96 protein-coding genes, 3 tRNA genes and 1 riboswitch (2 of these 100 cut by a window edge) are annotated in these 115,343 nt (G+C 59.4%); of the genes, 30 read left to right on the top strand and 69 right to left on the bottom strand.

All coding sequences use genetic code 11. From position 1 onward, the window contains the following. Together AWX27_RS07395 and AWX27_RS07390 are read right to left on the bottom strand one after the other, a co-directional pair. Positions 1 to 327, bottom strand: the 5' portion of a protein-coding gene (locus AWX27_RS07395) for an alpha/beta hydrolase (protein WP_060420557.1). It extends 471 nt beyond the left edge of the window; only the first 327 of its 798 coding nucleotides appear in the window; its start codon is at positions 325 to 327; its stop codon lies beyond the left edge, outside the window. Positions 328 to 474: 147 nt separating this feature from the next. Next, positions 475 to 1,386, bottom strand: coding sequence for a LysR family transcriptional regulator (locus tag AWX27_RS07390; RefSeq protein ID WP_047730355.1), 912 nt, complete (start codon positions 1,384 to 1,386; stop codon positions 475 to 477). A gap of 99 nt (positions 1,387 to 1,485) precedes the next feature. On the opposite strand from AWX27_RS07390, the gene AWX27_RS07385 reads away from it, so the two are divergent. After that, positions 1,486 to 2,103, top strand: a complete 618-nt coding sequence (locus tag AWX27_RS07385) for a glutathione S-transferase family protein (RefSeq protein WP_060420555.1) — start codon at positions 1,486 to 1,488, stop codon at positions 2,101 to 2,103. A 4-nt stretch (positions 2,104 to 2,107) separates the two neighbouring features. Continuing rightward, positions 2,108 to 3,022: a pyridoxamine 5'-phosphate oxidase family protein gene (locus tag AWX27_RS07380; protein WP_060420551.1), complete on the top strand. Its 915-nt coding sequence runs from the start codon at positions 2,108 to 2,110 to the stop codon at positions 3,020 to 3,022. A gap of 38 nt (positions 3,023 to 3,060) precedes the next feature. Here AWX27_RS07380 and AWX27_RS07375 read toward each other — a convergent pair whose 3' ends face one another. Beyond that, positions 3,061 to 3,276, bottom strand: coding sequence for a glycogen synthesis protein (locus tag AWX27_RS07375; RefSeq protein WP_049201387.1), 216 nt, complete (start codon positions 3,274 to 3,276; stop codon positions 3,061 to 3,063). A gap of 211 nt (positions 3,277 to 3,487) precedes the next feature. On the opposite strand from AWX27_RS07375, the gene gabD reads away from it, so the two are divergent. From gabD to AWX27_RS24430, 4 genes are all read left to right on the top strand, one after another. Then, positions 3,488 to 4,963 (top strand): NADP-dependent succinate-semialdehyde dehydrogenase, encoded by a 1,476-nt coding sequence (gene gabD, locus AWX27_RS07370; protein WP_060420548.1) that lies wholly within the window; start codon positions 3,488 to 3,490, stop codon positions 4,961 to 4,963. A gap of 101 nt (positions 4,964 to 5,064) precedes the next feature. Beyond that, positions 5,065 to 5,478, top strand: a complete 414-nt coding sequence (locus AWX27_RS07365; RefSeq protein WP_041035758.1) for a GyrI-like domain-containing protein — start codon at positions 5,065 to 5,067, stop codon at positions 5,476 to 5,478. A gap of 22 nt (positions 5,479 to 5,500) precedes the next feature. After that, positions 5,501 to 5,869, top strand: coding sequence for a glyoxalase superfamily protein (locus AWX27_RS07360; protein ID WP_195892957.1), 369 nt, complete (start codon positions 5,501 to 5,503; stop codon positions 5,867 to 5,869). 232 nt (positions 5,870 to 6,101) lie between these two features. Further along, entirely contained in the window at positions 6,102 to 6,545 is a 444-nt protein-coding gene (locus tag AWX27_RS24430) for a cupin domain-containing protein (RefSeq protein WP_072265419.1), read from the top strand. 165 nt (positions 6,546 to 6,710) lie between these two features. Here the strand turns inward: AWX27_RS24430 and AWX27_RS07355 are convergent, their stop codons facing one another. Together AWX27_RS07355 and AWX27_RS07350 are read right to left on the bottom strand one after the other, a co-directional pair. Further along, positions 6,711 to 7,571, bottom strand: a complete 861-nt coding sequence (locus AWX27_RS07355) for a LysR family transcriptional regulator (RefSeq protein ID WP_060420542.1) — start codon at positions 7,569 to 7,571, stop codon at positions 6,711 to 6,713. 109 nt (positions 7,572 to 7,680) lie between these two features. Further along, entirely contained in the window at positions 7,681 to 8,496 is an 816-nt protein-coding gene (locus AWX27_RS07350) for a helix-turn-helix domain-containing protein (RefSeq protein WP_060420539.1), read from the bottom strand. Positions 8,497 to 8,753: 257 nt separating this feature from the next. On the opposite strand from AWX27_RS07350, the gene AWX27_RS25285 reads away from it, so the two are divergent. The 5 genes from AWX27_RS25285 to AWX27_RS07330 all read left to right on the top strand — a co-directional run bounded on the left by AWX27_RS25285 (position 8,754) and on the right by AWX27_RS07330 (position 12,174). Further along, entirely contained in the window at positions 8,754 to 8,924 is a 171-nt protein-coding gene (locus AWX27_RS25285; protein ID WP_171523659.1) for a hypothetical protein, read from the top strand. A 121-nt stretch (positions 8,925 to 9,045) separates the two neighbouring features. Next, positions 9,046 to 9,600, top strand: a complete 555-nt coding sequence (locus tag AWX27_RS07345; RefSeq protein WP_060420536.1) for a DJ-1/PfpI/YhbO family deglycase/protease — start codon at positions 9,046 to 9,048, stop codon at positions 9,598 to 9,600. A gap of 8 nt (positions 9,601 to 9,608) precedes the next feature. Next, positions 9,609 to 10,643 (top strand): alpha/beta hydrolase, encoded by a 1,035-nt coding sequence (locus tag AWX27_RS07340; RefSeq protein ID WP_080432903.1) that lies wholly within the window; start codon positions 9,609 to 9,611, stop codon positions 10,641 to 10,643. Positions 10,644 to 10,700: 57 nt separating this feature from the next. Continuing rightward, positions 10,701 to 11,276, top strand: coding sequence for an O-methyltransferase (locus AWX27_RS07335; RefSeq protein ID WP_060420530.1), 576 nt, complete (start codon positions 10,701 to 10,703; stop codon positions 11,274 to 11,276). A gap of 160 nt (positions 11,277 to 11,436) precedes the next feature. Beyond that, positions 11,437 to 12,174, top strand: a complete 738-nt coding sequence (locus AWX27_RS07330) for a helix-turn-helix domain-containing protein (RefSeq protein ID WP_060420527.1) — start codon at positions 11,437 to 11,439, stop codon at positions 12,172 to 12,174. A 37-nt stretch (positions 12,175 to 12,211) separates the two neighbouring features. On the opposite strand, the gene AWX27_RS07325 is transcribed toward AWX27_RS07330, so the two are convergent. Next, positions 12,212 to 12,607 (bottom strand): (R)-mandelonitrile lyase, encoded by a 396-nt coding sequence (locus tag AWX27_RS07325; RefSeq protein WP_060420524.1) that lies wholly within the window; start codon positions 12,605 to 12,607, stop codon positions 12,212 to 12,214. Between the two features lie 173 nt (positions 12,608 to 12,780). Between AWX27_RS07325 and AWX27_RS07320 the strand changes: the two genes are divergently transcribed. Further along, positions 12,781 to 13,674 carry a LysR family transcriptional regulator gene (locus tag AWX27_RS07320; RefSeq protein ID WP_060420891.1) on the top strand — a complete coding sequence of 298 codons (894 nt, stop codon included), beginning with the start codon at positions 12,781 to 12,783 and terminating at the stop codon, positions 13,672 to 13,674. Here the strand turns inward: AWX27_RS07320 and AWX27_RS07315 are convergent. After that, positions 13,671 to 14,660, bottom strand: coding sequence for an aldo/keto reductase (locus AWX27_RS07315; protein WP_060420518.1), 990 nt, complete (start codon positions 14,658 to 14,660; stop codon positions 13,671 to 13,673). The genes AWX27_RS07320 and AWX27_RS07315 overlap by 4 nt on opposite strands. Positions 14,661 to 14,790: 130 nt before the next feature. Beyond that, positions 14,791 to 24,807 (bottom strand): non-ribosomal peptide synthetase, encoded by a 10,017-nt coding sequence (locus AWX27_RS07310; RefSeq protein ID WP_060420515.1) that lies wholly within the window; start codon positions 24,805 to 24,807, stop codon positions 14,791 to 14,793. 527 nt (positions 24,808 to 25,334) lie between these two features. On the opposite strand from AWX27_RS07310, the gene pqqU reads away from it, so the two are divergent. From pqqU to AWX27_RS07290, 4 genes are all read left to right on the top strand, one after another. After that, positions 25,335 to 27,479, top strand: coding sequence for a TonB-dependent receptor PqqU (pqqU, locus tag AWX27_RS07305; RefSeq protein ID WP_060420512.1), 2,145 nt, complete (start codon positions 25,335 to 25,337; stop codon positions 27,477 to 27,479). Positions 27,480 to 27,626: 147 nt separating this feature from the next. Further along, entirely contained in the window at positions 27,627 to 29,999 is a 2,373-nt protein-coding gene (locus AWX27_RS07300) for a glucose/quinate/shikimate family membrane-bound PQQ-dependent dehydrogenase (RefSeq protein WP_060420510.1), read from the top strand. Between the two features lie 229 nt (positions 30,000 to 30,228). After that, positions 30,229 to 30,414 (top strand): hypothetical protein, encoded by a 186-nt coding sequence (locus tag AWX27_RS07295; protein WP_060420507.1) that lies wholly within the window; start codon positions 30,229 to 30,231, stop codon positions 30,412 to 30,414. Further along, a complete protein-coding gene (locus tag AWX27_RS07290) occupies positions 30,411 to 30,590 on the top strand; it encodes a hypothetical protein (protein ID WP_038872213.1) in 180 nt (59 codons plus the stop codon). Before AWX27_RS07295 ends, AWX27_RS07290 begins: the two co-directional genes overlap by 4 nt. A 44-nt stretch (positions 30,591 to 30,634) precedes the next feature. Here the strand turns inward: AWX27_RS07290 and AWX27_RS07285 are convergent, their stop codons facing one another. The 10 genes from AWX27_RS07285 to AWX27_RS07240 all read right to left on the bottom strand — a co-directional run bounded on the left by AWX27_RS07285 (position 30,635) and on the right by AWX27_RS07240 (position 39,005). Then, positions 30,635 to 31,240, bottom strand: a complete 606-nt coding sequence (locus tag AWX27_RS07285) for a helix-turn-helix transcriptional regulator (RefSeq protein WP_060420504.1) — start codon at positions 31,238 to 31,240, stop codon at positions 30,635 to 30,637. A 121-nt stretch (positions 31,241 to 31,361) separates the two neighbouring features. Further along, on the bottom strand, positions 31,362 to 32,204 hold the full coding sequence (locus tag AWX27_RS07280) for an MrpH family fimbial adhesin (protein ID WP_060420501.1): 843 nt from the start codon (positions 32,202 to 32,204) through the stop codon (positions 31,362 to 31,364). 39 nt (positions 32,205 to 32,243) lie between these two features. Then, on the bottom strand, positions 32,244 to 32,798 hold the full coding sequence (locus AWX27_RS07275) for a fimbrial protein (RefSeq protein WP_369819288.1): 555 nt from the start codon (positions 32,796 to 32,798) through the stop codon (positions 32,244 to 32,246). A gap of 14 nt (positions 32,799 to 32,812) precedes the next feature. Beyond that, a complete protein-coding gene (locus tag AWX27_RS07270) occupies positions 32,813 to 33,304 on the bottom strand; it encodes a fimbrial protein (RefSeq protein WP_060420498.1) in 492 nt (163 codons plus the stop codon). Positions 33,305 to 33,319: 15 nt separating this feature from the next. Further along, positions 33,320 to 33,811, bottom strand: coding sequence for a fimbrial protein (locus tag AWX27_RS07265; protein WP_060420495.1), 492 nt, complete (start codon positions 33,809 to 33,811; stop codon positions 33,320 to 33,322). 9 nt (positions 33,812 to 33,820) lie between these two features. Next, the gene (locus AWX27_RS07260; protein WP_060420492.1) at positions 33,821 to 34,429 is read right to left on the bottom strand and encodes a fimbrial protein; all 609 of its coding nucleotides are present in this window, start codon (positions 34,427 to 34,429) and stop codon (positions 33,821 to 33,823) included. A gap of 30 nt (positions 34,430 to 34,459) precedes the next feature. Beyond that, complete coding sequence (locus AWX27_RS07255) at positions 34,460 to 35,218, bottom strand: fimbria/pilus periplasmic chaperone (RefSeq protein WP_060420489.1); 759 nt, start codon at positions 35,216 to 35,218, stop codon at positions 34,460 to 34,462. A 33-nt stretch (positions 35,219 to 35,251) separates the two neighbouring features. Beyond that, a complete protein-coding gene (locus tag AWX27_RS07250; RefSeq protein ID WP_060420486.1) occupies positions 35,252 to 37,792 on the bottom strand; it encodes an outer membrane usher protein in 2,541 nt (846 codons plus the stop codon). 56 nt (positions 37,793 to 37,848) lie between these two features. Then, positions 37,849 to 38,352: a fimbrial protein gene (locus AWX27_RS07245; RefSeq protein ID WP_080432905.1), complete on the bottom strand. Its 504-nt coding sequence runs from the start codon at positions 38,350 to 38,352 to the stop codon at positions 37,849 to 37,851. A 128-nt stretch (positions 38,353 to 38,480) separates the two neighbouring features. Further along, positions 38,481 to 39,005, bottom strand: coding sequence for a fimbrial protein (locus AWX27_RS07240; protein ID WP_060420481.1), 525 nt, complete (start codon positions 39,003 to 39,005; stop codon positions 38,481 to 38,483). A 774-nt stretch (positions 39,006 to 39,779) separates the two neighbouring features. Here AWX27_RS07240 and AWX27_RS07235 point away from each other — a divergent pair. Next, positions 39,780 to 40,043: a FaeA/PapI family transcriptional regulator gene (locus AWX27_RS07235; protein ID WP_060420478.1), complete on the top strand. Its 264-nt coding sequence runs from the start codon at positions 39,780 to 39,782 to the stop codon at positions 40,041 to 40,043. A 56-nt stretch (positions 40,044 to 40,099) separates the two neighbouring features. On the opposite strand, the gene AWX27_RS07230 is transcribed toward AWX27_RS07235, so the two are convergent. The 18 genes from AWX27_RS07230 to AWX27_RS07145 form a co-directional block, all read right to left on the bottom strand. After that, positions 40,100 to 41,533, bottom strand: coding sequence for an EmmdR/YeeO family multidrug/toxin efflux MATE transporter (locus tag AWX27_RS07230; protein WP_060420476.1), 1,434 nt, complete (start codon positions 41,531 to 41,533; stop codon positions 40,100 to 40,102). Positions 41,534 to 41,647: 114 nt separating this feature from the next. After that, the gene (gene gspS, locus AWX27_RS07225) at positions 41,648 to 42,046 is read right to left on the bottom strand and encodes a type II secretion system pilot lipoprotein GspS (RefSeq protein WP_060420474.1); all 399 of its coding nucleotides are present in this window, start codon (positions 42,044 to 42,046) and stop codon (positions 41,648 to 41,650) included. Positions 42,047 to 42,132: 86 nt separating this feature from the next. Further along, the gene (locus tag AWX27_RS07220; protein WP_016927170.1) at positions 42,133 to 42,333 is read right to left on the bottom strand and encodes a hypothetical protein; all 201 of its coding nucleotides are present in this window, start codon (positions 42,331 to 42,333) and stop codon (positions 42,133 to 42,135) included. A gap of 95 nt (positions 42,334 to 42,428) precedes the next feature. After that, a complete protein-coding gene (locus AWX27_RS07215) occupies positions 42,429 to 44,543 on the bottom strand; it encodes a peptidase domain-containing ABC transporter (protein WP_060420885.1) in 2,115 nt (704 codons plus the stop codon). Then, on the bottom strand, positions 44,533 to 45,828 hold the full coding sequence (locus AWX27_RS07210; RefSeq protein WP_060420472.1) for an HlyD family secretion protein: 1,296 nt from the start codon (positions 45,826 to 45,828) through the stop codon (positions 44,533 to 44,535). The genes AWX27_RS07215 and AWX27_RS07210 overlap by 11 nt, the downstream gene beginning before the upstream one ends. Positions 45,829 to 45,901: 73 nt before the next feature. Next, entirely contained in the window at positions 45,902 to 46,261 is a 360-nt protein-coding gene (locus AWX27_RS25450) for a hypothetical protein (protein WP_060420470.1), read from the bottom strand. Between the two features lie 136 nt (positions 46,262 to 46,397). Further along, entirely contained in the window at positions 46,398 to 47,339 is a 942-nt protein-coding gene (locus AWX27_RS07200) for a fimbrial protein (protein ID WP_060420468.1), read from the bottom strand. Positions 47,340 to 47,382: 43 nt separating this feature from the next. After that, positions 47,383 to 49,965, bottom strand: a complete 2,583-nt coding sequence (locus AWX27_RS07195) for a fimbria/pilus outer membrane usher protein (protein WP_060420466.1) — start codon at positions 49,963 to 49,965, stop codon at positions 47,383 to 47,385. Between the two features lie 55 nt (positions 49,966 to 50,020). Further along, a complete protein-coding gene (locus AWX27_RS07190) occupies positions 50,021 to 50,704 on the bottom strand; it encodes a fimbrial biogenesis chaperone (RefSeq protein WP_060420464.1) in 684 nt (227 codons plus the stop codon). Between the two features lie 56 nt (positions 50,705 to 50,760). Further along, a complete protein-coding gene (locus AWX27_RS07185; protein WP_038872246.1) occupies positions 50,761 to 51,300 on the bottom strand; it encodes a fimbrial protein in 540 nt (179 codons plus the stop codon). Positions 51,301 to 51,945: 645 nt separating this feature from the next. Next, the gene (locus tag AWX27_RS07180; RefSeq protein WP_060420462.1) at positions 51,946 to 53,424 is read right to left on the bottom strand and encodes a PhoPQ-activated protein PqaA family protein; all 1,479 of its coding nucleotides are present in this window, start codon (positions 53,422 to 53,424) and stop codon (positions 51,946 to 51,948) included. Positions 53,425 to 53,495: 71 nt separating this feature from the next. Continuing rightward, positions 53,496 to 53,894, bottom strand: a complete 399-nt coding sequence (locus AWX27_RS07175) for a hypothetical protein (protein ID WP_060420460.1) — start codon at positions 53,892 to 53,894, stop codon at positions 53,496 to 53,498. A 78-nt stretch (positions 53,895 to 53,972) separates the two neighbouring features. After that, positions 53,973 to 54,206, bottom strand: a complete 234-nt coding sequence (locus tag AWX27_RS07170) for a hypothetical protein (protein WP_038872255.1) — start codon at positions 54,204 to 54,206, stop codon at positions 53,973 to 53,975. A 105-nt stretch (positions 54,207 to 54,311) separates the two neighbouring features. Then, positions 54,312 to 55,139: a Cof-type HAD-IIB family hydrolase gene (locus AWX27_RS07165; RefSeq protein WP_060420458.1), complete on the bottom strand. Its 828-nt coding sequence runs from the start codon at positions 55,137 to 55,139 to the stop codon at positions 54,312 to 54,314. Position 55,140: 1 nt separating this feature from the next. After that, positions 55,141 to 60,927, bottom strand: a complete 5,787-nt coding sequence (locus tag AWX27_RS07160; RefSeq protein WP_060420456.1) for a non-ribosomal peptide synthetase — start codon at positions 60,925 to 60,927, stop codon at positions 55,141 to 55,143. A gap of 34 nt (positions 60,928 to 60,961) precedes the next feature. After that, entirely contained in the window at positions 60,962 to 61,831 is an 870-nt protein-coding gene (locus AWX27_RS07155; RefSeq protein ID WP_060420454.1) for a hypothetical protein, read from the bottom strand. 106 nt (positions 61,832 to 61,937) lie between these two features. Then, positions 61,938 to 62,513 (bottom strand): helix-turn-helix transcriptional regulator, encoded by a 576-nt coding sequence (locus AWX27_RS07150; RefSeq protein WP_060420452.1) that lies wholly within the window; start codon positions 62,511 to 62,513, stop codon positions 61,938 to 61,940. A gap of 704 nt (positions 62,514 to 63,217) precedes the next feature. After that, complete coding sequence (locus tag AWX27_RS07145; RefSeq protein WP_038872271.1) at positions 63,218 to 63,508, bottom strand: hypothetical protein; 291 nt, start codon at positions 63,506 to 63,508, stop codon at positions 63,218 to 63,220. A 238-nt stretch (positions 63,509 to 63,746) separates the two neighbouring features. Here AWX27_RS07145 and AWX27_RS07140 point away from each other — a divergent pair, with 238 nt between their 5' ends. Beyond that, positions 63,747 to 63,974, top strand: coding sequence for a hypothetical protein (locus AWX27_RS07140; protein ID WP_019453435.1), 228 nt, complete (start codon positions 63,747 to 63,749; stop codon positions 63,972 to 63,974). A gap of 264 nt (positions 63,975 to 64,238) precedes the next feature. On the opposite strand, the gene AWX27_RS07135 is transcribed toward AWX27_RS07140, so the two are convergent. The 18 genes from AWX27_RS07135 to AWX27_RS07050 form a co-directional block, all read right to left on the bottom strand. Continuing rightward, positions 64,239 to 64,592, bottom strand: a complete 354-nt coding sequence (locus AWX27_RS07135) for a DUF6277 family protein (protein WP_004935323.1) — start codon at positions 64,590 to 64,592, stop codon at positions 64,239 to 64,241. Between the two features lie 25 nt (positions 64,593 to 64,617). Then, positions 64,618 to 68,097 carry a type VI secretion system membrane subunit TssM gene (gene tssM / locus AWX27_RS07130; RefSeq protein WP_060420450.1) on the bottom strand — a complete coding sequence of 1,160 codons (3,480 nt, stop codon included), beginning with the start codon at positions 68,095 to 68,097 and terminating at the stop codon, positions 64,618 to 64,620. Positions 68,098 to 68,132: 35 nt separating this feature from the next. Further along, entirely contained in the window at positions 68,133 to 69,644 is a 1,512-nt protein-coding gene (gene icmH / locus AWX27_RS07125) for a type IVB secretion system protein IcmH/DotU (RefSeq protein ID WP_060420448.1), read from the bottom strand. Continuing rightward, positions 69,641 to 70,999 (bottom strand): type VI secretion system baseplate subunit TssK, encoded by a 1,359-nt coding sequence (gene tssK / locus AWX27_RS07120; RefSeq protein ID WP_038872282.1) that lies wholly within the window; start codon positions 70,997 to 70,999, stop codon positions 69,641 to 69,643. Before tssK ends, icmH begins: the two co-directional genes overlap by 4 nt. A gap of 1 nt (position 71,000) precedes the next feature. Further along, positions 71,001 to 71,507 carry a type VI secretion lipoprotein TssJ gene (locus AWX27_RS07115; RefSeq protein WP_060420446.1) on the bottom strand — a complete coding sequence of 169 codons (507 nt, stop codon included), beginning with the start codon at positions 71,505 to 71,507 and terminating at the stop codon, positions 71,001 to 71,003. A 9-nt stretch (positions 71,508 to 71,516) separates the two neighbouring features. Next, positions 71,517 to 71,882 (bottom strand): PAAR-like domain-containing protein, encoded by a 366-nt coding sequence (locus AWX27_RS07110; RefSeq protein ID WP_038872288.1) that lies wholly within the window; start codon positions 71,880 to 71,882, stop codon positions 71,517 to 71,519. Positions 71,883 to 71,888: 6 nt separating this feature from the next. Then, positions 71,889 to 72,503 (bottom strand): DUF3540 domain-containing protein, encoded by a 615-nt coding sequence (locus AWX27_RS07105; RefSeq protein ID WP_019456420.1) that lies wholly within the window; start codon positions 72,501 to 72,503, stop codon positions 71,889 to 71,891. Continuing rightward, positions 72,496 to 73,650 (bottom strand): pentapeptide repeat-containing protein, encoded by a 1,155-nt coding sequence (locus AWX27_RS07100; RefSeq protein WP_230200943.1) that lies wholly within the window; start codon positions 73,648 to 73,650, stop codon positions 72,496 to 72,498. The genes AWX27_RS07105 and AWX27_RS07100 overlap by 8 nt, the downstream gene beginning before the upstream one ends. After that, positions 73,640 to 75,865 carry a DUF2169 family type VI secretion system accessory protein gene (locus AWX27_RS07095; protein ID WP_060420444.1) on the bottom strand — a complete coding sequence of 742 codons (2,226 nt, stop codon included), beginning with the start codon at positions 75,863 to 75,865 and terminating at the stop codon, positions 73,640 to 73,642. Before AWX27_RS07095 ends, AWX27_RS07100 begins: the two co-directional genes overlap by 11 nt. Before the next feature lie 12 nt (positions 75,866 to 75,877). Further along, positions 75,878 to 78,139 carry a type VI secretion system tip protein VgrG gene (gene vgrG, locus AWX27_RS07090; RefSeq protein ID WP_060420442.1) on the bottom strand — a complete coding sequence of 754 codons (2,262 nt, stop codon included), beginning with the start codon at positions 78,137 to 78,139 and terminating at the stop codon, positions 75,878 to 75,880. A gap of 64 nt (positions 78,140 to 78,203) precedes the next feature. Continuing rightward, complete coding sequence (gene tssH / locus AWX27_RS07085) at positions 78,204 to 80,789, bottom strand: type VI secretion system ATPase TssH (RefSeq protein WP_060420440.1); 2,586 nt, start codon at positions 80,787 to 80,789, stop codon at positions 78,204 to 78,206. A 16-nt stretch (positions 80,790 to 80,805) separates the two neighbouring features. Continuing rightward, complete coding sequence (gene tssG / locus AWX27_RS07080) at positions 80,806 to 81,834, bottom strand: type VI secretion system baseplate subunit TssG (protein WP_060420438.1); 1,029 nt, start codon at positions 81,832 to 81,834, stop codon at positions 80,806 to 80,808. Continuing rightward, a complete protein-coding gene (tssF, locus tag AWX27_RS07075) occupies positions 81,827 to 83,668 on the bottom strand; it encodes a type VI secretion system baseplate subunit TssF (RefSeq protein WP_055317104.1) in 1,842 nt (613 codons plus the stop codon). The genes tssG and tssF overlap by 8 nt, the downstream gene beginning before the upstream one ends. 11 nt (positions 83,669 to 83,679) lie before the next feature. Continuing rightward, positions 83,680 to 84,126: a type VI secretion system baseplate subunit TssE gene (locus tag AWX27_RS07070; protein WP_038872306.1), complete on the bottom strand. Its 447-nt coding sequence runs from the start codon at positions 84,124 to 84,126 to the stop codon at positions 83,680 to 83,682. A gap of 81 nt (positions 84,127 to 84,207) precedes the next feature. Continuing rightward, the gene (locus AWX27_RS07065; protein ID WP_004935369.1) at positions 84,208 to 84,732 is read right to left on the bottom strand and encodes an Hcp family type VI secretion system effector; all 525 of its coding nucleotides are present in this window, start codon (positions 84,730 to 84,732) and stop codon (positions 84,208 to 84,210) included. A gap of 231 nt (positions 84,733 to 84,963) precedes the next feature. Further along, positions 84,964 to 86,490 (bottom strand): type VI secretion system contractile sheath large subunit, encoded by a 1,527-nt coding sequence (gene tssC / locus AWX27_RS07060; RefSeq protein ID WP_019456177.1) that lies wholly within the window; start codon positions 86,488 to 86,490, stop codon positions 84,964 to 84,966. Beyond that, on the bottom strand, positions 86,487 to 87,044 hold the full coding sequence (gene tssB / locus AWX27_RS07055) for a type VI secretion system contractile sheath small subunit (protein ID WP_038872309.1): 558 nt from the start codon (positions 87,042 to 87,044) through the stop codon (positions 86,487 to 86,489). The genes tssC and tssB overlap by 4 nt, the downstream gene beginning before the upstream one ends. Before the next feature lie 24 nt (positions 87,045 to 87,068). Next, a complete protein-coding gene (locus tag AWX27_RS07050; protein WP_060420436.1) occupies positions 87,069 to 88,034 on the bottom strand; it encodes a type VI secretion system protein TssA in 966 nt (321 codons plus the stop codon). 1,675 nt (positions 88,035 to 89,709) lie between these two features. On the opposite strand from AWX27_RS07050, the gene AWX27_RS07045 reads away from it, so the two are divergent. Beyond that, on the top strand, positions 89,710 to 90,144 hold the full coding sequence (locus AWX27_RS07045) for a DoxX family protein (RefSeq protein WP_060420434.1): 435 nt from the start codon (positions 89,710 to 89,712) through the stop codon (positions 90,142 to 90,144). Between the two features lie 57 nt (positions 90,145 to 90,201). Here the strand turns inward: AWX27_RS07045 and AWX27_RS07040 are convergent, their stop codons facing one another. The 5 genes from AWX27_RS07040 to AWX27_RS07020 form a co-directional block, all read right to left on the bottom strand. Continuing rightward, positions 90,202 to 90,834 (bottom strand): ECs1377 family protein, encoded by a 633-nt coding sequence (locus tag AWX27_RS07040; protein WP_038872328.1) that lies wholly within the window; start codon positions 90,832 to 90,834, stop codon positions 90,202 to 90,204. Positions 90,835 to 90,997: 163 nt separating this feature from the next. Continuing rightward, on the bottom strand, positions 90,998 to 92,599 hold the full coding sequence (locus tag AWX27_RS07035; RefSeq protein WP_225529042.1) for a cyclic peptide export ABC transporter: 1,602 nt from the start codon (positions 92,597 to 92,599) through the stop codon (positions 90,998 to 91,000). Between the two features lie 43 nt (positions 92,600 to 92,642). Then, complete coding sequence (fhuB, locus tag AWX27_RS07030) at positions 92,643 to 94,628, bottom strand: Fe(3+)-hydroxamate ABC transporter permease FhuB (protein ID WP_060420430.1); 1,986 nt, start codon at positions 94,626 to 94,628, stop codon at positions 92,643 to 92,645. Further along, on the bottom strand, positions 94,621 to 95,460 hold the full coding sequence (locus tag AWX27_RS07025; RefSeq protein ID WP_230200944.1) for an iron-siderophore ABC transporter substrate-binding protein: 840 nt from the start codon (positions 95,458 to 95,460) through the stop codon (positions 94,621 to 94,623). Before AWX27_RS07025 ends, fhuB begins: the two co-directional genes overlap by 8 nt. 21 nt (positions 95,461 to 95,481) lie before the next feature. After that, positions 95,482 to 97,572 (bottom strand): TonB-dependent siderophore receptor, encoded by a 2,091-nt coding sequence (locus AWX27_RS07020; RefSeq protein WP_230200955.1) that lies wholly within the window; start codon positions 97,570 to 97,572, stop codon positions 95,482 to 95,484. A 219-nt stretch (positions 97,573 to 97,791) separates the two neighbouring features. On the opposite strand from AWX27_RS07020, the gene AWX27_RS07015 reads away from it, so the two are divergent. After that, positions 97,792 to 98,541: an AraC family transcriptional regulator gene (locus AWX27_RS07015; protein ID WP_049240784.1), complete on the top strand. Its 750-nt coding sequence runs from the start codon at positions 97,792 to 97,794 to the stop codon at positions 98,539 to 98,541. A 159-nt stretch (positions 98,542 to 98,700) separates the two neighbouring features. Here the strand turns inward: AWX27_RS07015 and AWX27_RS07010 are convergent. Further along, a tRNA-Ser gene (locus AWX27_RS07010) sits at positions 98,701 to 98,790 on the bottom strand. A 92-nt stretch (positions 98,791 to 98,882) separates the two neighbouring features. Between AWX27_RS07010 and mtfA the strand changes: the two genes are divergently transcribed. Both mtfA and AWX27_RS07000 read left to right on the top strand, forming a co-directional pair. Then, the gene (gene mtfA / locus AWX27_RS07005; protein ID WP_038872331.1) at positions 98,883 to 99,683 is read left to right on the top strand and encodes a DgsA anti-repressor MtfA; all 801 of its coding nucleotides are present in this window, start codon (positions 98,883 to 98,885) and stop codon (positions 99,681 to 99,683) included. A 99-nt stretch (positions 99,684 to 99,782) separates the two neighbouring features. Continuing rightward, positions 99,783 to 99,858, top strand: a tRNA-Asn gene (locus AWX27_RS07000). Between the two features lie 54 nt (positions 99,859 to 99,912). On the opposite strand, the gene gap is transcribed toward AWX27_RS07000, so the two are convergent. The 4 genes from gap to AWX27_RS06980 form a co-directional block, all read right to left on the bottom strand. Next, entirely contained in the window at positions 99,913 to 100,923 is a 1,011-nt protein-coding gene (gene gap, locus AWX27_RS06995; RefSeq protein ID WP_060420426.1) for a type I glyceraldehyde-3-phosphate dehydrogenase, read from the bottom strand. 77 nt (positions 100,924 to 101,000) lie between these two features. Next, positions 101,001 to 101,975 carry a GlxA family transcriptional regulator gene (locus tag AWX27_RS06990; protein ID WP_060420876.1) on the bottom strand — a complete coding sequence of 325 codons (975 nt, stop codon included), beginning with the start codon at positions 101,973 to 101,975 and terminating at the stop codon, positions 101,001 to 101,003. Positions 101,976 to 102,101: 126 nt separating this feature from the next. Continuing rightward, on the bottom strand, positions 102,102 to 102,836 hold the full coding sequence (locus AWX27_RS06985; protein ID WP_060420424.1) for an SDR family NAD(P)-dependent oxidoreductase: 735 nt from the start codon (positions 102,834 to 102,836) through the stop codon (positions 102,102 to 102,104). Between the two features lie 13 nt (positions 102,837 to 102,849). Beyond that, complete coding sequence (locus AWX27_RS06980) at positions 102,850 to 103,872, bottom strand: LLM class flavin-dependent oxidoreductase (protein WP_060420422.1); 1,023 nt, start codon at positions 103,870 to 103,872, stop codon at positions 102,850 to 102,852. A 150-nt stretch (positions 103,873 to 104,022) separates the two neighbouring features. Further along, a riboswitch (TPP riboswitch) is annotated at positions 104,023 to 104,125 on the top strand. Positions 104,126 to 104,187: 62 nt separating this feature from the next. Between AWX27_RS06980 and AWX27_RS06975 the strand changes: the two genes are divergently transcribed. From AWX27_RS06975 to AWX27_RS06960, 4 genes are read left to right on the top strand one after another with little or no spacing between them, the layout of a single operon-like run. Next, on the top strand, positions 104,188 to 104,871 hold the full coding sequence (locus AWX27_RS06975) for a TenA family protein (RefSeq protein WP_060420420.1): 684 nt from the start codon (positions 104,188 to 104,190) through the stop codon (positions 104,869 to 104,871). Then, a complete protein-coding gene (locus tag AWX27_RS06970) occupies positions 104,868 to 105,608 on the top strand; it encodes an ABC transporter ATP-binding protein (RefSeq protein WP_060420418.1) in 741 nt (246 codons plus the stop codon). Before AWX27_RS06975 ends, AWX27_RS06970 begins: the two co-directional genes overlap by 4 nt. Further along, complete coding sequence (locus AWX27_RS06965) at positions 105,605 to 106,372, top strand: ABC transporter permease (protein ID WP_060420416.1); 768 nt, start codon at positions 105,605 to 105,607, stop codon at positions 106,370 to 106,372. The genes AWX27_RS06970 and AWX27_RS06965 overlap by 4 nt, the downstream gene beginning before the upstream one ends. A 35-nt stretch (positions 106,373 to 106,407) precedes the next feature. Continuing rightward, positions 106,408 to 107,343 carry an ABC transporter substrate-binding protein gene (locus AWX27_RS06960; protein ID WP_060420414.1) on the top strand — a complete coding sequence of 312 codons (936 nt, stop codon included), beginning with the start codon at positions 106,408 to 106,410 and terminating at the stop codon, positions 107,341 to 107,343. Here the strand turns inward: AWX27_RS06960 and AWX27_RS06955 are convergent, their stop codons facing one another. Next, positions 107,344 to 108,084, bottom strand: coding sequence for a transporter substrate-binding domain-containing protein (locus tag AWX27_RS06955; protein ID WP_049198701.1), 741 nt, complete (start codon positions 108,082 to 108,084; stop codon positions 107,344 to 107,346). It abuts the gene before it with no gap. A 286-nt stretch (positions 108,085 to 108,370) separates the two neighbouring features. Here AWX27_RS06955 and opgB point away from each other — a divergent pair, with 286 nt between their 5' ends. Both opgB and AWX27_RS06945 read left to right on the top strand, forming a co-directional pair. Further along, on the top strand, positions 108,371 to 110,674 hold the full coding sequence (gene opgB, locus AWX27_RS06950) for a phosphatidylglycerol--membrane-oligosaccharide glycerophosphotransferase (RefSeq protein WP_060420412.1): 2,304 nt from the start codon (positions 108,371 to 108,373) through the stop codon (positions 110,672 to 110,674). 138 nt (positions 110,675 to 110,812) lie between these two features. Next, complete coding sequence (locus AWX27_RS06945; protein ID WP_049198706.1) at positions 110,813 to 112,276, top strand: AMP nucleosidase; 1,464 nt, start codon at positions 110,813 to 110,815, stop codon at positions 112,274 to 112,276. A gap of 36 nt (positions 112,277 to 112,312) precedes the next feature. Here the strand turns inward: AWX27_RS06945 and nac are convergent, their stop codons facing one another. Then, on the bottom strand, positions 112,313 to 113,236 hold the full coding sequence (nac, locus tag AWX27_RS06940) for a nitrogen assimilation transcriptional regulator NAC (RefSeq protein ID WP_060420410.1): 924 nt from the start codon (positions 113,234 to 113,236) through the stop codon (positions 112,313 to 112,315). Positions 113,237 to 113,573: 337 nt separating this feature from the next. On the opposite strand from nac, the gene AWX27_RS06935 reads away from it, so the two are divergent. Further along, positions 113,574 to 113,649 (top strand) — tRNA-Asn (locus tag AWX27_RS06935). Between the two features lie 57 nt (positions 113,650 to 113,706). Here AWX27_RS06935 and AWX27_RS06930 read toward each other — a convergent pair. Together AWX27_RS06930 and AWX27_RS06925 are read right to left on the bottom strand one after the other, a co-directional pair. After that, positions 113,707 to 114,147, bottom strand: coding sequence for a DMT family transporter (locus tag AWX27_RS06930; protein WP_060420408.1), 441 nt, complete (start codon positions 114,145 to 114,147; stop codon positions 113,707 to 113,709). Positions 114,148 to 114,164: 17 nt separating this feature from the next. Then, positions 114,165 to 114,683 (bottom strand): GNAT family N-acetyltransferase, encoded by a 519-nt coding sequence (locus AWX27_RS06925; protein WP_060420406.1) that lies wholly within the window; start codon positions 114,681 to 114,683, stop codon positions 114,165 to 114,167. Positions 114,684 to 114,721: 38 nt separating this feature from the next. On the opposite strand from AWX27_RS06925, the gene AWX27_RS06920 reads away from it, so the two are divergent. After that, positions 114,722 to 115,291, top strand: coding sequence for a helix-turn-helix domain-containing protein (locus AWX27_RS06920; RefSeq protein ID WP_060420404.1), 570 nt, complete (start codon positions 114,722 to 114,724; stop codon positions 115,289 to 115,291). 13 nt (positions 115,292 to 115,304) lie between these two features. On the opposite strand, the gene AWX27_RS06915 is transcribed toward AWX27_RS06920, so the two are convergent. Beyond that, a protein-coding gene (locus AWX27_RS06915) for a DUF2623 family protein (RefSeq protein WP_038878018.1) crosses the window boundary here: on the bottom strand, positions 115,305 to 115,343 show its end. The gene runs 255 nt beyond the window's last position; the window shows 39 of its 294 coding nt (coding positions 256–294); its start codon lies beyond the right edge, outside the window; it ends in the stop codon at positions 115,305 to 115,307.

Raw genomic sequence — 115,343 nt, 5'->3', positions numbered from 1 at the left:
AGCGTCAAGATTAACCGCCGGCGCCAGCGCATATTCCACCAGCACCACGTCAAAACCCAACGCCAACGGCCCGGCAGCGATAAAGGCGAAATCCGCCTTATCGCAGAATTGCCAATAGCCGCCGTGAATAAAAATTAACGTCCCCTGGTGCTGCTTTGCAGAATAGAGCCAATCCATCGTCTCGCGTTCGCTTTCGCCATACGCAATATTCTTTTCATGTTTCGTCTGATGATAAATAGCCGCACTGCGGGTCTGAAATGAAGCCAAAATAGCGTCTTCATTATCCACCGCAGCGCCGTTGTCATAGCTCCCCGCAAGTTGTTTCATATATTAAACTTCGTTTATTATTTAAAATATGAATTAACTATTAGCACCGGCAACATTATTGTCAAGATGGGTCTATCAGCAATGCGCGCCCGGTAAAATAAAACAACACCGGCGGCGAAAAAGTTTAACCCATGAAACTTTTTGCGCTTATTTTCCCCGCCCGTCCGGCTGAATTTGCGGCAATGCGCTTAGCCGCTCAAACGCATAATCCCAAAAGGCACGCACCTTCAGCGGCATGCGCTGCGCCTGCTGCGCCACCAGCTGCACCGGCATCGGCAACGGTTCATGGTCCGCCAGCAGCCGCACCAGCGTACCGGCGGCCACATCGTCCGCCACCTGATACGAGAGCAGGCGGGCGATGCCTTTGCCGGCGCGCACCGCCAGCAGTTGCGCTTCCACATCGTTGAGCAACAGTCGGGGGGCCAAGCGCACCCGCTCGCCGTTTTCCTGCGGGCCGAAGCGCCATTCACGCAGCGACGGCCGCTGAGTGCCGACGATGGTGGCATGCTCCGCCAGCTGCGCCGGTGAGCGCGGCTCGCCGCAGCGCGCCAGGTAAGCCGGGCTGGCGACCGTCACCCGGCTGACCTGCCCCAGCCGCCGTGCCACGCGCGAAGAGTCCTGCAGATGGCCGATGCGCACCGCGATATCCAGCCCTTCGTCAATCAGATCGAGATTGCGATCGTTCAACACCATTTCGATCTGCATCTGCGGGTAGTCATCGAGAAACGCCATCACCACCGGCGCCACGTAGCGGCGGCCGAACTGCACCGGCGAAGTGACGCGCAGCAAGCCACTCAGCTGCGCTTCGGCGGTATCCTGCACCACCGCCTGATAATCCTGCAGCAGCTGTTGCGCGCGCTCCAGCAACCGCACGCCCGCCTCGGTGGGCGCCAGCCGCCGGGTGGTACGTTCCACCAGCCGGGTGCCGAACCGCTGTTCCAGCGCGGCGATCGCCCGGGTGATCGCCGGCGCCGAACGCCGTAGTTTGCGCCCGGCGGCCGCCAGGCTGCCCTGCTGCACCACCGCCACGAAGATGGCCAACTCGTCTAACCGATCCATAGACTCTTCCGATAAGTGAAATTATCAATTTCCACATTGCCGGATTCCGCTCATTCACCGCAAGAGTATGCTGAAAAAAAAGCACTGAGGAGAAACGCCATGTCCACCATCACCCTCTACGGCACCCCGCTTTCCGGCCACGTTCACCGCGTGGCGTTGCTGCTGCGCATGCTGGCGCTGCCTTATGAATGGGTAGAAGCCTCGGCGGAGGTGCGGCAGAGCGCGGCCTTTCGCCGGCTCAACCCGTTTGGCCAGATCCCGATCTTGCAGGACGGCGATCTGACGCTGGCCGACAGCAACGCCATTCTGGTTTATCTGGCGAAACGCTATGCGCCGGACAGCCACTGGCTGCCGGAACAGCCGGCGGCGGCGGCGCGGGTGCAGGCCTGGCTTTCCAAAGCCGCCGGCGAAGTCCGCTACGGCCCGGCCTCCTGCCGATTGATCGCCCAGTTCGCGGTGCCGGAGGATTATCAGGCGGCGCGGGCAATCAGCGATCGTTTTCTGCCGCAGATGGAACAGCACCTGAGCGAGCGCGGCTATCTGGCCAGTGAACAGGCGACCATCGCCGATCTGGCCTGCTACAGCTATGTGGCGGTCGCGGCCGAAGGCGGCATTTCGCTGGCGCCTTACCCCGCCATACGGCGCTGGGTGGCGAGCATCGCGGCGCTTCCCGGCTTCTTCGCCATGCCGGCCCTGCCGGCACCGGCGGCGAGCTGACGCCATGATCCCGCAACGGTTCCACCCCGATGAGCTGCGCGCGCAGACGCTGGCCGGTTTCGATCGCGTAGGCGGTGGCATCTACCCCGCGATGCCGGATCAGCACCGCGCGTTTTTCGCCGCACTGCCCTACCTGTTCGTCGCCACGCTGGACGACCAGGGCTGGCCCATCGCCACCCTGTTCAGCGGCCCGCCCGGATTTTTACGCACGCCGGACGACACGCACCTGCGCATCAGCGCGCCGCGCCGCAGCGACGATCCCGCCCAGGCGCTGTTGCTGCCCGGCAAACCGGTCGGCGCGCTCGGGCTCGACTTCAGCAACCGGCGGCGCAACCGCGCCAACGGCACCGTCGGCCGCACCGATAAAAACCGGGTGGAGATCGTCGTTCACCAAAGCTTCGGCAACTGCCCGCAGTACATTCAGCGCCGCGAACTCTACCCGGTGGAGAGCCGGCCACAGCCGGTTGAGCATTTAGCGACGCTCGATGCGGCGGCGCAGGCGCTGATCCGCACCGCAGACACCAGCTTCGTCGCCAGCGGTGCGCACCTGGAACTGACGCAGGGCGGCGTCGATATTTCCCATCGCGGCGGGCGCCCCGGCTTTATCCATCTGGAAGGCGACACGCTGTGGATGCCGGACTTTCGCGGCAACCGCTATATGAATACGTTGGGCAACCTGCTGGCCGAACCGCGGGCGGCGCTGCTGTTCATCGATTTCGATCGCGGCGACGTGCTGCACCTGCAAGGAAAAACGCAGATCCTCTGGCAGGCGCAAGGGGATCCCGGCGTTGAAGGGGCGGAACGCTATTGGCGGTTTGACGTTCACCGCGCCTGGCGTTTTGCGGCGGCGCTGCCGTGGCGGGGACGCGATCTGGAGTATTCACCGGCGACGCTGGCGACCGGAGTGTGGCACCGCTGAAATGAAAAGCCCCGCTGCGGCGGGGCTGAATCGGGAAATTACAGGCTGTGTTCGGCCGCCGCTGCGGCCTGATAAAGCTGACGAAAATAACTCAACCGCGCAAAGAACAGGCGGCTTTGCTGTTCCGACATATTGCCGGCCACCTGCCCGGCGTCAATCTGCCGCCCTTGCCATTCCATCAGGGCGATACTCGACGCCAAAAAATCCATTTCGCTGCCGTAGGCCGCGAGATGTCTGTCCACTGATTTCATCATTCGCACACTCCTTTTAATCACATCGAAAAGGGTCATATGCCTGCTCTTTCAGTATCGGCCCGGCGGCGGATATTTTTTGTACAGAAGGTGCGCATGAAGAAAACGCTCATCTTGTCGCCATGCTGGCAAACGGCGACGGCAAAGTTTGCTAGGGTAAAGGGTAGCCGTATGGGATAGACCATTCTGTTGAACTCAGCAAAGGAAGAGACCAATGAGCACCAGCATCAGCGCTACCCTCAAGGACCCCACGCTGTTCCGCGAGGCCAATTACATCGACGGGCAATGGTTGCCGGCCAAAGCAGGCCACGCGATCGCCATCCATAACCCCGCCAACGGCGAGCTGGTTGGCCATGTGCCGGCCTTCGGTGCCGAAGAAACCGCGCGCGCCATCGCCGCCGCCAAGAAGGCGCTGCCCGCCTGGCGTGCGCTGACCGCCAAAGAACGCGCCGGCAAACTGCGGCGGCTGTTTGAGCTGATGATGGAAAATCAGGAGGATCTGGCGCGCATCATGACGGCGGAACAGGGCAAACCGCTGGCCGAAAGCCGCGGTGAGATCGCCTATGCCGCCTCCTTTATCGAATGGTTCGCCGAGGAAGGCAAGCGGGTCTACGGCGACACCATTCCGCAGCCCCAGGCGGGCCGCCGCATCATCGTGCAGAAAGAGCCGATCGGCGTGTTCGCCGCCATCACTCCGTGGAACTTCCCGGCGGCGATGATTACCCGCAAAGCCGGCCCCGGCTGGGCGGCGGGCTGTACCGGGGTGATCCGTCCTGCCAGCCAGACCCCGTTCTCGGCGCTGGCGATCGCCGTGCTGGCGGAGCGCGCCGGGCTGCCCGCTGGGGTGTGCAACGTGATCACCGGCCCCAGTAAAGGCATCGGCGGCGAGCTCACCGCCAACCCGGACGTGCGTAAACTCTCCTTCACCGGCAGCACCGAAGTCGGCGCGCAGCTGCTGGCCCAGTGTGCGCCCACCATCAAGAAAACCAGTATGGAGCTGGGCGGCAACGCGCCGTTTATCGTGTTCGACGACGCCGATCTGGACGCCGCCGTGGCCGGCGCGGTCGCCTCGAAATACCGCAACGCCGGCCAGACCTGCGTCTGCACCAACCGTTTTCTGGTGCAGGACGGCGTGTACGACGCCTTCGCCGCCAAACTGAAAGCCGCCGTCGCCAAGCTGAAAGTCGGCAACGGCCTGGATGACGGCGTCACCATCGGCCCCTTGATTAACCCGGACGCGGTGGAGAAAGTGCGCGAGCATATCGCCGACGCCGTCGAGCACGGTGCCTCGGTGCTGCTGGGCGGCAAGCCTGACGCGCTGGGCGGCAATTTCTTCACCCCGACCATCCTGACCGACGTACCGCGCACGGCGAAAATCTTCCGCGAGGAAACGTTCGGCCCGGTGGCGCCCCTGATCCGCTTCAACCAGGAAGCGGAAGCCATCGAACTGGCCAACGACACGCCGTTCGGCCTGGCCGCTTACTTCTACAGCCGCGACATCGGCCGGGTGATGCGCGTGGCCGAAGCGCTGGAGTACGGCATCGTCGGCATCAACGAAGGGCTGATTTCCACCGAGGTGGCGCCGTTCGGCGGCATGAAGCACTCCGGTTTGGGCCGCGAAGGCTCAAAATACGGCATCGAGGACTATCTCGAGATCAAATACCTGTGCCTTGGCGGTTTGGGCGCTTGATGCGATCGGCCTCCGCGTCTGCGGGGGCCCTGTCTGGCGGATCCGGAAAGCCTTTGCTACCTTTAGGCCTCTCGTTCGAACGGTTAAAAGGAATTTCCAGTATGCAACCTCTCGTGATACAGCTGCCCGGCTTTTACGTCGCCGGCCAAACGGTCAGAACCACCAATCAGGACGAAACCCGGCCCGAGACGGCAAAAATCCCGGCGCTGTGGTCAGACTTTTTCGCCACCTCGCCCGCCACGCCGGTCTATGGGGTCTACTCCAACTACGCCTCCGACGCCGGCGGGCCGTTTGACGTCACCGCCGGCAGCGCGGCAGAGAGCGGTTTGCACATCCAACCCGGCCGCTATCTGGTGTTCCAGGCCCGTGGCGCCATGCCGGAGGCGGTTATCGCAGGCTGGCAAGCCATCTGGGCCTACTTCGAGCAACACCCGGAAATCGAACGCCGCTTCCTGACCGACTTCGAAGCCTATACCGGCCCCGAGGCGGTCGATATCCATATCGGCTGCCGCTAACGTAACAGTGAGATCGACGATGATCACCTTCTCCCCTGCCATTCCGATCCTGCGCATTTTTGCGGTCGACAAGGCCAAAGAGTTTTATCTGGACTTTCTCGGCTTCACGCTGGAGTGGGAGCACCGTTTCAGCGAAGATCTGCCGCTGTACATGCAGGTGACCCGCGCCGGATTGACGCTGCACCTGAGCGAACACTATGGCGACAGCACGCCCGGCGCCGCTATTTTCATCCCGGTGCACGATATCGACGCGCTGCACCGGGAGCTCACGGCCAAAAACTACCGCTTTGCCCGGCCGGGGCTGGAGGTTGTCGACTGGGGCAAAGAGCTAAACCTGACCGATCCGTTCGGCAACCGCCTGCGGTTTTGCGAGCAGAGTGGATCAGAATGAATGTGATAACGTTCATGAGTCCATTTTACCGATCTACCGGATGAGAATACTATTTTCAATCTCGTAAAATTGAAAAGCGCTCATCACATTCATTTAGTCAAAAATATTCACCGCTGTGCTTAAAAAAAGTTACTTTCGGCAGGAAATGGGCTTTGCTATAAATTCCCCATCCGATGTAAGCACCTCGTTATAACAACATCGTGATCTCCCTTAAACATTGCCGGAGTGCACTATGAAAAGTCACATTTTAATATCCACAATAGTCCTTCTAACGTCCGTTTCCGCATTTTCCAAAGATCAAAAGACGGCTTCTGCTAAAGTAGAGCAGCTGGTGGAAAGTACGTCAGCCTGGGATGGCACACCCTACAAAAGTTACCCATCCGGCCAACCTGATCTAAGAGTCATCAGAATGACGATTCCTGCCAACACGGCGCTTCCCTGGCATACACACCCCTATCCAAACGCAGGTTATGTTTTAAAAGGCCAGCTTACTATCGAAGACAGAGACTCTGGTAAAAAACAAACGTTTAAAACCGGTGAGGCCTTTCCTGAAACGGTCGGAGGCGTACATCGTGGTATCAGTGGGAATACCGAGACAGTGCTGATATTGACTTATTCTGCAGTTAAGGGTGTTCCGACGTTTACATCAGAGCCAGGCGAAGTGGATGAGTATTGATAACTGAAACTGAGCCGTATGCTTTTTCAATTTAGATATCCAATGCCACTTTGGATTAAATACCCTGTTAGTTAAAATATCTTGTATGGACAGCCCCAGCTTTAGAAGGGCTGTCCCGCCAAACACCCCCCTCACTCACCGATATAATGGCATTAAGAATAAGGTCTAGCAGAACGCACCTGATACAAAGTCAGAGACCAGTATTGATGCGTCATCACTCTTTCTCCATACAAAAAATAAATCATTCCTTTCAAGCTCAGGAATCTCCATGGCCTGTATTTTACTCTGAGTTGGAAAGCACTTTTCTAAAATACTTTCCGGTACCAAAGAGAACCCCAAACCGGCACTTACGCAGGCGGTGATAACATCATACGACTCCATCTCCAATATCATATTAGGTTTGATTTTTTTACTCGAAAGTAGGTATTCAATCAGGTGTCGATAGCTACAGCTTTTTCTAAATGTATAAAGATCCAGTGTTTCCAGAAAGCCAAGATCGATGGTTGCCGGCAAGGACGGGGGCACAATCAACATTAATCGCTCCCTAAACGCCAACGTGCTGGAAAGCAACGGATGCTCTATGGGACCATCGGTAATGATGAGATCGAGTGCCCCTTCGAGTAACTCTCGCTCCAGATTAAGAGAGTTATCAGACCTGATATGCAATTCTATATTGGGGTATTTCATTCGATGATTGACAATGTATGAAGGCATGTGAGAGGACAGCACCCCCTCCAGAGCGCCGACAAGAAAAACACCGTTCGCTGCAGTATTTCTATTGAATAAATGTTCAATATTGACAGCACGCAACAATAAGTCTTTAGCACTGCGGTAAAGTATGCGCCCCTGTGGCGTTATCAATAATCGGTTCTTTTCTCGATTGAATAGCTTCGCCCCCAACTGCTCTTCAAGCTGTTTCAACCGAATAGTGATATTGGACGGAACACAATTCAGCTTCTTGGCCGCAGCGGCAATGGTTCCATTTTCGACAATTGCACAGAATAAGCTTAACTGATGTAACTTCATTTTATCGCTTGATTCCTTTCTTCTTACTATAAAACAGACTAATAATCTGCATTTAAAATAAAACCCTCAGAAGACCAGCCGCCTCTAATCGATAAAAAACCAGACAACGCTATTGTTGCAAGGCAGCAAGGCGTTCGCGAGTCGCCATATCATTAGGAAAATAGACGACCAGGCGCAATAAAGGATTTTGGTTAAGCGTAAAGGTCTCGTAAGAAGTTTCAAGCCGTGTGCCATCCGGATAAACCAACGGCCGATACCCGTTGGTTTTTTCCAGGACGCGATGCTGATTCCAGAGCAGGCGAAACAGATCGCTTCGTTCATAAAGCTCCGCATGCAGTTCAAAAAGATACGTGTCCTGCGGGAAAAGAGCTATCGCAAAACGCAACATAGCCGCCGTATCTTCAGCCTTCTCACGCCAGGTGGCGTAGCGGTTCTTTGCCTCATCATCCAGAAAAACCACTCGCGCCAGATTCAATTCATGTACACTTTCATCTGTGCCGGTAATCAGCTTTCTGGCCAAAAAATTCGGACTTATGATGTCAAGCCGTACATCCAGAAAATAGGCAGGCGTCAACACAAAGGACTCAATATAAAACTGCAGCGTTGCTGCGTCAGAATATATTTCCGCAGAGGAAAGAGGCCGCTCTCGGTTAAACAACAAGTACAAATATTGCCGTTCCGACGCGTCTAACCTGAGTACATCAGCCAGAACGGACAGCGTCTGCAACGAAGGGTTGCTCACTCGCCCCTGCTCCAACTTGGTATAATATTCTACGCTCAACCCCGCCTGCTCGGCCAACTCCTCTCTACGTAATCCTTTGACCCGTCTATTCTTTCCATCATCCAAAATGCCAAAATCAGTGGGTTTCAAGCGACATCTTCGGCTGTAAAAAAAACTGCGAATCTGCTCGATCAACATATTCATACAACATCCTGTTTCGTTGGGTCCGACGTTATCAGGGGGCGTAAAATAACGTTATTCATTATTAATTAATAACACCTCATGACCTCTCCCGCCATTTTTATTTTCTGTCATATCGCCGAAGCAGAACGCCCGCCCTCGCTTGGAAACAATTATAACAAACTGGTACTGTCAGAGACTGTTTGGACAACGAGTAAAACGGTAAAGTTATGTCACCCACTGATTTAACAAGAACACATTTATACCCCTCGGAGATGATCATGTATCAATTTAATCATTACACGGCCAAAGAGCTGGCGCTAGCCTATTTAGCGGGAATCAATCATAAACTGACTCCGGATGAGTTTATATTGGAAGTGAAACGGCAAGAGCAATGTTTCAGCAAAATATTAAACAAACAACATCAATCAGATGTTGTTATAACCTGCTGATAAACATAACCATACCATTCATCTCTTCATACTTGTAACAAGGTGGCTCTGCCAGAGACTGGTTGGGCGCAATTTTGCGTTGCTATTATCCCCATGGCCCTCATGTTTGAAGGAAATCTGTATGTCTACGTTAAATAAACGAATCCTTTTCATTACCTATAACATCGGTGTGGAAAAAGATGAACTGCTTATCCCATTACTTCGCCTTGCCGCTAAAGGTGCAGAGGTTGTGCACGCGGCGGCGGAAAGCTTACGCGTGCAGACTTTTGTCAACGATACCGATAAAGACGAAATTGTTAATGCCGATCGACTGCTCAGCGATGAAATTAAAACCGCTGATTTCGATGCATTAGTCATCCCGGGCGGGACGGTCAACGCCGATAATATTCGTATCGACACGCACGCCATCAGGTTGGTCAACGAATTCATCACCGCCGGCAAACCCGTAGCGGCGGTTTGCCATGCCCCCTGGCTGCTGGTCGAAGCCGACCGCCTGGCGGGCAAAAAACTGACGTCCTACCATACGATGAAGAAAGACCTGACCAATGCCGGCGCCCGCTGGAGCGACGCTCCCGTGGTCCGTTCGGACGAAAATGGCTGGGTATTGATCACCTCAAGAAACCCAGGGGACCTGGAACCTTTCTCCCTGGCAATCGCAAAAGAATTAGGCTTATAAGGAACACAATGATGAATGAAGCATTCAAAGCGCAACATGCCGGTTCCGAACCCGGTTTTCTTACCAGAAACAACGTGGGTGAATTTAAAACCCAGGACTGGGATGAGAATGCTCGTCTGCAAGTCACTGATTATGTTGTTGAACGCATCACCTTTGATAGCCAAGGGGTGGAAATTGTCGGCAATCTCTTTTCACCGGCAAAATCAGCTTACCGCACCCCCGCAATCGCCGTGATGGGGCCGATCAGTTACGTGAAGGAACAGGCACCGTTGCAATACGCCAGCCGCTTGGTCAAACACGGTTTTACCGTACTGACCTTTGATCCTCGCGGTTTTGGCGAATCGTCAGGCGAACCGCGCGGCTATGACTGGGGCGCCAACAAAACCGAAGATTTGAACGCAGCGGTCGCTTATCTTTCGCAGTTGGACAGTGTGGATGAAGAAAGCATTTACGCGCTAGGGCTGTGCCAAGGCGTTAACTGGACCATTGATGCGGTCAATTCCAATCCGTTAATCCGCGCCACTGCCCTGATCGCAGGGCAGTATTTGGTGCCGGCAACCTGGATGCTTTATCTTCAGTCGCAAGAGGCGATCGACAATCGCGTTGGCATGGCGCTTAAAGCCCGTGAACGCTTTGAGCAAGCCGGTGAAATAGAATACATCCCGGTGGTCAGCACTGAAGATAAATCGGCTTATCTGACTGCGGAAGCCATATACAATTTCTACGCTCCCTGGGCGCAGCATGACGTCTTGGCCAACCACCGTGGCCGCTGGGAGAATAAAATGACTCGCATGAGCGAAGCGGGGATCTGGGCACGAGACAGCAGTAAAGCGATCGCCGATCTGCAAAAACCCGTGCTAATGATCCACAGTGAACGCGCCGCGAGCGGAGAACAAATCCCGCGACAGCTGTTTGACAGCATTGGCAGCAGCAATAAACAGCTGGTCTGGTTTGGCGGCAGAAACCAACTCCAGTTCTATCAGGATCCGCTCACCGTTGATGCAGCAGTACCGCACGTCGCCAATTTCTTTAACAAGTTTTAATTCCACATCAGGCGTTCGCCGTTATCGAGCGGACGCCCCCACGAGCAGGATTTCACCATGTCCCACCCACGCAAAACAAACCAGGAAACGCTGGCGCCGCTGGCCACCCTTTATCAGGAAACCAAAAGATTACAGCGTAAACGCGGCAACTGGTCATACGTATTCGAAGACGCTGTCGGACTCTACGACACCGTTAGCAATCTGTGCCCCACCAGGATACTGGAGTTAGGCACGGCCATCGGCTTTACCTCATGCGTTATGGCGCTCGCAGCTCCTCAGGCAGCGATCGACACTATAGATAGAGATGACGTGAACGTTGAACTTGCCCGACACAATACCGCCTGGCTTAGCCTTTCATCGCGGATAACTGTGCACCACGGCGATTTCAACACCGTCATCGATACGTTAGACACAGAATACGATTTTGCCTTCTTCGACGGTTTTGCACCGGAAATCACGTTGCTCAAGAAGATACATCATCGTCTCGCATCGCAGGGCGTTCTGGCCTGTTCCAATTTATCTCTCTGCAACGATGCCAAAGTCATGGCGTTTTTGACTTCTGCCGAAATCTGGCGCGAACTGCCGCCTATCGAGCAAGCCAACACGCGCATCTTCAGAAAACGCTCCGGATGAAGATCACACGCGGAAATTGCCTGTAGCAGAACTCGCCCGGACAAAATCATCCGCCTCGTCTAGCTAAACGCCGCGGCGTTCTATTCGCATCATTCCCTATTTCCCCCACTGACACTCTTGCCAGAGCGGCATCGTTGAATTCACTGACAAGGATAATTTCATGCAAAAAGTTATTATTCATAAAATGCTGGAGTGGCTCGAATCCAGCCTGCAGAGTGACCTGACGCTGAATGCTGTTTCTCAGCGCAGTGGTTATTCCAAATGGCACCTGCAGCGAGAGTTCAAGAAAGTCACCGGCAAAGATTTAGGGCATTACATTCGCGTTCGCCGACTGTCAAAAGCCGCACTGGCGCTGCGCTTAACCCGTAACTCTATCTATAATATCGCCAAGCGATACGGATTCGACAGTCAGCAAGCTTTCACTCGTGCTTTCACGCGGCAGTTCGGCCTCTCCCCCAGCCGTTACCGCCAGCACGAAAAATGGGACATGAGCACGCTGCATCCCCCATTGCAAATCGACAGCGGCATAGTGCCGCAAACTGAATTTATGTACCTTACCCACCGGCGCCTAAGCGACCTGGCCAGGCGTTATTCCTCGATTCCATGGCGCGTTCATCCTCCGGCACTCGACGCACCTCATATACGGATGATGTTGTCATGCTTCTGCAGCGAAAAATCCGCTGTAACACCGGGAAGATATGCCGTGTTCCGTTACGCCGGGCCCCACAATAAGCTACTCGATTTCGTCCTCTCGCTGTATGACTCAATTCTGCCCCTCAACAGGTTAAGTCGCAGGGAAGGTTCAGATCTCAAACTGGTTTATGCTGAACAGGCGACAACGAGCGATCCCGGCACTTTTCGCTGCGATTATCTGATCCCGATCATCAGGCTGGGGTAAATCATCGCCGCAACATCGATTGAGTCTCGCCATCGGGCTATTGCCGGTACTCCGCCTCGCTGACCGCCTCCAGCCAGGTCACCGGGCTGCCGTCCACCGCTTCGGCGATGGCGATATGGGTCATGGCGGTGTCCGGCGTCGCGCCGTGCCAGTGTTTGACGCCTGCCGGGATCCAGACGATATCGCCGGGGTGCATTTCCTGCGTGGTCTCGCCCCACATTTGGATCCACCCGCGCCCCTGGGTGACGACCAGCGTCTGGCCGAGCGGATGGGTATGCCAGGCCGTGCGGGCGCCGGGTTCAAAGGTGACGGTCGCGCCGCCCACCCTGGCCGGCGCGTCACCGGCGAACGGCGCGTCGATGCGTACCTGCCCGGTAAAATATTCTGCCGAACCGCGCTGTGATGGGATCGAACCGCTGCGTTGTATTTTCATCTGTCGTGTCCTCCGCGCCGGCTCTCACCGCCGGTGCTGATCGTCATGAGTCAGTGATGCCAAGATAGCGCCATGCTTTTCCGGCGACTAGCGGGTAAAATGCGCAAGGAGCTATGAGCTCAATTCATAAATCTACGCGCGACAGTGCGCTCACCTTCCTCTTCGGTGCCGGTATGTTGAAAGAAAACTTTAACGATCTGATCGCTTTCCTGATGGTGGCCAGGGAGCGCAGCTTCACCAAAGCGGCGGCGCAGCTTGGGGTTTCCCAATCGGCGCTCAGCCACGCCATTCGTGGGCTGGAAGAGCGCCTGGCGCTGCGCTTGCTCACGCGCACCACCCGCAGCGTCGCCCCCACCGAAGCCGGTGAGCGGCTGCTCAACAGCATTGGCCCGCGCTTGGCGGAGATTGAAAGCGAGCTGAACGCGCTGGGTGAAATGCGCGATCGGCCCGCCGGCAACATCCGCATCACCGCCGGCGAACACGCGGTGGATGCGGTGCTGTGGCCGGTGCTGCGCACTTTTCTCGTCGATTACCCGGATATCAACGTGGAAATCACCGTCGACAACAGCCTGACCGACATCGTCGCCGGGCGTTTCGACGCCGGCATCCGGCTGGGAGAACAGGTGGCGAAGGACATGGTCGCGGTGCGCATCGGGCCGGACATGCGCATGGTGCCCGTCGCCTCCCCTGACTATTTCTCCCGTTACGGCCTCCCTGCCACGCCGCAAGCGCTGCAAAACCATCGCTGCATCAATATGCGGCTCCCCACCCTCGGCGGGCTGTATGCCTGGGAATTTGCCCGCGATGGCCGGGAGATTAAAGTGCGGGTGGAGGGGCAACTGACCTTCAACAGCCTGCGCCAGCGGATCGACGCCGCGCAGCTCGGCCTCGGCATCGCCTTCGTGCCGGAAGATACCGTCGCCGAGCCGCTGGCCGACGGCCGGCTGCAGATGGCGCTGGACGACTGGTGCCCACCGTTTCCCGGCTATTACCTCTATTATCCGAGCCGCAGGCAGCACACCACCGCCTTTGCGCTGCTGATTGAGGCGCTGCGGCGCGGGGCTTAACGCCCGACGTTTTTCTGCAGATGCGCCGGGTAGCGATCGCCGATCACGTCGATCGCGCAGAGCGCGCGCTCAATCTCGCCCAGCTCGTCCGCCGCCAACGCGACCGCCGCCGACGCGAGGTTTTCTTCCAGCCGGTGACGCTTGGTGGTTCCCGGGATCGGCACGATCCACGGCTGCTGCGCCAGCAGCCAGGCCAGAGCGATCTGCGCCGGCGTCACGCCCTTGCGCTGCGCTATCTGCCCCAGCACATCCACCAGCGCCTGATTGGCCCGGCGCGCCTCGGCGCTGAAGCGCGGCACCACGTTGCGAAAATCGCCGCTGTCGAAAGTGGTGTTCTCGGTAATGGCGCCGGTGAGAAAGCCCTTGCCGAGCGGGCTGAACGGCACCAGACCGATGCCCAGCTCTGCCAGCGTCGGCAAGATTTCACGCTCAGGCTCGCGCCACCACAGCGAATATTCGCTTTGCAGCGCCGTGACCGGCTGCACCGCGTGAGCTCGCCGAATGGTTTGTGCACCGGCTTCCGACAGGCCGAAATACTTTACTTTCCCTTCGCGGATCAGTTGCTGCACCGTACCGGCCACCTCCTCGATAGGCACCTCGGGATCGACGCGGTGCTGATACAGCAAATCGATCGTCTCTATCCGCAGGCGCTTCAGCGAACCCTCCACCGCCCGGCGAATATGCTCCGGACGGCTGTTCAACACCTGTTGCCCCGCCGGCTGCGGCAGATCGAAACCGAATTTGGTGGCGATGACGACCCGATCGCGCACCGGCGCCAGCGCTTCGCCCAGCAGCTCCTCGTTCGTGAACGGACCATAAATCTCGGCGGTATCGAAGAGCGTCACCCCCTCGTCAACCGCGGCGCGGATCAGTTCGATCGCCTGCCGTTTGTCGGTGGCCGGGCCGTAGCCAAAACTCAGCCCCATACAGCCCAACCCCAACGCCGATACTTCCAGCCCTTCTCGCCCCAACTTGCGTGTTTGCATCTTCACTCTCCCGCTGATTGATACCGGCCCCGCCTGGCGCGGAGCCGCTCCGGTGTGATGACTGTAAAACGCAACCGCCGCCATGACTATGGGGCGAAATACGCTTGGGCCTATGAGCCAGGCTCATGAATCAGAGACTCTCGTTAAGCGCTTGCCCGATCTTCGCCTCACACAGCAGGATGTTGTGGTGATGACAAGCCAGCGGGATGACCTGCAGCCGCTCGCAGGCGGCGCCAAGCCCATTATCTTCCACCGCCAGCAGCGGTGCCGTGACCGCTTCCGGCAACTGCGGGTTACCCTCCATCGCCTTGAACAACGTCACCTTCGTGGTTTGCAGCCTGCGGCTCAGACTCCCCTCAGACAGCCGTCGCTCCGCCTGCCCTGCGGCCATGGCGCGTGTCGCCGCCTCGCCCTCGATGCCCAACGCCGGCAACAGCTGCTCCAAAGGCAACTCCGCCGTGGCCTGCCGGTAGAAGCTGTCCAGCAGATACAGTTGCACGTTACGGCAGCCGCGCGCCTCCAGCCGGGCGGCAATCTCCAGCGCGATGATGCCCCCCAGCGACCAACCGAGAATGCGCACCGGCCCGGCGCCTTGCAGCAGGCCGGCGGCGATCATGTCGTTCAGATACCGTTCGGCCAGATCGCCGAGCGAGTCGATGGCCGGTTGATGGTAAAGGTTATGGTTGTCGACGCCGTAACAGTTGAATCGCCCCTGCAACGGCTGAGCGAAAGCGTGAAACGCTTCCGCCCCCACCAGCGCCGGGTGGATCATCCATACGACGGGCGCGCCCTCTGCCCAACGGTTAAGCGGCAAGACCAGGCGGCGTTCGTTGGCGGCCAGCAGGTTTTTCAGGGTGCGGCTTTGCAACAGCTGCACCACCGGCACCGGCCCGGCCATCAGTTCCCCCATGCCGACACACAGGGAAATGGCCTTGATCGAGGTGCCGCCCAGCAGGAAGAAATCGTCCGTCATGCCGACCTGCCCGCACTGCAGCGCCGCCTGCCACAGCGCGCACAGCTGCTGTTCCAGCTCGTTCGCGGGAGCGACATAGGCCTGCGGTTCGCTCGCCGCCGGCGCAGGCAACGCCTTGCGATCCAGTTTGCCGCTGGAGTTATATGGCAGAGCGTCCAGCCGCATCAGCGCCGCAGGCAGCATGTACAACGGCAGTTTCCCGCTCATAAAGGCCAGCAGCGCCGATTCATCCAGCGGCGCCTCGCTGACGTAATACAGCGCCAGGCGCTGCCGATGCGCCTCCGACAGCACGACCGCGCAGCAGGATTTGATCGCGCCGAACGCCAGCGCACATTGCTCGACCTCTCCCAGCTCAACGCGGTAGCCGTTGATTTTCACCTGAAAATCCATACGGCCGAGGAACTCCAGGTTGCCGTCCGGCAAATAGCGGCCGGCGTCGCCGGTGCGATAAAGCCGCTCCCCCAGTTCCGGATGGTAGATGAACTTCTCTTCGGTCAGCGACGGATTGCGGTAATAGCCGCGCGCCACGCCGGCCCCACCGATATATTGCTCTCCCGGCAAGCAAGGCGGCAGTACGCGCTGATGGCGATCCAGCACGTAAAAGCGCTGATGCGCCATCGCCTGGCCGTAAGGCACGCTGGGCGCCAGGATCGGCGTTTCCGGGATGTCGTACAGGATCGACCAAATGGAGCTCTCGGTCGCGCCCCCGGCGCTGACGATCCGGCACCCTGGCCGCCATTGGCGAATACGCGCCGGCAGTTGGCGGGAGATCACCTCGCCCACCAGCACCACATTGCGCAGCTGCGGCCACTGCGCCTGCGACGCGGCGGACTCCAACTGCTCCACCAGCAGCGTCATCACTGAAGGCGCGGAGTTCCAGAAGGTTACGCCCTGGGTCATCAACAGCCGATGCCAGGCCTCAGGCTGGTAGCGTTCGGTTTCGGACGGCATCACTATGGCGCCCCCCACCGACAGCAGGCCGAAAATATCGAACACCGAAATGTCGAAACTCAACGCGCTGAGCGCCAACCCGCGATCGTCCGCGCCGAGTTCCAGCTGGTGCAACGTATCGATGATGCTGTTCACCGCGCCGCGATGTTCTATCGCCACCCCTTTCGGCGCGCCGGTAGAGCCGGAGGTGAAGATCACATAGGCCAGCGCGGAAGGTGCCGGCAAAACAGCCTCGCCCGGCGGAGCCGGCGGCAACCCCATGACGGCCCCCTGCGGATCGATCGTCAACAGCCTGGCCTCGCCGCTGGCCCCCCACTCCCGGCTGCTCAGAATCACCCGGGTCTGCGACTGCGCGACGATATCGAGGCGGCGGCGTTCCGGCCAGGCACCGTCCAGCGGCAAATAGGCCTTGCCGGCCATCAGGATCGCCAGCACCGCAATGATTTGCGCCCGCCCTTTGTCCACCATCACTGCGATGGTCTCGGCGCGCATGTCCGCGTGCTCACGCAGCTGCAACGACAGCGTCAGCGCCCGCCGATACAGCTCACCGTAGCTCAGCTCGCCCCATTCATCGACGATTGCCACCCGCTGCGGATCGCGCTCAGCCTGACGGATGAAGTCATGATGGATGGCGCGTTCGAAATCGTAGGCCGGCGGACAGGATTGATGGAAGGCGCGCTGCCGCGCCATTTCACTCTCCGAGATCAGCGCCAACTGGCTGACGCGCTGCTCCCCGTGATTGACGATCTGCGTGAGGATCGTCAGATAATACTCCCCCAGCAGCGCCAGCGTAGCCGGTGCAAACAAGGCGGTGGCATAGTTGAAGATCGCCCGCCCGCCCTGCGGCGCCGACTGGATGCTCAGCGTCAAATCGAATTTGGCCGCCTGGTAGTGCGCCAGCAGATCCTGCGGCGCCAGCCAGGCCGGCGCGGCCCCCACCTCCTCCAGCGCGAACAGCGCCTGGAACAGCGGATGGCGCGACAGATCGCGCGGCACCTGCAGCAGTTCGATCAGCTGATCCAACGGCAAATTCTGATACCGCTGCGCCTGCAGCACGCCGTCAAAGACGCGATGCACATAATCGTTCAGCGACGCCGCATCGTCTATTTGCGAGCGCAGCGGCAGCGTGTTGACGAAGAATCCGATCGCTGAGCGGGTCTCTGCCGCCGGTCGGTTGGCAACCGGCGTACCGACCAGAATGTCTTGCTGGCCGCTGAAGTAACCGAGCAGCAAATTAAAGGCCGCAAGATACAGCGCAAACGGCGTGACGCCCTGCTGCCGGGCGAACTGCGCCGCCTGCACCACCAGCGCCTCCGGCAGCGCGATGACGTGGTTGGCGCCACGATGATCGAAGCGAGCCGGCCGCACGAAATCGAGCGGCATTTCCAGCGCCTGCCACCCCGCCAGGGCTTGGCGCCAATAGGCTTTCGCCTCATCCGCCTGAACGGAATCCAGCCAGCGCCGCTGCCAGACGGCATAGTCGCCATAGTGCAACGGCAACGCCGCCAGCCCGGCCTCTCGCCCTTGCCGCTGCGCCTGATACAGCACGTCCAGCTCCTGCAGCAGCACCGGCTGCGACCAGCCGTCAAACGCCAGGTGATGCACCAGAATCAGGCTGTAATTCACCCACCCACCATCCGGCTGCGCCACCCGGTAAACGGCCGCCCTGATCGGCAATTCCGCCCCCAGCGCGAACGGCCGGTCGATATCCTGCCGCAGCCTGTCCGGCCAGTGCGCCGCCTCCAGCGTCACGCGCTCCAGCGAAAGCGTCAGTTCACAGGCTCGGGATACGGCGCTTTGGGATGGCATCTGGACAATCAGGCTGTGTAAAACCTGATGCCGGGCGACGACCGCCTGTAAACTGCGCTCGTAAGCCGCCAGACACACCTCGTCGCCGAGACGGAACAGCATCGGCACATGGTAAAGATTGCCGCCGCCGTTCAGATTCTCGATAAACCACAGCTGCAGCTGTGAAGAAGAGAGCGGATACTCCCGTTGCCGCAGCGGCGGGATCGACACCGGCGCGGCGCCCTGCTCCTGTTGCTGCAACGCGCGACACAGCGAACGGATCGTCGGGAACCGCCCCAGCTCGCTCAGCGTTACCTCACGCGCCAGCCGCCGGCCGATCTGATAACAGGCCTGAATAGCCAGAAGAGAGTTGCCCCCCAGCGAGAAGAAGTTGTCCTCCACGCCGATATCCTGCCGCTGCAGCAAATCGCGCCACACCGCCAGACAGGCGTTTTCCCATTCGCCCTGCGCCGCGACGAACTCACGCACCGCCCTTTCCGGCTGCGGCAAGGCCTGTCGGGCTATCTTGCCGTTTTCGGTCAGCGGCAGCTGCGCCAGCTGCATCAGCGCCTGCGGCACCATGTACGGAGGCAGTTGGCTGCTCAAGTGCTGAGCCAGCGCCTGGGGGGCGATCGTCTCATCGGCAACGTAGTACGCGGCCAGGCAGGGCTGCGGTTGCGTGACGAGCACGCAGCAACAGGCGGTCACGCCCGGATAGGCGAGCACCGCATGTTCTATCTCCCCCAGCTCGATGCGATAGCCGTTCAGCTTGATCTGCTGATCGAGGCGCCCCATAAACTCCACGTTGCCATCCTCCAGCCATCGGCCCGCGTCGCCGGTGCGGTACACCCGCTCCTGCAGCTCGTCATGCCAGAAAAAACTCTCGGCGGTGCGTTGCGGATCGCCGTAATACCCGCGCGCCAGGCCCTCACCCGCCAGATAGATTTCCCCTCGCACCCCCGGCGCGGCGGGCCGTCGCCCGGCGTCCAGGATATAGCAACGCTGGTGCGGCAACGGTTTGCCGTAAGGAATGCTGACCGACCGAATGTTCTGACCGCGCGGGACCTCGTACAGCATGGTGAAGATCGCCGCCTCCGTCGCGCCGCCGGCGCTGCAAAAACGGCCGTGCGGCGCCCAGGCCAGGCAGCGTTCCGGCAGCGAGGTGGCGATCCAGTCCCCCCCTACCATCACCGCCCGCAGCGCCGGTGCCGGCCCTGCCGTTAACTCCGCGCCGTTCACATAATCCAGCAACAGCTCCATCAGCGCCGGTGCGCTCAGCCATTGCGTCACCCGATGGTCCATCATCAATTGATACCAGGCCTGCGGATTGCTCCTGTCCCGCTCGGCCGGCATCACGACCGCACCGCCGGCGCTCAGCGGGCTGAAAATGTCGAAGATCGCCAGATCGAAGCTCAACGCGCTGAGGGCCAGGCTGCGATCCCGCTCGTTGAGGCCGAAATACCGCCGCACGCCCTCCAGCATGTTCACCGCGCTGCGATGTTCGATCGCCACGCCCTTCGGTGTGCCGGTCGATCCTGAGGTGAAAATGATATAGGCCAGGCTGTCAGGCCCGGCATCCAGCGCCGGCAGGCGCTGTTCCGGCAGCGGCAGCTGCGCCGCCAGCCCTGCGGCATTCAGTTCGATCAGGTTGATCTCGGCGCAGGCCCAGGGTGCATCGCTGAGCAGCGTATTGATGCCGGCCTGCGCCATCACTTTCAGCCGCCGCTGCGGTGGCCATGCCGCCTCCATCGGCAAGAACGCCTTGCCGCACATCAGCGCCGCCAGCAGGGCTACCGGCTGCCGGCGCCCTTTGCCGGCGATGACGGCGATGGCGTCGCCGGTCACCCGTCCTTGCACGCGCAGCTGAGTGGCCAGCGTCAACGCCGCCTCGTGCAGCTCGCCGTAAGTCATCTCCCCCTGCTCGTCGACTACCGCCACGGCCTGCGGATTGCGCCGCGCATGCTGCACGAAATCCTGTTGCAGGCTGCGTTCAAACGCATAGCCGAAGGGGGATCCGGCCGGCAGCGCCTGGCTTTGCGGTTGCAAGCGGATGTTTTCCAGCGGCCAGTCGTCGTGGTGAGCCATCTGCTGCAATACGGCGAGATAGTAACCGGCCAGCCGCTCCATCGACGCCTTGCTGAACAACGCCGAAGCGAAGTTGAAGCGCGCACGCATCTGCTCGCCCTGCGGCGTCAGCGTGAGCGTCAGGTCGAACTTGGCGGTGCGCTCATAAGCGCTCAGATCGACCACCGACAGCCAGTCCGGGCGCGCCTGCGCGCCGCCCTCGCTCTCCAGCGCGAACATGACCTGGAACAGCGGATGGCGAGAAAAATCGCGCGGCAGCGCCAGATCGTCCACCAGCGCTTCCAGCGACAGCGTCTGATGCTGCTGCGCCTGCAGCGTCGTGGCCGCCACCTGCCGCACAAACTCGGCGACGCGATGACGCGGATCGAGCCGCCGGCGTAAAGGCAGCGTATTGACGAAGAACCCAATCAGATTCTCCAATTCGGGGCGGTTGCGGTTCGCCAGCGGCGTACCGACCATGACATCGTTCTGGCCGCTGTAGCGGGACAACAGCAGCATGAACCCCGCCAGCATCACCGCATGCAGCGTCACCCCCTCTCTGCGTGCCAGCGCATCCAGCGCCTTCACCAGCGCCGCCGGCAACGGCACTTCGCTGTTGTCACCGCGCTCGTCGAAGACCGCCGGCCGCAAAAAGTCCAACGGCAGATCGAGTTGCTGGCAACCTGCCAGTGCTTGCCGCCAAAAGGCCAATTCGTCCGCCCGGCGCTGCACATTTTCCGGCGCTTGTTGCCAGCACGCATAGTCGAGGTATTGCAACGCCGGCTCTGTCGCCTCACGCCACGTCCCGCGATAGCGCGCGTCCAATTCCTGCAACAGCACCTCAAGCGACCAGCCGTCAAAGACGATGTGATGGAACACCAACAGGCAAACGGTCGTTTCCCGCTCCGCCGCATCGCGATAACGGTAGCGCGTGGCGCGCAGCGGCAGCTCGCGCGTCAAATCCATCGGCTGGCTGCAGGCTTGCGCCAGCGCAGCGTCAAATTCATCGGCGCTCAGCGTCAGCAAAGGTACCGGCAGCACGGTGTCGCTGACCCACTGACTGGCTTCGCCCCGGTCATTCTGGCGGATCAGGCTGCGCAAGATCTGGTGGCGCTCGACGATCGCCTGCAGACACGCCGCAAAGCGTTCGTCATCGACATCCGGCGGCAGCCGCAGCAGCACCGGCGACAGATAATGCGTGGCATTCACCGACAGTTGCTGAACAAACCACAGCCGCGACTGCTGAAGCGACAGCGGCGCCTCCCGCAGCCCGCCGGAGAGGATCGGCAGCTCATCCGGCGGCGCCTGCCGTTGGGCGGCGATGTGCTCGCTCAATGCGGCCACCGTCGGATGCTGATTCAACGTCAGTACCGAGATCTTTGCCCCCGGCAGTTTATTCACTTCGTGGCACAGCCTGATGGCCATAATGGAGTTGCCGCCGAGGCGGAAGAAGTTGTCGTCCACGCCAACATCGCCCCCCAGCAGCCGGTTGAACAGCGCCGACAGACGGGTCTCCAGCGGCGTGCCCGGCCGGCGAAACGCCGTTTGCGGCTCGACCGGCAGCGGTTCCGGCAATGCCCGGTAATCGACCTTGCGGCTCACCGTCAGCGGCAGCGCCGCCAGCGCCCGCATCGCCGAAGGCAACATGTAGTGCGGCAGCTGCGCCGCCAGGCGTTGCAAGATGTCGCCGGCCTCCGGCTCCGCGCCAGCTTGCGGCACATACCAGGCCGCCAGCTGGTCCGTAGTGCCGGGACGCAGACTCACCACCGCCTCGGACACCTCAGGCAGCGCACGCAGCTGCATTTCTATTTCGCCCAATTCGATGCGATAGCCGTTGATCTTGATTTGCTGATCGTGCCGCCCGAGATACTCCAGACCGCCGTCGGCCAAGCGCCGCACTCTGTCACCGGTGCGATACAGGCGCCGGTACGGTTCCCGCAGTTCAAATGGGTTGGCGACGAACGTGGACGCCGTCAGCGCCGGCAGGTTCAGGTATCCCCGCGCCAACCCCACGCCGGCCAGGCACAGCTCGCCTTCTACGCCCAACGGTAACAAATTATCTTTCTCGTCAATCACATAACAACGCATATTGGCGATAGCGTGGCCGATATTGCGCGCGCCGTTGCGGCGATAGATATTCAGGCTGGCGCTGACCGAGGCTTCGGTCGGGCCATACATGTTCGCGACCTGCATGCCGCTGGCCAGGTAATGGTCGAGCGCTTCCTGCGCGGTCGCCTCACCGCCGGTCGCGAGATAGCGCACCGAAGCCGGAAGTTCAGGCAAGGTGCCAAGCAGCGCCGGCGGCAGGAAGCAGGCCTCGATGCCCCAGGCCGCCATCTGTTCGCACAACTTCGCCGGATCCCGCCGCTGCGCTTCGCTCGCGATGAACAGCCGGTGACCATTGTCCAGAGCCACGAACACTTCGAAGACGTGCGCGTCAAACGCCAGCGACGCGAACTGCAGGCAGTTGAGCGCATCCGGCTCATTGCACAACAAACGCTGCGTGTGGCCCCGCACCATATTGGCCGCGCCCCGGTGCTCGCACAGCGTGCCTTTTGGCCGCCCGGAAGTGCCGGAGGTGTAAATCACGTAGGCCAACTGCCGGGCGTCCACACTCGGCAAGGCTGCGGCATCCGCGTCGGCGAGCGGTTCATCTGCCGACAGGCAAAGACCGCCTGGCGCCAATCGCTGTGCCGCAGCCTGCAACGCGTTTTCGGTCAAGACGATCGGGCTGTTGACCTCTTGCAGGATATAATCCAGCCGCTGTGCCGGCGCGGCGGGATCCAGCGGCACATAGGCACCGCCCGCCTTCATGATGGCCAGCATCGCCACCACCGCCTCCGCGCTGCGCTGCAGATACAGCGGGATCAGCGTCTCCGGCGGCATGGCCACGCCGCACAGCCGTTGATACTCCGCCCGCAGCCGCAGCGCCAGACGATCGCTGCGCTGCGCCAGCTGGCGGTAGCTGAGCGATCCTTTGGCATCGGTCACGGCGACGCGATCCGGGTGACGGCGCGCCTGTCTGGCCACGCCCTCGAGCAGCGTCGCTTCCGCATCGGCCGTTGCCGGCCCGCTCTCCCAGCCGTCGCGGCAGCGTAAAACCTGCTGCGCCGTCAGCTGCGGCCAAGCGGCAATCGGCGCGTCCGGTTCGGTTAACGCGCGCTGCAACAGCCAGAGATACTGCTCCGCCATCTCCGTCATTTGGGTCGCGTCGAACAGATCGGGGCGGTAGCGCAGACGAAACTCAAAGGCCTGCTCGGTAGGCTGATACTCCAGCAGCAGTTCCGAACCGGCCAAATCGACGTTGAAGCGATGATTGACGCCGATGCGACAACCGTCGAGCGCCAGCGGCGCATCTTTCAGGTAAGCCTGGGTAAAGTTGACGTTCAGCTGACGCACCGGGCTGAGGCTCAGCATGTCATAAACCGGCAACTGGCTGTGCCGCAGCTTGCCTGCCGCCTTGAGCGCTTTGCTGTAGGCCAGCGTCGCGCGGTACAGCTGATTGAACGTGGCCCCCGGGGCGAGGGTCAAGGGAAACACGGCGGTATTGACCTGTGCGCCGAAGAACAGCGCCTCGCCGCCCTCCGGCGCGACGGGATAACCGATATGCACCGTTTCCTGCGCGGATTGCCGGGCGATCAGCAACGCCCACAGCGTTTTGAATATCAGGAAAGGATTGGCATACCTGACGCCGGATTTCAGCGCCTGCCACTCGGCGAACGGTAACCTAAAGCGCACTTCACCGGCACCGGGCGCTTCGGGGGCTGCGCCGGGAAGATAAGGCAACGCCACGCGCGGAGCGCATTCAGCCAGCAGGTTGCCCCAAAATGACGCAGAGCCGAACTCGTGTTTCAACGTCGCGACATCCGCCTCATAACGCTCGTACAATGTGCAGATGTCCGTTTCATCCGCCTGCGGCGGCGCCACCGCCGCGCCGCGATTGTAATAGGCAGAAACGGCGCTGTAGAACTCCTGCCCCGACAGGCCGTCGATCAGGATGTGATGAACGACAATGATCAGGTTATAGCGCTGAGGGGCCAGCTCAATCAGGTAGAAGCGGCACAGCGGCCCTTCCCGGAGATCGAACGGCGTGTTGATTAACTTACCGATATCACAATCGGCATCGAGCGTTTCCAACGCAATTTTTTTCGCCGTCTTTACCCAGCGTAGTGGCGAGGAACTGTCATCCAAAACGTGGTGAAACAGAATATAGTCCCGGCAAACCCCGTCGATCGCCGCGCGCAATCGTCCGACGTCCAGCTCTCCCTCAATCGTCTGATCCAGCACCAGGTTGTACTCGCAGGAGTGTGGATTGAGCACGTACTCATTCCAAAACGTGTGGGTATAAGGTGAAGCGATGAGCACGTTCATAAAGCAATTCCCTTTTAATATATTCCAAAAATATATCAACCACTACTTATGCATTAAATAAATAGCGTGGCCGTTATGCGATTGAGCTGTTAGCTGAAAAACTAAAAACATAAGTGCGAATATTATTTTATTTTTATAAAAAATAAAGCCACAAAAATACAAATAAATAAACATCATAAAAAACAATTAATTAGGATTGATTTTGATTTTCCATCAATGGATTAACCACATTGCATTCATTAATAAAATAAATGAAATAAACAAATTAAAAAAACAAATAGGATTATATTTAAGATAAGTGAGGGTAATTTAAAAACGCCCGGCAAATCACTATTGAATAGAGAATTTTCTTAATTAAAAACACACCTCTTTCTGCTGCGCTATTCCAAAGCGCACGATGTCGGAATATCCTATACTCTTTGCAGGATGCAGTTTCCTTCCCATTGAATGCCAGTACAGGGAGTCAAAAATGGCTATTTTCGCCCCTTTGCGGGCAACTCTTTCAGCATTATTGGCAGAATTATCTGATGAATAAAAAACGTCCCGCCTTGACCCCGGCAACCCTGTTATTGCTGCAGCCGATCTGTATCGGCTCGGCCCTGGCGGCGGAGCAAAAAGACAGCGACACCCTGGTGGTGATGGCGCAACCCACCGGATTGACCGAGCTGGGGTCGCCGGTCTCCGTTAGCGTGATCGACGGCGAAACCCTGCGCAACGCCGCGCCGCAGATTAACCTGTCGGAAAACCTCGGCAGCGTGCCGGGCCTGCAGATCCAAAATCGGCAAAACTATGCGCAGGATCTGCAGATGTCGATACGCGGGTTCGGCAGCCGTTCGATGTTCGGCGTGCGCGGGGTGCGCATGTACGTCGACGGCATTCCCGCCACCATGCCCGACGGCCAGGGGCAAACCTCCAATATCGACATCAATTCCGTCGAACGCATCGAGGTGCTGCGCGGCCCTTATTCCGCGCTGTACGGCAACGCCTCGGGCGGGGTTATCAATGTTGATACGATAACCGGCACCCAGCCGCCGACGCTGGAGGCCGGCGGCTATTTCGGCAGCGACAACACCTGGCGCTACGGGGTGAAAGCGACCGGCGCCACCGGCGACGGTACCCAGGCCGGCGACGTCAACTACGCCATCTCCGGCACCCGCTTTACCACCCAGGGCTACCGCGATCACAGCGCTGCGCGGAAAAACCTCGGCAACGGCAAGCTCGGCGTGCGGCTGGACGACGTCAGTACCCTGACGCTGATGTTCAACAGCGTCTCGATTGACGCCGGCGATCCGGGCGGCCTGACCGAGGCGGAATGGAAGGCCAACCCGCGCCAGGCGCCGCGCGCGGATCAATACAACACCCGCAAATCGCTCGACCAGACCCAGGCCGGCCTGCGCTATCAACGCCAGATGAGCGAGCGCGATGAACTGACCCTGACCGCCTACCACGGCGAGCGCCACACCACGCAATACCAATCAATCCCGATGGGGCCGCAGCTCAACCCCACCCACGCCGGCGGGGTGATCGTGCTGGAAAGAAAATATCAGGGCATTGACACTCGCTGGAAGCATGAGGATACTCTCGCATCGTTACCGGTAACACTGATCGGCGGTCTGGATTATGAAACCATGACCGAACGCCGCCAGGGGTTCGAAAACTTTATTCTGCGAGACGGCACAGTGGACTACGGCGAGAAAGGCGACCAGCGGCGCAACGAGAAGAACCGCATCTGGAACCTGGATCCTTACCTGCAAACCTCCTGGCAACTGACGCCGCACTGGACGCTGGACGCCGGCCTGCGCTACAGCACGGTCAGCTTCGACTCGACCGACTACTACATCACGCCGCGCAACGGCGACGACAGCGGCAGCAAACGCTACCACCAGTGGCTGCCGATGGGCTCGCTCAACTACAAGATCAATCCGGCGTGGAACGTTTATCTCTCCGCCGGCCGCGGCTTTGAAACCCCCACCATCAACGAGCTCTCCTACCGTCCCGACGGCCAGTCAGGCCTCAACATCGGCCTACAGCCTTCCACCAGCGATACCGTCGAACTGGGCAGCAAACTGCGCCTCGGCAACGGCCTGGTGAGCGCGGCCCTGTTCCAGACCGATACCGATAACGAGCTGGTGGTAGCGGAAAGCAGCGGCGGACGCACCAGCTATGCCAACGCCGGCAAAACCCGGCGGCGCGGCCTGGAGCTGGCGCTGGATCAAGAGTTTGCGCTGGACTGGCGCCTGCATATGGCCTGGACGCTGCTGGACGCCACCTACCGCAGCGATATGTGCGGCAAAGCCGTTTGTACCCCGGCCCAGACCATTCCCGCCGGCAATCGCCTGCCGGGCATCGCGCGCAACATGGGCTACGCTTCGCTGGCCTTTGCGCCGCCGGAAGGCTGGCACGCCGGCGCGGAGCTGCGCTACATGAGCGACATTCAGGCCAACGACGCCAACAGCGCGCAGGCCCCCTCTTACACCGTGGCCGGCGTAAACGCCGGCTATCGCTTTACCTGGAACCGCTGGGCGCTGGACGTGTTCAGCCGGGTAGATAATGTGTTCGATCGCCGTTACGTCGGTTCGGTGATCGTCAACGAAGGCAACGGCCGCTATTTCGAGCCGGCGCCGGGTCGCAACTGGGGTGGCGGCGCCACCTTGTCTTACCGCTTTGAATAAGGCAAAGCACCTTAAGGTTAAAAGACGGGATGGGTTTTACGTCACCCTAGCGGCTTCCCGCTGAAATATTAGGGAGAAACCGCGTGTTTTTTCCGATTTGGCTTAATCTCTAAATCGGGGACTTTCATTTTTGGTAAGGGTATTGCTATGCAAAATAAAGCGTCACTATCGCCGCTTATCGTCATAACGGCGCTGTTTGCCGCCCTGAGCGGGCTTTATCTGCTCGGCGGCGGCATTTGGCTGGCCAAGTTGGGCGGTTCGCTGTATTACATCATCGCCGGGCTGGTGCTGCTGGCGACCTCTTGGCTGCTGTTCCGCCGCCGCGCCACCGCGCTGCTGCTGTATGCCGTGTTCCTGTTGGGCACCACCGTTTGGGCCTTGTGGGAAGTCGGCCCGGACTTCTGGGCGTTGACGCCGCGTCTGGACGTCACCTTCTTCTTCGGCCTGTGGCTGGTACTGCCGTTTATCTACCGTAAGCTGGTGGCCAACGGCAAGTTCGCCTACGGTGCGCTGAGCGCGGCGCTGGTCATCACCGTCATTGCGCTGGCCTATGCCGTGTTCAACGATCCGCAAGAGATCAACGGCACCCTCGACGCCGCGCAGGTACAGCCTAAAGACACCACCGGCGCCGACTGGCCGGCCTATGGCCGCACCCAGGAAGGCACCCGTTACTCGCCGCTGAGCCAGATCAACGACAAAAACGTTGGCCAGCTGCAAGAGGTTTGGCGTTTCCAGACCGGCGATCTGAAGACCGCCAACGATCCGGGTGAAATCACCAACGAAGTCACGCCGATCAAGATCCGCGATACCCTTTACATGTGTACGCCGCACCAGAAGCTGTTTGCGCTGGATGCCGCCACCGGTAAAGAAAAATGGAAGTTTGATCCGCAGCTGAAGTACAACCCAACCTTCCAGCACATCACCTGCCGTGGCGTGTCTTACCACGAAACCGCTGCCGCCGCAGACGCTGCCGGCAACGCAGCACCGGCGATGTGCGCACGCCGCATCATTCTGCCGGTCAACGACGGCCGCCTGTTCGCGCTGGACGCCGAAACCGGCAAACCGTGCCCGGACTTCGCCAACAACGGCGAACTGAACCTGCAGAGCAACATGCCGTATGCGACGCCGGGCCACTACGAGCCGACCTCGCCGCCGGTGATCACCGATAAAGTGATCGTCGTCGCCGGCGCCGTGACCGACAACTACTCCACCCGTGAGCCTTCCGGCGTGATCCGCGGCTTCGACGTCAACAGCGGCAAGCTGCTGTGGGCCTTCGATCCGGGCGCGAAAGATCCGAACGCCATCCCGGCGGACGAGCATCACTTCGTGCCGAACTCACCGAACTCCTGGGCACCGGCCGCCTATGACGCCAAGCTGGATATCGTCTATCTGCCGATGGGCGTCGCCACGCCGGACATCTGGGGCGGCAACCGCACCCCGGAAATGGAGCGCTACGCCAGCGGCCTGTTGGCGCTGAACGCCTCCACCGGCAAGCTGGCCTGGTTCTATCAGACGGTTCACCATGACCTGTGGGACATGGACGTGCCAGCGCAGCCGACCCTGGCGGACATTACCGACAAGAGCGGTAAAAAAGTGCCGGTCATCTACGTGCCGACCAAAACCGGCAACATCTTCGTGCTGAACCGCACCAACGGCGAACTGGTGGTGCCGGCGCCGGAGAAACCGGTACCGCAGGGGCCGGCCAAAGGCGATCGCCTGTCACCGACCCAACCGTTCTCCGAGCTGACCTTCCGCCCTGAGAAGAAACTGACCGGTGCAGACATGTGGGGCGCGACCATCTATGACCAGCTGGTCTGCCGCGTGATGTTCCACAGCCTGCGTTATGAAGGCACCTTCACCCCGCCTTCCGAGCAGGGCACGCTGGTGTTCCCGGGTAACCTCGGCATGTTCGAGTGGGGCGGGCTGGCCGTCGATACCGATCGCGAAATCGCCATCGCCAACCCAATCGCGCTGCCGTTCGTGTCCAAACTGATCCCACGCGGCCCAGGCAACCCGATTGAGCCGCCGGAAGGCGACAAGGGCGGCAGCGGTACCGAAACCGGTATCCAGCCGCAGTATGGCGTGCCGTTCGGCGTTACCCTGAACCCGTTCCTGTCACCGTTCGGCCTGCCGTGCAAACAGCCGGCCTGGGGTTACATTTCCGCCGTTGATCTGAAAACCAACGACATCGTGTGGAAAAAACGCATCGGCACCGTGCGCGACAGCTCCCCGCTGCCACTGCCGTTCAAAATGGGCATGCCGATGTTGGGCGGCCCGGTGACCACCGCCGGTAACGTGTTCTTCATCGGCGCCACCGCAGACAACTACCTGCGCGCCTTCAGCGTGACCAACGGTGAGAAACTGTGGGAAGCGCGCTTGCCGGCCGGCGGCCAGGCGACGCCGATGACCTATGAGGTCAACGGTAAGCAGTACGTCCTGATCTACGCCGGCGGCCACGGTTCCTTCGGCACCAAGCTGGGCGACTATGTGGTCGCTTACGCGCTGCCCGATCAGAAGTAACCGCCACCGGTAATACCCTGCAAAGCACGCCGCAAGGCGTGCTTTTTCTTTTTACGCCCCGCCTGATGCGCCGCCCGCAATACCCTTAATTTTTTCATTTTCATTATTGATAATAATTATCATTCGCAATATTATGAGTGCGTGGCCCCGGCAGTGGCCCGCAATCCTTCTCCACCTTAATGGGCAATATGGCAGTCGGCCGCCTGCGGGCGGCCCTATTCGGAGGCGCATGGTCGACCACACGCAAAGACACCAAAAGAAGATCCTGCAAGCGGCGGTGAAGACGCGGCGAGCCGGCCTGCCGTTCGAGCCGGCTCACCCCGTCCATTCGCCCTTTGTCGGGCTTCCCCATCAAACAGAGGCCGTGCTGGTGCACCTGATCGGCCAAGATGACCCACAGGAGCCGCCGGAATGAATGTGCAGCCTTTTACCGCCATGCTGATGTTTGCCTACGTGCTACTGATGGTGCCGCTGCTCTACGTCATCGACAGCCGTCTGAGCGCCGGTAAGCTGGTGCGCAAAGCCACGCAAAACGTCATCATCATCGCGTTGACGCTGTTGTTCTTCAGCGCGATGACCCTGCTGTATTGACGCCGCAGCGGCTCAGGCGTAGGTCTGGCGCCTGAGCCGCGCCGTCACCCTCGCGGCCGCTCTACGGTTTTCAACCCGCCCATTCGCAGCCAGTGGTAGAGATCCGCGTTGCGTTTGAAACCCAGTTTTCTCATCGCCGCCTGTTTGTGGTTGCTGACGGTTTTCACGCTCAGGTGCAGGTTGCGCGCAATGGTGGTCTGCGGCAATTCACAGGCCAGATAGCGCATCACGTCCTGCTCGCGGCGGGTAATGCGCTGCCGTTCGCACCAATGGCAGCGGTGCGCTGCCCCGCTTTGCGCCCGCGCCGCCAGCGCCAGGTCCAGCTGTCTGACTACGCTGTCCGGCGAGTCATTGCGGAAGATCACCCCCGTTTCGCTGATGCAACGCGGCTTATCGCGCCAACGAATATCGCCCGGCTCACGCAGCGCAAAGTTGATCGGTCGGCTGCCGCTCACTGAACGCAGGCAGAAACGCGCCTGCCAGTCTCGCTCCACGGACTGGAACACCATATCCGCCCGGTGCGCCTGTGCGGCGTCCAGCAGTTGAACCCGCATACCTCGGCGCGAAAAATACGCCAGCAGCAGCCGCTGCAATCCTTCGATAAAGAAACGGTCATTATCGATAAACGCCAGAGTGATGGTGCTTTCCATCGGCACGCTCCCTTTGAAATAATCCTTCCCGGCCGCCGCCGAGCGTGAGCCATCCCCCCGATGGCGGGCGGCTCAACGACATAACGCGGTATCGCACCGGCGCGCGGCGGGGGTAATGCGGCTACGGCAGCGCCAGAATGGCGACCGATTGCCCCGAGTAATCGCCGGCCTTGACCGTTCCGGTCACGCCGAGCGTGGAAGTGATTGGCACCGTGACGCCACGCGGATCCGCAGTGAACTGGTAACCTTGGTTACCCAGAGCGCCATTGACCCGTAGCGTGCTGTAGACACCGGAATTCCCCAGCTCCAGGCGGCCATTGCTGCCGACGCGGATATACATGACGATAGTCATCTTCTGCGAACACACCACGCGCAGGCTGCCGCGCGCCGTGTTGCCCGTCAGTTCGGTGTCCGACAACACACCGTGGTTCAGATCGAGCTGTTGCTCATCGATGCCACACACGCCGACCGGCGGCGGTACGATGCCGCAGATGCTACCGGGCATCAGGATCGCATTGCTGTCACCGACCCCAGAGCCTGAACGAGTGTTGTAAAACAGCCCAACACACTCTTGGGTAATGGCTTCGCCATTGTGGAAAGTCGAGCCTTTTATTGGCAGCGCATTGATGCTCTGGTAAAAGCGACTGAGCTCGCCCATCGTCGCCAATTTGGTAATTTGCGGATAACGTGCCGAACCGACGACATAAGCGGATGGCGACACGCCTGCATTACCGCCGGTGTTAGAACTGGTATGCCGGTGGTTAATCCCAATCGCGCACTGAGCCTGCTGGAAACAGGGATTGGGCGACGAATCGTCCGTATCCCAGCTTTCGAGCACAAATTCATAGGACGCGTTGCTGGGGGAGCCGGTGCTCTTGGTCACGTACGAGTATATTTGCGCCGAGCACAGCCCCGGCAGCAGGCCAAGCAGTAAGTACATCCATCTGAAGTGAACACGCTGCATCGCGTCATATCCTTATTCTGTGGTGCCGGAGCCCGGCGCTCATTGGTAATCCAGACTGAAAGTCGCAATGGCGCTGAAAGCGCCGCGACCGATAGTTCGCTTCGCGATCGCTTCCGGTTCGCCGCGCACATAAGCCTGCACGCCGATTACCGTGCTGCCGTTCTGCAACGGGTACTTGCCGCCGGCGCTGTTGAGCGGTAACGGCTGCCCCTGCGGCGTTTCCATGCCGATGGCGATCCCGCGCGCCTGGCTGCTCGCCGCCAGTGCCAAAAGCCCCGGCAGCTGCGCATTCTCCGTGCCTTTGAAGGTGATCGAGACCGTCTTGCCCAGGCTGAGATCGCACTCCGTCAGCCGCAGCTCGAACGGTTGCCCCTGCGTGCGCTGGTTCAGGTACAGGTATTTGTCGACCAGCGTGCCTAAATCCAGCTCGATGTCTTCGTCGCCCGGCTGGATGACGCAAGGCTCCGCCACCAGCGCTCCGTGCATGCGCAGGTTGTCCACCGCGTGCGCCGCGCCGTTCACGCCCAGCGTCAGCAACAGCAGGCCGATGGCTCCGTGGCCGCCTGGCCGGCGGCGGGCTTGTATTGTTTTCACGCGCGCCTCCTTGTTCATTGGTAGTCGGCCCGCAGCGTCGCCGCGGCCTCGAATGCGCCTTCCGTCAAAGCTTCGCCCGGTTTGCCGACCGGCACCGCTTCCAGCAACGGCGGTTTGGCGGGATCGACGGGCAGTGCGCTGCCCACTTTGAACGGTTGGGCGTTCTGGTAAATGCGGATCCCCAGAGCGCGCCGATTGGTTTGCACCGCCGCTTCGTCGAACGTCGCGGCGGTGCCGGTCAGGCTCAGCAGCATGTCCCATTTGCCGATTCCCGGTTCGCAGCGAATGCGGTAGCCGATGGTTTGTCGGTAGTTCACGCCATCAACCTTGTTGATGCCGACGCGATCGCCGAAGTCCACGTCGATGATCCCGTCGTCGTTAAGGGTGCAGGGCGGCGGCGCGATCAGCGTGCCGCGAAACTGCATGTCGACCGTTTTTTCCGCCCAGGCGAAAGGGCACGCCATCGCGGCGCACAGCAGCACGCTCGCCGTAAAACGTTGTTTCATGCTCTCGCTCCCGCGTTACTGGTAATCCACCTTCATGGTGGCGCCGGCGGTGAACTCGCCCGCCGTCAGCCTGGCGGAAGCCGATTTCACCGGCACCGCCTCAAGCGTCGGCGCGGCCGGATAGGTAAAGCTCAGCCATTGATTGACCGGCCAGCGGCGGCCGCCGTTCAGCAGCGCAATGCCTAGCCCGTCCTTGCTGGTGCGCAGCAGCTGGCCGTCGAAACCGCTCGCCGCCCCCTGCACCTGCAGCTTGAGCCCGTTGCTGCTCTGCCCGCTGCACGTCAGCGTGTAATTCACCGCCCGCCGATAATTGGCGCCGTCGATGCGGGTGGTCATCACCTCATCGCCAAAGTCCACCTCAATCGGGCGCCCGCCGTTGATGATGCAGGGGGGCGAAAGCACCGTGACCCGCACGTTCACCGTGGTCGCCTGCGCCGGCAGTTGGCCCAGCGCCAGCATCCCCGCCAGCCAGAACGCTGCCCGGCAACGCGTTATCTTCTGTGCCATCGCCTCGCCTCAGTCATAACTCAGCCTAAAATCCACCGTCGCCCGATACGCGCCGGCCATCAGCGGCGCCGCGGTTCGCTCCGGCGTCACGCTGTAGCTCAATGCATCTTGCCCCGGCGTCAACAGCAGCGGTTGCCCGCGGCTGCCCAGACGAACGTCGCGGCCGCGGCCGTCCAGCAGGCGCAGCCCCAGCCCGGTGGTACCCTGCGCTTTCACCAGCTGCGGGTTGTCGCTGTCCGCCGTCGAGCCGAAGCTGACCGTCACCGCCGGCTGATTCGGCGCCCAGGTCAACGCGCCGGTGCGCGCATCACGCTGGCCGCCCGGGGTGCGCAGACAATCCTGCAAGCGCAGTTCGAACGCCACCGGCTGCCCGCGATCGCCGACCTGCCGCAACCGTGCGGTGCCGGTCTCACCCAGCCAGATGTCCTGCCGCGCGCTGGTCATCTCCAACCGGCAGGCGCTCTCCGTCAGCGCGCCGTACACCTGCAGCACGCCATTGGCGCCCTCTACCTGCCAGTTGTCCACCTCGTCAGCCTGCGCCGGCGGCATCGCTATCACGCCCAAACTGAGCGCCAGCAGCAACGCGCCTGCGCCGATTTTTTTCCGTTCTCGTTTCATCCTTTACCCCTGAATGGCTCACAGCGCGGGTTATGAAGCCGTCCGTTTCTCCGGCACCACCTTGCAGCTCGTGCCGCTGCAGCTGAAGCTCAGCTGCGGCCGGCCGCCGTAATCGTTGATGTAGGTCAGCACCGGGCTGCCGCCCAGCGCCGCTGCGCCGACGGTCAGGCTCGCCTGGCTTTTCGGCGCGATCATGAAAGGCTCAAACCCCTTCACGCCCTCGCCGCCCTTTTTGCTGCCCGCATCGACGATGGTGATGTAGTACGGCGTCGGGTTATTGACCTGGTAACGCTCTCCTTGCCGCGTCAGCGTCAGCTGCTCCTGCCACGGCGTCGCCATGTCGGTACGGCTCGGCACGATAGCCGCCGGGCGGTAGAACAGCTTGATGCGCGTCTGCAGCGCGATCTGCAGCGTATTGGGCTTGTTGCTCTTCGGCGGGATCTCGCGCAGGTTGAAGTAGTACAGCGTCTCGCGGTCCTGCGGCAGCTGTTTGGCCGCCGGCAGCGCCTGGATCTTGATCTGGCTCGGTTTGCCCGGCTCGATGCGCTGCACCGGCGGCAACACCACCAGCGGGCTCTGGATCTTGTTGCCCTGCTCGTCCTCCAGCCAGCCCTGCGCCAGGTACGGCAGCTGTTTGTTCTGGTTGCTGAGGTTGAGGCTGACCGAGTTCTGGCCGCCGTCGAAGATCACCCGGGTGCGGTCGAGCGCGATCGCCGCCTGCGCGTGCTGCGACACCGTGGCGCCCAGCAACACGAGCACCGCCGCGGTTTTCAGAGAAAAAGTTTGCATGTTGTCGATAACTCCAAATTCAGGATGATGAATTTATTCAACCGGCTCCGCCGGCGCCGCGGCGATCGGCCGGCAAGGCAGCAGCAGCGTACGCGTGAGCATGTCGGCCGGCAGCGTGGCAGGCAGCTGCACCTGACACTGCGCCGCGCCGCTCCAGTGAAGCGTCATGATCTCGCCGGCGTTGATGCCGCTCAGGTAGACGCTGCCGCCGTCGTTGACGATGCCGGTTTCTTGTTTACGGGCGTTCAGCACCGTGGCGCCGAACGGCGGCGTGCTGCCGTCCGCCAGTTTGACGATCGCCATTGCCTTCTCGCCGGCGATGACGTCAAACTGACGGTAGCCGATCGCGCCTTCGGTCAGGGTAGCCTGCACCACCGAGCGGGTGGCTTCGGCGTTGTCGCCCAGCTTGTCCAGATCGATGCTGGCCTTGTTGCGGTAGTAGCTGTTGACGTCCGCCACCACCGCCTTGCCGAAGCGGTTGGTGCTGACGGTGCTGCCGTAGCCGCGTACCGGCACCCCGGCCACGCCGTTGGTGTCCAGCAGCAGGCGCGTGCCGCCAATCATGCCGACGCGGTGCAACGCGCCGCCTTCCGGCGTCAGCGTCATGCCGCCCTGCGCGGACAGCCCCACGGCGCTGTAGCGTCCTTCCTGATAGCTGGCGTTGGCGCTCAGGCGCGCCGCATCGCCCTCGTGGTTGTAGTAGCCGCTCAGGTTGGCGCCGCGGCGCGAGCTGCCGGCACTCAGCTGATAGTTGTTGTGCTCATCGACTCGCTGGTAGTACCCCACCCGGTTCGTGTTGTCGTTGCGGTTCACCGTGCTGTTGTAGCTGAGCGTGGCGCCGTTGCCCCACGGCATCGACAGCGACAGGTACACGCCGTCGTCGTTGGTTTCGTTGTAGCGGTTGCGGTAGGCCGACAGCGACAGATTCAGGTTTTTTATCTCGCCGAGATCGAAATAGCGCGACAGCGTCAGGTTGTAACGATCGTTGGACGGACGATCCCAATAGGTCTGGTGGCTGTAGTTGAGATAGCTGCTCAGCCCCCAGTCGCGGAACTGCTTGTTGAAGGTGATGGTGTACATCTCCTTGTTGTTGCCGACCCGGCTGCCGTAATAGCGCGCATCGAGGTATTCGCCCATGCTCATGAAGTCCTCCTCCGAGAAGCGATAGCCTGCGAAGGTGACCTGACTGTCCAGCTCGTCGAAGGTTTTCGAATAACTCACGCGATAAGAGCCGCCGCTCAGCGTTTCATCCCGCTGCGGCAACCGCGCCCGCGACTGGGTGGCGTCGAACGACAGCGCACCGAACATCATCAGATCGCGGCCTATCCCCAGCGACAGCGCGTTATAGTCGCCGCCCAGCAGCGCCCCGCCATACAGCGACCACCCGTTGCTGACGCCCCAAGAGAACTCGCCGGTGCCGAACAGCGGCCCGCGCGAATGGTGCTGCCAGTCCGAAGGTTTGCCGGCGGCCAGCTTGAAGCGCCACGAGCCGGGGCGCGTCAGGTACGGAATACTGGCGGTGTTGACCTTGAACGCCTGCACGCTGCCATCCTGCTCCTCCACCCGCACGTCCAGTTCGCCGCTGATGGCGTCGTTGATGTCCTGAATGCGAAACGGCCCCGCCGCCACCTGAGTTTCATAGATCACCCGCCCCTGTTGGCTGATCGTCACCTTGGCGTTGGTTTTGGCGACCCCGACCACCTCAGGCGCATAGCCGCGCAGGTTAGGCGGCAGCATGTTGTCGTCCGACACCAGGCTCACGCCGGAGAAGCGGAAGCTGTCGAAAATGCCCGAATCCAGATAATCCTCACCCAACGTCAGGCGCGAGCGCAGCGCGGAAACGGCCCGATAGGCGTAGTAACGGCTCCAGTCCAACCGTTTGTCGGTCGATTGCCCGCTGCCGGTCTGATGGTTCACCTGCCCCTGCCAGTCGGCGCGCAGGCGCCAGGCGCCGAGGTTGGCGCCGGCGGTGCCGTTGCCGCTGACGCTGTACCCCCGCGTACCGCCCTGCTGCTGCTGCCGGCTCTGGGCGTTGACGTTGTAATCGAACAGCAGGCCCGGAATGCCTTCATCCCAACGCGACGGCGGATCCCAGTCTTCCGAGCTGTATTCCAGGTAGGCCTGCGGCACGCTTAAATACAGCGCGCCCGTCGCCAGATCGCCGCGCGACACCATCCCTTTCAGGCTGGACTCATCCAGACACTCTCCCTGATGCCACCAGGTGAGCGTTTGCATCGCCGCCGATTTCAGCCCCAGCTGATCGACCAGCGCTTTGCCGACGCAGGCGCGGCTGCCGTCAGGTTCGTTGTCCGGCGGATAAAAAGGGATTTTCTGCTCGGGTAACTCGCTTTTATTGAGATGAACCACCATGCTGTAACTTCCCGGCATAATGTATCCACTGCGGGAAAATTGGCTTAGGTCGATATTTTTGCGATCGTTCACGTCCAAAATGTCGGCATTAAACTGAATACCGTCTTCGGCATATACCCACGTTGATGAGCTTCCCAGCGCCAGCGTGATACATAACCCCAGCACCTGAAAACGAAATAGCTTCCCAGCAGGCGACAACATCATATCCCTAACCTTATATCGTATAATTCTGGCGTTGCGGCTCGCCGCAATCGCAGCGCTCAGTAATAATCCAGCTTAAAACGCACGGCGGAAAAATAATCCCCTGCACGCATCGGTTGATTATTGGCAACCAGCTTTATGGAATAATTAAGCGACATGCTGCCTGGCGTTATATCGCCAAGCGGCAACGGCCGACCTGGCGCGGCAATATTCCCCAGGCCATCGGATATTTGCAGCGCGATGCCTTTCGCTTCGCCGTGCACGCCGAATAAATCGCCCTCGGCATCACCGTCGAAAACTACCTGAAACTGCCGCCAGTCCGGTAAATTCGGCTTCGGGCGCTCAAGCGTGCAGTTGATTAATTCAATGGTGAAGGCATGTGTATTGCCCAAACCGTCACGCATCATATTTCCCGTCGGCATTACGGCCATATCGATAGTCTGTTCGCGGCTGCCGGCGGCAATCGCGCAAGCGGTATCAATAATGGCTCCTTGCATATTTACGCGCCCCCAGCCTTGAGAGCTGGGCGCCGCCGACACGGCCGGGCTCATCAGCGTGGCCATCAATATGCAAGGAGACACTAAAGGGTGAATAAATCGGCGCACTGAACCTCCTGACATCTGCCCTTCCATCTTGGAAAAATGCATGCGGGGAACCCCCGCATGCAAAAAGTCACGCCAATGGCGCAGGCTTACTGGTAAGCCAGCTTGAAGTCGGCTACGGCGGTGAAATCACCCGGAACCACGCTGGCGGAAGCGCCGTCGCCCTGCAGGTAAGCCGCAAAGCGCAGCGTGTTGGTACCGGCACCCAGGTTATGCGGAGCCGTGGCGGTGCCCAGCTTGATCGGATTGCTGGCGGTGTCGGTGATGGCGATGCTGGCGCCGCTGGCGGTGCCGACGATTCCCAGCAGATCCTTGTTGGCGGCAGAGGCTTTGCCTTCGAAGGTGGTCGTGACGGTTTTCAGCGTCGAGTTGTCGCACTGTTCCAGTTTGATATCGAACTGGCGTGGCGCCGATTTGCCGCCATTTTTCAACGCAACGTTGGAAACCTGGCCCATATCCACGGTCTGGTCCACGGTCTCAGGAGAAATGGAGCAAGGCGCATCAATAATGGAACCGGTAAACGTCACTTTGCCATGCCCCTGATCGCCGGCATGCGCCAGAGAAGAAACGCCAAACGCCAGAGCCGCTGCCAGCATGATTTTGTTCAGTTTCATAATTCACTTATTCCTTTAATTTATGTAAAAAGCGCAGGATCGCTCCCGTTCCTTTAACAGTTATTTATATAATCCAGAATGAAAACGGTATTATCCGCAGACAAAGCAAACCCTCACGATAATTAAATCGCGTATTTTATTTCATCATTACCCATTTTAGGTATTCAGCAAAACTCACGCTGACGAGAAAGAAAAAAATCAAATCTTTAAATTTCCACAAAATTTACTACCCATCATGAAAATTACACTAAGATTTAACTTATTCGCTTGTCTTGGCCCGAATATTGTTACAAAAACCGCGACAATTTGAAAAGTCATTTCCGGCAAAAGCAATAAATACGAGATATAAGCCCAAAAACCACAGGGCAAATATATTTTTGCGAAACAACAGATCGTAAAATTAACAACGCCAGTCAATTATCTCGTAAAATATATATCACGCGACATTATTGATCGCCTTTTTTCTATTTGCGTTATAATGATCCGGAAAAGGAAAGGGAGGCTTATCAATTCGGTCCGGTAAAAACCGGCACCGGGCAGTAAATAATGGAGAAAAGATATGAATTACAGCCATTACATACAGCAGGCTGAGCATTTAGCCACCCCGTTACCCCTTCTGATCGGTGAGTGCCGCGGGATTATCGCAACGGAAATATCGGGTTCAGGCAGGCGTTCGCGACCGGTTCAAGAAGGGTATTGCCGGAACAGAGCATTATTGTCCGGGAGACGCTTACCGTTATATCAAAACTCGGCTGAGGCTTAAGGGAGGCTGACATGATAAAACGCACGCCAAAACAACAAGAATTACAAAACCTGCAGCAGCATTTATTAACCACGCTGCACCGCCTCTGCCCTGTGGCCAACGGTGCGGCCCCCCCGCCCCCCGGCGAGTGGCCCACCACTCGCCAGCTGGCCGAGTCTAACGACATCACCATCTATCAGGCGCGCAACCTGCTGTTGAATCTGGCCGGCAGGGGCAAAGTGTTGGTCACGCCGGGGCCGGTCAATAAGTCGTTGCGCTGGTACCCTTCCCTCTGAACGCGTTTTTCCTGCCGGTGTCCCCCAGGCTACCGGCAGGCTTCGCACGGACGAGACTATCCGGCGTCCGTGCGCCTGACCCGCGGATATTTCCACAGCCAGCGCCCGCTGACCATGCGCCAGTAAAACAAAGCGCCGCGCACCGCCCAATCGAGAAACATCCCCAGCCAGACGCCCACCACGCCCATGCCCAGTTCAATGCCCAGCACATAGCCGGCCACCACGCGGCAGCCCCACATGCCCAGCATCGTCACCCACATGGCGAAGCGGGCGTCGCGCGCGCCTTTCAGCCCGGCGGGCAACACCCAGGAAGCAGCCCAGATCGGCATAAAGGCGGCGTTGAGCCAGATGAGGGTTTTCACTACCGTTTTTACGTCATCCTGCGAGGTATAGAACGCGGCAAAGACGCCGGCCAGCGGCGCCGTGCCCCAGGCGATGGCGGTCAGCCCGAGGGTCGACAGCCAGAAAATATGGCGCAGCTGCCGCTCCGCCTGGCCGATCTCGCCTTTGCCGAGCCGCCGCCCCACGATGATGGTCGAGGCAGAGCCCAGCGCGTTGCCCGGCAAGTTGATCAGCGAAGCGATAGAAAAAGCGATGAAGTTGCCGGCGATCACGTTGGTGCCCATGCCGGCGACGAACATCTGCGTCAGCAGCTTGCCGCCGTTGAACAGCACCGATTCGACGCTGGCGGGAATGCCGATCCCCAGCACTTCCCACAGGATGCTCATCTTCAGCGGCGTGAAATAGCTTTTCAGCGTGATGTGCAGCGCCGGGTTAAAACCGATCGCCAGCACATAGAGAATGGCGATGGCACCGATATAGCGGGAAATCGTCAGCCCCAGCCCGGCGCCGACGAAGCCCAGCCCGTGCCAGCCGAGCATGCCGTAAATCAGAATGCTGCTGATGATGATATTGAGGATATTCATGCCGCCGTTGATCAGCAGCGGGATCTTGGTGTTGCCCGCGCCGCGCAATGCGCCGCTGCCAATCAGCGCAATCGCCGCCGCCGGGTAGCTCCACACCGTGGTCTGCAGGTAAGAGAGCGCCAGCTCCTTCACCTCCGGCGAGGCCGCCCCGGCGATCACATCGATGATCGGTTCGCCCGCCAGATGGATGCCTGCCGCCAACAGCAGCGCCACGCCGGTCATCAAGACCAGGGACTGACGCGCCGCCGCGCGCGCGCGCCGACGATCGCGCTTGCCGAGGCTGAAGGCCACCACCACGGTGGTGCCGAGATCCACCGCGGCGAAAAAGGCGATGATCACCATGTTGAAGCTGTCCGCCAGCCCCACCCCGGCCATCGCCTCTTTACCGAGCCAGCTCACCAGAAAGGTGCTCAGCACCCCCATCAACAGAACGCAGGCGTTCTCCAGAAAAATGGGCACCGCCAGCGGCGTGATTTCGCGCCAGAACAGCACGCGGTAGCTTTTCCGTTTGGCGTACCAGGGCGTATTTTCCACGCGCTGACGCAGGGCGGCATACAGGTTCAAGGTGGGCTCGATGGATAAAAGTGAAACATCATTTCAAATGATGAGCGATAAATCGTTATCCTGCAAAGAATTTTTGGGCGCCCGCGACGAGCGCCCGAAAGGCACACCGTCGCGCTACTCCATGTAGTCTTCCTGATCGGCCTGCGCCGCCGCGATAAAGCGTGCGGTGCTGCGGCTGAGTGTGGTGCATTTGTCCGTCAGCAGCTGATTGTCCTGCTGCAGAGTCAGGTAGCGCGCCTGGGTGAGCGCCGGCAGCTGCCGATACCCTGCCGCCTGCGTATCCCAGCCGCGATGCTGCGCCGCTCGCATCGCGGTGCGTTGCAATTTGACATCGTCCGGCACATCGCTGCGCCCGCAGTCCACGCGCAGGAAGTGCCCGCCGGCCAGCATCGAAGCGATGTGATCCAACTGCGCCTGCAGCGGCGGCGTCGGTTTATGCGCCGTTTGCTGACAGCCCGCCAGCAGCAGCAACGCCACCGCGCCGCAAAGAGAAGTGCGAAACAGAGTAGACATGGGAGCTCCCGGAAAACCTGTGGGTGATGCAATGATCTTAGGTGAGCGGATGCCGGGCGGCAAGGCGAGCAGCACGCGCTGCCCGCTTAACGCCGACCGCTGCTGACCTTGGTGGCGCGGGCGGGGTTGCCGGCGACGAACTCCAGCGTGGGGGAATAGTAAAACGGCAGCCAGGCGTTATAGCCGCTCTCCCACTCCCATTTGACCGGGCAGGGCCACAGCATGTCTTCATGCAGGATGTAATAGATCCACCGCCCGGGCGGACGGCGCGGTTTGCGCATTTTCATAGCGAGTACGGCGGCCTGATGGCGTGCGATAAGGTCAACTGCTGCATTTTACCGCGATTTTGGCCGCGGGGACAGCCTGGGTTGCCGGGCGAGCGTTAGCCGCCGCTCGCGGCCCCCAGCGCCACCACCCTATCCGCCGAGTCGATCGTCGATTTTCTGTGGGCGACAATCACGCGCGTGATATTCAGCGAAGATATCGCCCGATTGATCGCCAATTCATTCTCAACGTCCAGATGGCTGGTCGCTTCATCCATAAACAGCACGCTTGGTCGCCGGTAGAGGGCGCGTGCAATAAACAAACGTTGCTTTTGCCCGCCGGAGATGCCGTTCCCCAGCTCTCCGATCAGGGTTTCGTAACCCATCGGCATCTGCATGATTTCCTCGTGAATGTTGCTGTGCATCGCACAGGCCACAATCCACTCTTTATTGGCGTTGACCTCGAAGCCGCTGATGTTTTCCGCGATCGAGCCGGAGAATAACCGGTCGTCCTGCAACACGCAGGCGATCGCATTGCGGTAGTTATTCACGCCGATTTTATGGATATCCATCATGTCGGCCAGGATCTCTCCCGAGGTTGGGTTGAGCAAGCCGCACATGACCTTCAGCAAGGTGGTTTTCCCCACGCCTGACGCCCCGACGATGGCGACGCTCTCGCCGGCGGCGATGCGGATATCCAGGTCTTTAAAGATCGGCCGGGACAGCGCGTCATATTGATAGGTGAGGTTTTTAACCTCAACGGCAACCCCCTTGCCCGGTTCGAAGACCTGCCGCGGCGCGGACTCCGCCTCCGCATCGGTAAAGACGATGTCGGATATCCTCTCATTGTGCAGCGACAGCATGCGCAGGCCGATCGCCAGATCGATCAGGCTGGAAGCCCGCTGCGAGAACTGGCCGCGATAGGCGTTGAACGCCATGAACATGCCGAGCGTCATAGAATTGTCGATGACCATCATGGCGCCGAGCCAAAGTATCGCCACCTGATCGAGCGTGGTGATAAAGGTATTGATCCCGCCGAACATCATATTGAAACGGGTGATTTTGATATTGGTATTGGCGGCATCGACATTCAAATTGAGCCAATAGCTGGAGCGCGTTTCCTTGATGCCCAGCGCTTTGACCGTGGAAATACCGTACAGCGTCTCCATGAAATGCGAGTTGGCCTTGGCCGCCTTGACGATTTGTTCCTCCGAGAATTGGCGGTAGGTGCGGTAGGTCATCATCCTGATGAGGATGTAGACCAGGGTGAAGCCTGACACCACCCAAACCAGCCAGCCGCCATAGACCATCATCATCACGAACAAGCCGACCGTCATGATGCCGTCGATGATCCCGCCGACGATATTATTGGTAAAGGTGGTTCTGATCGCATCCAGTGAGGAAAACCGCGATTGGATATCCCCCAGGTGCCGTTTCTCGAAAAAGTCCAGCGGCAGCTTCAGCAAATGTTCGAACAGCGTCGTCTTCCACTGGATATCGGTCAGCGTCCCCAGCACGATGGAAATCCAGGCCCTGGCGATGCTGACCACGGCGCGAAACAGGGTGAAGAAGATCAGCCCCAAACAGATGACCGTCAGCAAGCTGTAGTCATGCGCCTGAATGACATGGTCGGTCACGAGCTGGGTCCCCACGGGCAGCAGCAGGTTGACCGACTCGATGACGAGCGATAAGGCAAAAATCTTGAGCAGCGTCCCCGGCAGCCCCTCGATGTTTTTCATCAAATCCAGCAGGCGTAAACGGGTTTTTAAGGTCTCTTGCTGAAAGGCCTTGTCGGGCCACAGCTCCAGCGCAATGCCGGTAAAATGGTTCGACATCTCTTGCAGGCCAATCACTCGGCGCCCGAAGGCAGGGTCGTGAATCACAAAGCCCGCGCGCTGAACCTTAACCAGCACCACGAAATGGTTCATGTTCCAATGCAATACGCAGGGCGTTTTCAGCTGATTGATTTCATCGATGTCCAGCGACAAGGCCCGCGTCTTCAGCTGAATTTGCGCCGCGATTTGTGACAGGGTGCCCAGGGTCGCGCCCTGGGTGGAAATGCCGAATCGCTGCCGCAGGCTCAGCATATCCACATTAAATCCGTAATAAGAAGAGATCATCGCGAGGCAGGCCAGGCCGCACTCCGACGACTCCGACTGCAAGATGCTCGGCACCCGTTTACGCAGAGAGAACGTTAACTTTTCGTTGATCCGTTCAAAAAGATTATGATCCATCATCGACTCTCCCCACCACGCTGTTTTTTATGTCATACAAAGGCGCGACCGCCCATTGATAAAGCGGTTTCTTATCCAGGAACACAATCACCCTGGCCTGCAGCCCACTGCTGATCTCCAGATATTTCCCTTTGTCGCTGAATTGCGTGTCGCTGATGGACGCCAACACTTTGTAGTAGGCGTTTCGCTCCCTTTTATTGCCGCTGCTGTATTCCGCCATCTCCTGCGGAGAAGCCGGAACCGAAGAGATGGATTCAATGCGCCCCGGAAACTGGCCGAACTTGTCCGAGGGAAAAGCCTCGTAGCGAATGTTGATGCCATCGCCGATTTTCACGTAGGGCAAACTGTTATTCGGCAGCCACAACACCAGATAATATTTGATGTTCTCAATCGGCTTGATCTGTGCCAGGCTGCTGCCGCTCTCGACCACCTGCCCGGCGGTCACGCTCAGCGACTCGATTTTCCCCTTCAGCGGCGCCTTGATAATCACCTGGTCGCCGGCGTTGGATTCCGCCAATTGGCGTTGCAGCTCGCTGCGTTGCGATTCGCTTTGCGATATTTGATTGTCGTAATCGGCGGCGCGAATCAGCAGATCGCTGCGCAGCTGCGACAGCTGGATATTCTGCTGAATCTTTTGGCTGTTGAGCGCCTGATAGGAACTCTGCTGTTGCTGAAAGAGCGAACGCTGATAATTCAGCTGATCCTTGGTAATCAGCCCTTTCGTCAGGTAATGCTCATAGTTTTTCAAACTCTCCCTCATTTTTTCCATGCCGTCTCTGGCACTGAGGTTAAGTTTTTCCGTTTCTTTATACGCTATCTCATAGCTGTCGATCTGTTTTCTCAGGTTCTCCAGCATCGCGTCTTTGTTTTTTTTCAGCTTGCTGATGATCGAATCCAGATTGCCGATCTGCTTGTTGATTTCACCCGCGGCAATATGGCTGACATTACCCGAGGCCGTGCTTCTGGAAACATCGATGATATACAGCGGCTCGTCTTTTTCCACCACATCACCGGCCTGGTGGAAAGACCGATTCACATAGCCATATTGGGAAGAAAAAACGTTCGTCGAATGCGGAATACTGATCACCTCCCCCTCGACATCCACCCTGCGCGTATATTCACAAAAATAGAGCGCGCTCGCCAAAATAAGAATAAAAACGAGGCACGTCACGGCAATCACAGAGCTGGACGCGCCGGAAATCAGCAGCGCTCTGCCGGTCCATCTTTGACGTTGATAATTGACCGCCTCCTGGCGGAAAATATTTCTGCTCTTATTATCACTCATAGGAAGACCTGCGCATGCCTGACCGGGAGACAGCCGCAGCGCGAGCGCTGCGGCCTTGGACAGCAATATTGATTTAGCTGATGGTGCCGTTAATCAGCCCATCGAGGCCTTTTTTGGAGTATTCCAGGGTGGTATCCCAGCCAACAACGGCCGCGGCCACGCCGCTGGCCACGCCACCCAGAATACCCGCAGCGACCATGCCAACGCCCTGGCCAATGGAGCCGACGCCCAGCAGACCACCGCCGTCGCCGCCGTGCTTACCGCCGATGACGGCGCCCGCCATGCTGCCGACCGCGGCGCCCAAAGCAACGGACGAAACGGCTTCCGCGGCATTGGTGACGGCGCTGCCAATCAGGCCGGCCAGCCCATTGCTCATATCCCAGGAATAGGCGCCTGACACTTCATTCATTTCGATAACAGACAGTTCTTTCATTGGTTAATCTCCATATTTAAACGGACAAACACAGCCATACATGCGTGTTGTCATTGCATTGGCATCGGCCTGCAGCGCCGGATGCCACCAATAATGCCGCGGGAAAAGACGGCATTATATTTTTGATGCGGCTCCCTTAATTCTGCGTAATGGTGAATGTCATGACGGCATCGGCCTGCCCGGGGCTAATGTCCCCCGTCTGCTTATAACGCGCCATTAAGGGAATTCTGATCTCTTTTTCGGCAGCGGTGTGATAGTTAATCGGCCGGGAAAACGTGAGCGGATTACGGTTCTCGTCCAGGACCTCCACGGCAACGCCCTTTGCCGCATCAGAACCGTCGGCAATAGCGATCATGCCTACGCCCGGCGAATTTCCGGCCGCTTCAAACGTCACCTGTACCGGAATATTGTCTTCCTGGCATTGCAGGACCACGAAGAAGTTACGTTCGGAAGACACCGCGCTGCTGCCGACCCCATTAAATTCGCTGCGTTTTGGGCTGCCTAAGTCCACCGTTTGATTTTTATAATTCAAATCCACCAGGCAGCTTTTCTGAATGACCTTCATGCCGGAAATGCTCAAGTCCAATACCGAGGTCGAGTCCAGATAATATCTGGCGATAATCTTCCCCCCCATATCACCGCCGGTTTTAATCGGGCCGGTTTTGATAAACGTCAGCCTGACATCATTGCGGTTGATCCACGGCGTCAGCAGGTTGGGCGAAATCGCCGTATTGAAAGGCACGTTCTTATTGCTCTGCCACAGGTCCGAAATCGTCACGCCTACGCCGTCGATGCCCGTTTCAAACACGCCGGGCAGCGCACTCGGCGTCAGCGGCGACAGGGAGCGATAGGCCACCGAGCCCGAGCAAAGAAAAGAAAACGTCGTGCCGCTGATGCTGTTTTCCGTACGGACAGCCAACTGTTCGCCGATTTCAATACGCGGATCCACGGCCAGCGTCAGCAACCCCATGCGGATGGTTTTCGCGTTGGTGGTACAGGTGCCGGCATACGCCACCGTCGTTAGCGTCGCCAGCCATAGCAGAGCGCCGTAACCGAATATCCTGATAAAAACGTTCATTTTCACTCTCACTTAACAAGTCATGATGGATACGGAGCGAGATCTATTGGCAAACGCCATTGAGGGTTTGGATCCCTGCAGCGGGTTTCTCCGCCGGCAGTTGATAGCTGATGCGGCACTGATGCTCGGCATTTCGCCCCCACTGCACGATGAGCCGGCCTTGTTCCGTCATGCCGGACAGATAAACCAACCCATCCCCACCAATCAGGAACGGCTGCGCCGAATGATCCGCATCGCGGACGCTGGCCCCCAGAGGGAGAGGCACCCCATGTGGATCCGTGACTCTCATCAGGATCCTTTTGCCGACGTGCGCCTTGAAATTCGCCCGGCTTACCGCGCCGCGGGTAGGCGTGACCGACTGGTTGGTCAGCGCGAGATCGACATCATCCGGCAAACTCTCCACATCAAGACGAATCGAGTTGTTGCGATAAGGGGTGGCATAAGGAACGATGGCATAGCCGCGCCAATCGGTTTTCACCCCGACCTGGTTACCGACCGCCACATCGCTGGCGCCGGCCGCCGTCACCAGGGCAGCCGTCTCGCCAAAGGGCTGGCCGAAGGTGACGCCGTCTTCGTGGGCAATCACGCCCCCTTTTACGCCATAGTTGACGCGCTGTTGGCTGCGATCGTAAGCGTATCCCGCGACGAGTTCGCCGTAGGTGGCACGCCAGTCAAGGTTGGCATTGCCGCTGTTGCCCTGGCCCTGATTGCCATACCCTTCCTGTACGCTCCAGTTGAGGTTGTTGCCGGCCAGCGCCGTGCCGTTGAGCCCCGCCGTATGGCTGGTATTGCCTTTTTGGCTGGTATTGAGGCTATAGGTGGCGTAGGTGTTGCTCAGCCATTTCTCCAATGGCACGCTGATATTGAAGGCAAACAGTTGGTCGCGATCGTAAATACGCCGTTGTCCCCGGTCTGAGTCACCGTAAATAGCCTGTGAATTACGGTTGTAGCTGTAGTTAAAACCGTAACTGATGCCATTCCAGCTATTGTTGTAACCCGCGCTCAGCGATTGCATGTTGCGCTCGGAATTCCAGTAATCTTCGCTGACCGCGCTGAGGGAAAGCGACCCCGCCCCCTCCCATAAATTCTGGTTGAGCGTAATCTCGGCGCGGTTTTTACGGCGGTCTGTCAGGGCGTAGCGGTTGCCGCTGCGGTAGGTGTCCAGCACTTCCTGCAGCCCATAATAGCCGCTGGTCGAATAGCGGTAGCCGGCAATGGCGAAGTTCGTGCCGGTCGCTACGATGTTTTTGCTGTAGCGCACGCGCCACGACTGGCCGTCGCTTTTCGGCTGATGTTCCTGTTTCGCCCAGGCCTGAGTCGCGTCCACCGACAGGGCGCCGAACTCGCCCAGGTTTTTACCCACCCCCAAGGCCAAGGATTGATACGGGCCGGCGAATTGCCCGCCGCCATAGAGGGTAAAGCCGGCCGGCAAGCCGTAAATCAGGCTGCCCTGCGAGAAAACCTTTTTCTCCACGCTGTGATCGTAAGTGCGATATTGGCCGGACGTCAGCGCGTATTTCAGGCGCCCTTCGCGTTGCAATACCGGCAAGCTGGCAAAAGGCACGGTCATATGCTGTTCGCTGCCGTCCGCCTCTTTGATCGTCACGTCCAAATCGCCGCTGCCGCCGGTCGGATACATGTCAGAAATCTCGAACGCGCCCGGCGCGACATAACTCTGGTAGATGACATAACCGTTTTGGCGAATGACCACCTGCGCGTTGCTGCGCGCAATGCCGCGCACCACCGGCGCATAGCCGCGCAGGCTTTCCGGCAACATGTCGTCATCGGAGGCCAGCTGCGCGCCGCGAAACGACACGCTGTCAAACACATCGGACGGAGTGCTGCTTTCACCGAGCGTGAGCAAGCTCTTCAGGCTGATGATATTGCGCTGGGCGTAGGTATAGACGGTGTCCCAGCGATCTTCCGACTGCCGCCCGCCACCGCCGCTGTTGTAGCTCCAGGTGGTGTAATTCCGCACCCGCCAGGCCCCCAGATTGAACCCCGGCCGCAGGTTGAGGTAGTAGCTGCTCGCGCTCTGGGTAAAACGATCGCGCCCCTTGCTGTTGCTGCCGGTGAAACCGTAATTAAGCAGCATCGCCGGCATCCCTTCGTCCCACAGTTCGGGCGGTACATAGCCACGCACCCGATTTTCCAACGCCGCCTGGGGAATGCTCAGCACCAGCCGCTGGCGGTTAAATTGAAATTGCGCCGAGGCCTGCGGGATGGCGGCCAAATTCGCGCACTCTTCCGCGCGGTTCAATGCGGGAAACCGCTCGATCTTCACGCCGAGCCGTTGTAAATCCTCCCCCGTCAGGCAAGGCTGCAGGCCGGCTTTATCGTCGCCGCCGGGCTTGATAACAAACCGAACATCACGCGTCTCCATCAGCATGTCATTCACCCAAATATCCACCCGATACTTGCCGGGCACCTGGTTGCCGTTTTCAAACACCGACAGGTCAACAGGCTGTTGGCCCGAACGCCCCGTTTCCAGCAACGCCGGATTGAAATAGTCACGGGAAAAGGCGGGGTTGGCCATGTTGCCGCATACCGCCGTGGTTGCCGTGAATAAGACGATGCGCTTCAGCCAAGCATCCCGCTTCGCTGCTCTACGCTGACGAGTTATCATTCATTAGCTCCATTATTGAATTCGTTATTCCCTTCTGCCGCCCATCCCCTGGCGGTTAAATACCTGACTGATGCTCCTTGCCGGTGCCGCCGTAGTCGTTAATTAATTTCCAACTGACCGACGACGCGCCAGAAACCGGCAATGAAAACATTTCACTACTCATCGGCGCGATATAAGTCACCTCTTTCATTTCGCGCCCGCCGATGCGAACATAATGAAAATTCATATAATACGGCGTGGGGTTGGTGAGTTTTAATTCCTTGCCGACGCGCTGCCACGTCAACCGTTGAGTCACATCCTCGGGAACCTGTTTGAGCAGCGCCGCAGGGCGATAAATCAGTTTGAGGCGCGTTTTTACCGCGATTTGCAACGTGTTCGACTTACCCGTGTGTTCTGTCGAAGGAATGGACTTTATATTCATCCAATACAGGCTCTCTTTATCCTTCGGCAAGTCATCGCCGACGCGGACGATGCGCAGCATATTCTCCTGATGCCCATCCAGACGAAATAAAGGCGGCGTAATGATAAAGGCTATCTTATCCACGCCGCTCTGTTGATTATCCAGCCAGGACTGGATTAAATAAGGTTCGTTGTCCGGGTTGTCGACGCTGATTGAGGCTTCTTTTTTTTCACCGTTAAAAATTACTCGCGTTCCACCGACAACCACACCGGCCTGCGCCGTAGAAAAAAATAATAATAAAATGAATCCCATTAGGGCACTGCAGCGATTAAACCGCATAATATTATCTCCGAGGCAATACGGCCCGCTGGAAACCAGCGGGCAAGAAAATATTATCAGTTGTAATTCAGCGTGAAGGTCGCGACGCTATTGGCTTTACCGGCAGTCACATCTGCAAGCGTGGAAATATAACGCGCGGTAAAATCAAGATTGTTTTTCACGCCGCTGCCGGAAGCCAGCGGATAGGCCGTTGAGGCCGTGTAAAGCGGAAGAACATTATTAGAAATATCAGACAGCTGGATGCCAACGCCCGTGGCGACATCCGTTTCCTGGGTCAGCTGCAATACGTTGTTGTCACCATTATCGGCCGCGCCGTCGAACTTAACGGTGGCGCTTTTTACCGTATCCGGACAATCCGTCACTTCCAGCGTAAATTTAGTCGCCGAGGAAGTGGATCCCTTGCCCCCCGCAAATGCCGTTCGGGCCACATCGCCCAGAACAACATTTAATGGATTACTCAAGTCATTTGTGACCTTGCACGCGGCATCAACAATATTCCCGGTAAAATTAACCTGCCCGTCTGCCGCCAGGGCCGGCAAAGCACTCGAAAAACTCGCCGCAACCAATGCCAACATAATCACTTTTTTTTCCATCATGGGTACTTCTCCTTTTGATTGGACAAACTTAAAAATATCCCTATCACGGCTAATCCGTGATAAGGCGAATAGGAGCTCCGCCCCTTTCACAGTTAATTATGCTTGGCTTTCCCTCTTTAGCAATACATAAAATCAATGTAAAGATGAGAAAAGATAATTACCCCGAATCGAATTGGCATCATTCTTATTTTTATTTTAAAAAAACCAAAAAAAAGGCGTTTCTTGATTCATTCCTCTGGCCGAAAAGGAAAGGTTTATCAGCGTGCTTCATACACCATCCACAAGATAAACCACTCATTTCCTCTTCAATGAATGTGCGTAAGGATGAGTTGTCACAAAAATGAAAGACGCCGCGCGGGAGCCAATAACTGGAGAGTTTTTTGATTCTTGCTAAGGGGCTGCGGCGCGTCGACGGCGAAACCGAATAGGGCAATAACGATTAAGCGTTCAGAAGAGGTGAAATATGAAGGGAAGTTTTCTCTTAAATAAGAAAACGCCGACAATAAATCAGCGTAATAATGCTGCAGAAAGGGCGCCGCCGATCATCAACGGTTCCCTTCTGACGCAGGTTAATTCAGCGATGTAGCCGCGTTCTCTTGACGTTCAATTCACAGTAAACGCTTTTCCGTCTTATTTTCAGTGGGATTAATCGTCATGGCGATAATCCTCCCCCAGCCCTCGGCCCGGTAAGGTTTCACACGCCAGGCCATCGCCCGCCGGTGCGGCGATCGGGTAGCGATCATCAGGGGTGATAAAGACCGGCGAGGTCGCGATATACCCGTCGCTAAACTCGGCTTCGATAAAGGTGGCCTCCCAACCCTGTGCAGGGGCGTTCAGCCGAAATTCACCGCGGTTCGCCTCCAGCGGCGCCGAGGTATAACGCACGCCGCACGAGTAGCGAAAATCTCGGGCCGTGCGGTTATGCGCAGTCCAGCGCAACACCCTGATCGGCGGCTCGGAAAAGCGGAGCGTGCGCAGCGCCGTCTCTGAGGCGTTGCTCTGCACCTCGATCGTCGGTAGCGCAATATCACGCTGACGACGGTTGACCAAGGCCAGAACGGCGCGTTCGGGGACCGTGCGCTCGTCGCCGGCGATGGCTCGCATCGAGACCTCCCCCGGCAGCTTATTCAAATAAAACCGCGTGCTGTCGGGCGGATAGCGTTCGTCGCCGCCGGCGACGATGAAATACTTCGGTGCCGGAGGCCGCCCGCGCTCGGCCAGAGGGGGATATTCGATGGGATCTTCAATCTGCATCAGCTTGTCAAACGCCGGGGTCTCTATGCGCCGATCGATGCCCAGTTGGTAATAAGGATGAAACGCCAAAGGCCAACGCCCGCCATACGTGCGATAGGTATGCTTCATCACCTGCCGCGCCGCGATCCCCTCAGGGAAAATGGCGGCCACGGCATCGATGCGCTCATCTGAAAGCGCCGTCAGCATGGCCGTGGTTCCCCCCTCAGACACGCCCGCGACGATAAATTTGTCTATCCCCCACTGGCGCAATTCGCGTTGCGCCAGCGTCATGGTTTGTGACAGCGCCGCCGTCATCGGGATATGCAGCGGCATCATCAAATATTCATCGGCATCATCCAGGAACAATCGCCATCCCCTCGCCCGGCTATCCGCCCCTGAACGGCGCCGTCCCTCATTTTGGTATTCCAGGTACGGGTAAGGCAGCCGATTGACCACCACCACCACCGTTTTGCTCTGCGCCGCCAGCGCCTCAGCGGAAAACGCCGGCTTTTGATTGCCCGACGTTCCCGGGCCGGCGGCGCTGCACGCGCAGTCTTCGCTCATCACCAGCAACGCTTTACCGGTGAATGCCCCGTTGGGAATATAAATGTCCACGTCGTGCCACCACTGCGTCGGCCGGATCGCGTCTTGCGGCGCCCAGGATTGCGACATCAGCCGATAATGACGAATTTCCGTGTGTTGGCCGCTCTCCACGCTTTTTAACGAAAATGACAGGGGCAGCGTGGCCAGTTGCTGGTTATAGCAAGGGATCACCGTCTGTAATGCTGGGTGCTCATCAGCGAAGCAGGTGTCTTCCTCCTTGGCCGCGGCGTACCGGCAGACGGCCAAAGCCAGCCAAATCAAGGTAATATAAGCGGAGATCTTTAACATTTTTCCCCCACGATAGTTGGCGTTGCCCCGCCCTCGCAGGCCGGCGCGGCGGCAAACGGGCATCAACAGCCTCACGAGGCGTGATGAAATAATATCGGGTAGCCGAAGCTGTCTTTTTCGAACATCACATCTTTCTCGTTTTCGCCCACCAGCACGCTATAGATGCGGTTCTCCTGATAACGACTCATGGCGACATAGAGCACGACCTCGCGATGATCCGTCAGGGTGAACTGCCTGCGCTTGGCAGTAATTTCCAACGTAAACGCCACCACGGGATTGTTGTTTAAAAACACCGCGGTCTGTCTCATAGACAGGATTCTGGCCTGCGCTTTCTCCGCGACCTGAAAGGGGGTGGCGTCACTGGGGTAGCGGATATCCATCTTCTTTTGGATATAGATGACGTTAAACACCGCCAATGCCACCGCCACAAAAAGATTGATAACCATAATCAGCATGATTTTATTTGCCATTCATCCTCCCGCCCCGTTCCCTGCACCGCGCTCGCGGTTGATTTAAAAGTGCCCTTGCGGGCACTTTTCATTAGAGGCTCAAGAGGATTTGCGGCCAAACAACTGCGAGAACGCGCTAATCCCGGCATCGATGACGGCGCCAATGCCTTCACCGAGTTTTGCGCCGGCGTTTGACGCATCCGCATGGATACCGAAAAGACCGGTGCCGGCATCCACGATGGCGCCAATACCCGTACCCAGGATTTTGCCGGCGTCGGAAGCGATGCCCGCGCCGGATACCGCCATAACTTCTGCTTCAGTCAGTTCTTTCATACTCGCTCCTTTGCATTAATCTAAGTGTTCCGTTTTGAGAAAATGAAACCCTCACTGTTCGTTCACCTCCTTTTGTCTGCCAATAAACCTCGCCCGGTGAAAACGTCAGAACAGACCGAATTCACGACAGAGATAGTCTGCGACGCCATTGCGGCTATTGGGCAACGCCACCGGATTCAACGGCAGAGCGCGTTTCAATTCGCTCATGGCATTGCCCATGACCACGCCCGTTCCGGCCCAGCGCAGCATGTCCAGATCGTTCATCGCATCGCCGAAAGAGAGGCAATCGCGCATCGCTATCTGTTTGGAATTCAAATAGTCGGCCACGCTTCTGGCCTTGGAAATATGCTTATCCATGATGTCTATCGTTTCCGTGGAGGACTTACAGATGGACAGCGTTTTGCCGAAGGCCTGGTTGACCTGGTCAAAGAGCGTCTCGATCGGCGCCGCGTCGCCATGCACCAGTACCTTCAATATCCGCTGCCGCTTCATGGCCTCAGGCTCGACATAGCGGCAGGCCACGCCCGACGTTTTGACGTAGTCAGAAAAATGCGGATTCTCTTCGGCCATCATCCAGCCCTCTCGGGTGAACAGGGTCACGTGGAACGGGCTGGCGAATAAAAAATCGATCAGCCCGGTTTGCAGCTCTGCGGGCAAAAAATAGCTTCTATCCGCCACCGCCTGCCCTTCGATGTTGACCATCGCGCCGTTGCAAGAAACGATCACCGGCGAGAACCCCAGCCCATCCACGATCCCGCGCGCATCCGCATCGCAGCGCCCCGTTGCAATGACGATTTCCAACCCCCGACGCTGTAAAATGTTGAGCGTTTCCACCGTCACATCGGATAAATTCCCGGACGGATCGAGCAAGGTGCCGTCAAGATCGCTCACGATCGCCCGGTACTTTATTTTGCCGTCGACTGCCAGCCACATATCATGCCTCCTCAGCCTGGATAATCCCGTCCTCAGCGCAGATGTCGCTGTCGGGCGGGAGATTGGCGATCGCGAGCGCAATAATCAGAAAACGTCGGCCCAATTCGACGATGTTTTCCCGAGCGATCTCGTGGGAATCATAAAACAGTGAAATGGCGAGCCGTTCCGCCTCGGGGAACAGGCACAGCACCGTTTGGTGATTGCTGCCGCTGACGATATCCATCACGCGGCACTGAAACGGCAGCCGTGGATCCATCGCCGGTTTCGGCATGTTTTCGAACACGAACAGGCTGCCGAACGGCGAGGTGGGCACCCAATTCTCGTCGTATCGATTCAGTTCGGAAAAGGCGTATTTCTGCCGGAAGGTTTGTGAATCCGCGATGTCATCCAGCAGCTCATAAAGGGGGCGGCGGCGAATCGCCCGCAGCCGCAGCACCGGGCTTGCGACGCACAGGCCAAACAGCGTCTGCACCTGCTCAATGTCGGCCGGGCGCTCGCTCATGGTCGTGCCGATGGCGATATCATCGCAAGCCAGCGCCTCGGCCAGCGCCAGCATCCAGGCCAGCTGCGTCAGTTGGTTGACCGTGATCCCCTGCCGCCGACAAAACGCGGTGAGGCGCGCCATCTGCGCGCTGGAGAATTCGTCGCCATGCTGACGCATCCGGCGCCCCTGCGGTACGAGCTGCGGTGCGGCAGTCAGCGGCAAGCGTTGATTGACCGGCGCATCCCGCAAATAGTCTGCCCAGAAGGCCCGCGCCTCGGGATCATTGCCGTGCGTGCGCACATGGGCGGCAAAAGGTTCGAATCGGTTAATCTCCAGCGCCGGCACCCGGCCCACCAACAGGGCGAGGTAATCGTTGAACCACTGGCCGAACAAGACCCCCAGCGACCATCCATCAAACAGAATGTGGTTAAAGGTCTGCACCAGATAGTGCTCGTCCGCATGCAACCTGATGAGGCGCCAGCGAATCAACGGCGGCGCATCCAGCTCAAACGCGGTCTCCCTCTCCCGGGCCAGCAGCGCCTCCATCCGTTCCTCCAGAGAGGCTGGCGCGGCATCCGACCAATCGTCCATCGCGATCGGCGCCTGCAGCGTCTCGCAGATAAAGACGTTGGGCCGGCCGCGGCGGGTTTGATCGTCAAATCCGGCGCGCAGCATTTCAAACCGCTGCAGCGCCAGCGCCCATGCCTGATTCAATACGGCCGGCTGCAACGGCCCCGCGATCTCATAAACCGCCTGGTCGATCTGATACTCGCGGTTGAGTCGGTTGAAATACATCAACTCTCGCTGGGTTACCGTGGCTTCGAAAACGGCGGCGAGACGATGCTTTTGCTGCCAGCGATCCAATTCGGCGAGGCTGACGTCGGCATGGGGGAAGTCACCCGGGCTGGCGAGACAAACGCCGTTGTTGGCTTCGTGGCAGCAGTGCTCGACCAGCGCCGACAGGCTGTCGACATAGTGCGACCCGATCCGCGACAGCGTTTCATGCGGCAGCAAACCTGACATGACGATGCTTAGCCGATCGTCGTGAACATAAAGCACCAGATCCAATACGTTGCCGCTGACCGGCATCGCGCCATTTTCCAAATCCGCCGTTTGGTCGATCAAGGCCCATAACGCGTCGTCGGCCTGCTCGTTGAACGCGCCGAGATAATTGAACGAAATGGCCGGCAGGCGGTGGCGCCGCAGGCAAGCCGGCACCTCATCGCCCGGCGCTGAAGCGTATTTCAGCGCCGAATAACCGATACCGTGGTCAGGCATCTTTCTCAGCCTGTCCTTGATGGCGCGCAGCGTGGTTTTTTGGCACTCGTGCGCGGTGATGCGCAAGGGCATCAAGGCGGTGAACCAGCCGACAGTGCCCTCAAGCCGGATCTTATCGTCATTGATATCGCGGCCATGGTGTTCCAGCGTGAGGTAACTGTCCGCACTGCCGTGCCATGCCTGCAACACCGGCGCCAGGGCCGCTAACAGCACTTCGCGCACCGAGGTGTTGTAGGCCTGGTGGCAACCGTCCATCAGCAGCGCGGTCAACGCCACATCGCACTCGAAGCGGCAAAATTCAGGGGCCTGCGCCACGCCGCTGAGCGTGGCGTAATCGGGCTGCCCGGCGATCATCGCCAGCCAGTAAGCGCATTGGTCTTGCCGGGTTGCCGCGTATTGCCTTAACCGTTCTCCCCATTGGCGGTAGCTGGTGCCTTTTTCCGGCAGCGATTCCCCCTGATGCAACCGCTGCAGATCGCTGACGATGACGCGCCAGGAAACCACATCGACGATCAGATGATGAAACGCGCAGAACATCAGCGCGTAGCCGGGGGCGCGGCTGTCAAAGATGTAAACGAAGCGGCATATCGGCCCTGCCGCCGGATCAAACCCCGATTGCCATTGGCGCAGCAGCTCGGCGCGGCTTTGGCGACAAAGCGCCAGGTCATAGTAGCCCCATGAAGGGCCGCCGTCGGCCGCTGACAGGTAGCGCTGCGACACGATGACGCCGGCGTCGTCGACGCTAAAACGCGCGCGCAGCATGTCATGCTGATCCGCCAGCGCAGCCACCAGATCGGCGACCTGTTCGGCGGACATCGGCGGTACCCGCACCAAAAAAGTCTGGTTGAAGAAGGCGCTGCGATTCGGCGCCAGCTCACGGTACCAGCGTTGAATCGGCAGCAGCTCGAATTCGCCCTGCAGTTCACCCTGTTCGTTGAGCGCGGTAACCGCGTCTTGCTGCCGCAGAATGCGCTGGGCCAGAGCCCGCGCATTTCTGGTTTCGAACACCGCACGCGAGTTGCTGTGGTAACCCGACTTGCTCAATTCGCTGGTGAACACAATGCTTTGGATCGAATCGCCGCCCAATCGGAAAAAGTCGTCGTCGATGCCCACGGTCTCCACGCCAAGAATGTTCGACCACAGGGAACAAATCAGCGCCTCCAGCGGGTTCTCCGGCGCGGCATAACGCCCGCTTTGCGCGAATTGCGGCGCGGGCAAGGCCGAGCGATCCAACTTGCCGTTAACCGTCAGCGGTATCTCGTCAATCTCGACATAGCTGGACGGCACCATATAATCCGGCAAACTGCGCTCAAGCCGGGAGCGTAATTCGGCAGGATCCCAGGCCACGCCCCGCGCCATCAGCAAATAGGCGGCAAGGCGCTTGCTCTCCCGATGGACGACATCCACCACTACGCCTTTCTCGACGCCCTCCAGGGCATTGATCGCATTTTCTATCTCGCTGAGTTCAATCCTGAATCCGCGAATTTTCACCTGGCAATCATTTCTGCCGAGATATTCCAGATTGCCGTCGCGCAGCCAACGCACCCGATCGCCGGTTTTGTATAAGCGCCGGCCGTGCAACTCGATGAAACTCGCCTGGGTTTGCTGCGGCTGGTTGAGATAACCGCGCGCCAGCGCCGAACCGCCGATATACAACTCGCCGGCCAAGCCCGGCGGCAGCGGTTGCCGCCAGCGATCCAGCACGTAGAGCTCACGCCCCGGTATCGCCCTGCCGATGGGAATGCTGCTGCGCGCTTCGTCCTGAGCGATAGCGTACATCGTGGTAAACGTGGTGCATTCGGTGGGGCCATAGCCATTGATGACCCACTGCGGACGGTGAGGTTGCCGCACCAGGCGCTGCATCAGCGTGGCGGTCAGCGCCTCCCCGCCCACCAGCAGATAGCGCAGCCCGGCAAACAGATCGGGGTTGCTGAGGTAGAGATGATCGAACAAGCTGCGCGTGGCCCAAAGAATCGACACCTGCTGCCGACGCAGCAGCGCTTCCAGCTGCGGCACATCGCCGGCGATATCTTCCGTGTCGCGGATGACCACCAGTTTGGCGCCGTTGAGCAAGGCGCCCCACACTTCGAACGTCGCCGCGTCGAACGCCGGGCTGGACAGGAACAACAAGACATCTTCGGGCGTAATCGCGATGCCGGACGCGGTCGCCAACCCGCACATCGCCTGCTGCTCGAGCATCACGCCTTTCGGCACTCCCGTCGACCCCGAGGTATAAATGATCGCGCCAAGCCGTTCGGCGGCGGTGACCACCGGCAGATTATGCCGTTCATGCGGCAGGCGGCTCAGATCGCCCAGTGTCAGCACGGCCTGGGGATGCGGCATCATCGCCGCCAACGCTTCCGCCGCCGTCTGCATAGAGGGCCCGGCAATCACCAAGGCCGCCCGCGTTTCCGCAAGAATATGTTGAATACGCGCCTGGGGATAATGGCAGGAGATCGGCACATAGGCCGCGCCGGTTTTCAGCACCGCCAGCAGCGCCACGACCATTTCCAGGCTTTTTTCGCTGTATAGCGCGATCGGCGCGTCGACCTGGGGCTCGGCCCCGGTCAGCGACGCATAGCGAAGCACGATCTCGCGCGCCAGGCTGTTCGCCATGCCGTTCAACTCACGGTAGCTGACGCGCAGCCCCTCATACTCCAGCGCGATGTTTTCCGGGTAGCGTTGCGCGATCGCTTCAAAACGGGCGCTGAGGGTCTCCCCTGGCAGCGGGAGACTTTCATTATCCGGCGGCGACCTGTCGGCGGCGGGATAAAAGGCCATGTGGCTTAACGGGGCGTCAGGCGCGCTCATCGCCTGTTGCATCAGGCGAGTAAAATGCGCCGCGCAGTCGCGCATGTCTTCCTCGTCAAACATGCCCTGGCGAAAGCGCAACCGGAACTGCAACGCATCAATATCGGCCCGGTCTTCGTATTCCAGCGAGAGCGCCGCGCTGGCCATATCGTGATTGGCTTCGAATAGCGGCCAGGTGGCGCAATCGGCCAGCGGCAATGCCGCATCGCGCAAGTTGGTTTGGGCAAAGGAGATCGGTAACGCGCGGATCCCCAACGCCCGCACCACCTCTTGCGTGGGCAGCTGGTTAAAACGTTGGCGCGACTGCGGCGGCGCGGCGGTAATAAATGCCAGCGCCCGTCGATAAACGTCGGAAAAACTCGCGCCGTCACGCAAAGAGAGGGGCAACACGCTGGTGTTCACATGGCCGCCGAGCGCAAATTTTTGCCCCTTCTTTATCGACACCGGATAGCTGATGTAGACCGTTTCCTGATTGCCGCTGCGCGCCATCAAGATGCCCCACAGCACCAGCAGCGCCAGGAAATCATTCACTCGCCGAATCCCCGAGGCCTGTTTCAGCGCTTTCCATTGCGCTTTGGGAAAGTGGAAGCGCAGCTCGCCCGCTTCGTCTTCACGGCCAGCGCCGCTTCGCTCAAACGGCACCTCGAGCGCGCCCAAACTTTCCGCTTCGGCGCGCCAATGCGCCAGCGCCCCATCGGCGGCCAGTTGCTTCACCTCCTGCTGCAGTTGCCGGTTAACGGCGGCGATCTCGGCCGCCTCGACGCGCGTCGCCAGCCGCTGTTGGCGATAGTACTGGCTCACCAGGGAGAAAAACTCGTCGGAAGAGGCGCCGTCAATCACCAGATGGTGGCCGACCAACGCCAAGGTATAGCGCCGCTCTCCCTCGGCGAATAGCGCCCAGCGATAAAGCGGCCCGCGGTAAATATCGAAGGGCCGGCGAATCACTTGCGTCAGCAGCGTGCGGTCCGTGTAATGCTGCAACGGATGGATTGCGTCATTGCGGCGCCAATACAGCTCGCCATCCTGTTCATGAATATGGCTGTTCAGCAGTACATGATCTTGCACCAGCGCATTCAGCGCGGCTTGCAACCGGATGGGATCCAGCGCGCCCTCAATTCGCTGCAGCACCAATACGTTGTAATTGCAGCCTTCAGGATGGCGATCATATTCATCGATAAAAACTTTTGAGTAGGGTGATACAGGAATTTCTTCCATGACAAACACTCCATTTAGAAGACACAAGCCCTGCTTAACGGCGATCCATGCGGCATACCCAAACCTCTTTCGGCATCAGATCGCTTATCTTTTGTGAGTAATAGCCGATAAGCATGTTGATGCGTTTTTCTGAAATGACCTCCGCCGCCTGAGCGCAAACCGACTTATAAAAAGCGAGGGGGATCATTACTTTGCAACGGTTATGCAGATGCCGACACACACCGATGGCCCAGGAAAAACACTCCCTGGAAGGGTTGGAAATATCCAAGAGTTCGGCACATTCATGAGAACAGCCAATCACGGCGTAGTGGCTGCCTTTGTTGATATAATGAATTTTATGGTACAGGGGGTGTTTTTCAATATACTCAAAGGCGCGGCGATCTTTTTCCCGCCCTAAATTATTGATGAAGCTTGCCTGCTGTGCGAGCCCACTTTCAGCAAAACGAAATGCCATAAACTTGTCAGGCTTTAAGGTTAATTCGACATAAGGATAGATTTGGGTATTGGTTGTTAAATACTTTCTAAATATTTTTTCGTAAACCCGGATCTTCCTGTCATCGGAAAAGCAGATATCCGCCGCCACGTCCGACCGTCTGGCCTGCAGGAAAAAATCTTTCAGTACGGTGGCGGACTTTACCTGACGATGGATGCCAAGATCGCCAAGCATATTGACATTGACATTAACACCGTTGATCTTAAAGGGATAAAAGCTGGAAACGAACATCCCGAGATAACGTTCCCGATCCTTGTAAAATATGCCCGTCTTCTCCCTTGGCGCGCCACAATGCGGATCGAGCAGATGCTTCCAGTGCAGGAAACGTTCCCCGCCCAGATCTCTGCCATAAAGATCCTGTAATAATTTGAAATGATTTTTGGAAACCGTTTCCCTTACAAAATCAGCCATGTTTTATCTCCCTATAAAACCTATTCCATGCCAGGCGGCAACCATGAACGATCGCCGCCTGCGCCGGTAAAAATACCGAATCAGATCGTCACTTTCCCCCTCTCCATTAACAAGAGTCGCTGTGCATTTTTAACCAGCGCAAGAATTCAATATTGTTATCGATATTCAGTTTTCTCATCGCAGAGCGTTTATGAATGCTGACCGTTTTCGGGCTGATGCCGAGCAACATCGCAGTTTGATTTTGCGAGTATCCCAGATGAATCAGACGGCACACCTTCCCTTCGCTAAAGGTCAACTGGGTGCGGCAACGTGGGCAATAGCTTGAAACCAAACTGTTTTTCTTGCGATAGCAAACCATGACCTTATCCACGATCGCCGCCACGCCGTCTTTGCGCGTAATGCTTCCGGCCTCTAGATTGCAATGGATTTTTGGAAAAATCGTTTTATGCTCCAGTATTGAAAAATAGAGCGGAATAGAAGAAAAATTGCCCTGCAAAAGCTGGGTATGGCAAAAATTGATGGACACCCGCTTATCCGGTGCCCGGAATATAATGTTGGCCCGTTCCTCTCCCGTGATCTTGGCCTTGACACCATTCTGGAGAAAACCCTCTTGCAAGGCGAGCCCCAACCCAAGCTTGAAAAATTGATTTTGATCGACGATAGCAATATTGACGCGCTCCATTAACAAACCTCCCTTTTGACTACGCTTGCCCACTCTCCTTACTGCAATATGATTGCTGTGATTATTTTTTAGTTTTGAGATGCTTTTTAATAAAAAAGCGTTATATGCGATGCGGAAACGTCTTCGCCTCGCAAAAAGTGTATTTTATATATAATGATATAAACTCATCAGCCCTGGAGAGCACACAAAAGCAAGACGCGGGGAAGTACCGCGTTTTACAAGGTAATGGGTTACCGTAAGTTATATTTATAGTGCATCATTGCCATCCGTGATACGGTGCCAAGAATTTTCTCTGATAAGTTAATTTTACTCCAAGAGCGCAATATATCCAGATAAATATCGAAAAAAAACATAATATAGAACATAACACGGCTCTGTATTGATTGTTAAGAGCATCCGATTATGTATTAGGACTTTACTTAGAAGAAAGGCGGGATAATGCTTTATCTCGAGATGTGCCGTCATCCTGGCTGGCCATATTAAAAAACCCTCTATAACCATATTAATCCTATTGTAAAAAAAATGCATAAAGAAAAGCTACACTTTATGACGATAAGTGATTCCAAAAAAATGCGTTGATGGGTTGAAAAAAGGCGAACGCATCGTCCGCGGATATAAGAGAATCCAGGCAGGGACAGAGATTATTCAGCGGTGTGACGAAAAACAAGAAGAACTCAGTCGGCGTTGCCGATGCGGAACATTGTTTATATCTTTTTTAATCTCACCAGTTTTTTAGCCTCCAGGCAGGCGATCAGCCCGAGGTGATCTTTTTTTAACTGCTTATGACTTCCGATGGGGAGAATCAGTTTCACCGTTTGCAACTTACCGTGATTATTATAGATATCAAAGACAATCACCGGCGGGCCATATCCCTGGATCAGGCAGTCTAAAAACCGCAGAGCGGCGCAGCCCAAGCGGCTTCTGGCCTCGGTGACAATTTTTTCCGCCAGATCTTCATAGCGGAAAGGTCTTTCCGGTGTCGTCAAAACCTTCATAAATTCCCCTTCAGATATAGGTCATTCAGATTGAAAATAAAAACCGGCATCCCTCATTCAGCACGAACGGGGGAGACGAAAATCAGGCTTCGGCAATATATACTCTAACGATACGAAATTAAAATAACAGACAACAGAATAGTATAAAAAATAGTAATACTTCTGTTGAAAAAAAGACCTGATTTGCAATAATGAAATTGCCTGAAGTAAAGGGCTAACTGAAAAAGGAGTTTCAATCATGAAAGAACTATCCGCAATTGAAATTGAACAAGTGAACGGTGCTGGTTTTTTTGGTGACGTAGGGACACTGATTGGCAGTGCAGTGGGAACCGGTATTGATACCATTTCCGCGATTGCCGGTGTTAACCCGGATGCCAAAACCGTTGTCGGCACCATCGGTAAAGGTATTGGTCTGGCCGTCGATGCGCTGATCTCCAGCGGATTGCAGATCATTTCAAAACTGTAATAACGCATTTTCATCCCTTCCTATTTTTTTAATTCGTTTCACTTTAAGCACCTTAGCGGGTGCTTTTTTTTTACCTCAAAGAATCAAAAAAGATAAAAGGTCAGAAAAAGCATCATCCAAAAAAACAGGCTGGGGATCACCACAATAAAAAAGCCCATGCGTTTGTTGGCATTTTTTAACATCCATTCGTTGATCATCTCACCTCTCCTTGTGAATACCAGGGGGCATTTCGGCCCCCCGGTAAATTACCCACCGAGTTGCAGATTACAGTTTCGGCACTTTGGAAAAGAAGTCCGCCATTTCGTGCGGGAACCCTTTCGCAATCGCCGGGCGAAGATCGTCCATAGAAACATTAAAATCTTTCGGCTGTTCGCCCGTTTGCATTTTTTGGTGTGCGTTCACATTCGACTGCAGCCCATTAAAAATGCCCTTCATATTGCCGAACATATCATCGCAAGATTTTGTCACGTTACTCATGACCGACTTGGCCGCATCCGGCCCCGACATTTGAATATTGCTGACGCCTTGCATAAACGGCTGGCTCAGCGACGATTGGGAGTTGGTGCCCAAATTGCCGCCGGCCTTCATGGTTTCTAAAATTTTGGCTGGATCTAACATGTTTATCACCTCTTTACGGTTGTGTTTACATCGCTTTCGGGCACGAGAATCCTCGCAACGCCCGTGACCAAAGTGGGAAATCTTTCATCGTCGAGCGCAGTTCCAGTTTGAGCACGCCCACCACCGAAGACATCGACATCGTCAGCTCTCGCCTGTCGCTGGAAAGCGGCACGGGATTGCTGGCGTCGAACATCCGGAACAGGGCCCAGGGCCCGTCGAAACTGGCGACCTGGATCTGGCCGGTGCCGGTGCGGAAGGTCAGCCGAACATAGCTGCCGCCTTTCGGGCCGGGCCAGTCGATACGCGTGGGTTGGCTAAAACCATGGCTGTAGTTAATCACCTGCCCATCGATGTCCAGGGTCGCTTCCGTGATGGTCGGCGTCAGGGACAGCGGCCTGATGAACATGGAAAACGAGAGTTTGTCGCCGGCGGTGAAGAAGGTGTCGCGAATCAAACGGGCATTTTCAAATGCGCCGAGCGTGCTCGCATTGACGATCCCCTCAGACCCCGGTTTGGCATTCCATTTCTGCGCGTTGACATCCACGTAAGCGGCCAGGTTTTCATCGAAGAACTGCTGCATGGCGCCGTTCTGCCCAAACATGCGCGAGAAGTCCTCGATGCCGACCTCCGCTCTGGCGTTGCGCGAGAACGGATAGCGCCCGCTGATGCTGCCCTTGCACAGCCCGGAAGCCAGCGATGAAGCGCCTTTGCTCAGGTTCTTCTGGCTCTGCTGGATCGTTTGGCTGTCGCCGACCTGCAACAGATCCATCATGACGCTGCGCACCGGTTCCGGCTGACGCGCCGCATCCAGCTGCAGCCGCTTCAGCGTGCCGCCGGCGGGCACCACCTGGCCACCGCGCAATGAGGTGGAGAGCGTGGTCAGCTGGCTGTACAGCGCTTCGAAACTGCGGCTCAGCGGATCGTTGCTGGCGTTGGTGGTCTGCAACAGCTGATACCCCAGGCGGCGAAGCAGCTCAAAACGGTCTTCCACCGCGCGTTCCGGCGTGAGACGAAAACGCGCGCGCTCGCCGGAAATCTCGCCGAGGATGTCACGCCGCTGCTGTTCAATACGATTGCGCTGGCGATCGAACCAGCTCGCCGCATCGCCCTGGTTGGTGCCGGTCATGCTGGTTTCACGCGCGGCGAAACGCACCAGGTTGGCCAGCGGGGATGAAGGATCGGACAGCTGGCGCGCCAATATCGCCGCATCCTCCAGCCCGTTGACCGGCCGGGCTCGCACGTCGCGCATGAAAGCATCCCATTTGTCCGCATACTCGATGAGGTAAAGCTTCCTCGCCTCGTCGGCCAGCTTCTGCGCCGAGGCCAGCGAGTTCACCGCGTTTTTCCCTTCCGCGCTGTCGCGCAGCACCCAGGACTCTTCTTCGATCATGTCTTTGGCGGCGTCATCGAGCTGTGCCAGGAAGACATCGCGGTAGCTGGCGCGGGTATAGAACCCCGGCACGGCGGTATCGGTGACCGTCGCCTGGCTCTTGCGGCGCAGCATCAATGACACGTTCGGCCCCGCGGCGTCGGCCAATGAAATGTCGTTGATCGCCGCCGGTAGCGGTTTCTCTTCGATGCGGCGCACCACCCTGACCTGCATCGGAATATTCATCGCTTTCACCCGCGCCAGGCGCAGCAGGTCACCGTTCATTTTCATGACCGGCGCATTCGGCAGAGAGAACATTTCCCGCAGGTGGTAAGCGAAAATGCCTTTGTTCATGTCGGTGTAGCCCTGCGGCATAAAGCTATCCCAGCGCGTCATGAACCAGTCGACCAGCGCCTCGGCAGAACGGTGCGAGGGTTCGCCCATCATCAGATACACTTTCAGCGTGCCGTAGACGTCCTTATTGGACGCCGAAACGTCATTCTTAAGTTCGTCCGCGATATAGTTTTCCACCGCCGGCCAGAAGATCTGCAGCAAATGGCGTTGGTAGGTCTTTTGCGCCGCGCTGTTGATCAGCTTGTGCTCGAAATAGGGATTCGGCACCGGCGAAACCTCACCGCCCAGCTGCGCGTTCATGTATCCCAACTGCTCATAGGCGGAGATGACATCGTCGCTGACGCGGTTCGTGACCGGTATTTCGCGCACGATGCGCTTCGTTTCGTCAAAGCGCGCCGCAATGTAAGAGATGTAATCGCTCTCCCACAGGTAACGCATCGCCAGCAGGTTAAAAGAGACCGCCAGCAGCACCAGCACCAGCACATAGCGGCCCAGGGAACTCATGCGGCTGCCGAGCGGCCTGGCGTGAGAAGACTGCTGCAGCACCCCGCGCTCCTGCCTGGCGTAATTCAGCTCTGGGTGGTAAATGCGCCCGGTGGGACGGGCTTCATAGATATCCGCCGCTTCCGCGTTATAAATCGCGCCCTGCGGCGGCAAGGCGATGGTGCTGCCCAGCCATACCTGTTGCAAATGGCAGGCGTAGCCCACCGGCGTTTGCGGGAAAATCTGCTCCAGCAGCGAATACAGCGGGTTGCCCAGCGATCCCAACGACTCTGTGAAGAACAGCAGCTGTTGGCGGTTCTGGCCGTCCGGCGCATCGTGCAGCAGTTCGAGCACGTGATGGCTGACGCGCGCCACCATCTCCCGGTAGAGATCTTCATACTGCTCGAACGGGGTTTCGCCCTGTTCGGCCCGGTTCAGGCTGAACCCCATCCCTTTTTGCAACAGGTCGTCGCCCAGCATCGACAGGAAGGTCTCGCCGCCGACCAGTTGATCGAGGTGGCTGATGGTAAGATAGACCGGCAGCTCGCAGCGGAACCATGAGGCCATTTCCAGCAGGCGCACGCGCAGCGCATCGGCGACGGATTTTCTTTCCGTCAGCGAGGCATGCAGCAGCCAGCGTGCATCCAGGCACAGCATGATGCCGTCGATGCCCGGATGGCGGCGGTGGCGCCGGATCAGTTTGAACAGGGTATCGCGCGCCCTGGCGCCGTCTTCGCCAAGGCCGTTCAGCTGCAGCCATTCACCGGAGGTGTCCACATACACCGAGTTCTCCGCCAGCCACCAGTTGCAATCCTGGGTCGGCCCGACGTCCACGGTCTGCTGCAGGCCATAGTGTTCAGCCAGCAAGAAACGTTCGCCGCTTTCGCCGATCAGCGAGGTTTTGCCGCTGCCCGGCGGCCCAATGACGAGGAACCAGGGCTTTTCACTGATATAACGGCGCGCCAGGCGGTATTTGAAACGCTGCCAGGGGGTGCGCTGCTTCGACGTGCCGACGTATTGCAAGGTGCGCAAGGCGTCGTAAAAACGCGAGGTCACGCGATCTCGCTGCGCGGTTTTTCTTTTAGCCGGGGCCGGCGCCCGCGCGTGGCGGAACACCCAGGATAAAAACGTCGCCACGAACGGCCACAGCGCCCAGCACAGGATCAGGGCGATGATGATGCCTCTGACCCAGACCGACAGCAGCGGCCGGTAGGTGCCGATGGCGATCAGCGGCCCAATCCACCACACCACCGCACACAGCAGCAAGGCAATCACCAATATGAATGATCTACGTATCATATAATTTCCTTATTATCTCTACGCCGACGGATGTCTTAGTTATCCTCGGGGACCTCGGCGGCTACCCCTGCCTGATTCAACGTGGCAGACGGTGAAGCCATCTCCCTCTCGCCGATTTTCCAAAGGATGTCCACCCGGCGGTTGCGGCGGCGCCCTTCTTCCGTCGCGTTGTCGTCCAGCGGCTCCTGATCGCCCTTGCCGACCGACGTCACGGTGCGGTTGTATTTACTGTTGGCCAATGATTCCCGCAGCTTGTCGGCCACCGTCTGCGCGCGGGCTTCCGACAGTTTCAGGTTGGAGTTGTTGGAGGTGTTGCGATACGGTTTGTTGTCGGTATGCCCGATCACCTCCAGATCGCCTGGCCACGGCGCCAGCGCTTCCCCCAGACGCTCAATGTTGCGTTTCTTTTTAAACTCTTCCGACAGCTTCGACTGCCCGGTGGCAAAGGCGCCGTCGGAGGTGAAGATCAACAGCCAGCCGCGCGGATCGGCGCGCACCTCCAGCCACCCTTCGCTGAGGATTTGCGGCAGCGGCTGCGGCAGCGTCTCCATAATGTTGATTTTGCGCGGCTGCGGCGGCGTCCAGGCCAGAATGGCATTGCGCAGCGCGCGGGACTGGTCATGCAGATACCAGGCGGCCGAGGCATACGCCAGCAGCGCTATCGCCAGGCCGTAGCACAGCAGTTTGAGCGGCGTGATACGGGTGGCCTTGCGCACCACTTTGCTCGGTTCGGCATCGGCCAGCGTCTGCGTCGGATTCTGGCTGTACAGATAACCGTCAAGGCGATTGCGCACGTCGGCCAACAGCACCGCGCCGCGCTCCATCACGTGGAACTGCCCCTCAAACCCCAGCGACAGGATCAGATCGTAAAACGCCAGGATCTCCTTGTTGCGCGGCGAGGCGGCCAGATACTCTTGCAGGTGCTCGAAGCATTTTTCCCCACCCCAGGCATCGCGATAAAACTCCACCAGCAGGCTGAGGTTCAGTTCCCCGGACTCCAGCGTGCTCATGCAGCACTCGTCCACGTAGGAACACAGCAGATAGGCCAGCTTGTCCACATCGCCCGGCGCAACGTGATCCGCCAGCAACGTCTGCTGGAATTGTTGGATCTCCCGCACGATCTGCGCACGCACCGCCGCCGGGTTCAGCTGTTTCTGATCGCGCACCCGCTCCACCTGCAGCAATACCGGAATGGCGGCGGCGATCAGCGGGTTGTCCCAGTGGCCCATCATTACGCCGGGCTTGCTCAGCGCGGCGCGGCCAAACAGCCCGCTCGAGGTCGGCGCCGCATCGGCCTGGCGATCGCCAGGCGCGGGTTCGACGCTTTCCGGGACGGCGGTTTCTGCTTCATAAGGTTTGGGTTCGGGGGGCGCCGCCACCCCGGCGTTTCCTGGCCGCAGCTTGGCGGCCAACGCCCGCGCGCCGAAGGACAGCGCGGCGATTTCCGCCGTGGTTTTGCCCACCGAGCCGGACGTGGGGAGACGCGGGGTCGCGTTGTTGCGCGTTACCGCCATCGCCTCGCGGATTTTCCTCTCGAATTCGTTCATCCCACCCTCCCTTGCCTTAATCCCCAGACGTCAAAACGCAGGTCCGGGAAATCACCCACGATGCTGAGCGCCATCGCCGAGCCGCCCATCATTTCCTTGTAAATCGGGTCGGCATGATCCACCTCGAAATAGATGCTGTTCGGGTAATACGGTATGTGCCGCGGCGGCGAAGCCATCGGCAGCAAGCGAGCGCCCGGTAATTGAAGATCGATCAGCTGAATGATTTTCTCGACCGGCCCCAGCTTGACCTGCGCGGGGAAGTACGAACGCAGATGCTCGATGGACAAACCGCAGCTGACGGCAAACACCAGTTTTTCCAGCCGCAGCTGCGAGTCGTTCGGGCACAGGTAGATGCTGTCGCCGCGATCGATAAACGGCAGCGCCACCGCCGGCGCTTCGATCACCAGCGACAGCGCGCGGCGAATCGAGGCGAACAGCTGGAAATAGCAGTTGTGCGGCTCATCGTGCAGATACACCAAATCGGCCCGGTCCCAGAGCCGCTCGCCGCCGGGAATGATGCTGAGCCGCCCCAGCAGGCTCAACAACGTGTCGAACAGGGTTTCTGGATGCACCTGCGGGCTGGCCAACAGTTGGCTGATGCGCAAATTGAACTCGCTCAGGGTTTGCAGCAGCAGCAGTTCCAGCAGCTCGGACAGCCCGCCGATCGTCATATGCACATCCGGACGGAACACCGACTCCAGACGCTGGCTGATCAGCCCAAGCAATTCGGTGGTGAACGCGGGCAGCCAGCCGATGGCGCGGAAGTCCAGCATCGGCGGCAGGGCGCGCTCATCCAGCAGCACCCGACGATCGCTGGTGAGTTCGCGCACGAAGCCGACCGGCAGCACGCTTTCCGCGCTGCTGACCGCATCTTCCAGGCTTAGCCGCGTCACCAGGCTCCCCAGCTGCATCGTGCACACGCGCGGTGTTCCCTCCAGGCTGACGCCGTGGTTGCGATCCGGCACGTCGGCGTCCATGGTGCGAAAACGGCTGCTTTTCCGCTCATCCTGGATAAGATCGATCTGGGCATTGCCGGCAATGTCCATCAGCACGGACAGGCACACCACTTTCCCCTGGCAGCCCTCTCCAAGCACCAGCGGTGGCGGCAGCGGAATATCCTCAGGCATGCTGAACGCCGTGCCGTCGGGGAAAACGCCCTTGGCTTTCTTCAGCGCAAACTTGCCCTGCTCCAATAGCCCGTTGTCGATTTCCAGCGTCAGGAACCCCCAGGTAAAGGTTTCGACGCTGCGCAAGCGCGCTTCAATCAAGTGCTCGAAAAAACGTTCCTGCTGCTGGAAATGCTGCGGTTCCATCAACATGCCTTCTACCCAGGCGACGCGTTGTTTAGGTAACATGTCATTCATCCATTTTGTCGTTAGTCACTATGCTGAGTGACGTCATCCCCACCATCACCTTCATTTGCGAATCAGCCTGCGCGGGCGATTTTTGCTCGGCGAGCGGCAATACCCCGCTGATTTGCTGAAATTCCGCCCCCACGACGACCCATCGCTCTTGCCCCGCCGGCACCTCGAAGCGATAACGCAGCGTCTCCCTCGGTTGCAAAATGCTCTGGTGCCGGCTCAGCGCCCCTTCCGACGGTGCCGTCTCGCGGCAAGGGGCGCCATCGCCAATCCCGTCGGGCATCCACCCCGAGCGATTGGTTTCGATGACGCAAACCTTGACCGGCTGCGCCTGTCCGGCCGCATTCGGGTTCACGTTGTCGTTGGCGGTCACCTCGACATCGATAAACCGCAATCGACGCCCCGCATCGGCAGCCCCGTCGTGAGAAAACCAGCTGCACCCGCTCAGCATCCCCACCGCCAACAGTCCCCCTGCCGCGATCCCCCGGAGCGTTTTCACCATGCTGAACTCCTATGCATTAACGAAACATTTGGTCTGGCTCGGCGCGACCTGAGTGGCGACCATGTTGTTGTTGTTCGTCGTGCTGGAATCACCTAACCGCGTGACCGGCATCCCGCCGGTGAAATACTTCCCCGACCCCTGCATCGGCTGCATCTGCGCCGAATGCGTCCCCGAGGCGGCGCCGATCACCCCGCCCGAATCGACGGTGGCCACGCGAATGCTGCCGATGTTCTGTTCATTGCCGCCGCAAAGGAAATAGTTAGGCACGTTCGGTATGCCGGTATTGTTGGGCGCGGTATTCGGGCCCGGCGCCGGGATCATCGGGTCACAGCCGGCGAAGCTGATCCCGGCCGTGTTGTTGTTGGCTGCGGTCATGATGACTTACCCCATATGTATCTGGCCGCCGTCGATCTTCAGCACCGCCGAAGACTTCAGGGAACCAATTTCACTGTTGATGACGAGGGATTGCCGGGCATCCTGAATGATGTGCTTCGCCAGCACCTCGTCGGTTTCCTCCACCCGCCGGCTTGCGTGCTTGCTGCGCACAAACAGGCGTTGAGAGATTTGGTGCAGCGTTTCGGCGACCCAGCGGCTGCTGCGCGTCAGCAGCGTAAAGTGCGGGCTGCGCAACGTCAGCCGCTTGCCGCCTTGCAGTTCGATCTCCGGCGCCACGATGCGCAAGTTGGCGCTGCGGCTGTCCAGCGTCATGACGGCGTGCGCCTGTTGCCGCGACAGGATCTCGGTAATGACCAATTTGTCGCCGTCGACGATGACGCAAACGCGATCGCCCGCCAGCGGCTGAACCAGGCAGCTGGTGGCGACCGCCAGGCAGTGGGCGCGCATGCCATCGACATACAGGCCGCCATTGGCGTCGGCCGCCAGCGTTACCACCTTGCGCCCCCCTTGTTCGGCAAGCGGAGCGCTGCGCACCAACTGCAAAGGCGTCACCCTGGCGTTGGCATAGACCTTCTGATGCTCTCTTCTGGACTTATACATATCTGCTTACTCCTGTTGGCCGTTGATACGACGGTTGCCGCGGTCCCGGTTGTTGATGCGCATACCAGGCGTCGATCGCACTCAAGAACGGATCGGCGGTAAGCGGCACATTTTCGGCGCGATGACGCTTCGCCCCATGCAGGCGGGCGCTCTGTTGCTGGGCGGCGGTCAACGGCTGTTCCATCAGGTTCGCCTCCCGCATCTCGGCCTGCTCCATGTTGGCCAGCGCCAGATCGCACGCCCTGAACTCCGCCTGCGTCAGCCTGGCGCGCCCCCAGTGGGCGCCGTTCATCGCGCATTCGCTGAACCGGGCCTTCTGCGCCTGCGCCAGGGTCAGCGTCGCACGCTCGAAATCGCAGCGCAGCGCCTGCACTTCGGCAAAGATCGCCGACGTCAGATCGCTGTCGGCGAACGAGCACCCTTCCAGCTCGCTGCGGTGAAAGCTGGCGCCCTGCAGCCGCAGCTGGGCCAGGTTGCAGCCCGACAGGCGGCAGGTGAACCAGATGCGCGCCTGCCCCTCGATCGTCTGCCAGCTGCATTTCTCCAGCCGGCAACTCCCCATGATGTGGCGTTCGAGGGTCGATGCCTGCCACAGGCACTGCGTGAGTTGGCAGGCATACCAATTGGCGTCCTGAATGATGTCCTGTTGGAACATCAGGTTGGTCAGGATGCTGGACTGCACGGCCAGGTGCCCCAGGCTGCTGCGCTCGACTTCCGCCCCGTTGACCTCGCACTGGATCAAACTGCAGTCGTCCAGCAGACAGTCGCCGATGTAGCACCCACGCAGCATGGTGTCGTTGCACGCCAGATTGCACAGCAGCCCCCGTTGCAGCGTCAGGTTGTCAAACCGGCATTCGTTGAACGACAGGCGCAGCAAGCTGCCGCCGACCACGTTGACCTGGTTCAGGGTGCAGCCCTCAAAGCGCACTGCCCGCAAATCGCATCCTTCAAACGTGACGCGCTCGAAATGGCAGTCGATAAAAAAACAGTCGCTCAGCGTCAGTCCTTTCAGCTCGCGATCGTGGAAGCGCCGCTTTTTGAAGGTTCGCGGCAGGGGCGGCGTCTGCGACACCGTCTGAGCGACCTCCAGCTCAATCACCTCGGTGTCAGGCAGGGCCTGCTGAATCACGCGGCTTTCAGTTTTCATGCGCATAGTCCCCCTGAATAATTCTGCGTGGCACCCAGCACGCGCGCTCCAGCAAACACCCGCTGAAACGGGTGCCGGCGTCCTGCCAGGTCATCGCCAGATTCGCCGCCGCCAGGTTGCACTGCTCAAATCCCGCATCGCGCAAATCGGCGTTATAAAACATCGCTTGCTGCGCGCTGCTGTTTTGCCAGCGGGCGTGCGCCAGTACGCTGTCTTTAAACCGCACGCCGGCCAGGTCGCAGCCGACGATCGCGCAAGCCGTCAGGTCGGCCTCGTCGAAATTGCATTCGGTGAAAACGCTGTACTGCAGCTGACACCTCTCCATACGCGCCGCTTTCAGCCCCACTTTGGTGAAGCCGCAGTCGCTGAACACGCCGTGGGAGAAATTCACCTGCATCCCCGCCGTCATGCTCTCGATTCGGCAACGTTCGAAGCGCACGCCGCGCCAATTGCCGCCAAGAAACGAGTTCTTGGTTAACGCCATATCCAGCGCCACCGCCCCCTCGGCCAGACAGCGGTTGAAGACGCAGGCGTCCAGCTCCCCTTGCAGGAATTGCGCGCGGATCAGCGTCGAGCCGTTGAACATGCCGTTGCCAATCGCCCCGCGCTCAAAGCGGCTCGCGGTGAAATCCCCCCGCTCGAAGACGCAGTAATCGAGCTTCACGCCCTCGGCCCGCATGCCTTGCCCCTGCGGCTCTTCCAGCGTCACTTTTTCGAGGACCGCCTCCTGCCATACGCTTTCCGCCATCAGCGGCTTTTGCAGGGTGCACGACACCATGCGGATCCGGCGCAGCGCCGCCTGCGTCAGGTTGACCGCATCAAAAACGCAGTTTTCGAAGGTGCAGTTCTCCAGAACGGCCTGTGAAAAGTCGCAGCGCTCAAAACGGCATTGCAGAAAATGCTTGTCCGACAGCGCAGGGCCGCGCAATCCGGTGAAGGTTTTCCCCTCCACGGTCGCGCTAGCGGGAAAAAACGCGTCATTGCCCTCTTCGGCAGGCAGATCCGGCAAATCGGGCAGCGTCACGGTAGCGGGCTCCGCCGTCGTCTGTTGCTGGTGCAAGGCAATCGCCTCGCGAATGCGTTGATAGAAAACGGCAGAGTCGCCCAAAGACGTGGGCGACGGATCGTAACGCAGATCGCTGGGGTGATCCGACGCCGCCTGGATGACGTTCAGCCCCATCTCCGCCGGCATCAGATCCGGATCGAACAGGAACTCGAAAGGCGAAGCGTCGTCGTCGCTGCGTTTATGGTGCACCTGCCGGAAATAATCGAACGGGCGCGGCGCGTCGCAACGATCCAACGCCAGCATCAGGGACTCGATGGACTCGTCCAGAAGATGCGTCAGCGGCGCGTTGCCGGTGAAAATAATCAGCGCCATGTCGCTGTCGGGCAGGAACCACAGCGTTTTTCGCTGCAGTTCGATTTCCTCGAGGCCTTCGCTATCGTGGCGGCGTATGAATGCCCGCCCGCGCACCGCCGGCAGCTCGCCGCGAATCGCCTGGCTCTGCGCGCCGACGCCCTGCAGTTCGAAGGGCACCCTATCCGGCCACGCCGCTTCCGGCAGCCACTGCGCCGGCGGCGCCATCTGGTAATAGCGCCGATCGATATCGGCCGGCAGCCCGGGAAACGCCTTCTCGAGGTAGGCTTTGCTCGCGATCTGGCCCGCCACCTTATCGATATGCGCCTTGCGCAGCGAAAACTCGTGCGGCACCGGCGCCGGCGCCGCCAGCGGGGAACGCTCCTGTGCGGAACCCTCGGCGGACAAGGTCATCAGCAGCGGCCGCAGCCCATCATTGCAACCGCGCCCCACCGGGTTCTCCTTGCTGTCTTTACCGCCCCAGGCCGAGGTGTGGTCCAGCGGCACGCTGAGGAACGGTTCCGCCCCCATCGCGCCGCGTCGCCCCTCGCCCTCCACCCGCCAACGGCGCTTAAGCCCGCCGATGTCGGCGCTGACGTCCAGCGTTTTTACCGGCTGCCCGACGCCGGCATGGCCGGCGATCAGGTATTCGGCGAACGGCTTCGGCTCAGCAACGTCCAACACCGGCAGACTGAGCGGCGCACGCTTCCACGCCTCCCAGATTTCGGCTTCGTTCACGAAGTGTTCCGGTCGGGACAGGTAGCATCCGGCCACGACGCTGATGCCGAGCCGGCTGTCTGCGCCGATCTGGTAACCCCCTTTAATCACTACCAATTGCTGTGGCCGTATGATTCTCATTGCCGCGCCTCGTTAGTTTTTGCTTTGCATCCCGACTTTTTTCAAATCGACGCCGGTCTCGGACAGTGACGCGCCGGTGTAGCTGATGGACACCCCCGTCGTGCTGGTGCTGCTGCCGGTATTGCTGACGCTGCTGCCGGTATTGCTGACGCTGCTGCCGGTGCTGCTGACGCTGCTGCCGGTGGTGCCGACGCTGCTGCCGGTGGTGCTCACGCTGCTGCCGGTGGTGCTGATGCTGCAGCCGGTGGTGCTGGTCGAGGAACCGGTGGTGCTGATACTGCAGCCGGTGGTGCTGGTCGATGAGCCGGTGGTGCTCACGCTCACGCCGGTAAAGCTGGTGCTGCTGCCGGTCTGGCTGGTGCTGACCGTGGTATAGCTGTTGCTCTCGCCGGTCATGCTGTTGCTGATGCTGGTGAAGGAGTTACTTTCGCCGGTCATCGAGTTGGAGACGCCGGTGCAGCTGGTGCTCTGCCCGGTAAATGACGTGCTCAACCCGGTGAACGACGTGCTGACGCCGGTAAACGACGTGCTCACGCCGGTGAACGAGGTGCTGACGCCGGTAAACGAGGTGCTGACCCCGGTGGCGCTAAGACTGACGCCGGTCAGTGAGGCGCTGACGCCGGTGATCGACGCGTTAAATCCGGTAATGCTGAAGACGTAATCCTTGTAAGAAACGTGGTTGGTGAACCAGTCCGTAAAGGTGCGGCGGATGATGTCGAACTTGTCCATCCCCACCTCGGTGGCCTGGTTGCGCTCGACCGTGGTTTGCAGATCGCGTTCGGCGTGCAGCATGACGCGTTCGTTGTTGCGGTTGTCGTCGAAGGTCAGCTGGCTGGCATGCTGCGGTTTGCCGAAGCGCAGCGAGCGCGACACCATCCCCGAGTAGTTGATGTATTCAGGCAGTTGATAAGGCGGCGGGTTATCGCCGTTATAAACGATACCTGTCACCATCGGGCGATCGAGATCGCCGTCGACATAGGTCACCAACACTTCCTGGCCGACGCGCGGCATGGCGATCACGCCCCAGCCTTTCCCCGCCCAGGCCTGCACCACGCGGATCCAGCACGAGCTGTCTTCCTCGGTGGTTTTGTAGCGATCCCAGTGGAAGTGCACGCGAATGCGCGCAAACTTGTCGGTATGCACTTCGGAATTGGGCGCGCCGACCACGGTGGCGCTCTGGATGCCCGGCATCTGCGGCTTGGGCGTCTCGCGCAGCGGGCGGAACGCCACGTCGTCGTTCAACGCGTTGAAACGGCAGGTCACGTTGCGGCCGTCGCTGCTGCTGTCGGGGCCATCTTGCACGAACACATAGTCGCAGCGGGTCAGTTTGAAGCGGCGGTTGCGGTTGGCGTCCGGGTGCAAAATCAAGGAGAAGTCCTTGCCGGCCATCAACCCGACGGCGTTGCTCTCGCCAAACAGCAGGTGGCCGTCGCTTTGCATTTCTTCCAGGCGCAAACGCGCCAGATTCTCGCCGCGTTCAGTATCCACATAGCCCGCCGCGTAGTCGTACCACTCCAGCGGCGTGTTCTGCAGGCCGAGGCGGCTCTCTTCCACCTTGGTTTGCAGGTTCTTGCGCGGGTTCTGGAAGTCGAAGTCACGCAGCACGATTTCATTCGGACGCACTTTGCGGGAACGCTGGATGCGCTGGATCCCTTCGCGGATGGCGCGGTTTTCTTCGCTGTCCGGCATGAACGGCAACACGGCGTAACCGAAATCCAGATCGTCGAAATCCTGCCGGTCGGTGATCACCAGCGTGTGCTTATCCTCGGCGTGATCGAAGTAATACCAGATGCCTTCGTCTTCCAGCAGGCGGCTGATAAACGCAAAATCCGTTTCGGAAAATTGCACGCAATACTCACGCGTCGGATAGGTGCCTTGAATATCCAGACGGTAGTCGGCAAAGCCATAGCGAGAGAAGATTTGCTCGATGATATCGAGCACGTTCAGATCCTGGAAAATACGGCTGTTGCGGTTCTGCATCAAAAACCACAGCCAGGTGCTCAGCTCCAGTTTGTACACGAACTTATCCTGATGCTGCCCCGCATCGGACGCGCCGATCACGTAAGCATAGAAAGGCCGCGAGCCGAAATCCGGCCTTTCTATCTGGATGCGGATCCCTTCACCCAGCAAGGATTCATAATCCACGTCCGCCTGTTCGCATTCGAATTCGAGCGAATATTGCGAGTTGCTCGACAACCCTTCTTGGGTGGTGAAGCTGAGTGGAAACGCATTTAATTCGGCTAACACCGGGTTATCAATTTCGATTAAAGGCATAACAACCTCTCTGATCCGATATCGAACCCCGCCCCGCGTTTGCGGGCCGGCGGTAAATTAAAAATCAGTCGAAATAAACACTTAAGCTATCGTTCTCGACCATGAGTTGGATATTTTGCAGTTCCTGTCCCGTCCGTTTGCGCTGCAGCACTTCATTGCTGATCGGCGGCAAGATCGCCTGCTGCAGCAGCGACTCGACCGCTCTTCCGCGCGATGGATGGGCGCTGATGCGTTTGGCGATCCAGCCTGGGATGTCGCCCTCCAGCACCAGCGACACGCCCACTTCTTTGTGCAAACGCTGCTGTAAACGTGAAATCTGTTTGGTGGCGATATGGGTTATCGCTTCGGTGGAAAGCGGCACGTAAGGAATGACGTTCATGCGCGCCAACAGCGCCGCCGGGAAAAAGCGCGCCAAGACGTCGTGCAGCATCGGGCGCAGCGCCTCGGTTTTCAGCTCCGGCGTTTCCGCCAGCGTCGCTTCTATTTCGCCGGCGCCGATGTTGCTGGTCATCAAAATAAAGCACTGGCGGAAGCTGATCATGCGGCCCTCGCCGTCCTCCATCACGCCCTTGTCGAAGACTTGATAGAACGCTTCATGGATATCGGGATGCGCCTTGTCGAATTCGTCGAGCAGCACGATGGAATAGGGTTTGCGCCGCACCGCCTCCGTCAATTTGCCGCCCTTGCCATAGCCGACATAGCCCGGCGGCGCCCCCTTCAGCGTGGAGACGGTGTGCGACTCTTGAAACTCGCTCATATTGAAGACGATCAGGTTATGCGCGCCGCCGTACATCGCCTCCGCCAGGGCGAACGCGGTCTCCGTTTTGCCGACGCCGCTCGGGCCGGACAGCATGAAAACGCCCAACGGCCGATCGTGCGCCTGGATGCCGGCGCGGGAGATCCTCACCGCCTGCGCGATTTCGTCGATCGCCGTCTGCTGGCCGAAAATCTGGCGACTCAGCAGTTGGTTGAGGTTGAGCGCATTGTCCAGATCGCTTTGCAGCATGCGGCCGGTGGGGATGCCGGTCCAATCCGACAGCACCTCCGCCACGACGCGATCGTCCACCCACGGATACACCAGCGGCAGACCGCCGCCCTGCAGCTCGCCCAACTCGGTAGCCAGCTGCGGCAAACGATCCGGCGACTGCTGCTCTGCATCGAGCAAGGTGGTGACCGCCTGCTGCTCCTGCGCCTGCCGCTGACGCAGCGCATCCAGCTCTCCTTCCATCTCGCTGAGCGTCTGCTGCAATTCGCTGATGCGGGTGAGCGCCAGATCGTCGAATTTGCTTTCTTCCTGCAGGCCGTGCATTTCGGTACGCTTCACCGCCAGCCCGGCCTCGAGCGACTCGATTTTTTCAGGCTGCGCATGTTGGCTCAGCGCCACCCGCGCGCAGGCGGTGTCCAGCAGGCTGATGGCCTTGTCCGGCAGCTGCCGCGACGGCAGATGGCGCAGCGACAAGTGCACCGCCGCCTGCAGCGCCGACTCGCGGATCTTGACGCTGTGGTGCTGCGCAAAATGCGGGGCGATGGCGCGCATCATGTTCACCGCATTCTCTTCGTCCGGCTCTGAAACCAGCACGTACTGGAAACGGCGCGTCAGCGCGGCATCCGGCTCGATGAACTGTTTGTATTCCGACCAGGTGGTCGCCGCCACCATGCGCAGCGCGCCCCTGGCCAGCATCGGTTTCAACAGGTTGACGGCGTCGCCGGTGCCGGCCTGCCCGCCGGCGCCCACCAGCGTATGCGCCTCGTCGCAGAACAAAATCACCGGCACGGCCGAATGCGCAATGGCGTCGATCAGCGCTTTCAGGCGCGATTCGAATTCGCCCCGCATGCTCGCCCCGGCCTGCATGCGCCCCAGATCCAAAGACAGCAGCCGGGCGCCCTGCAGCAGCGGCGGCACCTGCCCTTGGGCTATCTTGCAGGCCAGCGCTTCCGCCACGGCCGTTTTGCCGACCCCGGCTTCGCCCACCAAAATCGGGTTGTTCTGCCGACGGCGCAGCAAAATGTCGATCACCTGGCGCAGCTCCGCTTCGCGGCCAATCACCGGGTCAATTTCACCGTCGCGCGCCTGACGAGTCAGGTCCGCACACCATTTATCGAGTATCTCGACCGTCTCGGGCGCATCCGGCGCCTCGCCGAGCGCGCCGTAGCTTTCTTCTTCCTCCTCCTCGTGTTCGACAGACTCCGCCAGAATCGCCGGGTAGTCGTCGAACAGCTGCGGGATCGGCAGTTTTTTAAACTCTTCGCTCAGCCGGTACAGGCTGCGCTGCAGCGTGGGATCCTGCAAAATGCCGACCAGGATATGGATGGTGCGCACGCCGCCGGACGGCGTTTCGGCGAGCTGGCTCATCAGCAGCCCTCTTTCCACCACCGTTTCCAACTGCGTCGACAGATCCACCACCGCATTCGTCCGGTTTGGCAAGGTATGGAGAATGCGATCCAACGCATCGCTTACTCGCTGAATATTGATCGCGTAGTGCGCCAGGATCAGCGGCAAATCGCCGCGTTCTTTGTCCACCAGGACTTTCAGCCAGTGTTCAAGCTCCACGTATTCGTGCCTGAAGGTCCGGCACAGCTTGGTGGCTTCAACGAAGGACTGATAAGCAAAGTGGCCCAATCGCGAAAAAAGACGTTCTCGTTGATACACCTTAAATTTCCTTATATTAAGTTGTTGATTGATAAACCAGCTGCCTAAACGTCCCTGTCTTAGGTTTCAGCCAGCTGTCTTTACTCAGCGACTTGCCGCCCAGCTGCGCCGCCATGCCCGGCTCCGTGGCGATCAGCAGGCTGACGTCCAACATCAGCTGATGGCTCGTGAAGTCATGGCAGATGCTCACCAGCGCCTGCAGCCGCCGGCTGCCGCGCTGATACTGCTGATAATGCGGGGCCCCCAGCGGCCCGATTTGAATATGCGCGCCGTACTGGGCATCGAAAAAGCGGCTACCGATGCGCGTGCTCCCTAGCTTGCCCAGCTTTTGGCTGCCGTTTTTTTTGCCGTCGTCGATCCATTTGGCGTAGCGCGGCGTAATTTCGATGGGAACGGCGAAGTAGGCCGCCAGCATCTTGTTAAGCTGGCGCAGCGAGCGGCGGCCCGGCAGATAAATGCCGGGGTAGGCTTCGCGCAGGCTCTGGATATGCGGGTTCACGGCCAACGTGGTGTCGACGCCCACCGTCTGCCGCAGATGATGCAAGAACGGGTTTTTGTCATCGTCATGGTCATGCCCGATCATCGCCTTCAGCTGCGCCCAGGCCCGGTAATGCAGTACGGCGAAGCGCTGGCTGACGATGCCGACGAACTGCTGGAACGCCTGATTACGCCTGGCGATGACTTCGGTGCGCGCATGCTCGGTCACATGGATCGGCAGCGGGCCGTAAGGGGCGAACATGCCGAAATGCCGCGCCTGAATCAGCACCTGCGTAGGGCGTTGTACGATGGAGGCGATTTCACGCGAGGCAAAGCCCATATCCGCCGGCTGAGTGATGCAGAGCCTTTCGCGACTGCGATCGTTGGAGACGCCGAGCCGCGGCGCATCCGGCTGCGCACGCTCGATGCGCCGCAACAGCTCGAAGAAATCCTGCCGATTGGACAGCCCGCGGATTTCGGCCTGGCCCACGCTTTCGCCTTGGGCCCCCGGCGCCGGCGCCTGTTCCAATGACAGCGCCGTTTCGCGCATCAGCGACATATCAGCCATAGTAGAGCGCCCCCCAGTCGGCGTGGGTTTCCCCATCCAGCAACAGCTTCATGCTCAACGTTTGGTTCAGATCGCCGTATTGGCTCAGCGCGTGGTGCAATATTTTGCCGAACAGATAGGCGCCGTGATCGGCATGATGGTTGGCGCTTAGGTTGACGGCGATCTCGGCCCCGCGGATCCAGGCCAGCGGCCCCGGCCCCTGATTGCGTTCGAAGTGGTGCTCCACCCAGGCGTTTTTGATGCTGGCGATGCGTTTGCGCTGGCTGGAGTCATCCTGATGGCAGAACAACGACAGCCAGTCGCGCAACAGCGCCGAGCAATCCTGCACGTCAGGGCGCGCATGGCGCAAAGGATTGGAGGCCAGCATCTGGATCGCTTGCCACGCCTGGCTGATGTTCGGCACCGCGACAGGGTTGCTCGGATAGCGGACGATCTCCACCTGGTGGATCGGCATCGCCGTTTCCAGCTGAAAATGCGGTTGCTGCAGGTGCGCAGGCACCAGATGCCGTTCGCAGACCAGCGCCTCGACGCTTAGCGACGTGATGTCATCGATGTCGATGCCGCTTTTGCCCGGCGAAATGGCGATAAAGGTATCTTCGTTGGGCAGGTGCGGGTTGTTGTATTTGGATGGGGACGGTTCCCGGCGGCGGTGTAACGTATAGCCGGCCGGCTCCCGCTCGCAGTCGTAGTGCACGTCGGCCTGCAGCGAAGAGAAAATCACCGGGTTGCCGTCGGGCAGCATGCCCTTCACCTGTTTGACGCTATGAATCTCATACAGCGAGGTGTTCAAACGATCGACCACCAGCTGATGCTCCGTGCGCTCTCCCGTCAGCAGCACCGGCGAGCAATGGCGGCGATACAGGTTGATGACCGGGGTCGCGAAAAGATGAAAATCCCTGGCGTTGACGCGACCGATCAGCGTAAGCGGGCGTTGCTCAAGCGCGAACAAAATCTCGAATTCATGGACGCGTTCACATTGGCGCAGAAAGTCCCGCACGCCATGCAGCTCCAGGCTGAAGAAGCGGCTCGGCGCCGCAAAGTACTCGCGCATCAGGCGGTTGCCGGGCAATTCCCCCACCGCGGTGGGCAACAACGCCTCTTCGTCGCCGACGCCGCCCAGACGCAGGCTTTCCGGTTGCAAGACTTTGATGACCGGCCGATCGTCGTTTTTCGCCCATAGCACGATGCGCAAGGTGCGATTAAGCAGCGCGGCCATCAGCTGGTTGGCCCGCACCGTATCTTCCGCCAACGTCAGGTGCAACGGCTCGAGATCCAGTTCCGAGACGGGCAACACGCCGTGCGTGGTCAGGCCGATTCTGACGTAGGCCGAACAGTCTTGCATATGCCTGGCGGCGCCGTCGGGCAAATGGTGAGGCGGCAGGATTTCGCATTCCGCCAGCGCAATCTCAACGGGCTGCACTTTAATATGCCGCGCCGTGGTGAAGGTGGCGGGTTTGTTGTTCAGCGAGATATCGTTCAGGGTCATTCGGCTCCCGCGCGGCAGGTCGACCTGGCTGTGCCACTGGGGAAAAGAGAGATCGGGCTTAATCGCAACGGTGGCGATCGCGGGAACCGGCGTGTACCACAAGGGCGCCAGGCGCGAAAGCATTTGCAAGGCGAATTCTGGCTGCTCGTTGTTCAGCTTTTCCTGGATGCGGGTGCAAAGAAAAGCAGAGCCCTCCAACAGGCGCTCGACGAAAGGATCCAGCACGCCGTCGATATGCATGCCTAAATGCTGAGCGACCTGGGGATGCGAAGAGGCGAACTGACGGCCGGCCTCGCGAAAATAACGCAGCTCATCATTATATAATTGGAGAAAACGCTCACTGAACATAGTCACCTCTATTAATCAAATACGTGTACGGCGCCACAGGAATAATCAAGAGCTATGCGCAAATTCACCAGCATTTCGTCACCCGGTAATGAGCAGGTGCCATAGATATCGAATAAGATCGCCAATACATACGATTGACGCTCATTCACTACCGGCACCACGCGAATCGTTTTCGGATCCAGCCGTGGCTCAAAAGACGTAATGATTCTTTGTATATGTCTCGCCAGCGTTAGCGGATCGGTATTAATCGGTATTCGTTGGCTCAACGACGGCAGGCCATAATTCAATACCGAGCTTTCGCTGTGCGCATAATCGTGAAGTTTTAAATCTGCGCTGCGCGATGCGTCATTCAATAAGAATTCGATATCGCGCACCAGGACGCGCCGCCAATTATCGGCGCTGCCGCTTTGACTTCTCACGCTGAGCTTATCGAATAGCATGGGTAATGACGCTTTCATTTAACACCTCGCGGTAATGAGTGTGTCTGCCCGCAAGATCTGCGGGCAGACGGCCTGCAATAAGTGTTACGACATCAATGATCAGATGCGGGCGTTAAGCTTGAGGTCATACCCCGTCTTAATCACCGCACCCATGGAGCCATCGTTGTTTTGCTCTTTGTACTCAACTTCGATACGTGCGAAATTCAGCTTGATAACATCGGTGGGCAGCACGGTATCGATTTCAGTACCGATGGTGGAGTTCAGCGGCATATTACCCACGGTCTTGAATGAGGAAACCAGGCAGTTACTGAAGGTCACGGCAATAAAGTCTTGCTGACCCTGGCCTGATTTACGGCAAACAAGTTTTGCCTGAGGAATATGCTCGCCGGTGGCGCACATCAGAAACAGCTTCGGCGAAGCCTTATTGCTTACCATACGGAATTCAAAGTCTTTCATTTCGACTTTGCCGGAACCACCGCCGCTGCCGAATCCCCAGCGCCCGGCATTTTCCTCCGCCCATTGCCAGGCTTGCAGCTGAATCCATCCCGGATAAGTTTGGTCAGGGGATTCACCGTCAACACCTTCAATCTTCAAAAAATAGTCTACTAAAGCTTTAGTGCTCATTTTTGTCTCCTTGACTGATAGGTCCTACTACGTTAATTGAAATGTCTACTCAGATAAGTCGTTATATTGCCTACGCAATCATTGAAATAGCGACAATGGGAACCCATTAGCCATTAATAAATAGCCATGACGCAGAGAATAACGCCGCTAAATTTCAATGAAATATCAATTCTCACCCACGCCATTTAATAATTAACGTCGGCAATATCCAAACCAATGACCAGCCGTGACTTATCTGCTCCCATCTTTTTTGGCTGACGGAAGTTTTGATACCAATCGCAAGGACACGGTCATGCCTTCCAATTGGTAATGCGGGCGCAAATAGAAATGTGCGCGGTAATAACCCGGATCGTCTTCAACATCCTCAACGCGAACTTCGGCGGCGGCCAATGGACGACGCGCTTTCGTCGCTTCCGTCGACACGGAAGGATCGCCATCCACGTAATTCATCAGCCAGTCATTCAGCCACAGCTGCATATCGTCTCTGGAACGGAAAGAACCGATTTTGTCGCGTACGATGCATTTCAAATAGTGTGCAAAGCGGCACGTGGCAAAAATGTACGGCAGCCGGGAGGAAAGCTTGGCGTTGGCCGTCGCATCCGGATCTTCATATTTCGCCGGGGCATGCATGGTGCAAGAACCGATAAAGGCGGCGAAATCAGAATGTTTGCGATACACCAAAGGCAAGAACCCGGCGTCTGACAGCTCTTGCTCGCGCCGATCGGAAATGGCGACCTCCGTCGGGCACGTCAGCTCATAACCGCCCTCATCGGAAGGGAACGCGTAGGCGGGCAGTTCCTCCACCGAGCCGCCGGATTCGATGCCGCGGATTTTCGAACACCAGCCGTACTCATGGAAGGCGCGGTTGATGTTGACGCCCATCGCATACGCCGAGTTGGCCCAGGAGAAATCATCATCCATATCTGGCCTGACGGCCTCCTCGAAGGCGAACTCTTCGATCGGGTTGGTCTTCGCACCGTAAGGCAAACGCGACAGGAAACGCGGCATGGTCAGCACCAGATAACGCGAATCGTTGCTTTCGCGCAGGCGGCGCCAGGAAGCGTATTCCGGCGTGGTGAAAATCTTGCCGATATCCCGCGGGTTGCCCAATTCGTTCCACTTGCTCATCTGCAGCAGCGACGGCGAAGCGGCGGAAATAAACGGACAGTGCGAGGCGGCGGAAATTTTCGCCAGCTCCGTCAGCAGCGTCACGCTCATCGGGCTGTGATCGAACTCAAAATCGCCGATGATGCAGCCGAACGGCTCGCCACCGAACTGGCCATACTCTTGTTCATAAATTTGTTTGAACACCGGGCTTTGATCCCAGGCCGATCCTCGGTAGCGCCGCAGATTGCGCGTCAGCTCATCCTGGCTGATGTTCAATACCCGAATCTTCAGCGTTTCGCTGACGTTGGTATTGTCGACCAGATAACTCAGACCTTGCCAGGCGGACTCCAGCTTCTGGAACTCCTTATGGTGCAAGATATTGTTCATCTGCTGCGAAAGCTGCTCGTCGATCTGGGCGATCAGCGATTCAATGGTCAATACGACATCCTGGCTGACCTTGACCTTGCCCTGGTTGGCATATTCGGACAGCGTGCCGATGGCCCGACGAACCGCTTCTGAGGCCTCGTTCGTTCTGGGCCGGAACGAACGCTTGAGCAGACCGTCAAGCTCGTTTTCCGTTTCCTGCGTTTCAACTTCAGCGACCGCCGTTGCCTGCTGCTTAGCTGAATAGCGTCGTTGCCTCGCTCTCATTCCTCATCTCCTTTATTCCCGGAATCCTGCACATCCTGTTCCGCATCCGCGACCGTTTTACGTGCATCCGTCACCAAACGATGCAGAAAATCGGGCTTCTCCAGCAGATTCTTCACCACCTCTTCCGCGCTGGATTTGCCATCCATATACGTGATCAGTTCCGTGAGATGTTCGCGGGCCTCCAGCAGGCGTTGCATCTGCGGAACCCGTTTGGCGATGGCGCCGGGCGAAAAATCCTCCATCGATTCAAACTCTAATTCCACGTCCAGCAGCGCATCATCCTCACTCAAGGTATTCTCCACGTAAAATTGAAGACGAGGTTTAATGGCCCGCATGCGATCGTTGAAATTGTCCTGATCGAACGTCAGGAATTTTCGCTCTTCGATCGGCAGCAAAGGTTTTTTCCGATGCCCAGAGAGATCGGACATGACCCCCGTGACAAAAGGTAACTCTACTTTCTTTTGTGAACCGTAGAGCTCTACGTCATATTCAATTTGCACGCGGGGCGCGTTATTTTTACCGATAAATTTCTGAGAGCTTGAGTCCTTAGCCATTGGAAAACTCCTTTGTGAGAAAAATTACTTCCCGGACAATTGATTTAACGAGGCCAGAGATTCCGGCAAAAGCTCCTCAACAATCGTCGCGAAGTCCATACCGATCATTTTTTGTGAACGTCGAATAAGAATGGGGGCCGGATGGCTGGGCTCATAGTTTTGGAAATAGTCCAAAACCTGGTCCAACAGCAAGATGACATCCTGCCGGGAACGGATATATTTGCCAGGCAGGGTGGCCGGCGCCTCCGCCGCTTCCGCGTCGGCCGGCGCAGCGCCGATCTCCTCCGGCAATTCCTGCTGTTCGAGAGAGAGTAATTGGCGGCTGAAGAGCGCTAAATAGTCGCGTACCTGGCGGCAGTCCAGCCGGTAATCTTCAGCCTGCAGGTTGGCGTAGTTTTCCACGCGCTCCAGGGCGTCGATTCCCTGCGACAGCTGTTCTTTTAATGACGGCATATTTCTGCCGGCAAAATAGCTGTCAGCCTGCCCCAACACCTTCACCACTTCCGAAAAATGCAGGCTTTTGCCTTCCTGCTCGTCCATTCGCATATTGAGCAGTTCATCGGTGGTTAACGGCGTATCGGGGAAGATCTTGCTGTTTTTGATTTCGTGCAGGCAGGACGAGGTGGCGAGCCAGCCTAACGCGGCCGCATGGAAGCTGTCCGTCGCCGGCTCCATATCGGCCTGAGGGAAAATGGTGCTTCCCTCTTCGGCATATTTGCCGTCGATAGTCGTGATGCCTTGATAGACAGCCGAAAAACCATCGATATGAAGGTTAGCGCGCATAAACCACAGCACGACATGTAAATCAAAGCACTGTTCAAGTAAGGCGGCGGATTGCTCGCGAATAGCATGCCAATTGATGTCGCGTGCATTATCCACTGCATTCAGCGGATCGGTTTGGCTGTCAAATTCCGATAACGTGAATTCAATTTCACTGTATCGAGGGTCAAATTCGACGCCGTTAACTGCTGTTGAGATGACTTCATTCATGGCCTGATATCCTTTTCATCAGCACTACAAACATAAAGCCTATAAAAATGGGCTTTTACATTCGCCAGTCTTTCCCAGAGTCCTTTTAGCGTAATTAGTCGTCACCAAGCCCGCAAATTGTTTAGATGTATTAATATTAACAACAATAATAGATTAAACCTATCAATAAAAACCCAGTGATCGGTTTAAACTATTTTACATTTACATATTTATTTTTTCATTTTAAAATCAACAAGTTATAAACAATAATTATGCAAGCTAATAATAGGAAAAAAATCAAAAAATGCCCTAAAAACAACGTTTCTCCGTTGGTAGGATAATTCCAATAAAACCTCAGAATACAAATAATTTAACAATCAAATGGTAACTATGGTAAATAGTGAAATTTTTTCATACAAGCATGACAGTCATTCGTTTCTTGCGATCGGGTAGCACGCAATGATCATGAGAACACGATGACAGTGTGACTTTCATTTCCAGCACTCAGTACTTACAAATGCGAAACCTGGTGTGAAAATAAACAATTTGGCGAGAGTTTTGATTATTAATTTTAAAGCTTAGGTTCTGAGTTAACATTCCGCCGTGGCGCACCTAACACGGTATTGGCACGCAAACAGCTGGGTTGATAAAGCACATTTTTTATAGTTAACCCAGGGTAATGATCAGATTAACTTAAGATTCATCCCCCATTCACCGACGTATTCTTTTACGCCAGGCCAGCACTGAGTCAGCATCTAAAAATCGCCGGGTTCGATAAAGTGGTATGAATAATATCATTTCACCTGCCGGCAAAATAACCACTTCAATCTTGTGACGGCGATAACCCCGTTATGACCAGCGATCCACTCCATGCTCAAGGGATGTTTTCCTAACTGATAAGACCACTAATTTGATACTAGCAAAGCCAAAACCAATATCAAGGGAAAATATTATTTTTTTAATAAAAAATTAACAAAATAATATACAATTATTAAACAATTCAATAACTTGAAAAATCAGTATTTCTATTATTTTTAGTCTGATAAAAATAGTTCACCAAAGTTTACAGCCGATCATAATGCCACTCATAAAATCAGTCGGAATCTCTTCACCGTTGAATTCACATCAAAAAACAAGGAAAAAATCGGAAATAAATGCAACGGGCAACATTCCTTCCCACAGGATCAACTTTCGCAAAACAAAATAAGCAAGATAATTCCCAATAAGATGGCGAAAAAGAACCGCTAATTAGTTAGCAGTACAAAATAAAAACAAGATTAACCCTATAGGGTTATATCACACGCGCGTCGTCGATTATTATTAAGGAAAAAAACCTTATTGATCTTTATGTTGCCGCCATCCTCACACGGTGCCGCCGCCGCGACTCCGGGGGTAAAAACAGACATAAAAAGAATGTGCAGCCGCATAACCAGGTAACGCGTGAAAACGGCCCAGAGACTTTTTTCACCCTACGTTCAGCCGGTGTGAGAATGTTATTGCGGGTGAAAAAGCGGAGCGCAACCTCACCTGCCGCCTTGAACGTGCGCTCCCTGAGAGAGCCGCCGCCTTTCAACTATCCCTCCACCTCACGCGAAAAGTCGGCGCGAAGCCCACCGTTTTACTGATCCAGGACATCTTTCGCATTCACCTGACTGGTACATTGATTGAAAATCATTCCTATTCAGGAGAAAAGGCCATGGTTAAATCACTGAATGCGGCATTCACTCGTCTTTTTGATCGCCCGGACGCCGGCAAGTTGGCGCTCAGATTGACCTTCGGCGGGCTGATGCTGTTTCACGGCGTAGCGAAAATTCAGCATGGCGTCGGCTGGATCGCCGGCGCGCTGCAGGAACAGGGGCTGCCCGCCTTCATCGCCTATGGCGTGTACGTGGGCGAGATCCTGGCGCCGATACTGATCATTTTGGGGCTGTTCACCCGCCCCGCCGCGCTGGTTTACGCCTTTACGCTGGTGGTGGCGTTTTTGATGGTGGGCACTGGCAAGGTGTTCACCGTTACCGACGTCGGCGCCTGGGGCATTGAAAACGAACTGGTGTTCTTTATGGGCGGGCTTGCCATCCTGCTGCTGGGCAGCGGCAAATACGCGATTGCGCGCAATGAAGCCTATCGGTAAGCGATACCATAATTAAGGAGGTTCCTGATTCGAACCTCCTTTGTGCGGAAACGACAATTAACTCTCGGCCAGGCGGTACACCGGGACCTTGCGCGTCGTGCCGGTCAGGGTGTCGAAGATCTCCGTTTCCGCCGTCACGATCGCCATGCCGGTTTTTCTTAGCCTGCGCACCTCGGCGGCAATACGCTGGATGCCGAACCAGAACAATCCGTCCAGCGCCGTTACCGGCAGCCCTTGCTCGAGCGCCAACCTGAGCCGCTCACGCGGCGCCTTGAGCGCCTTGGCGATTTCCCGGTATGGCAGCGCGTCCACGCCCGATGCCGCCCGGCGGTGAATGCGGGTCGACAGGCTGTACTGAAAGGCCTCCGGCACGCCGCTCAAATCGCTTTTCAGGCTGTAGACGCAGCCGAAACGCTTGCCGTTGAACACCACATTCTTCTGGCTGAGCGGCAGCTCCTCCCGTATTCCGGCGATCAGCTGCGGCGCCCGCACCAGCAATAACCGGAAAGGCAGTTCGAAACTGGTCACATAATCCACGTTGAGCAGCGCAATGCGCAGACGCTCCTCCGCTCCGGCCTGCGTCTCGCGGCACTCGTTCAGCACCTCGCTCCACTGGTGCGCAAGCCGCGGGGCCTCATCCAGCGGCGCGAAATGGTATTTCTCGATGTGATAGTCGATTTTCTCGTTCATGCCCATTAGCCCCCGCGTCAGTCATCATTGCCATCAGCAAATTACCTTACCTGCGGGCAACAGTACACTATCAGCGCGTTCACTGTGCAGAGGACAGCCGGGGCGAATCATCAAGCATGAGGGGAAAAAAGCCCAATATCGTGCTGGGTGAAAGCAATGTGCATCATGACGGCACGCCATGCGTCGATGGGACCACCAGCCCCGATTCCAGCTTGATGATGCGATCCGCCAGGTAGAAATAGCGATCGTCGTGAGTAATCGCGATGACCGTTTTGCCTTCGGCCTTCAGCATCGGCAAGAGTTCAAGATAAAACACCGCCTTAAACTCCGGATCCTGATCGGCGGCCCACTCATCAAACAGATAAACCGGGCGCTCTTCCAACCACGCCTGCAGTAAAGCCAGCCGTTTTCTCTGCCCTTGAGAGAGCGCGATTGTTGAAAAACGGCCGTGGGCAAAACTGACTTTATGGCTTAACTTCAGCAGGCGCAGCAGATGTTCGACCTGCTTTGGCGTGCGCTCAGTGACGAACGCCACATCGTCAAAAAGAAAGAAGTCGTTGAACACCACCGAAAAATGCCGACGGTATATTTCCAGAAGATCGTCGCTGACCGGCTCGCCGTTAAGCAAAATCGCGCCGTTATCGGGAGGATAAATTCCCACCAGCAGATTCGCCAACGTCGTCTTGCCGCTGCCATTGCCACCGACGATAAAAATGAGTTCACCGGGCGCAATGTGCATATTCAGCGGGCCAAGGGTGAAATGCTCCCCTTCTTCGTTCTGATATTGGTAACGGACATTATCCAACGCTAACGAAGCAAAAGGAGGGGGCGTAAAATGGCGCTGTGGAACTTCGGGCCTGAGTTGCGCGCGCAGCGACTGTACCCGCTGCATGGCCACCCGCGCACCGGCCAGGGTGGGCAGCGCGGATAACAGCCCTTCGACCGGCACAATCATATACAGAAACACCATGATATAGCCGGTAAGCGCCCGCTCGTCCAAAGCCAGCCCGTCGCGCAAGCTGAACAACACCAGGCCGATGAAAGCGAAAAACAACGCGCTTCCCCAACTGCTCGCCAAACCGTACAACACATAACCGCGGGTTCTCTCCCGGCGAACCGCGTCAATATTTTGCGCCAGTTCACCGCTGACGAATTGACGGCGACGCACCGCGTTAAGCCGAAACTCCCTCGCGCCGTCAAACAATTTTTTGCATTGCTGAATCAGCGTATCTTCCCGCTGACGCGATCGGCGCAACAAACGCATCGCGGGGCCGTGCGCGGCGCGGTAGCCCAAGCTGCCGCAGACAATCACCGCCAATGCCAGCGCCAGTACGCTCAATGACAGGCTGCCAAGGTAAATCAGGCAGCCAACGATAACGGCGCCGAAAATCAGCAGATTGGGCAGGTTGACGAAAAACACCACCAGCGTATCGAGATCCTGTGTCAGCACGGACAGCGTTCTTGCCATTCCCGCTTTCTCCAACAGCAGCCAGCGCGTTTCGCTGACGTCTTGCACCAGTTCGCTGCGCAAGCGCGCCTTCACCTTTTGTCCCAGCGCCATAAACGTGGTTTGAGAAACCACGCGCGCCGCCAGCATCAACAGCGTCAGTAACGCAAAATCGCCTCCCGGACTCAGCCATGAAGCCTCATTGGATTGCGTCAGACCGTGATTGATCATCGCCAGCAAAGAGGCATTGCACAGCCCGCTGACGACACCGGCGACCACGGCGAGCAGTAGCCAACCGCGCACCATACGAAACAACATCATTAATACCGACATGCAAATTCCTTGCTCATACTCACACTTTTTATGGTTTTGACCGGGATGTCTTATTACGAATTAACGGCCATACCAGCAGGGGGACGCCGATCAGCGACGCCACCAACCCGACCGGCAGCTGGCGCGGGTAGAGCGCATTGCGCCCCAGCCAGTCGGCAACGGTCATGATGGCGGATGACAACAGCGCGGCGGTATAGAGCTGCATCAGCGGCCCTTTCGCGCCCATCTTGCGCGCCAGATGCGGCCCCAGCAGGCCGATGAAAGACACCGGGCCGACCAGCAACGTCGCCAGCCCGGTCATGACTGCCGCCATCGCCAACACGCTGAAACGTGCGCGCGACAATGGCACACCGAGCGCGCCTGCGACGTTGCCCATCGGCAACAGCACCAACCAGCGGCGGAACAGCGGCATCAGCGCCAGGAGAACCAGCGTGATGACAAACACACCTTGGGCCAACGACGCGCCGACGTAATAGGTACTGCCCGTCATCAGCGGCAACAACACCGCACTTGCGGCAAGATTGTTGAGCATCACGATGCTGACCGCGGCCTGGCATAGTGCATTCAGCGCCAAACCATTGAGCAATACCCGCTGCGGATTAAAGTCGCTTCGACGGCTGTTCCACAACGTCAGCAACAGGCTTATCAGCGCGCCCCCCAGGCTACTCGCCAGCAGCCAGCCACTGCCGCCAGCGGGAAGCAAAAACACGAAGGCCGTAACCCCCATGGCCGCGCCACCGCCGATACCCAGCACTTCCGGGCTGGCGAGCGGGTTCCCGCTCACCCGCTGCATCAACACGCCGGCCCCCGCCAGCAGCGCACCGGCGCTCACCGCCGCCAGCAGTCGTGGCAATCGCAATGGCAGCAGGTTCGCCAGCTCCCCTCTTTCCGCCCAGTGCCAATGCTGCAATCCATGGCCGAAACATAAAGAGACCACGATCCCCGCAGCCAGAATGCCGGCCGACAACCAGATGAACCGTCGTTGATGCGAGGTCTGCGACACCGGCAACGGCGGCGCAAGATCGATGCTTTGCTGCCGTGCAAAACGCGCCAACAGCATCAGCAACGGGCCGCCGGTAAGGGCGGTCAGCATGCCGACGGGCAGCAGCTGGCCGCTCTCCAGCGACACGCGAGAGACGCAAAGATCGGTCAGCCACAGCAGGCCCGCTCCGATGAGCGCCGTATGCAGCACCATTTGCCGGGATGTTCGCGCGCCGCCAAAGCGCGCCAGATGGGGCGCTGCGAGCCCCAAAAAACCGATGACGCCGACGGCGTTAATGATGAGTGCGCTCATGGTCAGCGCCAGCAGCACCGCGGCGGCGCGGATGCGCACCGGCGATGCACCGAGGCTGCTGACCACGGTTTCCGGCAGTTGCAGCAGTTCAAGCGGGCGCAGCAAGAACAACAGGCCCACTACGCAGACCGCGAGCCACGGCAACATCCGCAGCAGAATTTGCCCGTTTTCCACCGCCAGCGAACCGCCTCCCCACATCAGTACCTGAAGTAAAAAGCGATCGTTGATAATGGCGATCAGCAAAGTCAGTGCCCCGCACCACAAATTGATCATGATGCCCGCCTGCACCATCGCCAGCGGCGACATGCGCTGACGCCAGCTGAGCGCCAGCACGCACGCGAGCGCCGCAATCTCACCGACAATCACCACGGCGGTGCGCGCGCCGACCAGCAGCGACGGCAGCCACAACGATGCCAGCCCCATCGCCAACGTCGCTCCGGCGGTCATGCCGAGCGTCATCGGCTCCGCCAAGGGATTGCGCAGCGCACGCTGCATCAACCAGCCGCACAGTCCCAGCGTAGCGCCCCCCACCATCGCCATACCCTGACGCGGCAACCACATGCTATGCAGGATAATGGCCGCCGGATCGAGATTATGCTCGGAGAACAACGCGACAATGCCGCCCTGCCGATGAATATCGGTCAGCGCCAACGGCAACGACGTCAGCCACAACGCGGCGATGACCCCCCAGGAAAGACGGCGGGAAAAAGATTCATGCATCACGCCACCTCATCATCATCCCGGTAAAAATATCGGCAAAGCGCCCAGCGGTTATCAGGGCGCCGGCATCGCTGATGTTTTCTTCTATCAGGTTCAGGTTGTGCGCTGCGGTCAGCGGCAGACGTTGCCACAGCGGGCTTTGGCGCCATTGAGACACCGACTCCCGCTGATCGTCAGGCGTCAACAGCATCAGCCGCGCATTCAGATCGGCAATGCGGGTCAGCTCCACCAGCACGCTGCCTTCCGCTCCCGCGCCGCCATGCCATCCGTTGCGCAGCCCGCAGGCGGCCAATACGTCGCCGGGAAGACTGCCTGCGGTGTAGACCCGCAGGTGCAGCGCATCTACCGGGGCGGCGAGCAGCGCCGGACGTTCAACCTGCCGCGCCAGCAGCGAGGCGCGGCTCAGCTTGCCGTTCAGGCTGGCCAATATCTGCGCGGCCTGAGGCTGCCGCTGAAGCCGTTCGCCCAATTGCCGGGCGGCGCTGATGAGTTCCGCCAGCCCATGAGTCGGCAGCGCGATCGTCGGCGCGATGCGTTCAAGCGCCGGCTTCAGCAACGCATGCTGCGGCGTGATGACAATCGCGTCCGGCCGCAGTGCGTACAGCGTTTCCAGATTGGGCTGAAACAGCAGGCCAAGATCCAACGCCGAAGCAGGCAGCGCAGGCGTCGGGATCAGCTTGCGATACCAATCCGGCGCCGAGACGCCCGCCGGAGTCACCCCCAGCGCCAACAGAATTTCCGTCAGTCCCCAATCCAACACGGCCAGCTTTTGCGGCGGCCGGCCGGCGTCAGCCCGCGCGTAAAGCGGGGCCAACAGGAGAGCGGTCAACAACCTGCGTCGCGACAGCATCGGTCACCACTTATAGCTGAGGGTCGCGATGTACTGGCGTTTCAGCGCATACTCGCAGCCATTGTTGGAGCAGGAAGCCAGATAGGTTTTGTTGCCGAGATTGGCGGCATTCAGCGCCAGCTGCCATTGGCGCCACTGATAGCCGACGCGCGCATCGTAGACCGTGGCCGCCGGCACCTTCAGGCCGTTGTCCGTGGTGGCGTAGCTGGTGCCGACATAGCGCACGCCGCCGCCCAGCGTCACACCGTCAAGCGCGCCGTCAAAGGCATACTGGCTCCAGAGCTTGGCGGTATTGCGCGCAATGCCCACCGGACGCTTGCCCTGCGTATCGTCGTTGGCACTCAGCACTTTCGGATCGGTCAGGTTGTACGATGCCAGCACCGACCACGCCGGCGTGATATTGATGCGGCCATCAAGCTCAACTCCGCGCGAGCGCACTTCGCCGGTCTGCACGCTGAAGTTCGGGTGATCGGGATCGGCGGTCGCCACGTTGGTTTCCCGCAGGTCGTACAACGCCAGGGTAAACAAGGCATCCAGCCCGACCGGATCGTATTTCAACCCCACTTCCGTCTGCTTGCCTTCGGTCGGTTTAAAGGCGTGGCCGTAAAAGTCATTGCTGCTGCTCGGCACAAACGAAGTGGAATAGCTGATGTAAGGCGCCAATCCGTTATCGAAGTGGTACAGCAGTCCGGCGCGCCCGTTCGTTGCATAGTCATTGCGCTCGGTACGAGCGTCGTTCAGCAGATCGATACTTTTGGTTTTCGCCGCGTCGTAACGGCCGGCCAGGTTCAGGATCCAGCTCCCCAGTTCGAGTTGGTCCTGGAGATAGAGCCCGGTTTGATCGAGCGTATTGTGCGTACTGCTATCGAGCGGCGGTATGGCCACCGGCACGCTATAGTCCGGGTTGAGGAAGTTAATCGGGCTGGCGTCGCCGTAGCCCGACTGGCTGCGCACCGAGGTATGCATCCGGTCGATCCCGGTCAGCAGCGTATGTTTCACCCGACCGGTATCAAAGTGGAATTCAGCCTGGTTATCCACCGCGAAGTTGGTCATGCTCTCCTTCAGGTTCATCGAATAGCGATCGATGAGCGGCGCATCCGCATGCACACCCCATGGATAGACCATCAGATAGTCGCCGGTGCTGCTGAGGTAACGCAGATTCTGGCGGAAAGTCACCGTATCGTTGAAATCGTGCCGGAACTGGTAACCGATGCTGCCCTGCTGGCGTTCGTACTTGTCGAAGCCCGGCTGGCCGCCATAAAAACGGGTCGAGATGTGGCCGTACGGGTTGGGCGTCAAGGTGCCGGAAAGCGGCATCTGGTTGTAAAATCCGCTGTCCGGATCTTTGCGCAGCTGCGAAATAATCGTCAGGCTGGTGTGCGCATCCGGCTGCCACGTCAGCGACGGCGCGATGTCATAATGCTGATAGCGGGTATGATCGACCTGGGTTTCGGTATCAAAAAAGGTCCCCGCCACGCGCCCCAACAGCGTGCCGTTATCGTTCAGCGGCCCGGTAGCGTCTATGCCGGCGCCAAACTGGTTTTCGTTGCCCGCGCTGACATACACCTCACCGGACGGGGACGCCTGCGGCGTTTTGCTGACCAGGTTGACGATCCCGCCGGGATTCGCCTGGCCATACAGTACCGAGGAAGGGCCTTTGACCACTTCGATGCGCGACAGCAGGAACGGATCCCACGCCGGACGGCTCCACCACGCTTCGCGCGGCAGCCGCAGGCCATCAAGGTATTCGTCGGCTTCAAAACCGCGCACGATGATGGTGTCGAAACGGGTATCCGGCCCGGCGCTCTCCGAGTTGACGCCGGAAACATAGCGCAGCGCCTGCGGGACGTTTTTCGCCGCTTGCGCGTCAATCTCTGCTTGCGTCACCACAGAGATGCTCTGTGAAGTGCGGCTAATCGGCTGGTTTGACTTCGTCGCGGAGGCGGCGCCGTGCGCCACCAGCGTGCTCTCGTCATCCTGATCCTGAGACGCCGCCGCGCTCACCACCAGCGTCTCTTCTTTTGTGGTATTCTGCCCGCCATCCGCGGTAAAGGCTTGCCCGCTATAGCCTGCGATTATCGTATATACCAGCACTTTCAACGGTTTTTCCCTGAAAAATTTGCCCATCTGTCTCTTCGCCTTTCCGACTGTTAGTAGAATTTGATGGAAATGATAATTATTCAACTTTAAAAGAGAAGCCCGTTCATGGCAGAATGGCGCTACCGACAGTCAGGATGTCGCCAGACGGACAAACGTTGTCCGTTATCGCAGCAATAGGCACAAATGGTGAGAACCGGACAGAGGCAGGTAAACATGACATCCCATCACGGTATTGAAGGCCTGCGTCAACTGCGCTACAGCCCCGGCAGCCAAGAGCCCGTTCATCAGCATGAGCAGGGGCAGCTGATTTTGCCGCTGCGCGGCGTGGCGAAAATCGCCACCGCGCAGCATATCTGGCTGCTCTCGCCGGGCCGCGCCATTTGGCTCCCCAGCGGCACACCGCACGGTTTGGAAGCCATCAATGACGTCGTGACGCACAACATCTATTTTACGCCGCCCTTTTCTCGTCGCTATGGCGCACGCCCCCAGGGGTTGAGCGCCACTCCCCTGCTACATCCCCTGATTGCCGCCGGGCTTGAAAACGCCATTTCCGCCGAACGGCTTACGCTCATTCAAAATCTGCTGAGCGATGAGTTTCAACGCATGCAGACAGGCCAACTGTGTCACGTGACCCTGCCGAGCGACCGGCGCCTGCGCCAGGTATGCGATGCTTTGTGCCGCGAATTGGGCCATGGCGAAACGCTCGCCTGGTGGGGGAAAAAGGTCGGCGCCAGCGAACGCACCCTGGCGAGGCTGTTTCGCGAAGAGACCGCGCTGAGCTTTTCCGAATGGCGCCAGCAAATTCGCCTGCTGGAGGCGGTATGCAATCTGGCGCGCGGCGTAGCCGTGGGTCAACTGGCCCACGAACTGGGTTACGCCAGCCCTAGCGCGTTCATCGCCATGTTTCGCAAAAAACTGGGCGTATCGCCGCAACGCTATATTCACAGCGCGCTGGAAGCGTGAAAGTCGGGCAAGCTTCAGATGACGGAATGCCAATATGGCGCGCGAATACACGCTGAAAATCAACGGCAGGCAGTGGATTGTCGTTCAGTGATTTGGCGCCAGGCCAGCGCTATCTGTGATGGGGATCGTTGAAAGATTTATTCGTAAGTGATTGAATAGTGGCGGAGAGAGGGGGATTTGAACCCCCGGTAGAGTTGCCCCTACTCCAGTTTTCGAGACTGGTCCGTTCAGCCGCTCCGGCATCTCTCCTAACAACGCTTGCTATCATGCCCGCTTTTACGGCATTTTTACAGCATTAGCATACCGCTGAACGTTCAAGTGATGAGTTTACGAGCAACCTGATGATTAAATGGCCGTGGAAAGCGACTCAACCCTCTCAACCCCAGGCAGACACTCAGGCCCAGTGGCAGGACGCGTTGGCGATCCCGCTGCTCTCGCCGCTGAATGAGCAGGAGCAGCAGCGGCTGGTGGCCGTTGCCGGGCAGATCTTGCAGCAAAAGCGCATCGTGCCGCTGCAAGGGCTGCAGCTCACCTCGCAAATGCAGGCGCGCATCGCCTTGCTGTTCGCCCTGCCGGTGCTGGAACTCGGCGCGGAGTGCCTCGACGGCTTCAACGAAATTCTGCTCTATCCCACTCCGTTCGTGGTGGAAGACGAATGGCAGGACGAAATTGGCCTGGTGCACTCGGGGCCGGTGGTGCAGTCCGGCCAAAGCTGGGAACAGGGGCCGATCGTGCTCAACTGGCAAGACGTGCAGGACTCTTTCGATCTTTCTGGTTTCAATCTGGTGATCCACGAAGCAGTGCACAAACTGGATATGCGCAACGGCGGCGTCGCTACCGGCGTGCCGCCGATCCCGCTGCGCGAGGTGGCCGCCTGGGAGCACGATCTGCACGCCGCGATGGAAAGCCTGCAGGACGAGATAGACATGGTCGGTGAAGAGGCCGCCAGCATGGATGCCTACGCCGCCACCGATGCGGCCGAGTGCTTCGCCGTGCTGTCGGAGTATTTCTTCAGCGCCCCCGAGCTGCTGGCCGAACGCTTCCCGGCGCTGTATCAGCACTTTTGCCGCTTCTACCGCCAGGATCCGCTGGCGCGCCTGCTGCGCAGCCAGGCGGAGAACGACGCGCAATGGGCTGATTGATGGACGCATTGCTCAGATACCGAGCAGTCGCACCACTCAAGGCAATTTAGCGTTGACACACCCGGGGCCGCTGGATATCATGCGCCCCGTTCACACGATTCCTCTGTAGTTCAGTCGGTAGAACGGCGGACTGTTAATCCGTATGTCACTGGTTCGAGTCCAGTCAGAGGAGCCATATTTAGAGAAGCCCGCTTAAGGAAACTTAAGCGGGCTTTTTGCTATGGGGCATTTACAGCCCGCGCTTTTCCATCAGCAGCGCCAGATCGACCAACCGATTGGAGAACCCCCATTCGTTGTCATACCAGGCGAGCACTTTCACCAGGTTGCCGCCGATGACCAGCGTAGACAAACCATCGATAATCGATGAACGCGCGTCGCCCCGATAGTCGCTCGACACCAGCGGTTCATCGCTGTACCCCAAAATTCCTTTCAGCGGGCCGGACGCCGCCGCCGCGCGGAAAGCGGCGTTGATTTCCTCCACCGTCGCCGGGCGTTTCAGCGTCACCGTCAGATCGACGATCGAGACGACCGGCACCGGCACCCGCAGCGAGTAACCGGTCAGGCGGCCGTCGAGATCCGGGATCACCTTGCCGAGCGCCTTGGCCGCGCCGCTGGAGTAAGGCACGATAGACTCTGCCGCCGCCCGCGCGCCGCGCAGATCTTTTTCCGGCTGATCGTGCAGCGCCTGGCTGTTGGTATAGGCGTGGGTGGTGTTCATCAGCCCGTATTCGATGCCGAACGCCTGATGCAGCACCTGCGCGGCGGGTGCCAGCCCGTTGGTGGTGCAGCTGCCGTTGCTGACCACTTTATGCAGCGCCGGATCGTAGAGCTGGTCGTTAACCCCTATGACGATAGTGATATCGTCGTTCTTGGCCGGCGCCGAGATAATCACCCGCTTGGCGCCGCCGTGCGTGATGTGCACTTCCGCCTTGGCTTTATCGGTAAAGAAGCCTGTCGCTTCGATCACCACGTCCACGCCCACGCTGCTCCACGGGATCTCGGCGGGATCGCGCTGCGAAAACACCTGAATCGGCCGGCCGTCCAGCAGCAGCTGGTTGTCGCCGGCTTCCACCCTGGCCGCCAGCGTGCCGGAAAGCGTGTCGTATTTCAGCAGATGCGCCAGCGTCTTGCTGTCCGTCAGATCGTTGATCGCCACCACTTCAAAATCGCTGCGCCCCAGCGCCGCGCGCAGCACGTTGCGCCCGATCCTGCCGAAGCCGTTGATGCCTACTTTCACCATGATGCTCTCCTCGTTTTGGGCTTTGCCTCAAATCTAGCCCTGCCACGAGGCGGCGTAAATGACGTTTACCGATCAATTTACGCCAAATTGCGCGCGTGGAAGCGTTCGCGGTATTCGCTCGGGGTCAGCTGCAGTTTGCGCTCAAACACCCGCCGCAGGTTAAGGCCGTTGCCGAAACCGGTGGCCAGCGCGATCTGTTCGATGCCCTCCGCACTCTGCTCGAGGCGCTGCCTGGCGGTATGCAACCGCCCTTCTTCGACGAATTTGGCGGGAGAAATGCCCGTCTCGCGGGTGAACACCCGGGTAAAGTTGCGCGGGCTCATCGCCACGCGTTCGGCCAACCGATCGACGCTGAGATCGTCGGCGAGGTTTTCCAGGATCCAGGACTGCAGGTCGCGGATCGGGCCCGGCGATTTGGCCTGGTTGAGCGGGTAGCGGCTGAACTGCGCCTGCCCGCCGGGGCGGCGCAGAAACATCACCAGATCCTGCGCCACTTCGCGCGCCTGCACGAAGCCGTAGTCGTCCTCCACCAGCGCCAACGTCAGGTCGAAGCCGGAGCTGACGCCGCCGGAGGTCCAAATCGGACCGTCCTGCACGTAGATCGGGCCGTTCTCGACCTGCACCCGCGGGAAGCGCGCCTGCAGCGTTTCCGCCAGCCGCCAGTGAGTGGTCGCCCGCCGCCCGTCCAGCAATCCGGCCTCGGCCAGCAGCAGAGCCCCGCCGCAAACGGAAGCAATACGGCGCGCCTGCGGGGCCGCGCGGCGCAGCCAATCCGCCACCAGGGCGCCCTCTTCTTCGGTCGCCCCCTTGCCGGCAACAATGACGGTATCGCGCGGCAGGGCCGGATCGAGATCCGCCAGGCGATGGTCGGCCAACAGGCCCAGCCCGGACAGGCCGTGTACCACCCGATGGGATTGCGTGGTGGCGACCGCGATCTGATACAGCGGCGCTTCGGCAGGGCTCAGACGGTTAGCCTGCATCAGGATATCGGCGATACCCGCCGCTTCGAACAGCATGCCCCCTTCAGGGACGATAATCAGGAATGTATGCATGGCGATAATAAGAAGAACGAGCAAAACAGGTCAGACAGCCACTGTATAAGAAAAGCCTCGCCGGTTCACCCTGCGGGCATAAAAAAGCCCGCAGGCAAGCGCCGACGGGCCAACAAAGCACTGCCCTCAAGCCTGCGGCAGGTTCACCCCGCCGGCGCGCGCCAACTGCGCCAGCAGCGCCGTTTGAAACGCCTCGTCGTGTACCGCCGCGTGGGGATCGAACCGTTGCTGATGGTGCCAATAGCCGCCGGACGCCAGGGCCTGCGGCTCATCGCTGGTCACCAACCACGCCTGCGTCACATGCCCCAGCGCCAGATCGTCGGGCGCATCCGCGCCGCCCATTTTGGTCGGCACCCAGCCGGGATCGACCGCGCTGCTGATCACGTCAGGCCACAGGCGCGCCACGGCGGCGGCCAGCGCGGTGACGAACAGCTTGCTGTCCGAATAGGAGCCCGCAGCGCCGCCGAGCCAGTCTACGCCGTTCAGTTCCGGCGCTCCGTCAAAGTGCATGCTGCTGCTCAGGTAGACGATGCGCTTGGGGCGTTCGATCAGGGCCGTCAGCAGGTAAGGCGCAATCACGTTCACCGGCATCACCTGCGGCCCGGTAAACATACCGGCGTTGTGGATCACCGCGTCCGGGCGGCCGAGGCGATTGACCTGCTCGGCAAGCTGCCGGATCTGCTGCACATCGGACAGATCGCCGATCGCCGCCTGCGCACCGCGATCCAGCAGATCGCGCACCGCGTCCAAACGGCCGGGCTCACGCGCATGCAAAATCACCTGATGCCCTTCGTCCAACAGCGTTTGCGCGGCGGCGCGGCCCAGCCCGTCTACCGAACCGGTAATGAAAATGCGTGACATGTCACTCCTCCGTTTAGCGCCAGCCGAGCGCCGGCGCGACATGGGTTAAAATCGATTCGATCACGTGGGCGTTGTAATCCACGCCCAGCTGGTTAGGCACGGTCAGCAGCAGCGTATCCGCTTCGGCGATGGCCTCGTCCTGCGCCAGCTGCTCGATCAGCACGTCCGGCTCGGCGGCATAGCTGCGGCCGAAGATCGCCCGGGTCTGCGCGTCGATATATCCGAGCTGATCGCCCTCCTTGCCACCGCCGCCGAAGTAGTTGCGATCCCGCTGATCCACCAGCGCGAAGATGCTGCGGCTCACGGAAACCCGCGGCTCATGCGCGTGGCCGGCCTCTTGCCAGGCGGCGCGGTAGGCGCGGATCTGCTTGGCCTGCTGGATGTGGAAGGGTTCGCCGGTCTCGTCGTTCTTGAGCGTCGAGCTTTGCAGGTGCATGCCGAGCTTCGCCGCCCAGACGGCGGTGGCGTTCGAACCGGCGCCCCACCAGATGCGATCGCGCAGCCCGGCGGAAAACGGCTCCGGCCGCAGCAGCCCGGGCGGATTCGGGAACATCGGCTGTGGATTGGGCTCGGCGAACCCTTCGCCGCGCAGCGCTTCCAGGAACACTTCGGTATGGCGACGGGCCATGTCCGCGTCGGTCTCGCCGTCGGCCGGAGCATAGCCGAAATAGCGCCAGCCGTCGATCACCTGCTCCGGCGAGCCGCGGCTGATGCCGAGCTGCAGCCGCCCGCCGGCGATCAGGTCCGCCGCGCCGGCGTCTTCCACCATGTACAGCGGGTTTTCATAACGCATGTCGATCACGCCGGTGCCGATCTCGATGCGTTGGGTTTTGGCGCCGATGGCGGCCAGCAGCGGGAACGGCGACCCCAGCTGGCGTGCAAAGTGGTGTACGCGAAAATAGGCGCCGTCCGCCCCCAGATCTTCGGCGGCGACCGCCAGATCGATGGACTGCAGCAGCGCATCCGCCGCGGAACGGGTGCCGGACTGGGCGGAAGGCGACCAGTGGCCAAACGAGAGAAAACCAATCTTTTTCATCGGGAATCGTCCTCAAAGGCAAAATCATCGGCCTACAGTGACAAAAATCGCGCGCTCTGCGCCAGCAAAATCGCCCCCGATCGCACTAAACGAACCGATTGCCGCCGCGCTGCCCGGCGATTGTAATCAAAAAACAAATGTCGTATAACAAGCAGCTCCGAGGGGTGTCCTGTTACGGGCTGAGATGGCGCAAGCCGAACCCTTTGAACCTGATCTGGGTCATGCCAGCGAAGGGACGGTTAGGCAACAACACTCTCACCCGTTGCCTGTTCATACCCCAGCGTGCCCGGATCTCCACTGACTCAAGGAGGTCCCATGTCCATCACCACCCTGTTCGAAAGCGGCCTTTACGGCCGGCTGCGCCAACATGCCGGCAGCCACTGGCAAGATTACGTCGATCACCCGTTTCTGCAGCAGCTGGCCGCCGGCACCTTGCCCGAACGCGCTTTTCGCCGCTACCTGACCCAGGACTACCTGTTCCTGCTGCACTTCGCCCGCGCCTACGCGCTGCTGGTCAGCAAGCTACGCACCCTGCCGGAAATGCGCGCCGCCACGGCGTCGCTCAACGGCATCGTCGCCGAACTGCCGCTGCACGTGGCCTATTGCGCCGAATGGGGGCTGAGCGAAGCGCAGATCGCCGCCCAGCCGGAAGCGGCGGAGACCATGAACTACACCCGTTACGTGCTGGATATCGGCCATGCCGGCGACGCCCTCGACCTGCTGGCCGGCCTGCTGCCCTGCGTGGCCGGCTATGCCGAAATCGGCCTGCGGCTGCTGCACGACCCCGCCACCAAAATGGAGGGCAATCCTTACGCCTCCTGGATCCGCAACTACGGCGACGAGGGCTATCTGGCCGGCGTGCGTGCCGCCATCGAGCTGCTGGAAACCGTCGGCCACCAGCGCGGCGCACCAGGCCGCTTCACCGAGCTGGCGCAGATTTTCACCACCGCCACCCAGCTGGAATCGGCATTTTGGCAGATGGGGCTGAACGCCTCATGACCTCCCCGCTTCTCCCGCCCGGCATCCAGGTGCGGGATCTCAGCCTGCGTTTCGGTCAGCAAATCGTCTTCGACCGGCTGAGCTTCGACATCGTCGGCGGCAGCTTCGTCGCCCTGCTCGGCGCCAGCGGCGCCGGCAAAACCAGCCTGCTGAAGATCATCGCCGGCCTGGAACGGGCTACCTCGGGCACGGTGACCGGCAGCGACGGTTTGCCGATCGCCGGGCGCATCGCCTACATGGGGCAAAAAGACCTGCTCTACCCGTGGCTGACCGTCGAGGAGAACGTCGCCCTCGGCTCGCGGCTGCGCGGCGAAGTGACGGATCGGGCGTGGGTGGCGCACCTGCTGGAGCGCGTGGGCCTGGCCGCGCATGGCCGCAGCCTGCCCGCCGCGCTGTCCGGCGGCATGCGCCAGCGCGCCGCCATCGCCCGCACGCTCTACGAACACCAGCCGATCGTGCTGATGGACGAACCCTTTTCCGCGCTGGACGCCATTACCCGCGCCGAGATCCAGAGCCTGGCCGCCGAACTGCTGGCGCAAAACACCGTGCTGCTGATCACCCACGATCCGATGGAGGCCTGCCGCCTGAGCCACCGGCTGCTGGTGCTGTCGCCCTGGCCGCTGGGCCTCGACGATACCCACCGCATCAGCGGGCAACCGCCGCGCGCGCCGGATGACGCCGACCTGCTGAAAAGCCAGGCCGAGCTGCTGCAACAGCTGGTGAGGGCCGCGCAATGAAGATTGCCAAAGAGCGTGGGCTTACCCGCCTGCGGCGTGGGCTGACGGTGTTTGCCGGCCTGCTGCTGCTGTGGTGGCTGGCGGCGCAAAGCGGCATTCCGGCCTTTCTGCTGCCCACGCCGAGCGCGGTGGCGCAGGCGCTGTGGGACGGGCGCGGCTACTTCGCCTGGCACACGCTGGTCACCGCTTCGGAGATCGTCAGCGGGCTGGCGCTGGGCGTCTTGCTCGGCGCGGCGCTGGCGCTGTGCATGATCTTCTCGCCGCGCCTGCAGCGCTGGCTGATGCCGCTGGTGCTCACCAGCCAGGCGATACCGGTGTTCGCCCTGGCGCCGCTGCTGGTGCTGTGGTTCGGCTTCGGCATGAGCGCCAAGGTGGCGATGGCGGTGCTGGTCATTTTCTTCCCGGTGGTGTCGGCCTTTTTCGACGGGCTGCGCCGGGTCAACAACGACTATCTCGATCTGGCACGCACGATGCGCGCTTCGCGCTGGGCGCAGCTGCGGCACGTACGGCTGATGGCGGCGCTGCCGGCCTTCGGCTCCGGCCTGCGCATGGCCGCCGCCGTCGCGCCGATCGGCGCCATCATCGGCGAATGGGTCGGCTCGGCCGAAGGGCTGGGCTACGTGATGCTGAACGCCAACGCGCGCATGCAGACCGACGTCTGCTTCGCCGCGCTGTTTATTTTGGTGCTGATGACCGTGCTGCTGTGGGCTGCGGTGGATGCGCTGCTGCGGCGCCTGATCGCCTGGGCGCCGGAAAACGACTGATGATTGCAACCATAACCAGGGATAAAGGAACGACCATGATCAAACAAACCGTTTGCGGGCTGCTGCTCGGCGCCGCCATCACCGGCCAGGCCGGCGCGGCCGAAAAGCTGACGCTGGTGCTCGACTGGTATATCAACCCCGATCACGCGCCGATTATGGTGGCCGAGCAGATCGGCGCCTTCAAGGCCGAAGGGCTGGACGTCAAGATCGTGCCGCCGTCCGATCCGGCGCTGCCGCCGCGGCTGGTGGCCGCCAAACAGGCCGACCTCGCCATCACCTATCAGCCGCAGCTGCATTTCTTCGCCGATCAGGGCCTGCCGCTGATGCGCGTCGGCACGCTGATCAACACGCCGCTGAATACGGTGATCGCGCTGGATAAAAACATTACGTCGCCGGCGGATCTCAAGGGCAAAACGGTGGGTTACTCGGTCAGCGGCATCGAACAGGCGACGCTGGCCACCATGGTCGAACACGAGCACCTCAAGCCGCAGGACATCAAGCTCATCAACGTCAACTTCCAGCTGACCAGCGCCCTGCTGGCGGGCCAGGTCGATGCGGTGATCGGCGGCTACCGCAACATCGAAGCGCTGGAGCTGAAGCTGCAGGGCAAGACGCCGGTGGTGTTCAACGTCGAAGATTACGGCGTGCCGGCCTACGACGAGCTGATCATCGTCGCCCACCGCGATGCGGTGAACGAGCCGAAAATCCGCAAGTTCCTCGCCGCGTTGAAGCAAGGCAGCGACTACCTGCATGCGCACCCGCAGGACACCTGGCTGGCGTTCGCCAAGGCGCACCCGGAGCTGAATACCGAGCTGAACAAACAGGCGTGGCAAGCCAGCCTGCCGCTGTTCGCCCGCGATCCGGCCAAGCTGGATCGGGCACGCTACCAGGCTTACGAACAGTTCCTGTTCGACAACAAGCTGATCAAGAAAATCACGCCGGTGGAACAGTACGCGGTGGAGCTGGACTGATCACGCCGAGGCGGCCGGTGGCGCCACCGTCACCTCGCCCTGGCCGCTGCGCTGCAAGGCCGCCTTCACCAACCCGTTGGCTTTGCAGCGCTCGATAAAATCGTTCACGTAGGCGGCGCCCTGCGTTTTTTGCCGCGGCACCGCCATCGCCTGGCGGATGGCGGTGAAGTGCCCCTCCAGCACCCGGTAGCCGGGATGGGCGGCCGCGGCGGCCAACAGCGGCTGGCGCACGCCGGCCGCCGCCTCCAACCCCCGTTCGAAAAACAGCGCGATCGCCTCGGCGGAGGTTGCCGCCCGCACCAGCTGCGCCTGCTGCAGCGTGCGCGATAAAAACAGATCGTACGCCGCCCCCTGGCCGACCGCGATGCGCACCTCCGGCCTGTCGAGCTGCGCCACCTCAAAGTAAGGCGCGTCGTTCGCCACCAGATAGGTTCCCTCGATGATCACGTAGGGCTCGCTGAAGGCGATCTGCGCCGCGCGCACCGGCTCGATGGCCATAAACGCCAGGTTCCAGGCGCCGCTGTCCAGGTCGGCGAACACCTTGCCCGCCGCGTCATAGGTGACCAGTTCGAGCGCCACGCCCAGTTCCTGGGCCAGCGCGGCGGCCAACTCCACCGAAGCGCCTTGCGGTTTGCCACCGGCCCCGGCCTGTGCCAGCACCGGATTGCCGTAGTTGATCGCCGCGCGCAACACGCCTTGCGGGGCCAGATCGTCGAGTACCGCGGCGGGAATCGTCTGCATACTTCCTCCTGAATGGCTGATGGGCGCACCGTCGTGGCGCTCATTAAGCGTAGAGCGAAACCTCCGACCAGCAAGCTTTCGCCGCCGAGGCCGCCGTCGGCGTGATTAACGTCACACTATTGTCATAAAAATGTACAATAGCCGCCGCTCGTCGGCCGTAGCGGGAGATCGCGCGTTGTTCCGCCGCCGGCAATAGGCTATACCCTTCACTTTTCGCGCCGCGGCACGCTCGGCGGCGCAAACCAGGGCAGCAACGGTTTTATTTCAATCAGACAAGGTTTGGCGGATGGTTTTAGCAGTCGTTTCGTTTGTTCTCTTTTTGGCGTCGATTTTGATTTATCGCACCCGGGCCGCCGCCAACCGCTGGTGGTTCGCCATTCTGCTGACGCTGCTCGGCAGCTATCTGGTGCTGAACGTCATCCTGATCGCCAGCAACTACTTCACCGGCGACGGCATCACCGACGCGGTGATTTACACCGTCACCAGCAGCCTCAAAGGCGCGGGCATCAGCAAATACGTGCTGCCGTTTATCGGCCTGCTGGCGGCGTTGGGGCTTATCTTCGCGGTGCTGGCCCGCAGCCTGCTGCGCCGCAAGGCCAAAGGCAGCAGCGTGGCCTACAGCGTCGTCGCCGTGCTGCTGGCGCTGTTCTCGGTCGGCACCACCCCGGCGTTTCAGGACATCTCGCTGCTGGTCAAGAGCCAGATCGTCGGCGATACCGCCGATTTCACCACCTACTACAAGGCGCCGAAAAAGACCGTACAGGGCAAGCGGCCGAACCTGGTGTACATCTATGCCGAGAGTCTGGAGCGCACCTACTTCGATACCGAGCTGTTTCCCGGCCTGGCCGACGAGCTGAACGCCCTGCGCACGGACAGCATCGATTTCAGCAACACCCAGCAGCTGCCGGGCACTGGTTACACCATCGCCGGCATGGTCGCCTCGCAGTGCGGCATTCCGCTGTTCGCGCCCTTCGACGGCAACGCCTCCAGCGCGGTCTCCACCTTCTACCCGGAGAACGTCTGCCTGGGCGACGTGCTGAAGGCCGCCGGCTACAGCAACTATTTCTATCAGGGCGCCGAGCTGGCGTTCGCCGGTAAAGACACCTTCCTGAAATCCCACGGCTTCGACCACGTTTACGGCTTCAAAGAGCTGCGCGAACAGGTCGCCGATCCGAGCTACAAAAACGACTGGGGCTGGTACGACGACAGCGTGCTGGACGTGGTGTACGGCAAGTTCGTCGAGCTGTCCAAGCAGCGCCAACCGTTCTCGCTGTTTACCCTGACCGTCGACACCCATCACCCGGACGGCTTTATCTCCGCCGGCTGCAGCAAGAAAAGTTACGCCTGGCAGAATAAAGAAAATCGCTCGCTGAGCGCGGTGGCCTGCAGCCAGCAACACATCGCCGCGCTGATCGACAAGATCAAACGCTCGCCCTATTTCAGCAACACCGTGATCGTGGTGTCCTCCGATCATCTGGCGATGAACAACACCGCCTACGATATCCTGACCAAACAGAAGCGCCGCAACCTGTTCTTCATCATCGACGGCACCCGGCCGCTGGCGGAACAGCGCAACGAGAAGCGCAGCACGCTGGACAACGGCGCCACGGTGCTGGACGTGATGGGCGGCGACAACTACATCGGCCTCGGCCGCAGCAGCCTGTCGGCGCCGTCGCTGTCTACGGTGTTCCTGAACATCGAAGAGAAGATCAACGGCTGGAAACCGGCGGTGATCAACCAGTGGGGCCTGCCGAACCGCATCAGCGACTACAGCGTCGATACGCGCCAGCGCAGCTTCAGCTTCTCCGGCGTCACCTACAAGGTGCCGTTCATTCTGCGGGTAGGCGATAACCGCATCGAACCGATGTTCAACGTCTACCTCTCCACCCCGCTGCGCAAACAGCTGGCCGGGCTGGGCGCGGGGGAAAAATTCGTCTGGGTCGATAAATGCTACGAGATCGGCCGGGTCTGGGCGCCGCAGCTGGCGCTAAGCACCGACATCTGCGTGGCCTCCGGCACCCTGGCCTCGCCACCGCAGATCGTGCAAGCCAGCGGCGAACGCTTCCGCAGCAAGGTGAGCTTTACCGCCCCGGCGGCGGACAGCGTCGCCGATTATCAAAACGCCGTTGCTCGCCTGCAGGTGGACGACGCGGCGATGAAGTACCGGGCGGACAGCATCGAGTTCATGCTGCCCGGCCTGCCGGAGCAGGTGAAGGCCATCACCGGCGTTTCCGGCGTCGAGGAGTGGGGCCGCTGGTCCGACGCCAACCTGGCGCCGGCGGTCGACATCGATTACGTCGATCCGCTGCCGAAGCGCTTCGATCTGGTGCTGCGCGCCCGCGCCTACGGCAATAACGTCGGCGAACCGATTTCGGTGCGCGTCGGCGACGAAGAGCGCTTCGTGTCGCTCGGCGAACAGGACAGCACCGTCACCCTGCGCTTCGACAACCCGCGCGGCGCGCAGAAGATCAGCATTACCCCGCCGGCCCCCACCGAGCCGAAAGAGAGCGCCAGCGGCGGCTTTACGCCGAAGAAGCTGGGCATCGGCCTGGTGTCGTTGAAGGTCGAGGCGGCCGACCCCGCCTCCTGATCCCTGCGCCTTCACGGGCGCGGTATTTTCTTTGCCGCGCCCGTCATTTCGACCAAGCTTTTACGCCCTTCTTCGGCTAACCTGTGACGGTAAAACGCCGCAACCCCGCCACAGAGCCGGGACATCCAAGGAGAAAGTATGAGCTATGCCCCACCTCGCAGCGGCCTCAGCGCCGATCAGGCACTCGATCAACTGGAAGCCCTGTATGACGCCGCGGTAGACGCGCTGCGTCAGGCGGTCGGCGACTTTATCAGCCACGGCACGCTGCCGGATGCGCAGGCGCGCGCCGCCGGGCTGTTCGTGTATCCCGAACTGCGCGTCAGCTGGGACGGGCAGCAATCCGGCCCGAGCAAAACCCGCGCCTTCGGCCGCTTCACCCATCCCGGCAGCTACAGCACCACCGTGACCCGGCCGCAGCTGTTCCGCCACTATCTGGCCGAACAGCTGGCGATGCTGGAGCACGATTACGCCGCCCATATCGAAGTGGCGCCGTCGCAGCAGGAGATCCCGTTCCCTTACGTGATCGACGGCTCCAGCCTGGCGCTCGATCGCTCGATGAGCGCCGGCATCGCGCAGCATTTCCCCACCACCGAGCTGGCGCAGATCGGTGACGAAACCGCCGACGGCCTGTACCACACCACCGACAACCATTTCCCGCTGTCGCATTTCGATGCGCTGCGCGCGGATTTCTCGCTGGCGCGGCTGCGGCACTACACCGGCACGCCGGTGGAGCACTTCCAGCCGTTCGTGCTGTTCACCAACTACACCCGCTATGTGGATGAGTTCGTGCGCTGGGCCTGCGCGCAAATCGCCGATCCGGCCAGCCCGTACATCGCGCTCTCCAGCGCCGGCGGCACCTACATCACGCCGGAAACCAGCGCGCCCGAACAGGCGGTGTCCGATCTGGCGTGGAAAAACCACCAGATGCCGGCCTATCACCTGATTTCGCGCACCGGCCAGGGCATCACGCTGATCAACATCGGCGTCGGCCCCTCCAACGCCAAAACCATCTGCGATCACCTGGCGGTGCTGCGCCCGAGCGCCTGGCTGATGATCGGCCACTGCGGCGGCCTGCGCGAAAGCCAGTCGATCGGCGACTATGTGCTGGCCCACGCCTATCTGCGCGACGATCACGTGCTGGATGCGGTGCTGCCGCCGGATATTCCGATCCCGAGCATCGCCGAGGTGCAGCGCGCCCTGTACGACGCCACCAAGATGGTCAGCGGCATGCCCGGCGAAGAGGTCAAACAGCGCCTGCGTACCGGCACCGTGGTCACCACCGACGATCGCAACTGGGAGCTGCGCTATTCCGCTTCGGCGCGGCGCTTCAACCTCAGCCGCGCGGTGGCGGTCGACATGGAGAGCGCCACCATCGCCGCTCAGGGTTACCGCTTCCGGGTGCCGTACGGCACGCTGCTGTGCGTCTCCGACAAACCGCTGCACGGCGAAATAAAACTGCCGGGCCAGGCCAACCGCTTCTATGAGGGGGCGATCTCCGAGCACCTGCAGATCGGCATCTGCGCCATCGATCTGCTGCGCGCCGAGGGCGACCGCCTGCACTCGCGCAAGCTGCGCACCTTCAACGAACCGCCGTTCCGATAACGGTTATCAGGCCCGCTGCGGCGGGCCGTTTTTTTCTCAACGCACCAGCGCCAGCGCGCGTTTCTCCTGGCTGCGGCCGCCGGCGATCGACAGCAGCATGTCTTTGACCAGCAGCGCCGGGGCGGACAGCGCCTGTTGGCCCGACATGCACAGCGCCAGCGGCACCGACATCGTCGGCGCATTGATGCGCGCCATCCAGGCCTTGGCCGGGCCGATCATCGCGCGTGCCACCGATTCCGGCAGCACGGTCGCCCCCAGCCCGCCGGCGATCGCGGCGCTCAGCGCGCCCGAGGATTCGATCTCCCCCACCACGTTGGCAGCCAGCTTGCGCAGCGCCATCGCCTCTTCCAGCAGGTTGCGCACCGCATCGCCCTCGCGCGGCAGGAACAGGTTCAGCCGCGCCACGTCCAGCAGCTCGACGCTGTTGCCGGGATGCGGCACCGCGCGCGTCGCCACCAGATAGAGATCTTCCCGCATCAGTGCGATGGCGTGCAGCCCGGCGGGCATCTTGGCGCCGTAGACCATCGCCATGTCCAGCGTCTGATTGGCCACCTGCCCGGCCAGCGCCGCGCCGCTGTTCTCATGCAGGCTGAGCAGGATACCCGGCTGCTGATCGCGCAGGCTCTGCAGCAGCGGCAGCGCCAGCTGCGCCGCGGTGCTGCCCGACGCCAACCCGAGAGACACCTGGCCGCTCATCGCCTGCCCGGCGCTGTTAACCGCGCTCTGCGCCTGCTCGCACTGGCGCAGAATGGTCTGCGCGTGGGCATAGAGAATATTGCCGGCCTCGGTCGGCTGTACGCCGCGCTTGGTGCGGATCAGCAGCTGTTGCTTCAGCTCCCCCTCCAGCGTCGCCAGCTGCTGGCTGAGCGCCGGCTGGGCGATATGCAACACCTCCGCCGCCTGGGTCAGGCTGCCGATATCAACGATTTTCACGAAGTACTTCAGACGTCTGAAATTCATAGTGCCTCCAGCGAGCCGCTAAATTGAGAATGCCGAAATCCGGTCAGGCACCGCAGCAAGATCCGGGCCAGAGTCGGTAAACGGCCATGGAAGCGGGATACACGGCGGCCGACGGCCGTTCGTCGGGCGGCGAGCGCCACCGCGCAGGGCAGACGTTGCACCACAGGCAAGCAACGGCGCCGACCAGAGGGCAATTCGGCGGCGCTGCGCGCGGGATAAGCGACAAAAGCGAGAAAAAGCAGCAGGTTGGGCAATCTTGCAGCAAACGAACGCATCGGGCGCTTTCACGCTTTACAAGCCGCAACCGCCCCGCTATTATTCGCCCCGTTCACACGATTCCTCTGTAGTTCAGTCGGTAGAACGGCGGACTGTTAATCCGTATGTCACTGGTTCGAGTCCAGTCAGAGGAGCCATATTTAGAGAAGCCCGCTCAGGGAAACCCGAGCGGGCTTTTTGTATTTCAGCCGCCGTCAAAAGCTGCGTTTCGCCACCAGATAGGCGCCCGCCACCAACAGCAGGGCGCCGAACAGCGCCGGCAGATTCTCGCGCAGCGCCGCCGGGCCGGCGCGGTAGACGTCCACCAGCAGCCCCATGCACAGCTGGCTGGCGACCAGGATCGAGATGGTGGCCGCCGCCCCCAGTTTTTGGTAGCCAAGGATACCGGCAAACACGAACAGCGATCCCAGCAGCCCCGGCAGCAGCATCCACCACCTGGCGGCGCCGGTCACTTCCGCCACCGCGTCGAGGCCGTTTTTGGCCAGCAGCAACCCCACCAGCAGCAGCAAACCGACGCTGGAGTTGATCACCAGCGTGATAAGGATGGTCGAGACGCTTTCAGTAATGCGCACCATCAGCAGATTCTGCACCACCAGCCCCATTCCCGCCGCCACCAGCAGCAACAGCATATTCATCGCTCTGTCTCCCGGGATCAGCGTGCGGGCGGCGTGGCCCGCTCGTCGAGCGTCAGCTGCAGGAAGGTCAGATCCAGCCATTGGCCAAATTTGGCGCCCACCTGCTCCATGCGCCCCACCTCGCGGAACCCGAGCGCCAGATGCAGCTGAATGGAGGCCTGATTGCCGGATTCGATGCCGGCCACCATCACGTGCTTGCCGATCTCCCGCGCCCGTGCGATCAGGGCGATCAACAGCGCTTTGCCAATCCCTTCACCGCGATGCGCCTGATGGACATACACCGAGTGTTCTACGGTATGGCGATAGCCGTCCCAGGCGCGCCAGTCGCCGAACGACGCGTAGCCGATCGCCTCGTCCGCGCCGTTCACCGCCACCAGCACCGGGTAGCCCGCCGCCTGCCGTTCGCCGATCCACGCCGCGCGATTGGCCGCATCCACCGTTTGTTCATTCCAGATGGCGGTGCTGTTCAACACCGCGTCGTTATAGATGGCGGCAATCGCCGCGCTATCGTTGAGCGTCGCATTTCGTATAATCATGGTTTACCCCGGCCAATTGTCCACTATAATACTACGATATGAATATTAAATTAGACAATCTAAATCAGCTGATCGGCGCACGCATTCGCATTGAACGCGAGGCGCGCCACTGGTCGCTGTCCGATCTGGCTGAGCAGGCGGGCGTTTCACGGGCGATGGTTCATAAGATCGAGCGCGGCGAGAGCAGCCCGACGGCGATGCTGCTGGGCAGGCTGGCGGGGGCGTTCGGCCTCAGCATGTCCAAGCTGATCGCCCGGGCGGAAACGCAGGAAGGCCGGCTGCTGCGCCGGGAAGATCAACCGATCTGGGTCGATCCGGAGAGCGGCTACGTGCGGCGCCACGTTTCGCCGCGCACCGATCTGCCGCTCGATCTGGTGCGTATCGAACTGCCGGCCGGCGCGACGATCCCGATGCCGGCTTCGGTGTATGCCTTCAAGCGCCAGCTGATCTGGGTCTTATCCGGCGAGTTGGTCTTTGTGGAAGGTGACGCGCGCCATGACATGGCCGAGGGAGACTGCCTGGAGCTCGGCCCGCCGGCGGACTGCCGCTTTGAAAACCAGAGCGACCAACCGTGCGTGTATATGGTGGCGGTGCTGAGCGCCGCCTGACGCCCCGCCCGCGCTAGCCCTGCGTCGGCCGGTTATAGCCGGCGCGGAAAAA

The sequence above is a fragment of the Serratia sp. 2880STDY5682894 genome (assembly GCF_001537385.1).
GTDB classification, from domain to species: Bacteria; Pseudomonadota; Gammaproteobacteria; order Enterobacterales; family Enterobacteriaceae; genus Serratia; species Serratia nevei.
This window is presented reverse-complemented; position numbering and strand designations above follow the sequence as displayed.

What these genes read in the sequence shown, in the direction of transcription:
- AWX27_RS06930 (WP_060420408.1), bottom strand. Translation starts at nt 114,147, where the DNA reads ATGAATATGCTGTTGCTGCTGGTGGCGGCGGGAATGGGGCTGGTGGTG.
- AWX27_RS06920 (WP_060420404.1), top strand. Translation starts at nt 114,722, where the DNA reads ATGAATATTAAATTAGACAATCTAAATCAGCTGATCGGCGCACGCATT.
- AWX27_RS07040 (WP_038872328.1), bottom strand. Translation starts at nt 90,834, where the DNA reads ATGAACGAGAAAATCGACTATCACATCGAGAAATACCATTTCGCGCCG.
- tssG (WP_060420438.1), bottom strand. Translation starts at nt 81,834, where the DNA reads ATGGCTGATATGTCGCTGATGCGCGAAACGGCGCTGTCATTGGAACAG.
- AWX27_RS24430 (WP_072265419.1), top strand. Translation starts at nt 6,102, where the DNA reads ATGAAAAGTCACATTTTAATATCCACAATAGTCCTTCTAACGTCCGTT.
- AWX27_RS07310 (WP_060420515.1), bottom strand. Translation starts at nt 24,807, where the DNA reads ATGAACGTGCTCATCGCTTCACCTTATACCCACACGTTTTGGAATGAG.
- AWX27_RS07375 (WP_049201387.1), bottom strand. Translation starts at nt 3,276, where the DNA reads ATGATGAAATCAGTGGACAGACATCTCGCGGCCTACGGCAGCGAAATG.
- AWX27_RS25285 (WP_171523659.1), top strand. Translation starts at nt 8,754, where the DNA reads ATGTATCAATTTAATCATTACACGGCCAAAGAGCTGGCGCTAGCCTAT.
- AWX27_RS07300 (WP_060420510.1), top strand. Translation starts at nt 27,627, where the DNA reads ATGCAAAATAAAGCGTCACTATCGCCGCTTATCGTCATAACGGCGCTG.
- AWX27_RS07160 (WP_060420456.1), bottom strand. Translation starts at nt 60,927, where the DNA reads ATGGAAGAAATTCCTGTATCACCCTACTCAAAAGTTTTTATCGATGAA.
- AWX27_RS06970 (WP_060420418.1), top strand. Translation starts at nt 104,868, where the DNA reads ATGACCTCCCCGCTTCTCCCGCCCGGCATCCAGGTGCGGGATCTCAGC.
- AWX27_RS07190 (WP_060420464.1), bottom strand. Translation starts at nt 50,704, where the DNA reads ATGCGGTTTAATCGCTGCAGTGCCCTAATGGGATTCATTTTATTATTA.
- AWX27_RS07110 (WP_038872288.1), bottom strand. Translation starts at nt 71,882, where the DNA reads ATGACCGCAGCCAACAACAACACGGCCGGGATCAGCTTCGCCGGCTGT.
- mtfA (WP_038872331.1), top strand. Translation starts at nt 98,883, where the DNA reads ATGATTAAATGGCCGTGGAAAGCGACTCAACCCTCTCAACCCCAGGCA.
- AWX27_RS06985 (WP_060420424.1), bottom strand. Translation starts at nt 102,836, where the DNA reads ATGTCACGCATTTTCATTACCGGTTCGGTAGACGGGCTGGGCCGCGCC.
- gabD (WP_060420548.1), top strand. Translation starts at nt 3,488, where the DNA reads ATGAGCACCAGCATCAGCGCTACCCTCAAGGACCCCACGCTGTTCCGC.
- AWX27_RS07260 (WP_060420492.1), bottom strand. Translation starts at nt 34,429, where the DNA reads ATGAAACGAGAACGGAAAAAAATCGGCGCAGGCGCGTTGCTGCTGGCG.
- AWX27_RS07070 (WP_038872306.1), bottom strand. Translation starts at nt 84,126, where the DNA reads ATGAAAGCGTCATTACCCATGCTATTCGATAAGCTCAGCGTGAGAAGT.
- pqqU (WP_060420512.1), top strand. Translation starts at nt 25,335, where the DNA reads ATGAATAAAAAACGTCCCGCCTTGACCCCGGCAACCCTGTTATTGCTG.
- AWX27_RS07035 (WP_225529042.1), bottom strand. Translation starts at nt 92,599, where the DNA reads ATGTTGTTTCGTATGGTGCGCGGTTGGCTACTGCTCGCCGTGGTCGCC.
- AWX27_RS07135 (WP_004935323.1), bottom strand. Translation starts at nt 64,592, where the DNA reads ATGTTAGATCCAGCCAAAATTTTAGAAACCATGAAGGCCGGCGGCAAT.
- AWX27_RS07180 (WP_060420462.1), bottom strand. Translation starts at nt 53,424, where the DNA reads ATGTTAAAGATCTCCGCTTATATTACCTTGATTTGGCTGGCTTTGGCC.
- AWX27_RS07095 (WP_060420444.1), bottom strand. Translation starts at nt 75,865, where the DNA reads ATGAGAATCATACGGCCACAGCAATTGGTAGTGATTAAAGGGGGTTAC.
- AWX27_RS07295 (WP_060420507.1), top strand. Translation starts at nt 30,229, where the DNA reads ATGGTCGACCACACGCAAAGACACCAAAAGAAGATCCTGCAAGCGGCG.
- AWX27_RS07390 (WP_047730355.1), bottom strand. Translation starts at nt 1,386, where the DNA reads ATGGATCGGTTAGACGAGTTGGCCATCTTCGTGGCGGTGGTGCAGCAG.
- AWX27_RS06945 (WP_049198706.1), top strand. Translation starts at nt 110,813, where the DNA reads ATGAGCTATGCCCCACCTCGCAGCGGCCTCAGCGCCGATCAGGCACTC.
- AWX27_RS07115 (WP_060420446.1), bottom strand. Translation starts at nt 71,507, where the DNA reads ATGGTGAAAACGCTCCGGGGGATCGCGGCAGGGGGACTGTTGGCGGTG.
- AWX27_RS07345 (WP_060420536.1), top strand. Translation starts at nt 9,046, where the DNA reads ATGTCTACGTTAAATAAACGAATCCTTTTCATTACCTATAACATCGGT.
- AWX27_RS07100 (WP_230200943.1), bottom strand. Translation starts at nt 73,650, where the DNA reads ATGAAAACTGAAAGCCGCGTGATTCAGCAGGCCCTGCCTGACACCGAG.
- tssM (WP_060420450.1), bottom strand. Translation starts at nt 68,097, where the DNA reads ATGATACGTAGATCATTCATATTGGTGATTGCCTTGCTGCTGTGTGCG.
- AWX27_RS06925 (WP_060420406.1), bottom strand. Translation starts at nt 114,683, where the DNA reads ATGATTATACGAAATGCGACGCTCAACGATAGCGCGGCGATTGCCGCC.
- AWX27_RS07015 (WP_049240784.1), top strand. Translation starts at nt 97,792, where the DNA reads ATGACATCCCATCACGGTATTGAAGGCCTGCGTCAACTGCGCTACAGC.
- AWX27_RS07340 (WP_080432903.1), top strand. Translation starts at nt 9,609, where the DNA reads ATGATGAATGAAGCATTCAAAGCGCAACATGCCGGTTCCGAACCCGGT.
- AWX27_RS07105 (WP_019456420.1), bottom strand. Translation starts at nt 72,503, where the DNA reads ATGTATAAGTCCAGAAGAGAGCATCAGAAGGTCTATGCCAACGCCAGG.
- AWX27_RS07240 (WP_060420481.1), bottom strand. Translation starts at nt 39,005, where the DNA reads ATGAAACTGAACAAAATCATGCTGGCAGCGGCTCTGGCGTTTGGCGTT.
- AWX27_RS07245 (WP_080432905.1), bottom strand. Translation starts at nt 38,352, where the DNA reads ATGGCCACGCTGATGAGCCCGGCCGTGTCGGCGGCGCCCAGCTCTCAA.
- AWX27_RS07325 (WP_060420524.1), bottom strand. Translation starts at nt 12,607, where the DNA reads ATGAAAATACAACGCAGCGGTTCGATCCCATCACAGCGCGGTTCGGCA.
- AWX27_RS07285 (WP_060420504.1), bottom strand. Translation starts at nt 31,240, where the DNA reads ATGGAAAGCACCATCACTCTGGCGTTTATCGATAATGACCGTTTCTTT.
- AWX27_RS07195 (WP_060420466.1), bottom strand. Translation starts at nt 49,965, where the DNA reads ATGATAACTCGTCAGCGTAGAGCAGCGAAGCGGGATGCTTGGCTGAAG.
- AWX27_RS07250 (WP_060420486.1), bottom strand. Translation starts at nt 37,792, where the DNA reads ATGATGTTGTCGCCTGCTGGGAAGCTATTTCGTTTTCAGGTGCTGGGG.
- AWX27_RS07270 (WP_060420498.1), bottom strand. Translation starts at nt 33,304, where the DNA reads ATGAAACAACGTTTTACGGCGAGCGTGCTGCTGTGCGCCGCGATGGCG.
- AWX27_RS07220 (WP_016927170.1), bottom strand. Translation starts at nt 42,333, where the DNA reads ATGAAAATGCGCAAACCGCGCCGTCCGCCCGGGCGGTGGATCTATTAC.
- AWX27_RS07185 (WP_038872246.1), bottom strand. Translation starts at nt 51,300, where the DNA reads ATGATGGAAAAAAAAGTGATTATGTTGGCATTGGTTGCGGCGAGTTTT.
- AWX27_RS07355 (WP_060420542.1), bottom strand. Translation starts at nt 7,571, where the DNA reads ATGAAGTTACATCAGTTAAGCTTATTCTGTGCAATTGTCGAAAATGGA.
- AWX27_RS07050 (WP_060420436.1), bottom strand. Translation starts at nt 88,034, where the DNA reads ATGAATGAAGTCATCTCAACAGCAGTTAACGGCGTCGAATTTGACCCT.
- AWX27_RS07165 (WP_060420458.1), bottom strand. Translation starts at nt 55,139, where the DNA reads ATGTGGCTGGCAGTCGACGGCAAAATAAAGTACCGGGCGATCGTGAGC.
- tssB (WP_038872309.1), bottom strand. Translation starts at nt 87,044, where the DNA reads ATGGCTAAGGACTCAAGCTCTCAGAAATTTATCGGTAAAAATAACGCG.
- AWX27_RS07280 (WP_060420501.1), bottom strand. Translation starts at nt 32,204, where the DNA reads ATGCAGCGTGTTCACTTCAGATGGATGTACTTACTGCTTGGCCTGCTG.
- AWX27_RS06975 (WP_060420420.1), top strand. Translation starts at nt 104,188, where the DNA reads ATGTCCATCACCACCCTGTTCGAAAGCGGCCTTTACGGCCGGCTGCGC.
- AWX27_RS06955 (WP_049198701.1), bottom strand. Translation starts at nt 108,084, where the DNA reads ATGCAGACGATTCCCGCCGCGGTACTCGACGATCTGGCCCCGCAAGGC.
- AWX27_RS07145 (WP_038872271.1), bottom strand. Translation starts at nt 63,508, where the DNA reads ATGAAGGTTTTGACGACACCGGAAAGACCTTTCCGCTATGAAGATCTG.
- tssK (WP_038872282.1), bottom strand. Translation starts at nt 70,999, where the DNA reads ATGTTACCTAAACAACGCGTCGCCTGGGTAGAAGGCATGTTGATGGAA.
- AWX27_RS07350 (WP_060420539.1), bottom strand. Translation starts at nt 8,496, where the DNA reads ATGAATATGTTGATCGAGCAGATTCGCAGTTTTTTTTACAGCCGAAGA.
- AWX27_RS07150 (WP_060420452.1), bottom strand. Translation starts at nt 62,513, where the DNA reads ATGGAGCGCGTCAATATTGCTATCGTCGATCAAAATCAATTTTTCAAG.
- AWX27_RS07140 (WP_019453435.1), top strand. Translation starts at nt 63,747, where the DNA reads ATGAAAGAACTATCCGCAATTGAAATTGAACAAGTGAACGGTGCTGGT.
- AWX27_RS07200 (WP_060420468.1), bottom strand. Translation starts at nt 47,339, where the DNA reads ATGAACGTTTTTATCAGGATATTCGGTTACGGCGCTCTGCTATGGCTG.
- icmH (WP_060420448.1), bottom strand. Translation starts at nt 69,644, where the DNA reads ATGAACGAATTCGAGAGGAAAATCCGCGAGGCGATGGCGGTAACGCGC.
- AWX27_RS07255 (WP_060420489.1), bottom strand. Translation starts at nt 35,218, where the DNA reads ATGCAAACTTTTTCTCTGAAAACCGCGGCGGTGCTCGTGTTGCTGGGC.
- AWX27_RS07175 (WP_060420460.1), bottom strand. Translation starts at nt 53,894, where the DNA reads ATGGCAAATAAAATCATGCTGATTATGGTTATCAATCTTTTTGTGGCG.
- tssC (WP_019456177.1), bottom strand. Translation starts at nt 86,490, where the DNA reads ATGAGAGCGAGGCAACGACGCTATTCAGCTAAGCAGCAGGCAACGGCG.
- AWX27_RS06990 (WP_060420876.1), bottom strand. Translation starts at nt 101,975, where the DNA reads ATGCATACATTCCTGATTATCGTCCCTGAAGGGGGCATGCTGTTCGAA.
- AWX27_RS07290 (WP_038872213.1), top strand. Translation starts at nt 30,411, where the DNA reads ATGAATGTGCAGCCTTTTACCGCCATGCTGATGTTTGCCTACGTGCTA.
- AWX27_RS07365 (WP_041035758.1), top strand. Translation starts at nt 5,065, where the DNA reads ATGCAACCTCTCGTGATACAGCTGCCCGGCTTTTACGTCGCCGGCCAA.
- AWX27_RS07235 (WP_060420478.1), top strand. Translation starts at nt 39,780, where the DNA reads ATGATAAAACGCACGCCAAAACAACAAGAATTACAAAACCTGCAGCAG.
- nac (WP_060420410.1), bottom strand. Translation starts at nt 113,236, where the DNA reads ATGAATTTCAGACGTCTGAAGTACTTCGTGAAAATCGTTGATATCGGC.
- AWX27_RS07315 (WP_060420518.1), bottom strand. Translation starts at nt 14,660, where the DNA reads ATGCAAACACGCAAGTTGGGGCGAGAAGGGCTGGAAGTATCGGCGTTG.
- AWX27_RS07385 (WP_060420555.1), top strand. Translation starts at nt 1,486, where the DNA reads ATGTCCACCATCACCCTCTACGGCACCCCGCTTTCCGGCCACGTTCAC.
- AWX27_RS07210 (WP_060420472.1), bottom strand. Translation starts at nt 45,828, where the DNA reads ATGAGTGATAATAAGAGCAGAAATATTTTCCGCCAGGAGGCGGTCAAT.
- AWX27_RS07320 (WP_060420891.1), top strand. Translation starts at nt 12,781, where the DNA reads ATGTTGAAAGAAAACTTTAACGATCTGATCGCTTTCCTGATGGTGGCC.
- AWX27_RS07265 (WP_060420495.1), bottom strand. Translation starts at nt 33,811, where the DNA reads ATGGCACAGAAGATAACGCGTTGCCGGGCAGCGTTCTGGCTGGCGGGG.
- AWX27_RS06980 (WP_060420422.1), bottom strand. Translation starts at nt 103,872, where the DNA reads ATGAAAAAGATTGGTTTTCTCTCGTTTGGCCACTGGTCGCCTTCCGCC.
- AWX27_RS07170 (WP_038872255.1), bottom strand. Translation starts at nt 54,206, where the DNA reads ATGAAAGAACTGACTGAAGCAGAAGTTATGGCGGTATCCGGCGCGGGC.
- AWX27_RS07335 (WP_060420530.1), top strand. Translation starts at nt 10,701, where the DNA reads ATGTCCCACCCACGCAAAACAAACCAGGAAACGCTGGCGCCGCTGGCC.
- fhuB (WP_060420430.1), bottom strand. Translation starts at nt 94,628, where the DNA reads ATGCATGAATCTTTTTCCCGCCGTCTTTCCTGGGGGGTCATCGCCGCG.
- AWX27_RS07380 (WP_060420551.1), top strand. Translation starts at nt 2,108, where the DNA reads ATGATCCCGCAACGGTTCCACCCCGATGAGCTGCGCGCGCAGACGCTG.
- gap (WP_060420426.1), bottom strand. Translation starts at nt 100,923, where the DNA reads ATGGTGAAAGTAGGCATCAACGGCTTCGGCAGGATCGGGCGCAACGTG.
- opgB (WP_060420412.1), top strand. Translation starts at nt 108,371, where the DNA reads ATGGTTTTAGCAGTCGTTTCGTTTGTTCTCTTTTTGGCGTCGATTTTG.
- gspS (WP_060420474.1), bottom strand. Translation starts at nt 42,046, where the DNA reads ATGTCTACTCTGTTTCGCACTTCTCTTTGCGGCGCGGTGGCGTTGCTG.
- vgrG (WP_060420442.1), bottom strand. Translation starts at nt 78,139, where the DNA reads ATGCCTTTAATCGAAATTGATAACCCGGTGTTAGCCGAATTAAATGCG.
- tssF (WP_055317104.1), bottom strand. Translation starts at nt 83,668, where the DNA reads ATGTTCAGTGAGCGTTTTCTCCAATTATATAATGATGAGCTGCGTTAT.
- AWX27_RS07045 (WP_060420434.1), top strand. Translation starts at nt 89,710, where the DNA reads ATGGTTAAATCACTGAATGCGGCATTCACTCGTCTTTTTGATCGCCCG.
- AWX27_RS06965 (WP_060420416.1), top strand. Translation starts at nt 105,605, where the DNA reads ATGAAGATTGCCAAAGAGCGTGGGCTTACCCGCCTGCGGCGTGGGCTG.
- AWX27_RS07330 (WP_060420527.1), top strand. Translation starts at nt 11,437, where the DNA reads ATGCAAAAAGTTATTATTCATAAAATGCTGGAGTGGCTCGAATCCAGC.
- AWX27_RS25450 (WP_060420470.1), bottom strand. Translation starts at nt 46,261, where the DNA reads ATGAAAGAACTGTCTGTTATCGAAATGAATGAAGTGTCAGGCGCCTAT.
- AWX27_RS07155 (WP_060420454.1), bottom strand. Translation starts at nt 61,831, where the DNA reads ATGGCTGATTTTGTAAGGGAAACGGTTTCCAAAAATCATTTCAAATTA.
- AWX27_RS07215 (WP_060420885.1), bottom strand. Translation starts at nt 44,543, where the DNA reads ATGGATCATAATCTTTTTGAACGGATCAACGAAAAGTTAACGTTCTCT.
- AWX27_RS06960 (WP_060420414.1), top strand. Translation starts at nt 106,408, where the DNA reads ATGATCAAACAAACCGTTTGCGGGCTGCTGCTCGGCGCCGCCATCACC.
- AWX27_RS07065 (WP_004935369.1), bottom strand. Translation starts at nt 84,732, where the DNA reads ATGAGCACTAAAGCTTTAGTAGACTATTTTTTGAAGATTGAAGGTGTT.